This window comes from Alcanivorax sp., from assembly GCF_040118815.1.
GTDB lineage: Bacteria > Pseudomonadota > Gammaproteobacteria > Pseudomonadales > Alcanivoracaceae > Alcanivorax.
The window spans coordinates 57,013-172,355 of record NZ_JBEDTC010000009.1; the positions used below are offsets into that span (position 1 = coordinate 57,013).

The 115,343-nt window shown below is 57.7% G+C and carries 100 protein-coding genes (2 of these 100 only partly in view); 80 read left to right on the forward strand and 20 right to left on the reverse strand.

Translation table 11 applies throughout. From position 1 onward, the window contains the following. The 11 genes from ABNH18_RS06805 to ABNH18_RS06855 form a co-directional block, all read left to right on the forward strand. Positions 1 to 952 carry the 3' portion of a hypothetical protein gene (locus ABNH18_RS06805; RefSeq protein ID WP_349382089.1) on the forward strand. Its footprint begins 410 nt before the window's first position, so only the last 952 of its 1,362 coding nucleotides appear in the window; the start codon falls outside the window, past its left edge; the stop codon is at positions 950 to 952. 133 nt (positions 953 to 1,085) lie between these two features. After that, positions 1,086 to 2,159: a cyclic nucleotide-binding domain-containing protein gene (locus ABNH18_RS06810; RefSeq protein ID WP_349382090.1), complete on the forward strand. Its 1,074-nt coding sequence runs from the start codon at positions 1,086 to 1,088 to the stop codon at positions 2,157 to 2,159. A 78-nt stretch (positions 2,160 to 2,237) separates the two neighbouring features. Beyond that, a complete protein-coding gene (locus ABNH18_RS06815) occupies positions 2,238 to 3,128 on the forward strand; it encodes an NAD(+) kinase (protein ID WP_349382091.1) in 891 nt (296 codons plus the stop codon). A 248-nt stretch (positions 3,129 to 3,376) separates the two neighbouring features. Continuing rightward, positions 3,377 to 3,649 carry a YeaC family protein gene (locus tag ABNH18_RS06820; RefSeq protein WP_349382092.1) on the forward strand — a complete coding sequence of 91 codons (273 nt, stop codon included), beginning with the start codon at positions 3,377 to 3,379 and terminating at the stop codon, positions 3,647 to 3,649. Between the two features lie 278 nt (positions 3,650 to 3,927). Continuing rightward, positions 3,928 to 6,312, forward strand: coding sequence for a hypothetical protein (locus ABNH18_RS06825; protein ID WP_349382093.1), 2,385 nt, complete (start codon positions 3,928 to 3,930; stop codon positions 6,310 to 6,312). A 105-nt stretch (positions 6,313 to 6,417) separates the two neighbouring features. Then, on the forward strand, positions 6,418 to 9,036 hold the full coding sequence (gene pepN, locus ABNH18_RS06830; protein WP_349382094.1) for an aminopeptidase N: 2,619 nt from the start codon (positions 6,418 to 6,420) through the stop codon (positions 9,034 to 9,036). A gap of 232 nt (positions 9,037 to 9,268) precedes the next feature. Next, positions 9,269 to 11,272 (forward strand): DUF1302 domain-containing protein, encoded by a 2,004-nt coding sequence (locus tag ABNH18_RS06835; protein ID WP_349382095.1) that lies wholly within the window; start codon positions 9,269 to 9,271, stop codon positions 11,270 to 11,272. Positions 11,273 to 11,318: 46 nt separating this feature from the next. After that, positions 11,319 to 12,725 (forward strand): DUF1329 domain-containing protein, encoded by a 1,407-nt coding sequence (locus tag ABNH18_RS06840; RefSeq protein ID WP_349382096.1) that lies wholly within the window; start codon positions 11,319 to 11,321, stop codon positions 12,723 to 12,725. Positions 12,726 to 12,839: 114 nt separating this feature from the next. Further along, entirely contained in the window at positions 12,840 to 13,928 is a 1,089-nt protein-coding gene (locus ABNH18_RS06845) for a WD40/YVTN/BNR-like repeat-containing protein (protein WP_349382097.1), read from the forward strand. A gap of 11 nt (positions 13,929 to 13,939) precedes the next feature. Further along, complete coding sequence (locus ABNH18_RS06850; RefSeq protein WP_349382098.1) at positions 13,940 to 16,321, forward strand: efflux RND transporter permease subunit; 2,382 nt, start codon at positions 13,940 to 13,942, stop codon at positions 16,319 to 16,321. A gap of 245 nt (positions 16,322 to 16,566) precedes the next feature. Then, positions 16,567 to 17,577 (forward strand): quinone-dependent dihydroorotate dehydrogenase, encoded by a 1,011-nt coding sequence (locus ABNH18_RS06855; protein ID WP_349382099.1) that lies wholly within the window; start codon positions 16,567 to 16,569, stop codon positions 17,575 to 17,577. Between the two features lie 100 nt (positions 17,578 to 17,677). Here ABNH18_RS06855 and rmf read toward each other — a convergent pair whose 3' ends face one another. After that, positions 17,678 to 17,884: a ribosome modulation factor gene (gene rmf / locus ABNH18_RS06860; RefSeq protein WP_007149522.1), complete on the reverse strand. Its 207-nt coding sequence runs from the start codon at positions 17,882 to 17,884 to the stop codon at positions 17,678 to 17,680. A 254-nt stretch (positions 17,885 to 18,138) separates the two neighbouring features. Here rmf and rlmKL point away from each other — a divergent pair, with 254 nt between their 5' ends. Together rlmKL and ABNH18_RS06870 are read left to right on the forward strand one after the other, a co-directional pair. Next, complete coding sequence (gene rlmKL, locus ABNH18_RS06865) at positions 18,139 to 20,253, forward strand: bifunctional 23S rRNA (guanine(2069)-N(7))-methyltransferase RlmK/23S rRNA (guanine(2445)-N(2))-methyltransferase RlmL (protein WP_349382100.1); 2,115 nt, start codon at positions 18,139 to 18,141, stop codon at positions 20,251 to 20,253. Continuing rightward, positions 20,250 to 20,471, forward strand: coding sequence for a glutaredoxin family protein (locus ABNH18_RS06870; RefSeq protein ID WP_349382101.1), 222 nt, complete (start codon positions 20,250 to 20,252; stop codon positions 20,469 to 20,471). Before rlmKL ends, ABNH18_RS06870 begins: the two co-directional genes overlap by 4 nt. Before the next feature lie 184 nt (positions 20,472 to 20,655). Here ABNH18_RS06870 and ABNH18_RS06875 read toward each other — a convergent pair whose 3' ends face one another. From ABNH18_RS06875 to lexA, 3 genes are read right to left on the reverse strand one after another with little or no spacing between them, the layout of a single operon-like run. Continuing rightward, on the reverse strand, positions 20,656 to 21,489 hold the full coding sequence (locus ABNH18_RS06875; protein ID WP_349382102.1) for a TatD family hydrolase: 834 nt from the start codon (positions 21,487 to 21,489) through the stop codon (positions 20,656 to 20,658). Then, the gene (locus tag ABNH18_RS06880) at positions 21,437 to 21,853 is read right to left on the reverse strand and encodes a DUF1499 domain-containing protein (protein ID WP_349382103.1); all 417 of its coding nucleotides are present in this window, start codon (positions 21,851 to 21,853) and stop codon (positions 21,437 to 21,439) included. The genes ABNH18_RS06875 and ABNH18_RS06880 overlap by 53 nt, the downstream gene beginning before the upstream one ends. A 55-nt stretch (positions 21,854 to 21,908) precedes the next feature. Further along, positions 21,909 to 22,523, reverse strand: a complete 615-nt coding sequence (gene lexA / locus ABNH18_RS06885; protein ID WP_349382104.1) for a transcriptional repressor LexA — start codon at positions 22,521 to 22,523, stop codon at positions 21,909 to 21,911. Between the two features lie 328 nt (positions 22,524 to 22,851). Between lexA and ABNH18_RS06890 the strand changes: the two genes are divergently transcribed. Further along, positions 22,852 to 23,502 (forward strand): cyclic nucleotide-binding domain-containing protein, encoded by a 651-nt coding sequence (locus ABNH18_RS06890; protein WP_349382105.1) that lies wholly within the window; start codon positions 22,852 to 22,854, stop codon positions 23,500 to 23,502. Between the two features lie 52 nt (positions 23,503 to 23,554). Here ABNH18_RS06890 and ABNH18_RS06895 read toward each other — a convergent pair whose 3' ends face one another. Next, positions 23,555 to 23,992: a universal stress protein gene (locus ABNH18_RS06895; RefSeq protein WP_349382106.1), complete on the reverse strand. Its 438-nt coding sequence runs from the start codon at positions 23,990 to 23,992 to the stop codon at positions 23,555 to 23,557. Between the two features lie 214 nt (positions 23,993 to 24,206). Here ABNH18_RS06895 and topA point away from each other — a divergent pair, with 214 nt between their 5' ends. The 17 genes from topA (at position 24,207) to ABNH18_RS06980 (ending at position 44,717) form a co-directional block, all read left to right on the forward strand. Then, positions 24,207 to 26,948: a type I DNA topoisomerase gene (gene topA / locus ABNH18_RS06900; RefSeq protein ID WP_349382107.1), complete on the forward strand. Its 2,742-nt coding sequence runs from the start codon at positions 24,207 to 24,209 to the stop codon at positions 26,946 to 26,948. A gap of 81 nt (positions 26,949 to 27,029) precedes the next feature. Then, a complete protein-coding gene (locus tag ABNH18_RS06905) occupies positions 27,030 to 27,560 on the forward strand; it encodes a hypothetical protein (protein ID WP_349382108.1) in 531 nt (176 codons plus the stop codon). A 288-nt stretch (positions 27,561 to 27,848) separates the two neighbouring features. Continuing rightward, positions 27,849 to 28,640: an outer membrane lipoprotein-sorting protein gene (locus ABNH18_RS06910; RefSeq protein WP_349382109.1), complete on the forward strand. Its 792-nt coding sequence runs from the start codon at positions 27,849 to 27,851 to the stop codon at positions 28,638 to 28,640. Positions 28,641 to 28,657: 17 nt separating this feature from the next. After that, positions 28,658 to 29,941 carry a hypothetical protein gene (locus tag ABNH18_RS06915; RefSeq protein ID WP_349382110.1) on the forward strand — a complete coding sequence of 428 codons (1,284 nt, stop codon included), beginning with the start codon at positions 28,658 to 28,660 and terminating at the stop codon, positions 29,939 to 29,941. Between the two features lie 117 nt (positions 29,942 to 30,058). After that, a complete protein-coding gene (locus tag ABNH18_RS06920; protein ID WP_349382111.1) occupies positions 30,059 to 30,715 on the forward strand; it encodes a TetR/AcrR family transcriptional regulator in 657 nt (218 codons plus the stop codon). Between the two features lie 94 nt (positions 30,716 to 30,809). Then, positions 30,810 to 31,280, forward strand: a complete 471-nt coding sequence (locus ABNH18_RS06925) for a L,D-transpeptidase family protein (protein ID WP_349382112.1) — start codon at positions 30,810 to 30,812, stop codon at positions 31,278 to 31,280. Then, the gene (gene nagZ, locus ABNH18_RS06930; protein ID WP_349382113.1) at positions 31,280 to 32,326 is read left to right on the forward strand and encodes a beta-N-acetylhexosaminidase; all 1,047 of its coding nucleotides are present in this window, start codon (positions 31,280 to 31,282) and stop codon (positions 32,324 to 32,326) included. The genes ABNH18_RS06925 and nagZ overlap by 1 nt, the downstream gene beginning before the upstream one ends. 71 nt (positions 32,327 to 32,397) lie before the next feature. Continuing rightward, positions 32,398 to 33,555, forward strand: coding sequence for a mechanosensitive ion channel family protein (locus ABNH18_RS06935; RefSeq protein ID WP_349382114.1), 1,158 nt, complete (start codon positions 32,398 to 32,400; stop codon positions 33,553 to 33,555). After that, complete coding sequence (locus ABNH18_RS06940; RefSeq protein WP_349382115.1) at positions 33,542 to 34,114, forward strand: hypoxanthine-guanine phosphoribosyltransferase; 573 nt, start codon at positions 33,542 to 33,544, stop codon at positions 34,112 to 34,114. Before ABNH18_RS06935 ends, ABNH18_RS06940 begins: the two co-directional genes overlap by 14 nt. Then, positions 34,114 to 34,854, forward strand: a complete 741-nt coding sequence (locus tag ABNH18_RS06945) for an S-methyl-5'-thioinosine phosphorylase (protein WP_349382116.1) — start codon at positions 34,114 to 34,116, stop codon at positions 34,852 to 34,854. Before ABNH18_RS06940 ends, ABNH18_RS06945 begins: the two co-directional genes overlap by 1 nt. 72 nt (positions 34,855 to 34,926) lie before the next feature. Next, positions 34,927 to 35,952 carry a CNNM domain-containing protein gene (locus ABNH18_RS06950; RefSeq protein WP_349382117.1) on the forward strand — a complete coding sequence of 342 codons (1,026 nt, stop codon included), beginning with the start codon at positions 34,927 to 34,929 and terminating at the stop codon, positions 35,950 to 35,952. Positions 35,953 to 35,991: 39 nt separating this feature from the next. Beyond that, positions 35,992 to 36,960, forward strand: a complete 969-nt coding sequence (gene cysK / locus ABNH18_RS06955) for a cysteine synthase A (protein ID WP_349382118.1) — start codon at positions 35,992 to 35,994, stop codon at positions 36,958 to 36,960. 299 nt (positions 36,961 to 37,259) lie between these two features. After that, complete coding sequence (locus tag ABNH18_RS06960; RefSeq protein ID WP_349382119.1) at positions 37,260 to 37,526, forward strand: hypothetical protein; 267 nt, start codon at positions 37,260 to 37,262, stop codon at positions 37,524 to 37,526. Positions 37,527 to 38,000: 474 nt separating this feature from the next. Beyond that, complete coding sequence (locus ABNH18_RS06965) at positions 38,001 to 40,490, forward strand: galactose oxidase early set domain-containing protein (protein ID WP_349382120.1); 2,490 nt, start codon at positions 38,001 to 38,003, stop codon at positions 40,488 to 40,490. Positions 40,491 to 40,502: 12 nt separating this feature from the next. After that, positions 40,503 to 41,489, forward strand: a complete 987-nt coding sequence (locus tag ABNH18_RS06970) for a hypothetical protein (RefSeq protein ID WP_349382121.1) — start codon at positions 40,503 to 40,505, stop codon at positions 41,487 to 41,489. Between the two features lie 193 nt (positions 41,490 to 41,682). Next, positions 41,683 to 42,888 carry a BaiN/RdsA family NAD(P)/FAD-dependent oxidoreductase gene (locus tag ABNH18_RS06975; RefSeq protein WP_349382122.1) on the forward strand — a complete coding sequence of 402 codons (1,206 nt, stop codon included), beginning with the start codon at positions 41,683 to 41,685 and terminating at the stop codon, positions 42,886 to 42,888. Positions 42,889 to 43,004: 116 nt separating this feature from the next. Next, positions 43,005 to 44,717 (forward strand): bifunctional helix-turn-helix transcriptional regulator/alpha/beta hydrolase, encoded by a 1,713-nt coding sequence (locus ABNH18_RS06980; protein ID WP_349382123.1) that lies wholly within the window; start codon positions 43,005 to 43,007, stop codon positions 44,715 to 44,717. A 29-nt stretch (positions 44,718 to 44,746) separates the two neighbouring features. Here the strand turns inward: ABNH18_RS06980 and ABNH18_RS06985 are convergent, their stop codons facing one another. Further along, on the reverse strand, positions 44,747 to 45,163 hold the full coding sequence (locus ABNH18_RS06985; RefSeq protein ID WP_349382124.1) for a thioesterase family protein: 417 nt from the start codon (positions 45,161 to 45,163) through the stop codon (positions 44,747 to 44,749). 218 nt (positions 45,164 to 45,381) lie between these two features. On the opposite strand from ABNH18_RS06985, the gene ABNH18_RS06990 reads away from it, so the two are divergent. From ABNH18_RS06990 to ABNH18_RS07000, 3 genes are all read left to right on the forward strand, one after another. Next, entirely contained in the window at positions 45,382 to 46,290 is a 909-nt protein-coding gene (locus tag ABNH18_RS06990; protein ID WP_349382125.1) for an oxidoreductase, read from the forward strand. A gap of 85 nt (positions 46,291 to 46,375) precedes the next feature. Beyond that, entirely contained in the window at positions 46,376 to 47,797 is a 1,422-nt protein-coding gene (locus tag ABNH18_RS06995; RefSeq protein WP_349382126.1) for a PDZ domain-containing protein, read from the forward strand. Positions 47,798 to 47,910: 113 nt separating this feature from the next. Further along, positions 47,911 to 48,651, forward strand: coding sequence for an enhanced serine sensitivity protein SseB C-terminal domain-containing protein (locus ABNH18_RS07000; protein WP_349382127.1), 741 nt, complete (start codon positions 47,911 to 47,913; stop codon positions 48,649 to 48,651). A 295-nt stretch (positions 48,652 to 48,946) separates the two neighbouring features. On the opposite strand, the gene ABNH18_RS07005 is transcribed toward ABNH18_RS07000, so the two are convergent. Together ABNH18_RS07005 and mfd are read right to left on the reverse strand one after the other, a co-directional pair. Next, positions 48,947 to 49,543, reverse strand: a complete 597-nt coding sequence (locus tag ABNH18_RS07005; protein ID WP_349382128.1) for a peptidoglycan binding protein CsiV — start codon at positions 49,541 to 49,543, stop codon at positions 48,947 to 48,949. A gap of 254 nt (positions 49,544 to 49,797) precedes the next feature. Beyond that, positions 49,798 to 53,277 (reverse strand): transcription-repair coupling factor, encoded by a 3,480-nt coding sequence (mfd, locus tag ABNH18_RS07010; RefSeq protein ID WP_349382129.1) that lies wholly within the window; start codon positions 53,275 to 53,277, stop codon positions 49,798 to 49,800. Between the two features lie 160 nt (positions 53,278 to 53,437). Here mfd and ABNH18_RS07015 point away from each other — a divergent pair, with 160 nt between their 5' ends. The 11 genes from ABNH18_RS07015 (at position 53,438) to nqrM (ending at position 64,169) form a co-directional block, all read left to right on the forward strand. Then, the gene (locus ABNH18_RS07015; protein ID WP_349382130.1) at positions 53,438 to 54,316 is read left to right on the forward strand and encodes an acyl-CoA thioesterase; all 879 of its coding nucleotides are present in this window, start codon (positions 53,438 to 53,440) and stop codon (positions 54,314 to 54,316) included. Beyond that, positions 54,313 to 54,909, forward strand: a complete 597-nt coding sequence (locus tag ABNH18_RS07020) for a uracil-DNA glycosylase family protein (protein ID WP_349382131.1) — start codon at positions 54,313 to 54,315, stop codon at positions 54,907 to 54,909. The genes ABNH18_RS07015 and ABNH18_RS07020 overlap by 4 nt, the downstream gene beginning before the upstream one ends. A gap of 200 nt (positions 54,910 to 55,109) precedes the next feature. Beyond that, the gene (locus ABNH18_RS07025; protein WP_349382132.1) at positions 55,110 to 56,549 is read left to right on the forward strand and encodes a glyceraldehyde-3-phosphate dehydrogenase; all 1,440 of its coding nucleotides are present in this window, start codon (positions 55,110 to 55,112) and stop codon (positions 56,547 to 56,549) included. A gap of 266 nt (positions 56,550 to 56,815) precedes the next feature. Beyond that, positions 56,816 to 58,162 carry a Na(+)-translocating NADH-quinone reductase subunit A gene (locus ABNH18_RS07030; RefSeq protein WP_349382133.1) on the forward strand — a complete coding sequence of 449 codons (1,347 nt, stop codon included), beginning with the start codon at positions 56,816 to 56,818 and terminating at the stop codon, positions 58,160 to 58,162. Between the two features lie 2 nt (positions 58,163 to 58,164). Beyond that, entirely contained in the window at positions 58,165 to 59,424 is a 1,260-nt protein-coding gene (locus ABNH18_RS07035; RefSeq protein WP_349382134.1) for an NADH:ubiquinone reductase (Na(+)-transporting) subunit B, read from the forward strand. Further along, a complete protein-coding gene (locus tag ABNH18_RS07040; RefSeq protein WP_349382135.1) occupies positions 59,424 to 60,245 on the forward strand; it encodes a Na(+)-translocating NADH-quinone reductase subunit C in 822 nt (273 codons plus the stop codon). Before ABNH18_RS07035 ends, ABNH18_RS07040 begins: the two co-directional genes overlap by 1 nt. Next, positions 60,245 to 60,910, forward strand: coding sequence for an NADH:ubiquinone reductase (Na(+)-transporting) subunit D (locus ABNH18_RS07045; protein ID WP_349382136.1), 666 nt, complete (start codon positions 60,245 to 60,247; stop codon positions 60,908 to 60,910). Before ABNH18_RS07040 ends, ABNH18_RS07045 begins: the two co-directional genes overlap by 1 nt. 12 nt (positions 60,911 to 60,922) lie before the next feature. Further along, complete coding sequence (gene nqrE, locus ABNH18_RS07050; RefSeq protein ID WP_349382137.1) at positions 60,923 to 61,543, forward strand: NADH:ubiquinone reductase (Na(+)-transporting) subunit E; 621 nt, start codon at positions 60,923 to 60,925, stop codon at positions 61,541 to 61,543. Positions 61,544 to 61,558: 15 nt separating this feature from the next. After that, positions 61,559 to 62,788, forward strand: a complete 1,230-nt coding sequence (nqrF, locus tag ABNH18_RS07055) for an NADH:ubiquinone reductase (Na(+)-transporting) subunit F (RefSeq protein WP_349382138.1) — start codon at positions 61,559 to 61,561, stop codon at positions 62,786 to 62,788. A gap of 129 nt (positions 62,789 to 62,917) precedes the next feature. After that, entirely contained in the window at positions 62,918 to 63,931 is a 1,014-nt protein-coding gene (locus tag ABNH18_RS07060) for an FAD:protein FMN transferase (protein WP_349382139.1), read from the forward strand. A 1-nt stretch (position 63,932) separates the two neighbouring features. After that, the gene (gene nqrM, locus ABNH18_RS07065; protein WP_349382140.1) at positions 63,933 to 64,169 is read left to right on the forward strand and encodes a (Na+)-NQR maturation NqrM; all 237 of its coding nucleotides are present in this window, start codon (positions 63,933 to 63,935) and stop codon (positions 64,167 to 64,169) included. A 184-nt stretch (positions 64,170 to 64,353) separates the two neighbouring features. Here the strand turns inward: nqrM and ABNH18_RS07070 are convergent, their stop codons facing one another. Further along, positions 64,354 to 65,478 carry a peptidase C39 family protein gene (locus tag ABNH18_RS07070; protein WP_349382141.1) on the reverse strand — a complete coding sequence of 375 codons (1,125 nt, stop codon included), beginning with the start codon at positions 65,476 to 65,478 and terminating at the stop codon, positions 64,354 to 64,356. Between the two features lie 130 nt (positions 65,479 to 65,608). Between ABNH18_RS07070 and ABNH18_RS07075 the strand changes: the two genes are divergently transcribed. Continuing rightward, positions 65,609 to 66,778, forward strand: coding sequence for a patatin-like phospholipase family protein (locus ABNH18_RS07075; protein WP_349382142.1), 1,170 nt, complete (start codon positions 65,609 to 65,611; stop codon positions 66,776 to 66,778). Here ABNH18_RS07075 and ABNH18_RS07080 read toward each other — a convergent pair. Continuing rightward, positions 66,742 to 67,533 carry a glycerophosphodiester phosphodiesterase gene (locus tag ABNH18_RS07080; RefSeq protein ID WP_349382143.1) on the reverse strand — a complete coding sequence of 264 codons (792 nt, stop codon included), beginning with the start codon at positions 67,531 to 67,533 and terminating at the stop codon, positions 66,742 to 66,744. The two genes, ABNH18_RS07075 and ABNH18_RS07080, sit on opposite strands and share 37 nt — an antisense overlap. A gap of 132 nt (positions 67,534 to 67,665) precedes the next feature. Here ABNH18_RS07080 and ABNH18_RS07085 point away from each other — a divergent pair, with 132 nt between their 5' ends. From ABNH18_RS07085 to ABNH18_RS07095, 3 genes are all read left to right on the forward strand, one after another. Beyond that, a complete protein-coding gene (locus tag ABNH18_RS07085; RefSeq protein WP_349382144.1) occupies positions 67,666 to 68,835 on the forward strand; it encodes a sulfotransferase in 1,170 nt (389 codons plus the stop codon). Positions 68,836 to 69,138: 303 nt separating this feature from the next. Further along, on the forward strand, positions 69,139 to 70,317 hold the full coding sequence (locus ABNH18_RS07090) for a glycosyltransferase (RefSeq protein WP_349382145.1): 1,179 nt from the start codon (positions 69,139 to 69,141) through the stop codon (positions 70,315 to 70,317). 34 nt (positions 70,318 to 70,351) lie between these two features. Beyond that, positions 70,352 to 71,044, forward strand: a complete 693-nt coding sequence (locus ABNH18_RS07095; RefSeq protein ID WP_502876778.1) for a polysaccharide deacetylase family protein — start codon at positions 70,352 to 70,354, stop codon at positions 71,042 to 71,044. An 82-nt stretch (positions 71,045 to 71,126) separates the two neighbouring features. Here ABNH18_RS07095 and ABNH18_RS07100 read toward each other — a convergent pair whose 3' ends face one another. Genes ABNH18_RS07100 through ABNH18_RS07110 form a run of 3 tightly spaced genes read right to left on the reverse strand, consistent with a single transcriptional unit; the run spans position 71,127 to position 74,123 of the window. Beyond that, on the reverse strand, positions 71,127 to 72,020 hold the full coding sequence (locus ABNH18_RS07100; RefSeq protein WP_349382147.1) for a carbon-nitrogen hydrolase: 894 nt from the start codon (positions 72,018 to 72,020) through the stop codon (positions 71,127 to 71,129). A 37-nt stretch (positions 72,021 to 72,057) separates the two neighbouring features. Next, entirely contained in the window at positions 72,058 to 73,065 is a 1,008-nt protein-coding gene (locus ABNH18_RS07105) for an agmatine deiminase family protein (RefSeq protein WP_349382148.1), read from the reverse strand. A 41-nt stretch (positions 73,066 to 73,106) separates the two neighbouring features. Further along, positions 73,107 to 74,123 (reverse strand): hypothetical protein, encoded by a 1,017-nt coding sequence (locus ABNH18_RS07110; protein WP_349382149.1) that lies wholly within the window; start codon positions 74,121 to 74,123, stop codon positions 73,107 to 73,109. A 181-nt stretch (positions 74,124 to 74,304) separates the two neighbouring features. Between ABNH18_RS07110 and ABNH18_RS07115 the strand changes: the two genes are divergently transcribed. Together ABNH18_RS07115 and lolD are read left to right on the forward strand one after the other, a co-directional pair. Continuing rightward, complete coding sequence (locus ABNH18_RS07115) at positions 74,305 to 75,540, forward strand: lipoprotein-releasing ABC transporter permease subunit (protein WP_349382150.1); 1,236 nt, start codon at positions 74,305 to 74,307, stop codon at positions 75,538 to 75,540. After that, entirely contained in the window at positions 75,533 to 76,219 is a 687-nt protein-coding gene (gene lolD / locus ABNH18_RS07120; RefSeq protein ID WP_349382151.1) for a lipoprotein-releasing ABC transporter ATP-binding protein LolD, read from the forward strand. The genes ABNH18_RS07115 and lolD overlap by 8 nt, the downstream gene beginning before the upstream one ends. Here lolD and ABNH18_RS07125 read toward each other — a convergent pair. Continuing rightward, positions 76,202 to 76,792 carry a DUF2062 domain-containing protein gene (locus ABNH18_RS07125; protein WP_349382152.1) on the reverse strand — a complete coding sequence of 197 codons (591 nt, stop codon included), beginning with the start codon at positions 76,790 to 76,792 and terminating at the stop codon, positions 76,202 to 76,204. The genes lolD and ABNH18_RS07125 overlap by 18 nt on opposite strands. A 310-nt stretch (positions 76,793 to 77,102) precedes the next feature. Here ABNH18_RS07125 and ABNH18_RS07130 point away from each other — a divergent pair, with 310 nt between their 5' ends. From ABNH18_RS07130 to murB, 8 genes are all read left to right on the forward strand, one after another. Then, entirely contained in the window at positions 77,103 to 79,331 is a 2,229-nt protein-coding gene (locus ABNH18_RS07130) for a DNA internalization-related competence protein ComEC/Rec2 (protein ID WP_349382153.1), read from the forward strand. A 47-nt stretch (positions 79,332 to 79,378) separates the two neighbouring features. Next, positions 79,379 to 80,008: a MotA/TolQ/ExbB proton channel family protein gene (locus tag ABNH18_RS07135; RefSeq protein ID WP_039925832.1), complete on the forward strand. Its 630-nt coding sequence runs from the start codon at positions 79,379 to 79,381 to the stop codon at positions 80,006 to 80,008. Further along, a complete protein-coding gene (locus ABNH18_RS07140) occupies positions 80,005 to 80,430 on the forward strand; it encodes an ExbD/TolR family protein (RefSeq protein WP_063519846.1) in 426 nt (141 codons plus the stop codon). Before ABNH18_RS07135 ends, ABNH18_RS07140 begins: the two co-directional genes overlap by 4 nt. After that, positions 80,427 to 82,175, forward strand: coding sequence for a lipid A export permease/ATP-binding protein MsbA (gene msbA, locus ABNH18_RS07145; RefSeq protein ID WP_349382154.1), 1,749 nt, complete (start codon positions 80,427 to 80,429; stop codon positions 82,173 to 82,175). Before ABNH18_RS07140 ends, msbA begins: the two co-directional genes overlap by 4 nt. 9 nt (positions 82,176 to 82,184) lie before the next feature. Beyond that, positions 82,185 to 83,180 carry a tetraacyldisaccharide 4'-kinase gene (lpxK, locus tag ABNH18_RS07150; RefSeq protein ID WP_349382155.1) on the forward strand — a complete coding sequence of 332 codons (996 nt, stop codon included), beginning with the start codon at positions 82,185 to 82,187 and terminating at the stop codon, positions 83,178 to 83,180. A gap of 167 nt (positions 83,181 to 83,347) precedes the next feature. After that, the gene (kdsB, locus tag ABNH18_RS07155) at positions 83,348 to 84,106 is read left to right on the forward strand and encodes a 3-deoxy-manno-octulosonate cytidylyltransferase (protein WP_349382156.1); all 759 of its coding nucleotides are present in this window, start codon (positions 83,348 to 83,350) and stop codon (positions 84,104 to 84,106) included. Next, complete coding sequence (locus tag ABNH18_RS07160; protein WP_349382157.1) at positions 84,103 to 84,576, forward strand: low molecular weight protein-tyrosine-phosphatase; 474 nt, start codon at positions 84,103 to 84,105, stop codon at positions 84,574 to 84,576. The genes kdsB and ABNH18_RS07160 overlap by 4 nt, the downstream gene beginning before the upstream one ends. After that, complete coding sequence (gene murB / locus ABNH18_RS07165; RefSeq protein ID WP_349382158.1) at positions 84,573 to 85,616, forward strand: UDP-N-acetylmuramate dehydrogenase; 1,044 nt, start codon at positions 84,573 to 84,575, stop codon at positions 85,614 to 85,616. Before ABNH18_RS07160 ends, murB begins: the two co-directional genes overlap by 4 nt. Before the next feature lie 371 nt (positions 85,617 to 85,987). On the opposite strand, the gene rne is transcribed toward murB, so the two are convergent. After that, positions 85,988 to 89,260 (reverse strand): ribonuclease E, encoded by a 3,273-nt coding sequence (gene rne / locus ABNH18_RS07170; RefSeq protein ID WP_349382159.1) that lies wholly within the window; start codon positions 89,258 to 89,260, stop codon positions 85,988 to 85,990. Between the two features lie 617 nt (positions 89,261 to 89,877). On the opposite strand from rne, the gene ABNH18_RS07175 reads away from it, so the two are divergent. The 3 genes from ABNH18_RS07175 to sppA are packed head-to-tail and all read left to right on the forward strand — an operon-like array spanning position 89,878 to position 92,494. After that, positions 89,878 to 90,831, forward strand: a complete 954-nt coding sequence (locus tag ABNH18_RS07175; protein ID WP_349382160.1) for an RluA family pseudouridine synthase — start codon at positions 89,878 to 89,880, stop codon at positions 90,829 to 90,831. After that, positions 90,828 to 91,517, forward strand: coding sequence for an HAD-IA family hydrolase (locus ABNH18_RS07180; protein ID WP_349382161.1), 690 nt, complete (start codon positions 90,828 to 90,830; stop codon positions 91,515 to 91,517). The genes ABNH18_RS07175 and ABNH18_RS07180 overlap by 4 nt, the downstream gene beginning before the upstream one ends. A gap of 2 nt (positions 91,518 to 91,519) precedes the next feature. Next, on the forward strand, positions 91,520 to 92,494 hold the full coding sequence (gene sppA / locus ABNH18_RS07185; RefSeq protein ID WP_349382185.1) for a signal peptide peptidase SppA: 975 nt from the start codon (positions 91,520 to 91,522) through the stop codon (positions 92,492 to 92,494). 85 nt (positions 92,495 to 92,579) lie between these two features. Here sppA and ABNH18_RS07190 read toward each other — a convergent pair whose 3' ends face one another. Continuing rightward, complete coding sequence (locus ABNH18_RS07190) at positions 92,580 to 93,173, reverse strand: Maf family protein (protein WP_349382162.1); 594 nt, start codon at positions 93,171 to 93,173, stop codon at positions 92,580 to 92,582. 136 nt (positions 93,174 to 93,309) lie between these two features. Here ABNH18_RS07190 and ABNH18_RS07195 point away from each other — a divergent pair, with 136 nt between their 5' ends. From ABNH18_RS07195 to ABNH18_RS07265, 15 genes are all read left to right on the forward strand, one after another. Next, a complete protein-coding gene (locus ABNH18_RS07195) occupies positions 93,310 to 93,825 on the forward strand; it encodes a YceD family protein (protein ID WP_349382163.1) in 516 nt (171 codons plus the stop codon). Between the two features lie 33 nt (positions 93,826 to 93,858). Continuing rightward, entirely contained in the window at positions 93,859 to 94,047 is a 189-nt protein-coding gene (rpmF, locus tag ABNH18_RS07200; protein WP_007151009.1) for a 50S ribosomal protein L32, read from the forward strand. 211 nt (positions 94,048 to 94,258) lie between these two features. Then, positions 94,259 to 95,275 carry a phosphate acyltransferase PlsX gene (gene plsX / locus ABNH18_RS07205; RefSeq protein ID WP_349382164.1) on the forward strand — a complete coding sequence of 339 codons (1,017 nt, stop codon included), beginning with the start codon at positions 94,259 to 94,261 and terminating at the stop codon, positions 95,273 to 95,275. Positions 95,276 to 95,390: 115 nt separating this feature from the next. Continuing rightward, the gene (gene fabD / locus ABNH18_RS07210) at positions 95,391 to 96,320 is read left to right on the forward strand and encodes an ACP S-malonyltransferase (protein WP_349382165.1); all 930 of its coding nucleotides are present in this window, start codon (positions 95,391 to 95,393) and stop codon (positions 96,318 to 96,320) included. 2 nt (positions 96,321 to 96,322) lie between these two features. After that, positions 96,323 to 97,054, forward strand: coding sequence for a 3-oxoacyl-ACP reductase FabG (gene fabG, locus ABNH18_RS07215; RefSeq protein ID WP_349382166.1), 732 nt, complete (start codon positions 96,323 to 96,325; stop codon positions 97,052 to 97,054). Positions 97,055 to 97,240: 186 nt separating this feature from the next. Then, positions 97,241 to 97,474, forward strand: coding sequence for an acyl carrier protein (gene acpP, locus ABNH18_RS07220; RefSeq protein ID WP_007149764.1), 234 nt, complete (start codon positions 97,241 to 97,243; stop codon positions 97,472 to 97,474). 189 nt (positions 97,475 to 97,663) lie between these two features. Further along, complete coding sequence (gene fabF, locus ABNH18_RS07225) at positions 97,664 to 98,902, forward strand: beta-ketoacyl-ACP synthase II (RefSeq protein WP_349382167.1); 1,239 nt, start codon at positions 97,664 to 97,666, stop codon at positions 98,900 to 98,902. Beyond that, the gene (pabC, locus tag ABNH18_RS07230; protein ID WP_349382168.1) at positions 98,902 to 99,714 is read left to right on the forward strand and encodes an aminodeoxychorismate lyase; all 813 of its coding nucleotides are present in this window, start codon (positions 98,902 to 98,904) and stop codon (positions 99,712 to 99,714) included. Before fabF ends, pabC begins: the two co-directional genes overlap by 1 nt. Positions 99,715 to 99,724: 10 nt before the next feature. Further along, on the forward strand, positions 99,725 to 100,783 hold the full coding sequence (gene mltG, locus ABNH18_RS07235) for an endolytic transglycosylase MltG (RefSeq protein WP_349382169.1): 1,059 nt from the start codon (positions 99,725 to 99,727) through the stop codon (positions 100,781 to 100,783). Then, positions 100,780 to 101,406, forward strand: coding sequence for a dTMP kinase (tmk, locus tag ABNH18_RS07240; protein WP_349382170.1), 627 nt, complete (start codon positions 100,780 to 100,782; stop codon positions 101,404 to 101,406). Before mltG ends, tmk begins: the two co-directional genes overlap by 4 nt. Next, positions 101,397 to 102,404, forward strand: coding sequence for a DNA polymerase III subunit delta' (locus tag ABNH18_RS07245; RefSeq protein ID WP_349382171.1), 1,008 nt, complete (start codon positions 101,397 to 101,399; stop codon positions 102,402 to 102,404). The genes tmk and ABNH18_RS07245 overlap by 10 nt, the downstream gene beginning before the upstream one ends. 42 nt (positions 102,405 to 102,446) lie before the next feature. After that, positions 102,447 to 102,794 (forward strand): PilZ domain-containing protein, encoded by a 348-nt coding sequence (locus ABNH18_RS07250; protein ID WP_035247354.1) that lies wholly within the window; start codon positions 102,447 to 102,449, stop codon positions 102,792 to 102,794. Positions 102,795 to 102,997: 203 nt separating this feature from the next. Continuing rightward, a complete protein-coding gene (locus ABNH18_RS07255) occupies positions 102,998 to 103,789 on the forward strand; it encodes a TatD family hydrolase (protein WP_349382172.1) in 792 nt (263 codons plus the stop codon). Then, a complete protein-coding gene (locus tag ABNH18_RS07260; RefSeq protein WP_349382173.1) occupies positions 103,786 to 105,132 on the forward strand; it encodes a DNA recombination protein RmuC in 1,347 nt (448 codons plus the stop codon). Before ABNH18_RS07255 ends, ABNH18_RS07260 begins: the two co-directional genes overlap by 4 nt. 258 nt (positions 105,133 to 105,390) lie before the next feature. After that, entirely contained in the window at positions 105,391 to 107,046 is a 1,656-nt protein-coding gene (locus ABNH18_RS07265) for a S1 family peptidase (RefSeq protein ID WP_349382174.1), read from the forward strand. Here the strand turns inward: ABNH18_RS07265 and ABNH18_RS07270 are convergent. Further along, positions 107,011 to 107,853, reverse strand: a complete 843-nt coding sequence (locus tag ABNH18_RS07270; protein WP_349382175.1) for a hypothetical protein — start codon at positions 107,851 to 107,853, stop codon at positions 107,011 to 107,013. The two genes, ABNH18_RS07265 and ABNH18_RS07270, sit on opposite strands and share 36 nt — an antisense overlap. Positions 107,854 to 107,901: 48 nt before the next feature. Continuing rightward, positions 107,902 to 109,035, reverse strand: coding sequence for an aminotransferase class V-fold PLP-dependent enzyme (locus ABNH18_RS07275; RefSeq protein WP_349382176.1), 1,134 nt, complete (start codon positions 109,033 to 109,035; stop codon positions 107,902 to 107,904). Between the two features lie 215 nt (positions 109,036 to 109,250). Between ABNH18_RS07275 and ABNH18_RS07280 the strand changes: the two genes are divergently transcribed. Both ABNH18_RS07280 and ABNH18_RS07285 read left to right on the forward strand, forming a co-directional pair. Next, positions 109,251 to 109,886, forward strand: coding sequence for a TetR/AcrR family transcriptional regulator (locus ABNH18_RS07280; protein WP_349382177.1), 636 nt, complete (start codon positions 109,251 to 109,253; stop codon positions 109,884 to 109,886). Then, complete coding sequence (locus ABNH18_RS07285) at positions 109,883 to 110,437, forward strand: DUF1285 domain-containing protein (RefSeq protein WP_349382178.1); 555 nt, start codon at positions 109,883 to 109,885, stop codon at positions 110,435 to 110,437. The genes ABNH18_RS07280 and ABNH18_RS07285 overlap by 4 nt, the downstream gene beginning before the upstream one ends. 57 nt (positions 110,438 to 110,494) lie before the next feature. Here the strand turns inward: ABNH18_RS07285 and ABNH18_RS07290 are convergent, their stop codons facing one another. Continuing rightward, a complete protein-coding gene (locus tag ABNH18_RS07290; protein WP_349382179.1) occupies positions 110,495 to 112,201 on the reverse strand; it encodes a bifunctional protein-serine/threonine kinase/phosphatase in 1,707 nt (568 codons plus the stop codon). A gap of 210 nt (positions 112,202 to 112,411) precedes the next feature. Next, complete coding sequence (locus tag ABNH18_RS07295) at positions 112,412 to 113,881, reverse strand: NarK family nitrate/nitrite MFS transporter (protein ID WP_349382180.1); 1,470 nt, start codon at positions 113,879 to 113,881, stop codon at positions 112,412 to 112,414. A 322-nt stretch (positions 113,882 to 114,203) separates the two neighbouring features. Here ABNH18_RS07295 and nirB point away from each other — a divergent pair, with 322 nt between their 5' ends. Beyond that, positions 114,204 to 115,343, forward strand: partial view of a nitrite reductase large subunit NirB gene (nirB, locus tag ABNH18_RS07300; RefSeq protein ID WP_349382181.1) — the beginning only. The gene runs 1,392 nt beyond the window's last position; the window shows 1,140 of its 2,532 coding nt (coding positions 1-1,140); its start codon is at positions 114,204 to 114,206; its stop codon lies beyond the right edge, outside the window.

Consider the following 115,343-nt stretch of genomic DNA (forward strand, 5'->3'; position numbering starts at 1 on the left):
TCGTGAGCGGGGCCCGAAGATGGGCCTGGAAATGGATGATGAAATGGAGGTCGCGGCCCCTCCAGTGGTGGGCACATCGGCGCCCACGATTGCACCGGTAGCGGATGACTCACAAAAGAAAGCGGATCAGGAGCGTGTTCGCCTGGCGCGCATTATCAAAGAGCTGCGCTTGCGTGTGCAGACCTTGGAAAACACCCAGTCGGAAGACGCCGCCAAAGCCCGCTATGCCGCGCAGCAGAAAGAAGAAATCCTCAATGCCCAGCTAGAAAAGGTGATGGGGCAGTTCAAGGCGATCAAATCCCAGAATGGCGCCTTGCGGGAGCAGAATGAGTCCCTGAAAGGACAGCTGCTGTCTTTGAATCAAAGTCTGGAAGAGCAGAGTCGCCGTAGTGAGCACCAGGGCAGCGAAATGGAGGTGCTCACAGAGCAGTACAAGCTGGCGCTGGAGCAGCGACTGGAGGAAGAGCGGGCGAAGATGTCGGAGCAGTTGCACTTGCTGGAAATGGATGTACTGACCCGGGATGACCTGATTGGCCAGCTCCGTGGTGAAATCGCCGAGCAGAAACGCAACAAGTCGAAAGACGCGAATAGTGGCGCACAGAAGACCCTGGAAAAGCTGGAAGAGCTGGGGTTGAGCTTTATCGCCTTCCATCCCGGCGCTGGGCATATCTCCATTGCGGCGGATCAGGTGGCCAGTTATATGGAAAACCCCACCGCCTTTGCTGCCCGCAAGTGCCTGGTGACCGAAGATCATTACCGGGCCTGGCTGGCGCATTATGAAAGCCCCACCTGTCAGGTCCTTGTGGGAGGGGATGAGTCGCCTTGTGGCAAGCGGGTGATTCGTGTGGAGGTGCCCAACCAGTTCAAGCCCGGGGTGTCAGATTGCAACGCCAACCGCTGCCCGAACTGCCGCAATGATTCTGCCATCGACAACGTGCTTCGATTCCGTTGAGGGCTTAACTGTGAACTGGTTCCAATAGATGCTTGATTGGTAAGATTTTTGCAGTACTTTTTTCTGATAGGGGCTTCGGCCCGGCAGGATTGCAATATCCATTGCAACAACAAGAACATCGGGAGCCGCTGTTATGGCGCAGGAATCCATCGATAAAAGCCTGTTACAGACGTTTGTGCCGGTTAATGCCCTGTCTGGCGATCAACTGGACTGGCTGCTAGACCAGCAGGAAGTGTGCCGCTATGCGTCAGGTGATGTCCTTTTTTCGTTGGGAGATCAGGATAACGCCACGATTTATCTGCTTAGTGGCCGGGTGGAGCTCACCGATGAAGAAGGCACAAGCCATACGGTGAGCGCCGGTGATACCGCGTCCTGGCATCCGCTGGAGCATGTGCAGCCTCGACGCAGTACCGCGAAAGCCGTGGGCGAAGTGAGTGTTGTGCGCTTTGACAGCTTCCGGTTGGATACCATTTTGTCGTGGGATCAGTCAGCGGGTTACGTGATTCTGGATATTAATGCCAACTCTGCCTACCAGAACGATCGGGAATGGATGATCCGGTTGCTCAAGTCCAAGCTTTTTCATCGGGTACCGCCGACCAATATTCTGGAGATCTTCCGCAGCCTGAAGGCCAGCCGCCACAAGGAAGGCGAGGTGATTATCCGCCAGGGAGAGGCGGCTGATTGCTGCTTTATCCTTAAAGAAGGGGTTTGTGAGGTTTCGGTTGGCATGGGGGAAAGCGACCCCTCACCGGTGGCCATGCTGGAAGAGGGGCAATGGTTTGGTGAGGAAGCGCTGTTGTCCGGAAAGCCGCGTAATGCCACGGTGACCATGGCCACGGACGGGGTGCTGATGAAGCTGGATCGGCAGGACTTTGATGCCCTGCTGCGCGAACCCATCATCAATACCATGCCGGGCGATCAGGTATTGTCCTCCGCAGAGAAGGGGGCCTGGTGGCTGGACGTACGCACCAGTGATGAATTTGACCAGGAGCACCTGGTCGGAGCCACCAACATGCCACTCAATGTGTTGCGCCTGAAATCCCGTCTGCTGGACCCGGGCAAGACCTATATCGCCTACTGTGATACCGGTCGACGTAGCGCCACCGCCGCTTTTCTGTTAAAAAACGCCGGCCTGGATGTGATCGTGCTGGATGGCGGGCTGAATGCCAATGCTGGTACCCTGCACGAGTACCTGACTCAGGGGTAGTGCTTGCCGGATGGTGAGGCTGCCCGATTTTCGGGTTTCGCATCACCCAACGCAGCATTACCTGAATGAGATCCCCCTGTGGCGCAAGAGAAGTTTCGCAACATCGGCTTAATCGCACGGTCGGAAAGTGAGCAGGCGCTCTATTCGTTGCGCCAGCTGATCCACTTTCTGCACGGCCGGGATTGCACCGTCATCCTCGACAAGAACATTATCCGCAACCTCCCGGAAATGGGATTACAGGCCGCCAGCGCTTCACAAATGGGGGAAGCCTGCGATCTGGTGATTGTGGTGGGTGGTGATGGCAGCTTGCTGGGGGCTGCCCGCACGCTGTCACGCTATAACGTGCCGGTGTTGGGCGTTAACCGCGGTCATCTGGGTTTCCTTACGGATATACTCCCCTCTGAAATTGAGTCCCGGGTCGGGCAGGTGCTGGATGGCGAATACAGCACGGAAAAACGCTTCCTGCTTGATCTGGAAGTGCGCCGCGGCAAAACCGTGGTGGGTGAGGGTGCCGCTCTAAACGATGTGGTGCTGCTCTCCGGTGACAGTGTTCACATGATCGATTTTGAATTGATGATCGATGGCCATTTTGTCTATGGCCAACGCTCCGATGGCCTGATTATCTCCACGCCAACCGGCTCCACCGCTTATGCGTTATCCGGTGGTGGACCCATCATGCATCCCAAACTGGATGCCATGGTGCTGGTGCCTCTGAATCCGCATACGCTGACAAGCCGCCCGCTGGTGGTGGCCGGTGATAGCGAAATCAAGATCCACATCACCACGGAAAAAGTGCGGCCACTGGTCAGTTGCGATGGCACGGAAGGGATTCGCCTGCAGGTGGATGATGTGATTGCCATCCGTAAGAAACCCCACCGGTTACATCTGATTCACCCCCCGGGCCACGATTTTTATCAGGCATGTCGGTCCAAGCTGGGCTGGAGCAGCCGGCCGGGTGACAGCAACTGATAGCTACAAGCTACAAGCGGAAAGTGGAAACAACGGAAAAGGAGAGGGTGAAGCGACGGAGCAAGCCCCCGAACAGTGGCTGCTTTGTCACTTAAAGAAGAGCCCTTCGCACTAAGGCTCTATTTTTTGACCACAGCCCACACTCAAGCATTAAGCGCGGTCTTGTAGTTATGAGCTCGCCACTCCACATAACCGCGTTGCAGCTTGAGGCTTGTCGCTATTTTTGCCGCATTATTTGAGAGCACAGCATGAACTACCAAAATTTTGAAGACCTTATTGCCTCTATGTCCCCAGAGGCCTGTAACAACATGCGCCGTGCGGTGGAAACCGGGAAATGGGCGGATGGCCGTGTTTTGACCCGTGAGCAAAAAGAGCTGTGTTTGCAGGCGGTGATTGCCTGGGAGCAGCGGAACCTGCCGGAAGAGCAGCGTACCGGGTATATGGAGCAGGCTTGCAAAAGCAGTGAAGAAAAACCGGAAGAGCAGCCGGTGACTCTGCGTGGTCCGGACACATTGCAGTAAACATATTTTAATTATCTGAATACTTTTCGCCGGTGACCGGCGAGTCGTCCCTGAAAAAACGCCTGCCGGCGTTTCCCTCCATTATTTTTCTATACCGCGCGTTTGTGGAAAAACCGAATTAATGTATTCTTCCTAGAAATCCCGCTTCGGTAGTGGGGTTAGCGTAGGTAAAAATAATGCGTTCGGTTAAGAGCCTTCTGCTGCTGGCATCAAGCCCCCTGAGTGTAAGTGCGAGCAACGGCAGAAATTAGATAATAAAAAGTGGTTTGGGAGAGATCATGAATACTTATAAAAAGGTACTGCCGGTGGCAGTGGCTATGGCACTGGCTGCCTGTGGCGGCGAGAGTGACACGGTACCGGATCAGAGTGAAGGGGCAACCTTCCTCGGGACTTACCCGAAATTTAACCCTGTGACATCGGATCTGCCTCTTAATACGGATCTGATCTTTGCCGATGCGGCCACCAGTGATGGCACGGCGAATGTGGGCGTGCCAGGTAACGCGATCGAGGCAGCAGTCAATGGTCTGGATGGCTTTTCGGTTACAGCCTATTTTGATATCGGCTTCGCTGGCGGTTCTATCGATCCTGACAGCATTTGTACCCCGATTCAGGCCGCTATGGGGGCTATGTGCCAGCCAAATGTCTTCCTTATTCCTCTTGATACCTCGGGCGGTGACGGTGATGCCCTGAACCCCGGTAACGTTGTCGGCGTTGATATGGCGGCACTGGCAACGACCGCATACGCGGCCTCAACGGCATCTGTTGATGGTGGCACTGACAACGTGCTGCGTATCACTCCAGCAACCCCGCTGATGGCGAAAAGCAAGTATCTGGTGTTTGTGACTGATGGCTTGCTCAACTCTCAAGGCGACCCTGTTGGTGGCTCTGCTTCCTACCAGTTAATGGGAGCCGACGCGCCTCCAGTACCTGCCAGCCTGGCACCCGTGCGTGGCGCTGTTCAGGGATGGGAAACCATTGCCGGCGGTGTATTGTTTGCCAATGGTTTGGCGGCCGACCCGGTATCCGCGAAAGATTCCGTGGTGATTTCCTACACCTTTACCACCACGGATCCGCTCACCCCGCTGGTTGCAATGGCCGCGCCACGCGCGGCAGTAACCCAGGCTCAGGTTGATGCCGGGCTGGATCAGACCACGGCTGCAACTAATGCGGCTGATTTGGAATCAGGTGGGCTGCTGAGTACGCCGAAAGAGCGCAGTGTTGACGTTAGCGCTGCTACTGGGCTGGATTTCAACACTTTGACTCAGGGTGCGTTGGATGCCGATGTGGGCAAGCTGTACACCGGGGCCATCGAGCTTCCCTATTATCTTAAGGCGCCAGCAAATGCGGCTGATCTGAGCTTCCTGCAAACGTCCTGGATGGCAGATCAGGTTCTCGGCTCACAGCTGGGAGTGGGTGTGCCGCCCATGGATGTGGACGGTTCATTCAATGTGACTTATCGCTACCCGTTTGCAGCGCAAAAGGGGAATGAAACGGTGCCGCTGCAGGTAACCTTGCCGAACCCGGTAACGACGCCGGCGGAGCTTGGCGGTGCCTCCTGTGCGAATGTCCGCGATAGCTCGGGTTACCCGACGGTTATTTACGTGCATGGCATTACCAGTGACCGGACGTCAGTGATGGCGCTGGGCCACACACTGGCGTCCAAGTGTGTGGCGACAGTGGCCATTGATCTTCCGGTTCATGGTGTTCCGGCCAACAGTGCTTTTGCTGGCGCGCTTAATGTGGAAAACAGTGCCTTGATCCCGTTCTCCACGCTGTATGGTGATAGTCTGCATGAGCGGCACTTCAATATTGCTCAAGATGCTGCGGGTAATCCGGCACCGATGAATTTTGACAATCCCACTGCGCTGGACGGAGCGGGTGCGTGGTTTATCAACCTTGCCGATCTGAGCAATACCCGTGACAACATGCGCCAATCGGTTATGGACTTGCTGAACCTGAATGCGAGTATTGAGGCTATCAGTGATCTGGATATTGATGGCAACGGCGCACTCGACACGGATAACGTGACGGTTGTTGGCGCTTCACTGGGCACCATCGTTGGTTCGGTGTTCACCACCGTGAACCAGATTGCCATGAGTAACGATGCCAGCTTCGGCAGTAACCTGAATTCGATCCAGGGTTTTGTAGGGTCCGTTGGCGGTACGCAGCTGGCTCACCTGCTGAACAATTCCGATACCTTTGCACCGCGCATCCAGGCAGGCCTCGCCGCCAATGGCGTTCAGGTGGGCACGTCTGATTACGAGAAGTTCCTGTATGTGGCGCAAAGTACCGTGGCATCCGGTGATCCTGTGAACTTTGCCGCTACCCTTGGAACCCTTGGTGTGCCGGTTCTGCTCCAGCAGATCAATGGTGATGCGGTTGTGCCAAATGGTGATGCAGCGCTGCCGCTGATGGGCACCGATGGTTTGTCCTCTCTGGTGGGGGCTGTACAGCTGACGCCGGGTGCGCAAGATGTTTCCGGCACCCCGGGCATCGTCAAGATGACTGCTGGTGGCCATGGTTCGTTGCTGACACCTTCTGGTGGTGCGCCTCAGGTAACGGTGGAGCTTCAGACCCAGGCGGTGAGCTTCATTCTCTCGGGTGGTGCACAAACGGCCGTGGGTTCAGCTGCGCCGGGTGATGTGGAAACTCCCGCTCCCTGATTCACCGTTAAGTCCAATAAACGACAACACCCCGCCTCGGCGGGGTGTTGTCGTTCTGGGCTAACCATTAAGATGGCGGTTCCCGTGATTTGTCAGGAGCAGTAGATGGAAACCGCGCACAGTGCAGTGAAAACAACCCGTCTGGTGGATTACCAGCCGCCGGCCTATTTGGTCGATAGCGTGGCACTGGATGTAGATATTCGCGATGGTGTGAGCACGGTGACCAGTAGTCTGTCTCTGCGCCGCAATCCCGCCTCTCCTGACGCCACAGTAATGACCTTCAACGGTGAAGGTCTCCTCTTGCGCACCCTGGCCCTGGATGATGTGGTGCTCGACAGCGACCGCTACCATTATGAAAACGGCCTGTTAACCGTTGAAGGGTTGCCTGATGCCTGTACGCTGACCTCCGTGGTCGATATTGAGCCGGAGAAAAATACCGCGCTAGAAGGGCTGTATCAGTCCAACGGAATGTATTGCACCCAGTGTGAAGCGGAAGGCTTTCGTCACATTACTTTTTTCCCGGATCGCCCGGATGTGCTGGCCCGGTTTACTACCACCGTAAGGGCCGACAAAGCCCGCTATCCGTTGTTGCTCTCTAACGGTAATCCCGTGGCCTGGGGCGATGAAGAAGAAGGCGGGAACGGTCGCCACTGGGTGACCTGGGAAGACCCGTTCCCGAAGCCTTGTTATCTGTTCGCTCTGGTGGCCGGGGATCTGGCCTGCCTGGAAGATACCTTTGTGACGGCATCCGGTCGTAAGGTGGCGTTGCGTCTGTATGCCGAGCATCGTGATTTGGACAAGCTGGACCATGCCATGGCGTCCCTGAAAAACGCCATGCGTTGGGATGAGCAGTGCTACGGCCGGGAATACGATCTCGACATCTACATGATTGTGGCAGTCAGCCATTTCAATATGGGGGCCATGGAAAACAAGGGGCTCAATATTTTCAACACGTCCTGCGTGTTGGCTCACCCCTCGACCACCACAGACGCGGGGTTTCAGCGGGTGGAATCTGTGGTGGCCCATGAGTACTTCCATAACTGGTCCGGTAACCGGGTGACGTGTCGGGACTGGTTCCAGTTAAGTCTGAAGGAAGGGTTTACGGTCTTCCGCGACCAGCAATTTTCGGCGGATATGAATTCCGCTGCCGTTCAGCGGGTGGAAAACGTGGACTTCCTGGTGAACCATCAATTCCCGGAAGATCAAGGCCCGATGGCCCACGCGGTGCGTCCGGAGGAATACCAGAAGATCGATAATTTCTACACCTTGACCATTTATGAAAAAGGCGCGGAAATTGTTCGCATGCAATATCACCTGCTGGGAGCGGAGAATTTCCGCAAGGCCACGGACCATTATTTCGAGGCGAATGACGGTCAGGCCGTCACCTGTGACGATTTCGTCGCCAGCATGGAAGCCATTTCCGGGCAGGATCTTGGCCAGTTCAAGCGTTGGTATAGCCAGGCAGGCACGCCCGTGCTCACCGTCACCGATGCATACAGTGACGGGCAATATCACCTTACTTTCCGCCAACATACTCCAGCCACCCCGGGTCAAGCAGATAAGCAACCGTTGGTGATCCCGGTGCGCCTGGCATTGCTGGATGAGCAAGGGGCTCCCTGTGCGTTGGCGAACGGGCAGAGTGAGCAGGTGGTCATTCTGGATCAGGCAGAACAAAGCGTGTCGTTCAGCGTGCCAGAGGGGGTCACCCCCTCATTGCTGCGCGGCTTTTCTGCGCCGGTGGTGCTGGATTATGACTACACGCCAGAGCAGCTGGCACGGTTGCTGGCTTATGACAGTGATGGTTACTGTCGCTGGAACGCAGCACAGCGTCTTTATTTCGCAGCTCTGGATCGCTTAGTGGCTGAGCCTCGCAACGCGGATGCAGAAGCTGCAGCGTTGGTGCCAGTATTGGAGCAGGTGATTGCTCGTAGCGATGAAGATCCGGCGCAGGCGGCATTGCTACTCACCTTGCCCGGTGAGGTGGCGCTGGGTGATCGGCACAGCCCTTTGAATCCTGCTGTGATTCACCTGGCACACAGCGCCATGAAGCAGGCGTTGGGCGCAGCATTGCAGCAGCACTGGCTGTCGCTGGCTGAAAATCTGCTGGCCACCGAGCTGAGTATGGATGGCCTGGCCATGGGGCGCCGGCAGCTCCGTAATCTGGCGTTGGATTTTCTGGCCGCGGGTGGTCACCCGGAAGCTGGCCGTCTGGCTGTGGAACTGTTTGAGCTGCCACTTTGCATGAGTGAAGAGCTGGGAGCGCTAAGAGTGCTGGTGCACCATGGCTTGCCGGGGGCTGAACAGGCGCTGGCGCAGTTTGCTGAGCGCTGGCAGGAAGAGGCCTTGGTGATGGACCAATGGTTTGCGGTGCAGGCCACGGTGCCAGGCGAGCAGACCGTTGATCGGGTCAATGGCTTGCTCGAACACCCGGCCTTTGACTGGAAAACCCCGAATCGGGTGCGCGCTCTGGTGGGTGCATTCACCAATGGCAACCCGTCGGCTTTTCATGCGGAAAGTGGGGCGGGTTACCGGTTGTTTGCCTTGGCACTGTCCCGGCTGGATGCCATCAATCCGCAGGTGGCAGCCCGTCTTGCCAACGGCGCGGCGCGTTTGCCCAAGCTTGAGCCGCAGCGCAGGGCGCGGTTGACGGATGCGTTATCCGATGCGCAACAAACTGCATCAGATAACGTGGTGGAGGTGCTGGGGCGCATCTTGTCATCCTGATTTCAGGGCGGGCGCCTGATGGAGCTGTACGGGGCCAATAACGGGATGACCGGCTAGTCGTTAATAATAGAGTACACAGGGGATTTATTTTTTTTCCTGATGTGTAAGAATTATGCATTAGCTCGGGCGGTGGTTTGTGTCAGGAAGAATGATGGGACCTGCTGCAAATGGGAGCTACTATTGCCCGAGTAAAAAACAATAAAGCCATGCGCATGGCAATTCGGAGAGCTACATGAATAATAATCACCTGCGTAGAACCAGGCTGGCGATGGCCGTCGCCAGTATCACTGCCCTCACAGGGCTGTCCCTCCCCGCTTCAGCGGTTCAACTGGATTTCGATAACCCGGACTGGTCAGGTCGGTTGGATACGACTCTGTCAGTGGGTGCCTTGTTTCGGACCGAAGGTCAGGATTCGATGTTGGCGGCCACCGGTGATGTGGTGGACATGACCAAGGCCGGGTACGGTTCGCAGATCAACAAGAACGATGCCAACAATAATTACGATACAGGCCTGGCGTCTCTGGTGTACAAAATTACCCCGGAGCTGGACCTGAGCTGGCAGGGCAAGTACGGCATGTTCTTGCGTGGTACTGCATTCTACGATCAGGTGATCATGAATGGCGGCCATGACGGTGGCGCTCTGAATGCGTCTGCCCCGTATGTGCCTGGTAATGGTTTCAGTCGCTATGCGACCTATTCGGATTACGCCAACAATGGCACCGGTGATGACTTTACCAGCGATGCCGAGCGCTATGCGGGCCAGCGTGCGCGTATGCTGGATGCGTATGTGTGGGGCAACTTCGATATGTTCGAGCGGCCGCTGAACGTGCGTCTGGGCCAGCAGGTGATTAACTGGGGTGAGGCCCTGTTCATGCAGAACGGCGTCAACACCGCCAACTACTTTGACCTGAATGCCTTGCGTTTGCCGGGCTCTGAAATCAAAGAGGCCTTGCTTCCCCTCAATAGTTTGTATTTCTCTTACGGTTTGACCTTCAATTCCACGCTTGAGGCGTTCTACCAGCTGGACTGGAAGAACTCGGAAGATGCGCCAACCGGTACATACTTCTCCACCCATGATGCCTTCCCGGGTAAAGGGGCCGACCACGTGATCATCGATGGTCGGGTCGTTGCTTTGGGCGCTAATGCACCGGGTCTTGAAGGGGCGTTTGCAGGCTATACAGGCGCGACCTATTCCGATTATCAATATGAAGCGACTCAGGTCACCGTAGATCGCATCCGGGACAAGGAAGCATCAGATAGTGGCCAGTTTGGTCTGGCATATCGTTATTTTGCGGAAGGTCTTAATGGTACAGAGTTCGCGCTGTATTACACCCGCACTCACGCGAAGACGCCGGTTGTGGGGGCGCGTTTGAACAATGTCCAGGCCGCACAAGGTGGTGGCGCGGCAGCGATGCCATTGATCATCGATACCGCAGAATATCAGATGGCTTATGCTGAAGATCAGGACATGATTGGCGGTAGCTTCAACACCAGCATTGGCAACATGTCTTTGGCCGGTGAAATTGCCTATCGTCCCAAGCGGGCGATTATCAACGAAGCGGGCGATGACCTGATTTCTGCCCTGGCGGGGGCCGCCGGTAAATCAGCGGGTTTGCTGGGCCCTGATACTGTCGTGAGAATCGAAGACCTGACCGGTCACTGTGTGCGTGCAGAAATGGGTGGAAGCTGCCTGTCTGGCGATACCGTGGTTACTGATAGTCAGCTTTATTACTTCTATGATGAAGTCGAGAGCTACAACGGTTCCCTGGTCAGCATCTTTAACTTCGGTCCTACATTCGGTTCTGATGGCCTGATTGCTTTGCTGGAACTGGGTGTTGAACACATCGAAGGGTTGGAAAGCCCGGATGAGGAATACAACTCAACAGCGGCAATTCTGGAATCAGAAGCACAAATCCTGAGCCCCGATGATCCGAACAAGTACAACCTGGACCCCACCTCCTGGGGCTACCGTGCGGTGCTGAAGGCGGATTACAGTAACGTTTTCGCGGGTGTTTCCATGAGCCCGAGTGTACGTTTTGCCCATGATGTAAACGGTAACTCCCCGATTGGTGGTAACTTTATGGAAGATCGTAAAGCGGCGACCCTGGGGGTGAGTTTCCTGTACTTGAACAACCTGGAAGTGGCCATGTCTGGTACTACCTTCTGGGGCGCCAAATATTCCAACAAACTGGCCGACCGGAACAACGCTTCGGTTTCTGTTAAGTACTCTTTCTAATTTGTTCCAGGTCGGGGTGCCGGCCTGTTTTTAACGGAGAGCAATCATGTTGAAGAAACTGACCGCAATGGGTGGTGCCCTGGCACTGTCTCTGAGCGTGGCGGCCAATGTGCACGCTGGTGTATCCAGCCAGGAAGCGGCGAAGCTGGGTAAATCCCTGACGCCTTTCGGTGCACAGATTAAAGGCAACGGCAAAGCTACCTCTACAGGTCTGGGTATTCCGGATTACACCGGTGGTATCCAGCGTAAGGATATTCCCAAGGAGTACACTCGTCCGGGCCAGCATCATCCGGACCCGTACAAGTCTGACAAAATCGCCTTCACCATCAACGCCCAGAACGTGTCCAAGTATGCGGACAAGGTGCCGGACGGTGTGCAGGCCATGCTGAAAACCTACCCGGATACCTTCAAGCTGAATGTGTACCCGAGTCACCGCTCCACATCTGCGCCGCAATGGGTGTACGACAACACCAAAAGCAACGCTACCAAAGCGAAGCTGGGTGAAACCGGTGTGGACAACGCGTTTGGTGGTATTCCCTTCCCGATTCTGAGCGGTACCAACGAACAGAAAGCCAAGCAGGCAATCTGGAACCATATTCTGCGCTGGCGTGGTCTGTACGTGGTACGTCGTGCGTCAGAAGTTGCCGTGCAGCGTAGCGGTGCCTATTCGCTGATTACCTCGCAGCAGGAAGTGTATTTCCGCTACTACGATCCGAAGTACAACTTCGAGACTTTGGATAACATCATTTTCTACTACCTGTCCTTCACCAAAGCGCCGGCACGTCTGGCGGGTGGTGCGGTACTGGTACACGAAATGCTGGACCAACAGAAAATGCCGCGTCAGGCCTGGGGCTACAATGCCGGCCAGCGTCGTGTGCGCCGTGCACCGAACCTGGCTTACGACACGCCGATTGCTGCGGCCGATGGCCTGCGTACTGCTGATGACACCGACATGTATAACGGTGCGCCAGACAAGTACAACTGGAAGCTGGTTAGCGACAAGCCGGTGGAAATGTTCATTCCGTACAACAACTACAAACTGGATAGCCAGGATGTGAAGTACGAGACGTTGCTGCAGCAAGGTCACGTGAATCCGGACTACCAGCGTTGGGAGCTGCACCGTGTCTGGGTGGTGGAAGCCAACCTGAAAGAAGGTGAGCGCCACATCTATGAGAAGCGTCGCTTCTATATTGATGCGGACTCCTGGCAGATTGCCGCTATCGACCAGTACGACCGTCGTGGCGAGCTGTGGCGCGTTAGCCTGGCCTACATCAAGAACTACTACGAAGTGCCGACCCAGTGGACTGCGCTCGATACATTCCACGATCTGCGAGCTCAGCGTTACCACGTGCAGTTCCTGGATAACGAAGAGTCAACAATGCTTGATTACAGCCAGCCGGTACCAAGCGACCGTTATTTCCACCCGGCAGCGCTACGCCGCCGCGGTCGTTAATTATAAAAACGCCGGCTCAAGGAAGTCGGCAAGGCAAAACGACCGGGACGCCCATGGCCCCCGGTCGTTTTGTGCTCGGCCCTGGAACGGGGCCCTCGGGAAGAGTAAGGGACAATGAAAAAAACAGTGTTAATGGCCCTGTCGGCCATGCTGTCTGCGCCTCTGCAGGCAGATTTCGTTTCGAATGATGCACCTCTGGTTACTGCCAACAACTATTTGGATATCGCCTATGCGGATAGCCGGATCGTTGCGGTGGGTGATCGGGGTAAAATTCTCTATTCCGATGATCAAGGTGATCACTGGAAGCAGGCGGTAACGCCATCTGAAGTGCTGCTCACTTCGGTGTGTTTTGCTGATGCTCGCCATGGTTGGGCCGTTGGCCACGATGCGGTGGTGCTTGGCAGCGATGATGGTGGGGAAACCTGGACAGTACAGTACAGCGACCCCTTGGGGAGCAGTGAGGATGCTGCCCCGGTTGAGGAAGAGCTGGATGACTACGCCATGGATGACCTCTATGGCGACCCGTATGGCGATGATGCCTACGGCGATGAAGGCGACGACCTGTACGGTGATAGTGCTGCCATGGCACCAGTGGATACCTCCGGTGCGCCGTTGCTGGATGTGTTCTGCGATAGCCGCGACCGTGCGGTTGCTGTAGGTGGCTATGGTTACTTCCTGCAAACCACCGATGGTGGCGAAACCTGGAATAAAGCCCTGGATCGTCTGGATAACCGTGACGGTTGGCATTTGTATGACTATGCCGCAGCCAAAGGCGGGAACGACCGTTACGTGGTGGGCGAGAAAGGCGTGATGTACCACTCTGCTGACAAGGGCATGAGCTGGGAAAAGCTGCAAAGCCCCTATGGCGGCACCCTGTTCGGGGTGACCGCGATCTCTGATTATAATGCGCTGACTTACGGCCTGCAGGGTAATGTGTGGTTGACGGCCAACCGGGGTCGCAGCTGGGCGAAAATTCCCTCAAAGCTGACCCGCGGTGTTAACGATGGCACGGTACTGGCGGATGGCACTGTGGTGCTGGTCACCAATGCCGGAGGCATTCTTACCAGCCATGATGGCGGTCAATCTTTTTCCCTGCGGTTCTTGCCGGATCGCGATTCCATCTCCGCCGTTCTTCCCCGTAATGCAGGTGGCATTCTTGTCGCCGGGCAGGGTGGGCTGCGCGTGATTGAAGACGTTAAATAAGGGGCACAGCAATGTCAGGTCGCATTTCCAAAAGTATTGCCAGTGGGCTGTTTGCTGTTCGGCCCCTGATTCTGCTGGCCTTTATCGCAGCCACCGTGCTGTTGGGTTTCCAGGCAAGCAAGATCGAACTGAACACCGATATTCGCAAGATGGTCCCGCTGGATCATCCTTATATCCAGAATTTTCTGGAACACCAGAATGACTTGAGCCTGGGTAATGACGTCCGTGTGATTGTTGCGGAAACCCAGAGTGATGACATTTTCAATGCGGACTACGCCAATGCGTTGAAAGAAATCACTGACGAAGTCTTCGCGCTGGAAGGCGTTGATCCGAGCAAAATTCGCTCACTGTGGACCAGCAACGTACGCTGGAACGAAGTCACCGAGCAGGGCTTTCAGGGCGGGGAAGTGATTCCCGCAGGCTACGATGGTTCACAAGACTCCTTGGAACAGTTGCGTACCAATGTGCTGCGTTCCGGGCAGGTGGGCCGTTTGGTCGCCGATAACTTCCAGTCCAGTGTGGTGCATGCCTATTTGTTGGACGCGCTGGGTGATGACGGTGTTGATATTCCAGCCCTGTCTGCCCGCCTGGAAGAAATTCGCGGCAAGTATCAGGATAAATACCCGAACGTTCGGATCCACATTGTCGGCCTGGCGAAGAAAGCGGGCGATGTGATGGCCGCGGCGGAAGAAGTGGCGATGTTCTTCTTCTTCACCCTGGGTTTGATCGCGCTGCTGCTGTTGATCGACACGCGCTGTCTGCGCAGTGCACTGACCGTGACAGCCTGCTCTTTTGTGGCGGTGATCTGGCAGCTGGGTATTGTTAGCAGCCTGGGGTTCACCATTGACCCTTATTCCATGCTGGTGCCGTTCCTGGTCTTCGCCATCGCGGTATCTCACGGTGTTCAGATCGTTAACACCCTGGCCAACTATGCCGCGGAAGGGCGTAGCTCACTGGATTCTGCACGCTCTACTTTCCAGGCGCTGTGTGTGCCGGGCATGGTGGCGCTGGTGTCGGATGCGATCGGTTTCCTCACACTTTACATGATCGATGTGGGCGTGATTCGTGAGCTGGCCATGGCGGCCAGTATCGGCGTGGCGGTAATCATCATTTCCAACCTGGTGGTCGTGCCATTGGTGCTGTCTTACCTGGGCGTGAGTGGCGCTTCCATTCGCAAGATTCAGGCAGGGGAAAAGAAAGATCACCCGTTGGCAGGCTTGTTTGCCCGCTTTACTCGCACCCCATTGGCCGCTTTGTCCATTGCCGTGGCGGTTGCGGGTTACGGTGTAGGGATTTACATGAGCCAGGACCTGAAAATCGGTGATCTGGACAAGGGCGCTCCCGAACTCTGGCCGGACCCGTGTGAAGACATGGATTGCCCGCGTGGCTACGAGCCCAAGCCCCGCTACCGTTACAACCATGACGTGAACTTCCTGGTATCGAACTACTCGGTGAGTGCGGATGTGTTGGTAGTGATGGGCAAGACGCCGGTGGAATCCTGTAACACCTATGAAGCGATGCAGACCGTCGATGATCTGGCGTGGAACCTGCGCAACGTGGAAGGGGTGCAGGACGTGACGACCATCGCGTCTGCGACGAAACTGATCTCCACCAACATGAATGAAGGCTCCATGAAATGGGCGACCATTTCCCGGGACCAGTACGCCTTGAACAACGTGATGGGGTTCATGCCGGACAGCCTGTACAACCTGGACTGTTCCCTGACCCCGGTTTATGTGTTCCTGGATGATCACAAGGCCGAGACGCTGGAACGTGTTACCGGTGCCGTGGCCGACTTTGCCGAGACCCGTAACAACAAGGATGTGATGGAGCTGAAGCTGGCCTCGGGTAACGCGGGCGTGGAAGCCGCGACCAACCAGACCATCGCAGAGAACCAGTATCCCATGCTGGCGCTGGTTTACGCGGTGGTGTCGGTGCTGATTCTGATTGCTTTCCGTTCTTTCCGGGCTGTGATTTGTATCATTGTGCCGCTGGGGCTCACCTCGATTCTTTGTCAGGCGCTGATGGCGCACCTGGGTATCGGTGTCAAAGTCGCAACGCTACCAGTGATCGCTTTGGGTGTGGGTATCGGCGTGGATTACGGTATTTATATCTACAGCAAGCTGTCTGAATACCTGAAGCAGGGTATGGAGCTGGAAGAGGCCTACAAGCAGACACTGAAAACCACAGGTAAGGCGGTAGCGTTCACCGGTATTACCCTGGCTGTGGGTGTTGTCTTCTGGGGGTTCAGTTCCATCAAGTTCCAGGCGGATATGGGTATCCTGCTGACCTTTATGTTCCTGTGGAACATGATTGGAGCCCTATGGCTTTTGCCGGCTCTGGCTCGCTTCCTGCTCAAGCCGGACCCGGCCCGCGCCAAACTGCGCAGTTAACTGGCGCGCTGATTCGTTAGTTATTTTCAAGCCCGGCTCTGCCGGGCTTTTTTTGTGCCGCTCTGCGGCTGCTACACGCTTCATGCTGCATGCAACACGCACGGCGTCACGGGGTGTGAGAGGAGGCGGAGCGTGAGCCGGAGTTTCAATGGATTCGCCGTTCGCCTCACTGTCCGACACAAAACATCGAAGTCACCGGGGTGCTTGGCTATAATGCCGCCGATTACCACCGATCGGGCGCTTTCATGCTGTACTCCCTGGCACGACCTTTACTGTTCTCTCTCTCTGAAGAGCATTCCCACGAGCTGACGCTGGCATTGCTGCGCAAGCGTGCTGGCAAGTTGTGGCCCGGTGCGGTGCCGGCGGCGCCGAAAGAGGTAATGGGGATCGAGTTTGCCAACCCGGTGGGGCTGGCGGCGGGCCTGGACAAGAACGGTGATTGTATCGATGGGCTGGCCGATCTGGGCTTTGGGTTCGTTGAAGTGGGAACCGTCACGCCGCGCCCGCAACTGGGCAACCCTCAGCCGCGCCTGTTTCGTTTACCCCAGGCCCAGGCCCTGATTAACCGGATGGGCTTTAATAATTTAGGGGTGGAATACCTGGTGGGGGCGGTGAAGCGCAGCCGTTATCAGGGGGTGTTGGGTATCAATATCGGCAAAAACAAGGACACGCCGGTGGAAGATGCGGTGCAGGATTACCTGATTTGCCAACAGAAAGTGCATGCCTATGCCAGCTACCTGGTGGTGAATGTGTCATCCCCCAATACGCCGGGGTTGCGAACCCTGCAGCACGGCGCCGCCCTGGATGATTTGCTGGGTACGTTGCGCGAAGCTCAGACACGGCTGGATCAGGAGCATCGTCGCCGGGTGCCGCTAGTCATCAAGATTGCCCCGGACAACAGTGAAGAAGAGCTGCAGGGGATGGCGGAAGCGTTTGTGCAGCACGGTATCGACGGGGTTTGCGTGGGCAATACCACCCTGTCCCGCGATGGTGTGCAGGCCCTGAAACACGGTGAAGAGCAGGGCGGACTCAGTGGCGCGCCGTTAACCCCGATCGCCAACCGGGCGCTGGCTGCCATGCGCCATGCGCTCAATGGCCGTATTCCCATTATTGGCGTGGGCGGAATTAACAGCGCAGATGATGCACTGGAGAAGCAGCGCCAGGGGGCGGATCTGGTACAGATTTACAGTGGTTTGATCTACCAGGGGCCGGGTCTGATCGGTGATATTGCCCGTGCCTGGCCGAAGGGGATTTGAGCTATCCGCTGCTGGCTAGACGCTAGGCATTAAAAAGGGCCCGGGTGGGGCCCTGTGGGTCGGCGCGCTGAACGCGTCGGCGTTGTGAAACTGGAAGAAGTTAACCGATATTTTTCAGATTCTGGATGCTGGCGACACCAAGCATTCCGTGGGCAAAGTCAGTGCGACCTTCACGCCATCCCCCCATCCAGTTGGTGCGTGCCTGGAGAGTGCCAAACGGGCAATCTTCACGGGATTTTCCATCCAGGCCGGCGTTGTATCCCCGGTTGTAAGCGCGGTCGTCTTTACTACGTTTTTGTCGCTTCATAAACGCTTTCCCTTTCACAGATAGCGGTACCGAAAAATGGCCCCTCGGCTGAAAACGTAGCCAAGTAGCGGGGCCGACACATTCAGTATGGGAAAGCGGTAAGGTGGTGTCGAATACCATGTAGCAATATGGTCAGTGCTGGTTAAGCATATGACGTATAAAGGACAGGTTGATGACCGTTTGTGTAATGCCATGAAAAACAAGCAGTTAGTTTTTGAATGGGACATGAATCAGTCACTTAAGAGGATTTGGTAATGGAATTTGTGGCCACCTGCATGCCGGGCCTGGCAGATCTGCTCAGTGACGAACTGTCTTCACTGGGGATATCCGTAACAGAAACCGGGCGCGCCCACGTGAGCTTCACCGGGGGCTCTGCGGACGCCCTTAAGGTATGTCTGTGGTCGCGCCTGTCCGAGCGGGTTCTGTTGCATCTGGCCACGTTGGGGGTCACCCCTGATATCGCCCCGGAAAAACTGGCTGCCAGCCAGGATTGGCTGTCTTTGGTGGGCAACAATGCGCCGGTACACGTGCATATGGAGCATGGTGCAGAAGTGCGAGGCGATAACCGCATCAGCACCAAGCGCTTTATTCAGGCGCTGCCCACGCAATTTGCGATCTCTCGGGAGCCCAAAGGCAGTTGTTGTATTCGTGCGCGTCTGGATTTGAACGAAGCGCATTTGTGGCTGGACCTGGCTGGTGAGCCACTTCATCGTCGTGGCTACCGTCTCGCCGGGGGCCGCGCGCCGCTGCGTGAAACGCTGGCAGCGGCTATGTTATGGGCCATTGGTTGGGGTAAGCCGGATCGCCCTCCGGCCTTGCTGGATCCGTTCTGTGGCAGTGGCACCTTGGTGATCGAAGCGGCGCTAATGGCCGCAGGCCGGGCCGCAGGGGCCCAGCGTCAGCACTATGGTTTTCAGCACTGGCGCGGTTGCCGACGCCAGCTGTGGTTAGACGCTCAGCAAGAAGCCGGTGATAGCGCCAAGCGCCCGGTGCCGACCTTGTCGTTGAAGGGCTTTGATGCCGATAGCAAGACTCTGCCGTTGGCACTGCAGAACGCCGAGCGTGCCGGGGTGCGTAATGCGATTCATTTTGAGCGCCGGGAGCTGGGTGCGCTGCGGCCACGCGACTTTGTCGCCAACGGCATTGTGGTGGGCAACCCGCCCTGGGGTGAGCGTCTTGATGAGAAGCAACAGGCGGGCTGGTTACACTATTCTATCGGCCGGATTCTTGCGGTGCGTGCGCCGGGTTATCAAGCGTTGCTGTTAGGCGCCGATGTGGATGTGATGGATCGTTCCGGGATGAACCTGGAGCAGCAATGGCGCTTGAAGAACGGGCCTTTCAATAACTTTATTCGCCTGTATTCCCCACGCAAGCAAACACCGCCTGCGGTGGCGCAAGTCGCTGATGAAGGCGCTTTTAATGTGCCGGAAGGCGCGCAGCCTTTGCTCAACCGTTTGCGTAAAAACGGCAAGCATTTGCGTCGCTGGCTGGAGCGGGAAGATATCCAGTGTTACCGCCTCTATGATCGCGACCTGCCGGAATTCAATGTGGCGGTGGATATCTATGGCGACCAGGTGCTGGTGCAGGAATTCAAGGCGCCGAAAACCATTGACCCTGAAAAAGCCAAGGCCCGGCGTGACTGGGCGGTAACGGCGGTGCGGGCGGCTCTTGGCGTGCACCGTGAGCAGGTACACTTGCGCACGCGCGAGAAACAGAAGGGGAACCAGCAATACCAAAAGCTGGATACCCAGGGGCACTATCGGGTAGTGCGTGAAGGACAGGCGCAATTGCTGATTAACTTGCAGGATTACCTGGATACCGGTTTGTTTCTGGATCACCGTCCCACGCGACTGCGCATTGCGGAGCAGGCCAGCGGCAAGCGTTTCCTGAATCTGTTTGCCTACACCGGTTCGGCTACGGTGCATGCTGCCGTCGGTGGCGCCAAACGTACGGTTACCGTCGATTCTTCGAAACGCTATCTGGACTGGACGGCCTGTAACTTGGCGGCTAATGGGTTCTCCACCGACCAGCACGAGCTGGCCCGTATGGATGCCATGCGCTGGCTGGATGAATGCAAGGAGCAGTTCGACCTGGTGTTCTGCGATCCGCCCACTTTTTCCAACAACAAATCACGGAGTGACTTTGTGGTGGAAGAGCATCACGGCGATCTGATTCGCAAAATCATGCGTTGTCTGGAGCCGGGCGGGGTGTTGTATTTCTCCTGTAATTACCGCCGTTTCCAGATGGATGAAAGCATCAGTAAATGGTTCGACGTGGAAGATATTTCCCGCTGGAGTATCCCGGAAGACTTTCGGCGTAATGAGAAAATTCATTATTGCTACGCGATTCGTCATGTGGAGGATGCATGACGGTTTTGCTCTACACGACTCTTGGGTGTCACCTGTGCGATCAGGCCAGTGAGCTGGTTGCCATGGTGAATCCGGGGCTGGTGCTTACCCACGTGGATATTGCCGAGGAGGATGCACTGATCGAACAGTATGGTGAGCGCATCCCGGTGCTGGCATGCGAGGGCCGCGAGCTGGCCTGGCCCTTTGGTCTGCTGGATGTGCAGCAGTTTCTTTCCTAGATGTCGGGTGACGGCTTTCAGACTCTCTGTGTCCTTGGGTAAAGCCGACCTACACGACGACTCAGATCTACGCTGGCTGTGCGGCGGAGATCGGCGTTCGCCGATTTTCGCCCTGCATAACCAGTGAGCCGTAGGGCGAAAATGGACGAGAGCCCCTCTCCGCCGATCCTTTTAAACGCTTGTGTTAGCGAAACAAGTTCACCGTATTAGCATAGGTTATGGCGGCGACTTCCTCTGTCTGCTGCCCGCGTAATTGTGCGACACGCTGGCCAATCCAGGGAAGTAGCGATGGCTCATTGCGGCGTTTTTTCGGTGGCGGCTCCGGCAAATCACGAGGCAGCAGGTAGGGGGCGTCGGTCTCCAGCAGCAGGCGTTGATCGGGGATGTTGGGCACCAGTTCAGCCAGTGATTTGCCGCGCCGCTCGTCGCAAATCCAACCAGTAATGCCGATATGGCAATCCAGGTCCAGGTAGGCAAATAGCGCCTGACGAGAGCCAGTGAAGCAATGCACGACGGCACCAGGCAGGTCGTCGCGGAAGCTTTTCAGTATTGGCAGAAAGCGCTCGTGGGCGTCGCGTTCATGGAGGAAAACCGGCAGTTTCATCTCTGCCGCCAGTGCCAGTTGGGCTTCGAATGCGCGCTCTTGGTCGGGGCGAGGGGAGAAGTCGCGATTGAAATCCAGGCCCATTTCGCCTGCGGCTTTCGTCTGCTCATGGGCGAGCAATTCTCGCAGTTCCTTTTCCAGGGCAGAGGAGTAAAAACGGGCACTGTGCGGGTGCAGACCGGCGGTGGCAAAAAGGCTGGGGTGTTCGTCGGCCAAGGCGATGGCGGCGCGCGACTCGTCGATATTGGTGCCGGTAATCAACTGCCAGGCGACCCCGGCTGCGGCCGCCCGCTCAATCACTGTGTCGCGATCGTCATGGAATTGCCGATCGGTCAGGTTAACCCCGATATCAGCCCATTGATCAGGCGCGGTGCTCGGCGTTTTTGAAGGCGTGTTGCTGTGAGGTGCGGTCATCGGGGTCCTTTTCAGATAGCTGCTCGCGCAGAGATTCTACCCGACGACGGTTGGCACCTAAATCCCAGTAACCCGCCCGTGAGGCTGAGCGCACTTCCACTACACCGTTATCACGAACGTAGAAGGTTACATCGTCCACAAACCGCAGAATTCGGCTGGTGAAGCGCGCCTGAATGCGCGATTGGCCGACCACGTCGTATTCCACCCGAGGAAGATCACCCAGCAGGCCTTCCAGTTTTTTCAGGCTGCTTTCCCGGTCGCTGGCCACCTGCAAAGGGGCTGCGCGCTTGTCGCTCTGTGTGGCCAGGCTGGACACACAGTTAGGGGAGTCCGGGCAGGGCGCAAGAAGATGGGTATCAGCCATGGCAAACGCACTCCATACAATTAGGCAGGTAGTTATACCCGCGTGGATACAGGTCTTAATAAGAGTTCGGGTCACGAATCAGCCCCACAAAAATGCCTTCGATGATAAGTTGATCAGCGGGCACCTTGATGGGCTCATAGGCTTCGTTGGCCGGTAGCAGGGTGGCGCTGGATTTATTCAACTTTAAAGTCTTCACCGTGACTTCTTCGTCAATGCGAGCCACAACAATCTCACCGGATCGTGCCACATTGGATTTACGCACGGCAATCAGGTCGCCATCGAAGATCCCCGCATCCACCATACTGTCGCCCTGTACCTTCAACAGATAGGTAGGCCGTTGTTTGAACAGCCCCTGGGGGACCGGCACGGTGCGTTCCACGTTCTCGATGGCTTCAATGGGAACGCCGGCAGCGACTCTACCGACAATGGGCAGCTCTTCTTCACCCCAGTAGGCGTTATCCAGCAGCTGAATACCCCGCGAGCGGTCACTGTGCAGCTTGATGTAGCCCTTGCGTTCGAGTGCGCGGAGATGGTCCGAAGCCGCATTCTTGGACTGGAACCCCATGATGTCGGCAATCTCTGCACGGGTGGGGGCCATGCCGCTGTCCGAGAGGCATTCGCGGATGCAATCGAGAACCTGCTGCTGTCGGTCGGTAAGTTTGCTGCTCATAACCTTCTCCCTGTTTCGTGCAGAGTAGAGCGCTTGCCGGTGGCCATGATGGGCCAAGCCTTGCCGTCGTGCGCGTTAATCCCATGCCTGTCACCCGTTGCGTGTAGGCATTTGTATCGTTGCTTGCCTGGGCTTGTAAGTCGTGGCTGACAGGCAGTGCTACATTTTGGATGCTAGCACAGGCACTGATAATATGAACAGTGTTATTTGAACAGTTATTGGCCGAAATTTTATCCCGCTTTTACGTCCATGTCGTTGCCCTGCTAAGGCGCGGGTACTAGCATGTGTACAAAGGGTAACAGTGCCATCAAAACAGTGGGGATAGTGGATGGAGCAGGCCAATAATAATGATTTCGGCCAGCAACGGCGGCGCCAGCTGTTAGCGGGTGTGCCGTTTTTTAATGAAATCGCCCGTGATGATCAGGACGAATTTGTTCAGCTTGAAAAGACCACTCGTCTTTGGGTGGCAGCGTCCGGGGAAAGTGTCATTCGCGCCGGTGAGGTGGATTCCACCCTGTATTTCCTGCTTCGAGGTCAGTTGGAAGTATTGTCGGATAATGCCCAGGAGTCGCCGCTTTATTATGTTTCTCCCGGAGAAGTTTTCGGGACCCTGTCCATGTTGCTGGGGACCCCGCGCAGTGCCACGATTACCGTTGCAGATAACGCGCGCGAAGCGGTGCTGGCGAGCCTGGATTTTAACGAATTCAATGACGATGACGGCCCTTATTCGCTGGCGACCCGATTGGCGTTTTTCCATATGATCGTTCACCACATTCGCTGGACCCTGGAAGTGAAGCGAATGCAGGCGCCGACCCATGAACTGGTGCATTCCATGCGCAAACTGCCGGTTTTTCACGGAGAGAAGAACAGCCCGGAAGAGCTGGCTGCGCTGAAGGTGCAGGCTCAGGGGCTGGCTGAATTGCTGTGTCGCTGGAACGGAGAAGGGCAGGCGAGCACCGGCACACTACAACTGACCTGATTCACACTTGCGCGCAGTCTGCGCGTGGTAATGCCTTTTCGGCTCGCTGCGGCTACTGGTCGACCTTGACGGCCAGTACGTCGCAATGGGCGCCGGGCACCAGGCCGCGCGCAGTTGAGCCCAGCAGCAGGGCGAGACCGCTGCGAGTATGGCTGCCCACCACGATCAAATCCGCTCCTATCTTGTCCGCCTTGTCGAGAATGGTCTTTTCGATGGACCCCATGTCCACATAAACGTTGCCCTCAGGAATGCTGTACTGCCCGGCGTATTTGTCCGCCATTTCACGGGCCTGTTTCATCAGCCCGCTTTGCAAATCCGTCACATCCATGGGCACATCCGCGCCGTAGGCCAGGGCCAACGGTTCGATGACATGGATCAGATGCAGCTCACCATCATTGCCAGACAGTACGCCAGCGGCGCGGGACAGCACCTGGGGGGATTCGTCGCTGCCATCAATGGCAACCAAGATTTTGCGGTAGGGGCTGGGCACGGTTCTCTCCCTGAAAACGTGAGGTTTCCTGCAGTATAGCGCGCTTTGTCGGCGTTGCTAGCGGCTGTTTCACAGATGAGGGTTGCCCTGACAGGGCTGCCTGTACTACTACTAAAAAAGGAAAGGGGGGGCACTTCCTGCTTGACCCGCCTATACCGGCGCTGTCTAAATAGCGCCCATCACGAGCCTTAGACCGGATGTCGAGTACCTGAGAATGGGAAAATCGCTAGTAATTGTGGAGTCGCCTGCCAAGGCCAAGACCATCAACCGCTACCTGGGCGACGACTTCATTGTGAAGTCCAGTGTCGGCCACGTGCGGGATCTGCCGGTCAGTGGCGGCTCCAAAAAGAGCACCCCTCAGGAGCGGGCCAAGGAAGCGGCCTACACTCGCTCCCTGCCCAAGGAGGAGCGGGATGCCTATAAAAAGAAGAAGGCCAAGAAGCAGTTGGTTAACCGCATGGGGATCGACCCGGAAAAAGGCTGGGCTGCCCACTATGAGGTGCTTCCCGGCAAAGACAAGGTGGTCGATGAACTGAAACGCCTGGCTGCGAAAGCAGACCGCATCTATCTCGCAACGGATTTGGACCGCGAAGGGGAGGCGATTGCCTGGCACCTGCGGGAAGTCATTGGCGGAGAAGATGACCGGTTCGACCGGGTGGTGTTCAACGAAATTACCAAGAAAGCGATCCAGGCGGCGTTCGAAGAACCCGGCAAGCTGGACCTGCACCGGGTAGAAGCGCAGCAGGCCAGACGTTTTCTGGATCGGGTCGTGGGTTTCATGATCTCCCCATTGCTGTGGGAAAAGATCGCCCGTGGACTGTCCGCTGGTCGGGTACAGTCCGTCGCTGTGGAGCTGGTGGTAGAGCGTGAACGTGAAATCCGCGCCTTTATTCCGGAAGAATTCTGGGAGTTGTACAGTGACACCCACAGCGGCGATGGCGAAGCCCTGCGCCTGCAGGTAGCAAAACATAACGGCAAGGCATTCCGCCCTGACAATGGTGATGATGCCGGTGCCCACAAACAGGCACTGGAAAACGCCGGTACCCTGACCATCAGCCAGCGAGAGCAGCGGCCCACCCGCTCCAAGCCGTCGGCGCCTTTTATTACCTCTACCCTGCAGCAGGCCGCGAGTACACGGCTGGGCTTCGGGGTGAAAAAGACCATGATGATGGCGCAGCGGCTTTACGAAGCCGGCCACATTACTTATATGCGTACCGATTCCACCAACCTGAGTTCAGACGCTGTGGCGGCCTGCCGGGAGTGGATTGGCGAAAAACTGGGTGACAAGTACCTGCCTGATGCGCCGCTGTCCTACAGCAGCAAGGAAGGAGCCCAGGAAGCGCACGAAGCCATTCGTCCTTCGGATGTGCGGCGCACCTCTGACTCCCTGAAAGACATGGAACGCGACGCCCAGCGCCTTTACGAGCTGATTCGTCGACAGTTCATCGCCTGCCAGATGCCCCCGGCGGAATACCTGAGCTCCACCCTGACGGCGACCGGCAACGGTTACGAGCTGAAAGCCAAAGGGCGCATCATGAAGTTCGATGGTTGGACCCGCATTCAGCCGCCAGCTTCGCGCAAGGGCCAGGAAGACACCCTGTTGCCGGATGTGAAAGAAGGCGATGTGTTGGCCATCGACAACGTGGATGCCAACCAGCACTTCACCAAGCCGCCGGCCCGGTTCACCGAAGCGAGCCTGGTCAAGGAACTGGAAAAGCGCGGCATTGGCCGCCCGTCCACCTATGCTGCGATTATTTCCACGATTCAGGATCGCGGTTACGTGCGTCAGGATAGCCGCCGTTTTTACGCTGAAAAAATGGGTGACATCGTCACCGACCGTCTGGTGGAGAATTTCCCCAACCTGATGGATTACGGTTTCACTGCCAGCATGGAAGAAACCCTGGATGAAGTCGCCGAAGGGCAACGAAACTGGCAGGACGTGCTGAACGAATTCTACAAGGACTTCGTCAGCAAGCTGGATGCCGCCCAGGGTGAAGGCAGTGGCAAGCAGGCTGTGGGCGGTATGCGCGCCAACCTGCCCACTGATACCGACATAGAATGCCCCACCTGTGGTCGCCCGATGCAGATCCGCACCGGCTCCACCGGGGTATTTCTGGGCTGTTCCGGTTACGGTTTGCCGCCGAAAGAGCGTTGCACCGCCACCCTGAATCTGCTGCCCGGCGAAGAAGCCGAAACGGTGAAAGCGGATGATGAGGAAGCGGAAACCAACGAACTGCGCAGCAAAAAGCGGTGCGAAAAGTGTGGCACTGCCATGGAAAATTACCTGATCGATGAAAAACGCAAGTTGCACATCTGTGGTAATAACCCGGACTGTGATGGCTATGTGATCGAGAAGGGCGAATTCCGTATCAAGGGTTACGATGGCCCGGTACTGGAATGCGAGAAGTGCGAAAACGACATGCAATTGCGCACCGGTCGCTTCGGCAAGTTCTTCAAGTGCACCAATGAAGAGTGTGGTAACACCCGCAAGTTGCTCAAGAGTGGCGAACCAGCACCGCCGCGGGCAGATCCGATCCCCATGCCGCACCTGCAATGTCTAAAAGTGGATGACCACTACTTGCTGCGTGATGGTGCCTCTGGGCTGTTCCTGGCCGCCAGCAAGTTCCCGAAAAATCGGGAAACGCGCCCGCCGCTGATCGAAGAGATTCAGAGCGTGGCCAAGCAGCTGGACCCCAAACACGCCTACCTGGCCGAGGCGCCAGCCGCAGACCCGGATGGCAACAAAGGCGTACTGCGCTACAGCCGCAAGGCCAAAGAGCAGTACGTGATGAGCGAAATCGACGGTAAGGCCACCGGCTGGATGGCGTTCTATCGCGATGGCAAATGGGTCGAAGAACAGACCAAGAAAAAAGCCCCCGCGAAGAAGAAGGCCGCTGCCAAGAAAAAGGCAGCAAAAAAGAAAGCCCCGGCCAAGAAAGCCGCCGCCAAGAAGTAATCCAGCAAGCATCACGCATCATGCAACACGGCCCCATGGGGCGTGTTGCGTGGCGCGTGTTGCCTGATGCGGAGTGTTCCCATGTCCAGAATGGTTCGAGATAACACCGTCAGCGGTTTGCGCGAGCGCATTTATTTTGCCAAGTCCCTGTTGCGCCAGCTGACCCATGATCAGGCCGATGCCACACCGACTGTGCGTCTGGCGTTACGCGGGGCGGTGGTGTTTCATTTGTATTCGGTGCTGGTGGGGCTGGCGCGGCAATCCGGCAAGACCTTTCAAGTGACCGATGCGGACACCTTGTTCAGCCTGGATGCGCTGGAACAGGCCTTTCGGGATGCAGGCGTTGAAGCCCCGGAAATCGCTATTCTGGCCCGCGCCCGTGCTGATCGAGGAGATTTAATCGCCTGGCTGGACGGGGAAATGCAGACCGCCCTGGGCGCCGCGGGCCTGGCTCGCCGCCCGGCGCCACCCAGCGAAGAAAATGCCCTTAACCTGATGGCCGAAGACCGCTACGCGCCCTTGGCAGAGGGGGACCTGCAGCGCCTTGCCGACAGCGTGACTCGGGTGAGTGAGCTGGTGGAACATTGCATGGGCTACCTGGAAGAGTGGTGAAGCTCAAAGGTCAGGTGACAGTTGATAGTGGACAGTTGGCAGTGCGCGGCTGAGCACTTTCATTAGCTCCAACGTAAGAGGCCGTGCCCAGAGAAGGGGCGCGGCCTCTTACGTTGGAAACCAGAAGCATCGTAGGGGGCGCGTAGCTGTCAACTGTCTACTATCAACTGCCAATTATCTTTTGGCCCCTTCTGGCATCGCTGTTTCTGTTCAGATCGCTATCATGGTAAACATGCTGTTGCCCGTTTTGCCGGTGCAGCCCCAAACATGTGTACCGTGAGGAATGCGATGAACGCCCGCTTACTGCCCGCCGCTTTGTTAATGGCCCTGGCCGCACCTGCCGTATTGGCCCAGACCCCGGAAGAAAAAGGCTTGGAGATCGCCCGGGAGGCGGATAGCCGTGGTGAGGGGTTTGGGGATTTTCAGGCCGATATGAAGATGGTGCTGATCAGCAAAAGTGGCCAGACCTCGGACCGAGAGCTGCGCGTGAAAACGCTGGATGGCACTGGCGAGGAGGAGGGCGACAAGAGTCTGACCATCTTCGATACCCCTCGTGACGTGCGCGGTACCGCCATGCTCACGTTCAGCTACAAGACTCGTGACGACGACCAGTGGCTGTATCTACCTGCTCTGCGCCGGGTGAAGACCATTGCGTCGCGGAACAAGTCCGGCCCCTTCATGGGCAGTGAATTCAGTTTTGAAGATATGCGCGGGCAGGAAGTCGAAAAGTATACGTACAAGTACCTGCGCGACGAAGCTTGCGGTGAGCTGACCTGTTTCGTGGTCGAACGTTATCCGCAAGATGAAGACTCCGGCTATACCCGGCAGGTTTCCTGGATCGACCAGCAGGAATACCGCACCTGGAAAGTGGACTACTACGACCGCAAGAAAAGCCGGCTGAAGACGCTCACGGCCAGCGATTTTTCGCAGTACCAGGGCAAATACTGGCAGCCCGGCAAGATGTCCATGGTCAATCACCAGACAGGTAAATCCACGGACTTGTTCTGGAGCAATTACCGTTATGACACGGGTCTGAGCGAGTCAGATTTCAACAAGAATAGCCTGAAACGTGCCCGTTGATTGCGTCGGTTAATACCATGAAAAACGGGTTGCTAACGGCATCGCTGCTGGTGGTGCCTCTTGTTTCCCCTGCGTGGGAATTTCGCGGTGAAGTGGCGCTGGAAGGGCGCTATTTCACTCAGGACTCTCCCTATCCCAAGGCGGATTATTCCACCAATGGATCCGGCTATATCAAGCCGGAGATATTCCATGAGTGGAATAATCGCGATGACCTGTTCACGTTTATTCCCTATGCCCGCGTGGATGAGCACGATGGGGAGCGCACCCATTGGGACATCCGTGAGTTGTCCTGGATTCATGTGGGCAATGGCTGGGAATCCCGGGTCGGTATCCGCAAGGTATTCTGGGGCGTCACCGAAGGTCGTCATCTGGTGGATATCATTAACCAGACCGATCAGGTGGATCAGGTAGATGGCGAAGAAAAGCTTGGCCAGCCCATGATCAACCTTTCCACGGTACGGGATTGGGGCATTGTGGATGTGTTTGTGTTGCCGGGCTCTCGTGAGCGGACCTATGCCGGGGAAGAAGGCCGTCCACGCACGCCCTTGCCTGTGGCCGATAATGCGCAGTACGAATCTTCGAAAGAGAGCCAGCGGGTGGATTTTGCCATCCGTTACCAGCAGTACTTCGACAATGGGCTGGAGCTGGCGCTGTCACATTTCTCTGGCACCAGCCGCGACCCGTTGCTAATTCCAGATTCTCTGACGCTGGCCGAGCTGCAGGCGCTACTTGCCACCGGGCAATTACCGTCGGGTAGTGACCCGGAATTTACCCCGCTGTACAACGTTATCGACCAGACGGGCCTGGAGCTGCAATACCTGAACAGCGGTTGGCTATGGAAGCTGGAAGCCATTAGTCGGTCCGGGCAGGGCGAACGTTTTAATGCCGTGGATGGCGGTTTTGAATATACCCAGGTGGGATTGTTCGATACGGCTGCGGATCTGGGCTGGATTGTGGAGTATATCTGGGAAGACAGGGACGACAGCCTGGCGTCGCCCCTGGCCAGCGATGTGCTTCTGGCTACCCGTTTTACCTTCAACGACGTGGCCTCCACAGAAATCCTCGCCGGCATTATTTACGACACCGAAGACGAGGAAAAAGCCATCAGCCTGGAATCCAGTCGCCGTTTTGGTAACAGCCTGAAGGCTAGCCTGGAAGCCCGGTTCTATACTGATACCGGAAAACCCCAAAGCGCGTCCGCGCTGTACCGCGATGCCCTGCGCAACGTGAACAGCAACCCGGGCCTGGGACCAATCAGCCGATCTGACTTCGTCCAGGCGGAATTGGTGTATTACTTTTAGTGCTGTGCTTGACGCTGAACGTCGAAAGGCTGACGGGAACTGCCGCCTTTCTTTCTTGACCCTCCTGGCAGCCAAACGTATGTTTGAAACGTATGTTTTGAACACACAGGGCAGGCTATGGCACAGGCGGGCACAGTAGACCGGATTCTTGATACCGCAGAGGTATTGTTTGCCCAGAGGGGCTTCGCGGAAACCAGCCTGCGCGCCATTACCAGCAAGGCCGGGGTGAACCTGGCAGCGGTGAATTATCATTTCGGCTCCAAGGAAGCGCTGATTCAGGCGGTTTTTGAACGGTTTCTGACACCGTTTAGCTTGGCGCTGGATGCCAAGCTCGACGAAATGGAAGCCTCCGGTATCCCCGATACCCCCGAGAACGTGCTGGGCATCGTCTTTCGTTTGGCGTTGGGCACCCACCCGGATGATCCCCAGCGCGCTGCCATCTTCTTCCGCCTATCAGGCCAGGCTTACAGCCAGCCCCAGGGGCACCTGCGCGAGTATCTCCACACCCATTACGGCGCCGTGTTCGCCCGTTTGCAGCTCCACCTGCATCAGGCGGTGCCTGGTGTACCACCGATGGAACTGTTCTGGCGCGTACAGTTCAGTCTCGGGGCGGTCATCTTTACCCTGTCGGGCATGCAGTCGCTGCAAAGCATCAGCAAAGCCGATTTCAACATGGACGCCAGCACAGCGGATATCACCAAGCGCTTGCTGCCGTTTCTGGTCGGGGGTATTCAGGCGGAAGTGCCGGATCAGCCGTTGCATACGGACAAGTAAAGGCGGTAACGGGTGAGGCTGGCCGGTTGCCTGACGCGATGATGTGGTAAGGGTTCGCGTTGCAACTTTGCACTTTCAACTTGAAACTATCCCCATGGAATTAATTATCAACGTGTCTGAACAATGGCTGGAGCTGCGTGGCTCGCGGACTGAGCGCTTTGCGATTTCCTCCGCCGCTAACGGTGTTGGCGAAGCCATGGGCAGCGGCGCCACGCCGCGAGGTGCCCATGTGGTTCGGGCTCGTTTCGGCGCCGGGCTACCGCCAGGGGCGGTGCTGCTGGGGCGCAAGTTTTCCGGTGAAGTGTTCGACGCCGATCTGGGCGCCCGCTTTCCCGAGCGTGACTGGGTGCTGAGTCGCATTCTCTGGCTTGGCGGCCTGGAACCAGGACAGAATCTGGGCGCTGACGTGGATAGTTTTCGGCGCTTTATTTATATTCACGGCACACCGGACAGTGAGCCCATGGGGACACCTGCCTCCCACGGCTGCATCCGGATGCGAAATGATGCGGTGATCCGTTTGTTTGACCAGGTGCCGGTGGGTACCCGGGTGACGATCACCGATTAATGTCCTCTGCCCACAAGGTTGTCATGTCTGTATCCGCCTCCCCGTTATTAATGCTCGACCTGGAAGGGCTTGAAGTCAGCGCCACGGAAAAAGACATGCTGGCTCACCCCGGTGCCGGTGGCCTGATTCTGTTTACCCGTAATTATGCCAACCGCGAACAGCTGGCCGAACTGGTGCGCCAAGTGCGTGCCGTACGCCCGGATATGTTGATCGCTGTGGATCAGGAAGGCGGGCGAGTGCAGCGCTTCCGCGACGGCTTTGTGCGCCTGCCACCCATGGCGACGTTGGGGCAGCGTTATGACCAGTCTCCCACAGAGGCGGTACGCGAAGCGGCGCTGCTGGGGGAGCTGATGGCATCGGAGCTGACCGAGCTGGATATCGATATCAGTTTCGCGCCGGTGCTGGATCTGGACTACGGCAACAGCTCGGTGATTGGTGATCGCAGCTTCCATGGTGACGCCGATGCCATGACCGCCCTGGCCGGGGCCTTTATTGATGGAATGAGCGCCGCTGGCATGGCGGCCACGGGCAAGCATTTTCCCGGGCACGGCCATGTGGTTGCCGACTCGCACCTTGAATTACCGGTAGATCCGCGTCCGCTGGCGGCCCTGGAAGCGGCGGATATGCGCCCCTTCATGGCGCTGGCGCCTAAACTGGACGGCATCATGCCCGCCCATGTGATTTATAGCGCGGTGGAGCAGCAGACAGCGGGATTCTCGCGCTTCTGGTTGCAAACGCAGTTGCGTGAGCGGCTGGGCTTCCGGGGCGTCATTTTTTCCGATGACCTGTCCATGGCGGGTGCCCACGGTGTGGGTGGCTATGCGCAGCGAGCACAGGCCGCCCTGGAGGCCGGTTGTGACATGGTGCTGGCCTGTAATTGCCGCGAAGGGGCAGAGCAGGTGTTGGACTTCCTGGGCAAGCACCGGTTCCAGGGCCAGGTCCCGGCAGCCGGGCTGCGTGCCCGACCACGCTTGCCCATGGTGGCGGAGCGCCGTGCAGCCGCAACGGAACTGGCCGCGGCATTGCGCGAGCAGGTGGCTTTGTAAAGCCGGCCTGCGTCAAAACTAACGAAAGAAACAGACTCTCACTGAACCCGTAAACGCGAAGGAAAACAGTAATGAACTGGGATTGGAATCAGCTGCTGCAGTGGCCTACGGATCAGACGCCGATGGATATCTGGCTGACGCAGCTGTTTGTCATTGTGCTGTGCACGGTGTCCATCAACTTTATTCTGATGCGCAGCATCGATGTGGCCGAGCGGTTAATTGGAAAAACTGAAACCCTGTGGGATGACGCCTTGTTGGAAGCGGTGCGTATTCCCATACGTCTTGTGTTCTGGGTAATCGGCTTGTCGGTGTCCATGGAGCTGCTGCAGGCGGTGTCCGCAGAGGAAAACGCTATTTTTGAATTCGTCCCTCAGGCACGCCGTATCGCCTTTATCATTATTATTGCCATGTTCCTGAGTCGGTTTATTTCCTATACGGAAAAGAATCTGATTGATCCGGGCCGCATGCGCAAACCCATGGATCAATCTACTGCGGCGGCGATTGCCAAGTTGCTGCGGGTATCGGTGATTATTACGTCCCTGTTGATTATTCTTCAGACCATGGGTTACAGCATATCTGGCGTGCTGGCCTTTGGCGGTATTGGTGGCATGGCAGTGGCCTTTGCGGCCAAAGATCTGCTGGCAAACTTCTTCGGCGGCATGATGGTTTATTTGGATAAGCCATTCCGGGTCGGGGACTGGGTGCGCTCACCGGATCGTTCCATCGAAGGCAGTGTGGAAGATATCGGTTGGCGCCTGACGCGCATTCGTACTTTCGATCAGCGCCCGCTATATATTCCCAATGCCATGTTTACCTCCATCGTGCTGGAAAATCCGTCGCGCATGTTTAATCGGCGGATCAATGAAAAAATCGGCATTCGTTATGACGACTGGCAGAAGATGCCGGGTATCGTCGCCGATGTGCGCACCATGTTGGTTGACCATGAAGACCTGGAAACAGAGAACCGCACGCTGATCGTGAACTTCGACAGTTACGGAGCCTCTCACCTGGAATTCTTTATCTATACGTTCACCAAAACCACCCAGTGGGTGCAGTACCATGAAATCAAACAGGACGTACTCATGAAAATCATGAATATTGTCCATGAGCACGGTGCCGAGTTTGCGTTCCCAACACGTACGCTGCACCTGGTCAGCCAGAACGATGATGCTCCGGCAACGGGGCTGGAAGACAGCAATCCGGAGGACGCACAACATGTCCAGCGCTGATACATTGCAACAGGAACTGATGCAGGTTCGCCGCAACGCCATCGAACTGCATTCCTCTGATCAGGTGCAGGAAGCCATCGGCAAACTGGCTTTTGAAGTGACCGAAGCTTGCTCCGGTAAGGTGCCAGTGTTCGTGACCATCATGAACGGCGGCATGATCTTCGCAGCGGAGCTGGTCAAACGCCTGGATTTTCCGCTGGAGATGGATTACCTCCACGCCAGCCGGTATCTGGGTGCCACTACTGGCGGCGATGTGGAATGGATCGTGACGCCAAGCGCTACCCTGGAAGGACGCCATGTGGTCATTGTGGATGACATTCTGGATGTGGGGTCCACGTTGCTGTCGATCATCGAGGCTTGCAAAGCCCAGGGCGCGGCGTCGGTGAAAACCTGCGTGCTGGTGGACAAGCAACACGACCGCAAGGCCAAGCCGGGGCTGAAAGCCGACTTCACCGCGCTGGAAGCGGAGGATTATTACCTGTTCGGCATGGGTATGGATTACAAGGGCTTCTGGCGTAACGCGCCAGGCATCTACGCGGTAAAAGAGAGCGACATCTGATGTTGGCGTTCATTGGCGGTACGGGCCTCACGCGCATGGACAACCTGCGCATCATCAAGACTCACACGGTGGAAACCCGGTTTGGTTCTCCTTCCGCACCGGTGGTGGAAGGGGAGCTGGATGGCCAGAACGTCCTGTTTCTCGCTCGCCATGGTGATCCACACGTATTGCTGCCTCATCAGGTGAATTACCGTGCCAATTTGGCCGCGTTGAAAGAGGCCGGCGCCACAGCGATTGTGGCCGCCAATGCGGTGGGCGGTATTACCGCCCAGGCGCCCACCGGTGCGTTGGTGCTGCCGGATCAGATTATTGATTACACCTACGGCCGGGATATGACCCTGTTCGATGACCCGGATGAACCTCTGGTGCATGTGGATTTCAGCTGGCCGTTCGATGTGACGTTACGCAATGCGTTGAAAGCCCGGTTGGCGGCGGCTGAGCTGAACTGGAATGATGGCGGCTGCTATGGCGCAACACAGGGCCCCCGACTGGAAACGGCCGCTGAAATTGCCCGCCTGGAACGCGACGGTTGCGATATCGTTGGTATGACTGGCATGCCTGAAGCCGTACTGGCCCGGGAGCTGGCATTGCCTTATGCCATGCTGTCTCTGGTGGTCAATCCGGCGGCTGGCAAGTCCACCCATGAAATTACCATGGCGGAAATCGAAGCCGTCATCCACGATGGCATGGCCAATGTCCGCCAGCTGTTGGCGGGCTTCGCCCGGCACTATTCGCGTTAACCGCATGTGCCGTCATAATATTTATCCACGCAGTCGGGCCCGGTTGCGTGCTGGCATAAGGAGCATGCATCGGTGACGTTGCTGATTATTTTCGCCACCATTTCCATTGGTTTTTCTTTTGTGTGCTCCGTGCTCGAAGCGGCGCTACTGTCCATTACCCCCAGTTTTATTGCTGGCCTGCGCGACAGTAATCCGAAGCTGTACAAAAGTCTGCGCGCCTTCAAGGATGATATCGACAAGCCCCTGTCGGCCATTCTGACCCTTAACACCGTGGCGCACACGGTCGGTGCCACTGGCGTCGGTGCCCAGGTGGCGGTGGTGTTCGGTGAAGCCTGGCTGGGGGCTGCGTCGGGGATCATGACGCTGGCGATTCTGGTGTTCTCCGAGATTATTCCGAAAACTATTGGTGCTAAATACTGGCGGTCACTGGCTCCATCGTTACCGCCGACACTCAAGGTCATCATGGTGTCGCTGTTGCCGTTTGTGTGGTTGTCCAAGTTGATTACCAGCCGTATCGGTGGCAATGAGCATGATGTGGATGTGCGGGCGGAAATCCGCGCGCTGGCCGACATGGGCGAGGACCAGGGTGCGCTGGATGACGATGAACACCGGGTGATTCACAACATCCTGCGCCTGCACGACATTCGCGTGGGCACCATCATGACGCCGAGCACGGTTTGCCGGATGGTGGCACCGACCATGACCGTGAGCGAATTCCGGGAACAGGAGAAAGGCCAGCCGTTTTCCCGCTATCCGGTAATGAGCGCCAGCGGCGAAGCAAAGGGTTATATCCACAAATCTGATTTGCTGGAGAGCGGCCCGGAGCAAACCATGCAGGCGCTGGCCCGCGAGGTCTCCATGGTGCATACCACGCTGAGCATCGAGGACTTGTTTAGTGCCATGCTGACCCAACGTCAACATATGGCAGTGGTTTATGATGACCACGGCACTTGGGTAGGCCTAATCACCCTGGAAGATATTCTGGAAAGCATCCTGGGCCGTGAAATCATGGATGAAACCGATAACGTGGCCGACCTGCGCCTGTATGCGCGCCAACGCTGGAACCGGCGGCTTAAAAAGCAGGACAAACCACAGTAAGGCATTGCGCAACGCGCGCCGAGAATGGAGGAGAGCATTATGACCGGCATTTACCAAGACAATAGCGAAACCATCGGTAATACCCCCCTAGTGAAGATCAATCGCATCACTCAGGGCAATATTCTCGCCAAGATCGAATCCCGTAACCCGGCAGGCAGTGTAAAGTGCCGGATCGGCGCATCCATGATTTGGGATGCAGAGAAGAGCGGTACACTGAAGCCGGGCATGACCCTGGTGGAACCCACCAGCGGTAACACCGGGATTGCGTTGGCATACGTGGCGGCCGCCCGGGGCTACGATTTGGTCCTGACCATGCCGGACTCCATGAGCCTGGAGCGTCGCAAGATCCTCAAGGCGTTGGGTGCAAAGCTGGTACTGACGCCTGGCCCGAAAGGCATGCCCGGTGCCATCGCCAAGGCGGAAGAGTTGGTGCAAGAAAACCCGGATAGCCATCTGATGCTGCAACAGTTCAATAATCCCGCCAATCCGGGCATTCACGAGAAAACCACCGGCCCGGAAATCTGGGACGCCACCGGCGGTGATATCGATGTGCTGGTGAGCGGGGTGGGCACTGGCGGCACCATTACCGGTGTGGCCCGCTATATCAAGAACACCCAGGGCAAGGCGATTACCGCCGTGGCCGTGGAACCGGATTCCTCAACCATGATTTCGGCAGCCCTGAAAGGGGAAGAACCGACCCATGGCCCCCACAAGATCCAGGGCATTGGCGCCGGCTTTGTGCCCAAGAACCTGGATATGTCAGTGGTGGACCGGGCGGAGCAGGTCAGCAACGAAGAGGCCATGGAGTGGGCCCACAAGTTGATGCAGGAAGAAGGTATTCTGGCGGGTATTTCCTGTGGGGCGGCCATGTGTGTGGCGGATCGTCTCAGTCAGCAGCCGGAATTTGCCGGTAAGACCATCGTGGTGGTGCTGCCGGACTCCGGCGAACGTTACCTCAGCTCCCCCTTGTTTGCCGATACCTTTACCGAACAGGAGCTCGGCCAGTAGTCCGTCGAGGTCAGTTTGTAGGTCGGCTTAGGCGAAGCCGTAAGCCGACTGTCAATATTCGCCGCCCGGTTTATGTCGGCTTACGGCTTTCAGGCTAAGCCGACCTACGACATGTTTTGGACACCTTTACCGAGGCGGCCAGTAGAGATTCGAGAGTAGAATGTGGTGTGCAGTCCGGGTTGCCCCTTGCGGGCTGTCCGGGCTGAGCGCTGTACTGTCAGGGGCGGGCAGGGTATAACTGCATCATAAGCCCGCACACGGGCAGTTTCCGCCTTCAGGCGGGCTATTGGGGGAACACCATGAAATACCTCGCAGTGATGCTCTGCGGTGCCACATTGCTCAGTGGTTGTTATTTTGAAGAAGATGACATCAGCAGCAGTGATCGGCAGGAACAACTTCCTATTGTGCAGAATGATGCGCCGCAAGGCACCCGCGTAGTGCCGGGCGAGCAGGTCATGAGCAGTGGCAGCTATCGCAACGACATTCAGGTGGCCAATGGCGCTGCCGCGATCAAAGCGACCAGCGAACACTACGGCGCCACCGCCGAACTTTCCGTTATTCAGTAATTGATGGCTGGCGTTACTCAATAACGCAAGCCAGATTCCGGGAAGACAAGCCATGTGCCCGGCGGCGAATGTCGCCGTTCATTAAGCTAATGTCTTCCGCGGAATATTTTCTGCACGACTTTCCTTTTGTTCGCCTCATTGCGTTGCTAAAGCCCGTGGCATCGCCAGAAGGATCACGCCGTTATTAAGTGGCTTTGCAGTGTGTCTGCATTGTTAGCACGATAGTCTCTTTAAACGCCTCATTTTACGTTTCAATCCTTCATTTCTCCTTCATGTGTCAGTAGCGCGTGAAATTTTGGCCGTTTTTTTGTTAAGCCCGATCGTGCGGCGGTGAATAACTGTCGTCGTGTAGTAAGGCTGCCAACCTTGACCATGACGTTGCTGTTTTCCCGAGCGCAGACTCCCGCAATGCGGCGTATACAAAGCGTTTCTTTGTGTCGGGCGTGGATAACAATTAATTCGGGAGAGAGACCAATGAAGAACCTGGAGCGACTTGCTGGGTTGGGCTTGCTGACCGCGGCGCTGATAGCTTGTGGCGGCAGCGGCAGCGGCAGTTCCGCGGGCACCAACAATTCTGACCCCACCAATAACAGCCCTGAACCAAGCCCAACAGAAGGCGATGGTTCCCAGGGCAACGATCCTGATGATCCCATGGCACCTGCGCCGGCTCCGCAGGCGTCTTCTTTCGCTGGTCGTGAATACAGCTGTGAAGGGGATGAGTGTCTGTTAGGTAAATTCGATGGCCCGTTTGCCGAGCCAACCATTCGCTACAGCGATTCGACCACCGGTGAAGACTTGAAGGTGGTGACGACCGAAGACAAGTGTCTTGAAGATGCTGATGGGGCATTGCGTTGTAAGCCTGCTGCCGGCTCCATGGCGCTTTTGCCAGATAACCGTCTGGTGTATTTCAATGCCTTGGAAGGGACTGAAAACGTCGAGTTCTCAATTGTGGCTGAATTCGGGTTCGTCGCGGTTAACGATCAAACGCGAGTACTCAATTTCGGCCCCGCCGGTGCCAACGATGAAATCTCCTGGCAGCGGCCCTCGCCTGTACGTGGTGGCGCCAATGTGGACGGAAACGACAGTGATACGTTGTTGCCGGGCGGTGAATTGAGCGACGCGGAGCGCACGGAAGGCAATGATGGCGCGCTATTCTGTGCCGATGTTATCCAGCTGGCTGATGGCCGAATCATGGCTGTGGGTGGCACGGATTATTACACTGAACCGTCCCTTGGCTCGGTCTTTCCTCCGGCCCGTGATGTGCTGGGCTCCATCGATACCGAAATTCCTTTGCCCAGTAATTTCGGTGAAATCAGCGTGCCCGACGATATCGGCGTAGTGGAGCTGGAAGGCCTCAAAGACGCTCGTATTTTCAATCCTGAGGACAACAGCTGGACCCAGACCGGCCACATGAATCATGGCCGTTGGTACCCCAGCATGGTGACCTTGCCCGACGGCGATGTCTTCGTGGCAAGCGGGGTAACCAAGCTGCTCAAGCCGGTTTATACCGGTGCTTTGCTGGGTGGAGAAAGCGAAGGGCTGCGTGAACTGCTGCAGTCTGCCGATAATGTGCGCACCAGTGAAACCTATGATTTGGAAGAGGGGACCTGGTCCGAGAATGGAGACCGTCCGCTTGAGGGACTGGACAGCACCGCGGGTAAAGCGTTGCCGTTGTATCCCCGCCTGCACCTACTGCCTAACGGCAAAGTATTCTATAACGCTGGCGGGCAGGCTTTTAATCCCTTTGGCCAGTCATACAATCAGGCCCAGTGGAACTTCGTCTCGGTGTATGACCCGCAAGAGGAGCTCTGGACTGACCTTGGCTACGCGGGCCTGAATGTGCAGCTCGATGAGCTGGGTCTGGATCGTATTACTTCTGCTCTTACTCTTACCAGCCCGAACCTGGTAGAGGACTTGATCGGAACAGGAGAGGGGCTACTTACCAACTTGCTGGGTGACCCGCTTGGCAGTCTGGAGCAGGTCGAGAACCTGCTTGGCGATGTTGCGGACCCGCAGGTGGCCAACCGTTTAATCGGCGCAGGTTTCCGTGGTTCCAGCTTCTCTATCATGATGCCGCTGCGCCAGAGTGAAAGCGGCGCCTACAGCGAAGCACAATTCCTGACTGCTGGTGGCGTGCTCGGCGCCGTTGCCGCCTCCAGCCCGGGCAGTTACCTGGCGGTCCCCAATAGCCGTCTGGATACAGTGAATGTGAACGCAGATACCGAAACAGGAATGCGTTACTCCTCAGAGATTGTCGGCAACCTGAACGGCCCGCGCTGGTTTTCCACCGGGGTATTGCTGCCTGATGGTTCGGTGATGGCTTTTAACGGTGCCAACAGGGATGAAGTCGTGCTACCGGGTTCGGCTACGCCGGTACAAACCACCGAGCGGTATGACCCGCAAACCCGTGAGTGGACGGAAATGGCGACCTCATTGAATCCGCGCACCTACCACAACACCGCGTTACTGCTGCCTGATGGTCGTCTGTTGATCGGCGGGCACGCGCCGATCAACACGGCCTACCTGTTCAGTCTTAACCTGGAAGAGCTGGGGCTGTCACCGAATGATGGTCGTGATCCTTCGTTTGAAATATATAGTCCGCCGTATGTATTCAAGGATCGTCCTGAAATCCAGCAGGCTCCGAGTGAAGTGGATCATGGTGACTCCATCGACATCGCCGTGGATGATGCGGCCGCAATCAATGAAGTGATATTGGTGCGTCGTACCAGTCTGACCCATCTGGTTGATGGGGATCAGCGCAACGTGGTGCTTCCGCATACCGTTAGTGGCGGCAATGTGAGCGTACAAATTCCGGAAAATGCTGCGGTGCTTCCGGCGGGTCATTACATGTTGTTTGTTAACCGTATCGCCAGCGATGGCTCCAACATGGTGGTGCCGTCCGTCTCTGCGCCGGTACAGGTGATGTTGCCTGAAGAAAGCCCGGGCTTGATGGCTCAACGCTAAGGAGTGATGAGGATGCCTTTATTTTCGTTTAATCCTTCGCGTGCGTTGGCCCGCTCGTTAGGTGCTGTGCTGGTGACGGTTCCGGCTTTGCTTGTGGCTCACGGGCCGGAGGCGAAGGCGGTCAAAGCCCGTATGGATCCGCTGCCGGCTACGCTGAAAAGTATTGATGCTCAGGTACAGACCACAGTGGCGCCACAGATCGTGGTTGCCAACGACAGTGCCCGGACGCTGGACATTCTTGATGCACAAGGGCGAAGCTTTCTGCGAATCAACCAGCAGGGTGTGCAGGCGGATCTGACCAGTCCAGCCTGGTACCGTAGCCAGACTGCCGCCCGTGGCGTGCCGCTCCCGAAAGGGGTGGCGCAGGATGCAGAGCCACGCTGGGCGCTGGTGCACAAGAAACCCAACTGGGGCTGGTTTGATCCGAGGCTGCGTACGGAAGACATCGAGGTGCCCCACCAAGTAGAGCATGATGGCAAGCCTGCGCGCTTGTCGGAATGGTCGGTGCCGGTGCGGTTTGATGGCGAAGAGTCAGCCCTGGCCGGTGCTTTTCGTTATGAACCCTTACCGCCTGGTTCCTTTCATTCGCGCCTGACCTCCAATGCCACTCCGGTTGAAGGGGTTACCGTAGGGTTGTCTCCCGGTACCGTGCCGGCGGTGCACATTCACAACCAAAGCGGCAAGCCGGTGGTGGTGGCTGATGCCAAGGGAATGCCGCATTTACGTATCGGGCCTGGCGGCAGTTTCATGAACGCCAACCGGGAGGCTGGAGAGCCCCAGTGGGTGAAAGTGGCAGGTGGCTCACGTTACACCTGGACAGAACCCCGCGCGGCCTACGGGTCGCTGCGGGCACCGGGAGAAGTGATCGAAGCGGGAAATCGTGCTCGAGTGGCCACCTGGTCTTTGCCGGTCACGGTGGACGGCAAACCCGTGGCTGTAAAAGGCGTAGTGGACTGGTTGCCCGGGGAGCAAATCGCTGCCAGTGGCGGACATCACTGACTTTATCGATCCGGGGGTGGCCCGCTGTTTCGGCGGGGCTGGCCCCGGATCTCTAAAGAAGGGTAGATACAGTCCAATCACAGAAAACCGGGTAAACCCATTAGGCAGAGCTGCAGATACAGCTCTGCGGCACCGATGGCACTAGCGGTGCATCCCCGTTATCCTTGCCGGCCGTATTCAGGCTGGTGGTTTCATGTCAGATAAAGCAGGGGCAAGCACAACCCAAGTCGATGTGGTGGTTATCGGTGCCGGCGCAGCCGGGCTGATGTGTGCGGCCACGGCGGCGTATCAGGGGCATCGTGTGTTAGTGCTGGACCATGCTAACAAGGCCGGCAAGAAAATCCTCATGTCCGGCGGCGGGCGCTGCAACTTCACTAACCTGAATACCACCCCGGAGCATTTCGTCTCCGCCAACCCGCATTTCTGCAAGTCTGCCCTTAAACGTTACAGTCCTTGGCATTTCGTGGAACTGGTAGAACGCCACGGTATTGAGCATGTGGAAAAGGCCCCGGGGCAATTGTTCTGCGCGGATTCCTCCAAAGAAATTCTCGGCATCTTGCTGACAGAATGTGAGTGGGCCGGTGCTGAGATCCGCTTGAAGACTGATATTCGCCGCGTAAAGCAAACCGCGTCGGGCTTTGCCCTGAGCACCAGTGCAGGCACCGTTCAATGCGCAAAACTGGTGGTGGCCTGCGGAGGGCTGTCGATTCCCTCCATGGGCGCTTCCGGTTTTGGTTACCAATTGGCGGAGCAATTCGGGCTTAACGTATTACCCACCCGCGCCGGGCTGGTGCCGTTTACCCTGCAACCGGATGACAAGGCCTGGTTGGCCGCCTTATCCGGCATCAGCACTGATGTAGTGGCTCAAACCGCTGATGCGTCTTTTAGCGAGCCGATGCTGATTACTCACCGCGGTCTGTCCGGGCCTGCCATGTTGCAGGTATCCAGCTTCTGGACGCCGGGTCAGCCGGTGACGGTGGATTGGTTGCCCCAGGTGGCAGATCCATTCGCCGAGTTGGTGGAAGAACGTCGGGCGCATCCCAACCGTGGATTGGAGCGCTGGTTACGTCAGTATTTTTCCCAGCGACTGGCCGCTGCGCTGGCGGATCAATTCGGTTGGCAGGGCAATTTGCAGCAGTTCAATAATGAACGGCTGGCCAGCGTTGCCGCCACGCTGAAAGGCTGGGCGTTTAAGCCTTCGGGCACAGAAGGTTATCGCACCGCGGAAGTGACGCTGGGCGGGGTCGACACCGATGCTATCTCCTCGAAAACCTTTGAAGTGAAAACCGTACCCGGTCTGCATTTCATTGGTGAAGTGCTGGATGTGACCGGGCAACTGGGCGGTTTTAACTTCCAGTGGGCCTGGGCCAACGGCTGGTGCACAGGCATGTCGTTGTAATCACTGCATTGGCGGGCGATTGAGCAAAGCGAACGGTGGTCCGAAACGCTTGCCCCCCTGATACCCCCTTTCTATGATGAAGGTTAATGAGTGGTGGGCGGGGCAGGTGGGCGGTGGTGAGCGACACGGATAATGATGAGCTAATTGGGCAGATTTACGAGACCGCGCTTTCACCGGGGGATTGGGTCGATCTGGTCGATACCATTACCGGTTGGACAGACGTTCCCGCAGACGCGTTGTCCGAATCCGGCGGCACAGAGATTGATACCCAGAGAACCCCTGCCGACGTCGAGATACTGATCAACCACTTGGATCGCGCTGTGCGTAGCAGTGCTTACATGCATGCGCTGGAAGATCGCACCCGCATCCTCAATGACATGTATAACCAGATGCCCTGGCCCATGCTGATGCTGGATGAGCAAATGGGCGTGCTCGAGTGCAATCCTGTCGCCGAGCAAGTGCTCTCCAGCGGGCCGGTGGAGATCCTGCCCGATCGCTCTTTGCACTTCAGCGACCGGGAGCTGCGCCAGTCACTCAAACGGGTGATTTCTCTGGAAGCGGGGCGGGAAACCCAGCTGCTCAATTCCCGGCAAGACTCTGTGTCGTTGCTATGCCTGCCGGTGGAAAAATCCGATGCGCCGGGCACTATTTCCCAGGTGCGCACTATCGTTTGGGTGCTGGCCGGGCAGAGTATGGTGACCCCGTCGCCGGACATGCTCCGATCCGTCTTTCACATTACTCACGCGGAAGCCCGGCTGCTGCACCTGCTGTGCAAGGTCGGCAACCTGACTCAGAGTGCCGAGCTACTCAATATCAGTGTGCACACAGCACGTACTCAGCTGAAATCCACCATGAGTAAACTTAATGCCAGCAGTCAGGTGCAGTTGGTCAGCCAGGCCATGGGGCATGCGCTGGTACAGGCAGCTCGCTTGCCTCAAGTGCAGCAGGAGCGAGAATTCACCCTGAACCTGCCGGATGATCGGGTGCTCAGCTGGTATGAATACGGTGACCCGGGAGGGCGCCCGGTACTGACCTTGGATAACCTGGGCGGAGCCGTGCCAGATCATACGATGTTTGAGGCTTGGTACCGGGAAAAAGGCTTACGCATGATCATGATCGTGCGCCCCGGATATGGTATTTCCACCTATAAGGCCAATTTTGAATTCCGTGATTTCGGTGACGACATTCAGGCCCTGTGCAATCACCTGAAAATCCAGCGCCCGGCCATGGCAGCCTACTGTGGTGGTGGCCCCTATGCGCTGTGTGCGGCGGCTCAGCATCCAGCGTTGTTTGATCGCCTGGGTATTCTTGCCAGCACGGTGCCCATCGAACATTTCGAGCTCGACAAGTTGGATCGTCTACACAAAATGTTCCTTCGCCTTTTTCGTCGTGACCCACGCCTGTTTGTGTTGATGGGCAGGTTGGGATTGCGCGGCGTGCAACACGCCCCCGAGAAGTACTTTGCCAAATTGGCCAAGTCGCTCTGTGAGCACGATCAGGCGGTGCTGGGTAACCCTGACTTGCTGGGGCGTTTGATCAAAAGCATGCGGCGTAGCCACTTCCAGGGGGCTAAAATTCTTATCGATGAATATTTGCGCCTGCAGTTTCCCTGGAAAGTTCCGTTGGGAAATATCACCATCCCGGTCCTTCATTGGCACGGTGAAGACGACAGAATCATCTCCATCGGTAGCGCCCGTGGGCTGGCGTCTGATATTCCCGGAGTGCGTTTCCGCAGCGTTCCCGGTATGGGCCGTTTCATGATCTATGCGGTGTGGGAAGAGTTTCTGAGCGAATTACTTGAGCTTCCAGCGGAGACTCAGAGGCGCTGACGTGGCGCTAACCCTTCAAGGATGCGAGCTCAGACAATACCGGGAAACTTGGCCTTGAAGTCTTCTGGTACCGGCGTTACACCGTGGTTTTGGTGGTCAAAAAATACGAACCCCTGTTTGGCCAGTACCACCAGTTGCCCGCTGGGTTGCTTGGTAACCCGAAAGATAAGATCTGCCCCGTACTTGTTGAAATCCATTAGCCCCACTTCAAACTGCAAATCGTCACGGGCAAAGCTCTCGGAGCGGTAACTGGCCACCAGGTCGGTCACCACAATGCGCTCTTGGCTGTAATCGATATCGCAGAAAAAGCGGTAGCGAGCCTCGGAAAGCAAGGAGATCATCTGATCGTTGCCCACATGCTTGCCGGTATTCAAATCGGTCATGCGCACGTTAATGGTGTGGGTGTAGAGAAACTGTTCGGGCAATTCGAGTTTGACGCGCGCCATGGTGAAGCTCCGGTGGAGTAGGGAAGAGCGTGGCCGCTATTTTAGCAATGGTCAGGATAGTGTGTGAAATCGAACTTCGATAAATGAAGTGAGCTGCGACTGTCGAAAAAGCGAGCAGAAAGTGACTTTTTCTAGCCAGCAATTGGCGCAACTGGAGCGTGCTAGAGTGCCAGCGACGGCGAACAATGATGCTAACACCCATCAACCAAGGACGACCCATGGCAAAATCCCGCTGGCGCGCGGCGCAAATTCCCGACCTTTCCGGGAAAACCATTCTGGTCACCGGTGCCAACAGCGGTATCGGCCTGGAAGCGGTGAAACTGTTCACGGCCAATGGCGCGCAAGTGATCATGGCGTGCCGCAACCCGGACAAGGCCGAGACTGCCGCGCAGCAGGTCAGGGCCATAACCCCTGGCGCGAATCTTATTATCATGCCGCTGGACCTGGCCGATCTGGAATCGGTGAAAGCCTTTGCGGCGGCGGTAAAAAAACGAGTCAAAAAGCTGGATGTCTTGCTCAATAACGCGGGGCTAATGGCGCCGCCGTTGCAGCGCACCAAGGATGGTTTTGAAATGCAGTTCGGCACCAATCACCTCGGCCACTTCGCGCTGACCGGTCCCTTGCTGGATCTGCTGGAAGCCGCACCGGCTCCACGCATCGTGCAGATCTCCAGCCTGGCGCACCGTGGTGGGAAAATCATGTGGGGGAATCTTAATGCAGAAAAACGCTATTCCCGCTGGCCTTTCTATTGTCAGAGCAAGCTGGCCAATTTGATTTTCGCCAAGGATCTGCATCGCCGGCTGTCGAAACGCGGCTCTAACATTCAGGTCATGGCGGCACACCCCGGTTATTCCGCGACACACCTGCAGGATACCGTGCCCGGCGGTGGTTTGTTCAACAAACTGCTGGCTCAGCCGGCAGAAAGAGGGTGTTTGCCCGGCGTGATGGCGGCGACCAGTGATGATGTGGTTTCTGGTGGATATTACGGCCCGGATGGAAAGTTTTTGGAGCTGCAAGGCTACCCGGCCCCGGCCTTCGCCCGTAAAGTGGTCGACAACGTAAGTGTTGCTCAGCGACTGTGGGAAGAGTCCGAGCGCCTTACCGGTGTTCGTTATTTGAGTGCATAAGTGTGTTAAAGGGGTAAGGGCATCAAGCCGCGATGATGGGGAAGCGTGCCAACTGGCTGGCGGGCTAACGGCGCTGGGGGAAATCATGGGGATATATACAGGTTCGTTGTTTCGGGTGATGGTTCTGGCTTTGTGGGTGTTCGGGTGTACCCCGCAAGCTTGGGCTCTGGAATTCACTTTGCGTAATGGCAGTGTACTGAAAACGGACGATAGCAATTTTGTCCCGGAAGATAATACCGTCACTGGCCCGGCAACCATTACCAGCCCCGATGGCACGGTTGCAGAAGGGGAAATGGTAAAAGGCGGCTGGCAGGGCCCGGTGAAGTTCTTCGTCCCTGCCACGGGGCTACGATTTGTGGGCCTCTACGACAAGGGCGTGGAGCTATCGATGTATTCGGAGCTTGAAGCCGACATGGCCATTGGTCGGTTTGATAATGCGTTTGCGATTCGTGGCGAAAGGCCGTTCATGGGGATCGCTTTCCATGAGGTTCCCGGCCCCAACGGCGAAACACTCGTGGACATTAAAAGTGTGATCTACAACTCTCCTGCCTATCTGGCGGGTGTTGAGGCCGGTGACAGGGTTGTTGCGTATAACGGCAATCGGACTACCGGCATGCGTGCTCTGGTGACCGATATCCAGACTGTCCGTTTTGGCGACACCGTGACGTTTAAGTTGCAGCGCAATGGCCAGCCGCTGACGATTACCTTTTCGCCCCATATCATCCCAGCAGACCATGCGTTGGTGAAAGCCGGCAAGCTCACAGCCTCGCAAACCCTGCTTTGGCAGGCGATTCAGCGGGCACCATCACAAAGTGGGCTGGCGGATTACATTAACGAAGTGGCAGATCCGGCTTACTTGCCTCAAGCAAAAGCGCTGCGAGAAACACTGAATAAGCAGGAGCCGGCTGCGTATAGCCGAGCGATCAAAGCCAATACGCTGGCAGCTTACATCGCCTATTCTTCCACCTACGATTTATCCGTTAATCGCAAAGAGGTGGATAAACGCGTGTTGGGGATTCAAGAAAAGGCCGAAGACCCGGTTGCCGTATACCAGGCATATCGGCAAGCGTGCCGAACCTGTGGCGATATTTTTCCGGGTAACTATGCTGTGCTGGAAGTCGGCCCAGGAGCGGGCGCAACGGTGGGTGACTTGTTGCGTCAGGAAAAAGGAGGGGCAAACATTGATGAATTGCAGGCCATTATCGACAGCCACCCGAGTTTCCGTTATTCCGAACTGACACCGGCGAATCGTGATTTGTTATTGTTCCTTGGCATGAGCGATGCACTGGTGACTGCTATTGAACGAGACGCCAAACAAAGCTTTTCAGCGGTTCCTTCATCTGTGGCAACCACAGCGCCAACCCCTGCTCAGGCTGGCCTTACGGATACGGCGGTGGAGTGCACCAAGCTTGCCGTTGCTTTGGAAGGCTGTGATCGTTTGGGGTCCTTTGCGTCCATGGGCTGTCGAGCGGTGGTGAGGAAAAAATTCCAGTGCCCCGGTATGTAAGCTATTCGGTGGCTGAAAAAAACGCGGGCTATCCAATCTTCGGTATGGCAGCAGGCCGCCTTTAGTGCGGTATTTTTATCCGAGAAAGCAATGGCAACAAGGTGAGTAAAGGCATGGCAGATACTCCATTGGCTCAGGCACTGGAACGTGCGGCTCAGGAACCGGCCCAGCGGCCCGCTTTTTATCGGGCATTGATGAATGCGGATGTCTTCGTGATTGGCCATACGGACCAACCGGAACAGAATGAGCACGGTCACCACACGATCCCTGCCGGGGCTAACGTATCGTTGGTGAACTGGGAAAAGGCCGATGGTTCGCCGGTGGTTCCGTTTTTTACCCATCTGGAAGCGTTGCAACGAGCTATTGATGCCGAGACGTCTTACCTGTCGCTGCCTGCCCGCAGTCTGTTTGAACTGACGCGAGGGGCCACGCTGTTTCTCAACCCGAAATCGGATCACGGCAAGGAGTTCGTTCCCCACGAAATTGAAGCCTTGCTGGATACCGGCATGAATCAGAAAGTCGAACCCCGGGTGGTGGAGAAAGAAACCCGGGTGATGTTGGGTCAGCCTGCCCAGTATCCTTCCGCTATGGTCCAGGCATTACAGCAACTTTTGCCCAACCATCCCGGTGTGAAAGCAGCTTACTTGTGCATGATGCATGACCCGGAGGTTCAGGATGCCCCGGCGTTGATGGTGGGCTTTGAAGGGCTGGATCTGGACGGCGCCATGTCCGAGGCCGGTTCTGTGGTGGCGGATACGGCGCCAAACGGGCAAGCGGTGGATTTCGTGGTGGTTGATGGCAGTGGTATCGGCGGATACATGAAAGAGAATGGCGCGTTTTATGAAAAACACTGAGTGTATGGTTCAAGCAGGGTGAGAGAGGTGGGCATCAGTGGTTTCTAACAGACACGTCAAGGTGACACTTTGTCCGCTACTTGCATTTCCGCTGGAATGCCTCCTTTTATGCTGTTTTATAGAGAATTCAATCGAGAGAGGCTTGGAAGAACTAATGCCCGGCTCGGGGCTGGTCCCGCCAGCCCTTTCGTGATGCAAGCATCGCTTCCCCGTGTAGAAAAGAAATTTTGAGAGTCTCTTGAAGCGCCAACGTCACGTGGGTAAAAGGCACAAGGGAAAATGTGCCTGGGCGACCTCAGGCGCGGGTCACCCTCACCAGCATGCCGAACAGGGCGTGGTCAAAGTAGTAGACTCCATGGCCTGCTAGGCGGCGCTTTTCGTCGATATCCACATAGAGCCGTTCGCCATTACTTTCCGTGTTGAACCAGATCCGTGGCGTGACATGCAGGTAGCGGGACTTACTGAATTCCAGGGTGCCTTCAAGCTCCGGGACCTGGCCTTCTTCGGTGGGCAGTGTTTGCCCGCCGCGGACATAGACGGGCAAGGTTTCGGCTTTACTGCCGATGGGTTGCTCCCAGGCGGCATGATACAGCTCGCGGTAGTCACCGGTGCCTTCCATGCGTTCCAGCATATAGCGAAGTACTTCGTCGTCCTGGGACAGCGGCTGCCAGGCGCCTCGGGCAACGGCATCCGGGTCGGCCATTTCACTGGTTTCTGGTTGGCCAATGGTCACGGCCTGGGAGGCATAGTGAGGTTGTAGGCCGGTGGCCCAGATTTCTTCACTGTTGGCGTTGTTTTGGGCAAATACCAGCACTTCCACTTTGTACCAGCTTTGTGCGATGGCCGTGTTGCCCAGCAGGGTCAGAACAACCAACAGTAATGCGCGATGCATTGAAAACTCCTTGTTTTGCTTTATAACGCCGGATGCATAATACATGACGCCGGATGCCTAAACCCCAACCCCCGAAGATCAAAACCCTACCCTCCGGTTTTATTGCATCAGGCGCCATGCGTCCGGCGTTTAATCTTGGTGCCGACTATACCCCAAGCGACGCGCATTGCTCACGGGCGATGGGGCGATCGGCACGCTTTTTGTGACAAGAGTGCGGTTTAAGCCGCTCCCAGACGCGCAGGCTGAGTGTGTATTCAGTCTGCGGTGCCTGTCTTGATGCTTTGGGCCGCCAAACGTTTGAGCAGTTCCTGCACCACCTGAATGCGTTCTTCCGGTGTGTCGCTGTCTTCCACGAAACGCAGGGCGTTGGCGCCTTCCAGTTTGAAGCGGTTGGGGCCGGACTGAACCAGTTTGACGATGGTAAGTGGGTCCACCGGGGTGCGTTCGCCGAACTCCAGTTTGCCGCCAGTGGCGTGGGCGTCCAGGCGAATAATGCCCAGTCGATCTGCCTGTTGGCGTAGTTCGGTCACGGCAAACAGGTTTTTCACCGGCTCCGGCAGTAGCCCGAAACGGTCGATCATTTCCACTTGCAGCTCTTTCAGGCCGGCGCGGGTTTTGCAGCCGGCGATACGTTTGTAGAGCGTGAGCCGGCCGAATACATCGGGCAGGTAGTCTTCCGGGATGAGCGCAGGAATGCGCAGGTTCAGCTCCGGGCCACCGCTGAGCGGTTTTTCCACGTCTGGCTGTTCGCCGCGTTTCAGTGCTTCCACCGCTTGCTCCAGCATTTCCATATAGAGGCTGAAGCCAATGGTTTCGATGTTGCCGTGTTGCTCTTCGCCGAGCAGTTCGCCGGCGCCGCGAATTTCCATGTCCTGGCTGGCGAGCATAAAGCCGGCGCCCAGGTCGGTGGCTTGTTCAATGGCTTCCAGGCGCTTGATGGCATCCTTGGTCATGACCTTGGGGCTGGGGGTGATCAGATAGGCATACGCCTGGTGGTGGCTGCGGCCCACCCGGCCACGAAGCTGGTGAAGTTGTGCCAGGCCCAGTTTGTCAGCCCGGTCGATAATGATGGTGTTGGCACTGGGTACGTCGATCCCGGTTTCGATGATGGTGGTGCTCACCAGTACGTTGAAACGGCGGTGGTAAAAATCGCTCATCACCGCTTCCAGTTCCCGCTCGCGCATCTGGCCGTGGGCGATACCCACGCGAGCATCGGGCACCAGCTTGCGGATATCTGCGGCGGTTTTTTCCATGGTGTCGATGTCGTTGTGCAGGTAATACACCTGGCCACCACGCAGCAGTTCACGCAGCAGCGCTTCCTTGATGACGGTGTCGTTGTGTTGCTGCACGAAAGTTTTCACCGACAGGCGTTTTTGCGGCGGTGTGGCGATGATGGAAATATCGCGCATGCCGCTCATGGCCATGTTCAGGGTGCGCGGAATCGGCGTGGCGGTGAGAGTGAGGATGTCGCACTCGGCGCGCATTTGCTTGAGGCGCTCCTTGTGGCGCACCCCGAAGCGGTGCTCTTCATCGACTACGATCAGGCCTAAATTATCGAAGGCCACGGTTTCCTGCAGTAGCTGGTGAGTGCCCACCAGAATATCCACCTTGCCTTCTTTGAGCCGCTGCAGCACCTGGGTTTTTTCCTTGGCGCTGCGGAAACGTGATAACACCTCGATGTTCACGGGCCAGTCGGCGAAACGGTCAGTGAAGGATTCGTAATGCTGTTGGGCGAGCAGGGTGGTGGGTACCAGCACGGCGACCTGTGCCTGGTTTTCCACCGCCACAAAGGCGGCGCGCATGGCCACTTCAGTTTTGCCAAAGCCCACGTCACCACAGACCAAGCGGTCCATGGGTTGGCTGGATTGCATATCGGCAACCACCGAGGCGATGGCGGCCTGCTGGTCCGGGGTTTCCTCGAAGGGGAAGCCGGCACTGAAGCGGTCGTAATCGCTCAGGTCCACATCGAACTGACGGCCTTCACGGGCTTCGCGTCGGGCGTAAGTGTTGAGTAGCTCGGCGGCCACGTCATGGATTTTTTCCGCCGCTTTCTGGCGGGCCTTGGTCCATTGCTCAGTACCCAGACGGTTCAGCGGCGCCGTGTCGCCGCCACCGTAGCGACTGATCAGGTGCAGGGCGGACACCGGCACATAGAGTTTGTCGCCGCCGGCGTATTCGAGCAGCAGGAATTCGTGTTGCTGGCGGTGCACTTCCATGTGGATGAGGCCAAGATAGCGCCCCACACCATGCTCCAGATGCACCACCGGGGAGCCCACGGTCATTTCTCCCAAAGAGCGGAACGCCTGTTCGGCGGCGCCATCGTCGCTGCTGGACTTGCGACGCCGGCGTTGCAGCACCCGTTCGCCGTACAGGTCGTTTTCGGTGACCACTAGCAAGGCGTGTTCCGGGGCGTAGAAGCCGGCATCCAGTTCACCCCGAGTTAGGCTCCAGCGTGCCGGGTTAGCGATAAAGTCGGGCCAGCTGTCTTTCATGGCCGGCTGGATGTGGATCTTCTGCATCAGTTCTAGCAGTGCTTCGCGTCGCCCGGCGGTTTCTGCACAGATCAGGATGTGGGTGTCCGGGTGCGCGTCGGAAAACGTATGCAGCAGGGCCAGCGGGTTGTTGGCGCGCACATCGGCGGTGAGCGCGGGCATGGCGGCCACATCAAAATGAATAGCCTGGTCCGCGCTGGGCGAATCGTTATTCGCCTGGCGTGCCCGAGGGTGCTGTTTCAGGGCGGCATTCAGTTCATCCGGGCGCAGGAACAGCTGCCAGGGGGCGAGGATCGGGCGATGAATATCGTGGCGACGGGATTCGTGGCGCTGCTCCACATCCTGCCAGAAATGTTCGATGGCGCTTTGGGAGTCCGCCAGTTCTACCAGCCGTACATCGTCGGGCAGGTAGTCGAACAGGGTCGCCATCTGGTCGAAAAACAGTGGCAGGTAGTATTCCAGTCCAGGGGCGGCCAGGCCGTCGGTCACATCCTGATAGAGCGGAACGTGTCGGGTATCCACGTCGAAGGTGTCACGGAAGTTGCTGCGAAAACGGGCAATGCCTTCGGCGCTAAGGGGGAATTCGGCGGCGGGCAGCAGGGTGATGTCGTCCACTTTGCCGGTGGAGCGCTGGCTTTCCGCTTCGAACAGGCGCAGGGATTCGATTTCATCGTCGAACAGTTCGATGCGGAACGGTTGCTCGGCGCCCATGGGGAAAATGTCCATGATCGCCCCGCGCACGGCAAACTCGCCGTGTTCGTACACGTTGTCGCGTTGTCGGTAGCCGCTGGCGACGAGCCGGCTGCGTGTGGCTTCCATGTCGAAACGATCGCCCACCTTGAGCAGGAAGCTGTTGCCGGTGATGTGAATTGGCGGCGCCAGGCGCTGCATCAGCGTATTCACCGGCACCACCAGAATGCCCTTGTGGGTGCTGGGCAGCTGGTGCAGCACCTGAATGCGGTCGCTGATAATGTCCTGGTGCGGGCTGAACAGGTCGTAGGGCAGGGTTTCCCAGTCCGGGAACAGCATCACCGGCGTTTCACTGCCGGCCAGATAGAAGCTCAGAGAATCGGTGAGCTGCTGGGCGCGGCTGCTATTGGGCGCCAGGATCACGAACAAGTGGTCTTCGCTGCGGGCCAGCTCGGCCAGCACCGCGGCCATGCTGCCGGCGTTCAGTCCGGCCCAGTCTTTGTAGTGCTCGCGGCCACTGGGGAAGAGGTTGCTGTCTGGGAGTAGCTTCATCGAGACCCGTTCCTGCGCATTCGGTGAGATATCAGGCGGCGTATTGTAGCGATGCGGCCAACGGCAGGCCATGTCGGACTCAGGTTTCATGGTTGGTAGTGCTGAATATGACCCCTGTTAGCGGGTAAGATGGGACATTGTCGTACGCTGAGGGTTGGATATGAAAGCACCGGTTCAGGAACTGATGGGTCTGTTTGACCTGGAGCAGCTGGAGAACAATTTGTTTCGCGGGCAGAGCGAGGCCAATGGGCAGCGCAGCGTGTTTGGAGGCCTGGTGGCTGGGCAGGCGCTGCTGGCGGCATCGCGGACGGTGGATGACACCCGGCCGGTGCATTCGCTGCATGCGTATTTCCTGCGCCCGGGGGACTTCAATATACCGATTGTCTATGACGTGGACCGTATCCGTGATGGCAAGAGTTTTACCACGCGCCGGGTGAATGCCATCCAGCATGGTCGGCCCATTTTTTCCCTGGCGGTGTCTTATCAGGTGGCTGAGGAGGGTGTCTCTCATCAAGCGCCTATGCCCGAGGTGCCCGGCCCGGAGGGTCTGGAAAGCGACGAGGCAATCCGGCTGAAGCTGGTGGACCGTTTGCCGGAGCAATACCGGCAGGATTTCCTGACCGAACGCCCGGTGGAGTTTCGCCCGGTGACGCCGCAGGACTCCATTTCTTCAGAGCCGAAAGCGCCGATCCGGGAAGTTTGGTTCCGGGTGGTGGACCGGATAGACGCGAACCCCATGACCCAGCGGGCATTGCTGGCCTATTGTTCGGATTTCGGCCTGATGGGCACGGCCATGCTGCCCCACGGGATGAACTTCTGGCAGCCCAATGTGCAGTGCGCAAGTATTGACCACGCCATGTGGTTCCATGATGACTTCCGTATTGATGAATGGCTGCTGTACCGCAGCGACAGTCCCTTTGCGGGCGGTTCTCGCGGCCTGAACTTTGGTTCTATCTATCGGCAAGACGGCACGCTGGTGGCGTCGGTGGCCCAGGAAGGGCTGATGCGTCTGCACCCCTCTGACAGCCCGGCGGAATGACGCAGCTGATTGACCTGCTGGACGAGGTGCGTGCTTGCCGGTTGTGTGAGCCGCACCTGCCGCTGGGCCCGCGGCCGGTGGTGCAGGCCGGGGAGGGCGCTCGGCTGTTGATTGTGGGCCAGGCGCCGGGGACCCGCGTTCATGAAACCGGTATTCCCTGGAATGATCCCTCCGGTGAGCGATTGCGGGATTGGCTGCAGATCGGTCCTGAAACGTTCTATGACTCGAATAAGGTGGCCATTATCCCCATGGGGCTGTGTTATCCGGGCCGGGGTAAAGGGGGTGATCTACCGCCGCGGCCGGAATGCGCCCCGCAATGGCATGGGCCGTTGCTGGCGGCGCTGCCGAACGTTCGCTTGACGCTGCTGGTGGGGCAATACGCCCAGCGCTATTACCTGCCGGAGCCGGGCAAGACCCTCACCGATAATGTGCGGCATTTTGCCCGGGCGCTGGCCCAGGGCTTTTTCCCGTTGCCTCATCCCAGCCCCCGCAATCGCCTGTGGCTGCGCCAGCGGCCCTGGTTCGAGGACGAGGTGGTGCCGATGCTGCGCGACCAGGTGACCATTGCCTTGCAAGCATCGCCTGCCGGCTGATAAAGGTGATGTGCTGGCGGTTTGCTCCCGCCAGGGCCGAATCATGGCTGTAGCGCGTAATATCCCCGTAACCCGGGTGGATAATGCGGCTTTTTGGCGCTATTATGCGCGCCCCGAACTCCACCACCGCAGGTGTGCACGGAAGCAGGGCAATGACGCCGCTTTCCGCCGCCTGAACCCAAACTGAGAGGGCCATCTCCGTGAGCAAACTGGAAGACCATTTCGGACGCTGGAAAAATCGCGAAGAAATTGCAGAAGCCATGATCCCCATGATCGGCCGCCTGCATCGTGAAAAGAACGTGACTACGACCGTGTACAGCCGTTCCCTGGTCAACAAGTCTGTTATCCAGATTCTGAAGAGCCACCGTTTCGTCAAGCAGGTCGAAGATTCCGAGCTGTCTGTGGTCGATACCTTCCCGATTCTGCAGGAAGTGGCGAAATCGGATCTCGGTCCTTGCCGGATTGATGTTGGCAAGCTGGCGGTGGAGTACAAGAAAGACAATCGTGGCCTGTCTGTTGAAGACTACGTGCGCGAAGAGCTGGCCGAAGCGGTGAGCGGCAAGGTGGCCATGCCCGAGCGCACCGACGTGGTGTTGTACGGTTTCGGTCGTATCGGCCGTATTCTGGCCCGCCTGCTGATCGAAAAAGCCGGTTCCGGCGATGGCTTGCGCCTGAGGGCCATCGTGGTTCGCGAGTCGGGCAAGGGTGACTTGCAGAAGCGCGCCAGCCTGATGCGTCGTGATTCCGTACACGGCCCCTTCGCCGGCACCATCGCCGTGGACGAAGAAGAGAATGCCATTATTGCCAACGGCAACTTCATCAAGGTGATCTACTCCAGCGACCCGGCGGCCATCGATTACACCGATTACGGCATCAACAATGCCGTGGTGATCGATAACACGGGCAAATGGCGTGATGAAGAAGGCCTGTCCCAGCACCTGCAGTGCAACGGTGTATCCCGCGTGATGCTGACTGCGCCGGGCAAAGGCAACATGAAGAACATTGTTCACGGCGTGAACAATGATCTGATCGAAGACAGCGACAAGATTATTTCCGCTGCCAGCTGTACGACCAATGCCATTGTTCCGCCGCTGAAAGCGCTGGAAGACAAGTTCGGTATCGAGTTCGGGCATGTGGAAACCGTGCACTCTTACACCAACGATCAGAACTTGCTGGATAACTTCCACAGCGGTCCTCGTCGTGGGCGTTCCGCACCGCTGAACATGGTGCTGACCGAAACCGGTGCGGCCACGGCCGCCACCAAGGCATTGCCGACTCTGGCCGGCAAGCTGACCGGTAACTCCATCCGCGTTCCTACCCCGAACGTGTCCATGGCGATCCTGAACCTGACTCTGGGCAAGGAGACCTCCCTGGAAGAGCTCAACGATTACCTGCGTTGGGTCAGCCTGCATTCTCCATTGCAGCGCCAGGTGGATTTCGTGAGCAGCCCGGATGCGGTGTCTACGGATTTCGTCGGCTCCCGTCACGCCTCTGTGATCGACGCGGAAGCGACCATCGTGAATGGCCGCCACTGTGTGCTGTATGTGTGGTACGACAACGAGTTCGGCTATAGCTGTCAGGTTCTGCGTATTTTGCAGCAGATCTCCGGGGTGGAATTCCCGGTGTATCCAAAGGACTGAACCCCGGATGAAGAAGCCCGCCCTGCGGGCTTTTTTTCGGTGCATTTTTCGTTTTTTTGTCGCACCAACATGGCTCTATGCGACAAAAGGCGGGTCTGACGGTGCTGGCGAACAGGCAGGTACGACTTTATAATGTGCCCGCCGGGTTTTTGTCGGCATCCATTGCACATTCCGGAATTTGCGAACATCCCCGGTAAATCCCTGCTTTTCAGGGTGATTTGGGGGTGTGCCTCGACTTCAGCAACACGCAACGTGGGCGAGAAACTATGATTAAAATCAGGAAGGGCCTTGATCTGCCCATCGCTGGTGCACCGCGCCAGACGATTGAGGAAGGTCATCAGGTTCGTTCTGTTGCCGTGCTCGGCGGCGACTATGTGGGGATGAAGCCCACTATGGAAGTCCGCGAAGGAGACGTGGTCAAGAAAGGCCAGCTGATCTTCACGGACAAGAAAACCGAGGGTGTGAAATACACCGCTCCTGCTGCTGGTAAGGTGATTGCGATTAATCGCGGTCACAAGCGCGTGCTTCAATCCGTGGTGATTGAAGTGGCAGACCAGGAAGATGAAGTCACCTTTGCCTCTCACAGTGCCGATCAGCTGGCCTCTCTGGACCGCGAAGCGGTACAGCAGCAGTTGGTGGATTCCGGTGAGTGGACCTTGTTGCGCACCCGTCCGTTTGGCAAGGTGCCAGCACCGGGCAGTGCACCCAATTCCCTTTTCGTTTCCATTCTCGACACTAACCCCCTGGCATTGGACCCGGCGGTGGTGATCAAGGAAAACGAGCAGGCTTTCCGCAATGGTCTGGCGGTGCTTAGCCGCCTGACGGATGGCCCGGTATGGGTGTGTCGTGGTCCGAATACGGACCTGCCGAGCTTTGCCGGTGGTCAGGTTCGTGAAGAAGCCTTTGCGGGTAAGCACCCGGCAGGCAATGTGGGGACCCACATTCACCACCTGGATCCGGTGGGCCTGAGCAAAACAGTCTGGTCCGTGGGCTATCAGGACGTGATTGCCATCGGCAACCTGTTCACCGACGGTAAGATCAGCTCCGCCCGCGTGGTTGCGTTGACCGGCCCGCAGGCGAAAACACCGCGTGCCCTGCGCACCCGTGTAGGTGCCAGTGTGGACGATTTTGCCCAGGGCGAACTGAAAGATGGCGATAACCGCCTGATTTCCGGTTCTGTGCTGAATGGTCATAACGCCCGTGGCCCGGTGGCCTGGTTGAGCCGCACCACCAGCCAGCTGACGGCCCTGCGTGAAGGCCATGAACGTGAGCTGCTGGGTTATATTTCACCCGGCACCAAGCGTTTTTCGGTGATGAATATTTATCTTTCCAAGCTGATGCCCGGCAAGCGCTTCAATTTCACTACCACCACCAACGGCTCCGAGCGTGCCATGGTGCCGGTGGGGGCTTATGAAGAAGTGATGCCGTTGGACATTCTGCCGACACAGCTGCTGCGTGCACTGATCGTAGGCGATACCGATAGCGCCACGGCCCTCGGTGCCTTGGAGTTGCTGGAAGAAGACCTGTCCCTGTGTACCTTCGTGTGCCCGGGCAAGTATGAATACGGTCCGATTCTGCGCGACAACCTGACCACGATTGAGGCGGAGGGCTGAGCATGGGTATGAGAAGTTTTCTGGATGATAAAATCGCCCCCCATTTTCATGAGGGCGGCAAGTTCGAGAAGTATTACACCTTCTACGAAATGTTCGACACCATGCTCTACACCCCGGATTCGGTGACCCGTTCCGCGGCCCACGTGCGTGATGGTCTCGATCTGAAGCGGATCATGATGACGGTGTGGTTCTGCACCTTCCCGGCGATCCTGTTCGGTCTGTACAACACCGGTTATCAGGCCAACCTGCAAATCAGCGAATTTGGCTACAGTGCTATCACTGGCTGGCGCAGCGATATCGTCATGGCGTTGACCGGTTTCGACCCCGGTAGCCTGTGGGCGAACCTGCTGCACGGCGCGGTCTACTACATCCCGATTTTGCTTACCGTGTATATCGGTGGCTTTATCTGGGAAGGCCTGTTCGCGTGGAAGCGTGGCCATGAGGTGAACGAAGGTTTCTTCGTCACCGGCATCCTGTTTACGTTGATTTTGCCCCCGGCGATCCCGCTGTGGCAGGTGTTTCTGGGTATTTCCTTTGGTGTTGTCATCGGTAAGGAAGTGTTCGGCGGTACCGGCAAGAACTTCCTGAACCCGGCACTGGTTGGCCGTGCGTTCCTGTACTTTGCCTACCCGGCACAAATGTCCGGTGATGCAATCTGGACCGCGGTAGACAGCTTCTCAGGTGCGACGCCGTTGTCTTTGGCGGCGTCCGGTAACCTGGACTTTGGCGCCAGCCTGGCCAGCAATGCGCTGACGGAAGGCGCCAATGCAGCCACCGCCGGCCTGACCTGGATGAACACCTTCCTGGGCGGTATTCAGGGTTCCATTGGTGAAACCTCCACGCTGGCCATCCTGATTGGCGGCGCGGCGTTGCTGATGACCAAGATCGCCTCCTGGCGCATCGTACTGGGCGTGTTCCTGGGCATGGTGGGTATGTCTGCACTGTTCAATGGCATCGGTTCCGACACCAACACCATGTTCGCTATGCCCTGGTACTGGCACCTGACCGTGGGTGGTTTTGCTTTCGGTATGATCTTCATGGCCACCGACCCGGTATCTGCCTCTATGACCAATGTGGGCAAATACGTCTTTGGTGCCCTGATTGGTGTGATGACGGTGCTGATTCGCGTCATTAACCCGGCTTTCCCGGAAGGCATCATGCTGGCCATTTTGTTCGCTAACCTGTGTGCCCCATTGATTGATTACTTTGTGACCCAGGCGAATATACGTCGCCGCCTGCGTCGGACCGGGGGAGAAGTCTAATGGCTGGAAATAACGAAAGCGTCAGCAAAACACTGTTGGTCGCCTTTCTGGTGTGTGTGGTATGCGGTGTAGTGGTTGCCACTGCGGCCGTGAGCCTGCGCCCGGTTCAGGCGAAGAACCAGCTTCTCGACAAGCGCATGAACATTCTCCAGGCAGCAGGTTTGTACCAGGAAGGTACGGATGTGGAAGAAGTGTTCAAAACCATCGAGCGCAAGTTTGTCGACATCGACACCGGCAAATATGTAGAAATGCCGGAATCTTATGATCAGCGCAAAGCGTCCAACGATCCCAGCCAGTCCCGGTCGTTGAGTGGCGATATCGATATTGCGAGTATCAAGAGTCAGGCGAAAGTCGCCGAGGTGTACTTGGCCAAAGATGATAGCGGCGACTTAAGCCGCATTATTGTGCCGGTTCATGGCTATGGTTTGTGGTCCACCCTGTATGGTTTCCTGGCACTCGAGCCTGACGCGAATACGGTGGCCGGGCTGGGTTTCTATGAGCACGGTGAAACCCCGGGTCTGGGCGGTGAAGTGGATAACCCCAAGTGGAAAGCACTGTGGGAAGGCAAGAAGCTTTACGGTGAGCAAGGTGAAGTGGAAATCCAGGTAATCAAAGGCACCGTGGATAGCAACACCGCAAACGCGGAGTACAAGGTTGATGGTCTGGCCGGCGCCACCCTGACCAGCAAAGGCGTAAGCAACTTGCTGCGTTTCTGGGTAGGCGAGAACGGTTTGGGTCCCTATCTAAAGCGTATGCAAGACGGTGAAGCCGCGGTGGCCAGTGGTGCCGTGGCCCCTGAGCAGCCGGAAGGAGAGGCGTAATGGCGGAGAAAACCAAGGACATTCTGTTAGGTCCGATTTTCGACAATAACCCCATCGCTCTGCAGATCCTGGGTATCTGTTCCGCGCTGGCGGTGACCAGTAACCTGAGCACCACGGCGACAATGTGTATTGCATTGACTGTGGTAACCGCGTTTTCGAACTTTTTCGTGAGCTCGATTCGCAACTATATTCCTTCCAGCATCCGGATCATCGTGCAGATGACCATTATCGCATCGCTGGTAATCGTGGTAGACCAGTTCCTTAAAGCGTATGCCTACAGCATTTCCAAGCAGCTGTCGGTGTTCGTGGGGCTGATTATTACCAACTGTATCGTGATGGGGCGTGCGGAAGCCTTTGCCATGAAGAATCCGCCGATTCCTTCCTTCCTGGACGGTATCGGTAATGGCCTGGGCTATTCGGCAATCCTGCTGGGGCTGGGTTTCATCCGTGAACTGCTGGGTGCTGGTAGCCTGTTTGGGCACCAGGTTCTGCCGAAGGTGGCGGACGGTGGCTGGTACATGACCAATGGCATGATGCTGTTGCCGCCCAGCGCCTTCTTCCTGATTGGGCTGTTTATCTGGGCGATTCGAGCCTGGAAGCCGGAGCAAGTGGAAGAAGACGACTTCAAGATGAAGCCCAACACCCGTGTCAGCGACGCGTTTTAACGGAGACGAGTAATGTTTGAACATTATCTGAGCCTGTTCGTCCGCGCCGTCTTTGTTGAAAACATGGCGCTGGCTTTCTTTTTGGGCATGTGTACGTTTATTGCGATTTCCAAAAAAATCCAGACCTCCATTGGTTTGGGTATTGCGGTTATTGTGGTGCTTACGATTACGGTCCCAGTGAATCATCTGATTTTGCAGTTTTTGCTTAAAGAGGGCGCACTTGCTTGGACCGGCAGTGAGCAGTTGGCTAGCCTGGATTTACGTTTCCTTGGGCTGTTGAGTTACATCGGTGTGATTGCGGCGCTTGTACAGATTCTGGAAATGACCCTGGATAAGTATGTACCAAGCCTGTACAACGCGCTGGGTGTTTTCCTACCGTTGATTACCGTGAACTGTGCCATTCTGGGCGCGTCTCTCTTCATGGTGGAACGCGACTACGACTTCGGTGAGTCCGTGGTGTATGGCGTAGGTGCCGGCGTGGGCTGGGCTCTGGCCATTACACTGTTGGCCGGCATCCGTGAAAAGCTGAAGTACAGTGACGTACCCGATGGCCTGAAAGGCCTGGGCATCACCTTCATTACTGTGGGTTTGATGTCGCTGGGCTTTATGTCTTTCTCCGGCGTGCAGCTGTAAGCGAGGGGTTGAATCATGAGTTTTGAGATTATTCTCGGTGTTGTCATGTTCACCGCCATCGTTTTGGCGCTGGTGGCGATTATCCTGGGTGCCCGCTCTCGTTTGGTGGCAACTGGCAATGTGCAGATTGCTATCAACGACGATGCAGAAAAATCCATTGAAGCCCCGGCAGGCGGCAAGCTGCTCGGGACCCTGGCGGACCAGGGCATTTTCCTGTCCTCCGCCTGTGGTGGTGGTGGTACCTGTGCGCAGTGCCGCTGTCAGGTCCTCGACGGGGGTGGCGATATCCTGCCCACCGAAGAAGGCCACTTTACCAAAGGGCAAATTCGCGATGGCTGGCGCTTGAGCTGCCAGGTTAACGTGAAACAGGACATGAAAGTCCAGGTGCCGGAAGAGTTCTTCGGTGTGAAAAAATGGGAGTGTGAGGTTGTTGCCAACAACAACGTGGCCACTTTCATTAAAGAGCTGACACTGAAGCTGCCAGAAGGCGAGAACGTGGATTTCCGTGCGGGCGGTTATGTGCAGTTGGAAGCGCCACCGTTTGACGTGAAGTTCTCCGACTTTGATATTGATGATGAATATCGGGGTGACTGGGAGCGTTTCAAATTCTTCGACTTGAACACCAAGAACAACGAAGAAGTGATCCGCGCCTACTCCATGGCCAACTACCCGGAAGAAAAGGGCATTCTGAAGTTTAATATTCGGATTGCGACGCCTCCTCCGGGGTCCAAGGATATTCAGCCCGGGATCATGAGTTCCTACGTGTTCAACCTGAAGCCGGGTGACAAGATCACCGTTTTCGGGCCCTTCGGTGAATTCTTTGCCAAGAAAACCGAAGCGGAAATGATCTTCATCGGTGGTGGTGCGGGCATGGCTCCCATGCGTAGCCATATCTTTGATCAGCTTAAACGGTTGGATTCCAAGCGCAAAATCAGCTTCTGGTACGGTGCGCGGAGCGTACGTGAGTGTTTTTACAACGATGAATACGATTTGCTTGCGGACGAAAACGATAACTTCGAGTGGCATCTGGCCTTGTCGGATCCGCAGCCCGAAGACAACTGGGACGGCCTCACCGGCTTTATCCATAACGTGTTGTTCGAACAGTATCTGAAGGACCATCCGGCCCCTGAAGACTGTGAGTACTACATGTGTGGTCCGCCGATGATGAACGCCTCAGTCATCAAGATGCTCGAAGATCTTGGTGTCGAACCGGAAAATATCCTGCTGGATGATTTCGGCGGATGATCCTAAACGCCGGCCTTCGGGCCGGCGTTTTGTTATCAGTATTCTGATGATTGCAGGGAAACTCGTGACTCGAAACTTTTGCCTTTGCTCGCGCTGGTCCCTGCGGCATCAAAAATCTGGATTATGAGCATGTCTCGTCCTGTTGGTTTTCTCGTTACTCTTGCCGTCGTCGTGTTGTTGTCTGCCTGTGATGACAGCAAGAATCGCCTGTCTGCTCTCAGTGGCCCGACCATGGGGACCACCTGGAGTGTGAAGTACACGGGGGCACCGGATGAGGGCGTGGAAGCGTTGAAGGCGGATATTGAGGCGGCGCTGGAGCAGGTGAACGCTCAGATGAGTACTTACCGCCCCGATTCCAACCTCACTCGTTTCAATAATGCCGAACCGGGGACACTGATGAATCTGCCCGCGGATACGGTGAAGGTGCTGTTGGCCGCGTTTTCTTTGTCGGAGCAGACCGGAGGCGCCTACGACGTTACCGTCGGCCCGCTGGTTAACTTGTGGGGTTTTGGCCCTGATGCGGACCGGTTTGAGCCGCCAGAGTCCAGCGAGGTTGAAGAAGCTCGAGAGCGGGTAGGCTGGCAAAAATTGCTGCTTAGCGAGCAGCAGCTTCTGCAACCGGGCGGCGTGTATGTGGATCTGTCGTCCATTGCAAAGGGCTTTGCGGTGGACAAGATTGCCGGTTTGCTTGATAGCCAGGGGGTGAATAACTACCTGGTGGAAGTGGGCGGTGAATTGCGGGGTAAAGGTGCGAAACCCTATAAGCAGCCTTGGCGGGTTGCCGTAGAACGGCCCATTCCCGGTGTCCGCGAGGTTGAGCAGGTTGTGGACCTCAAGGATATGGCTGTCGCCACTAGTGGCGACTACCGGAACTTCTTTGAATCGCAGGGCCGGTTATACTCGCATACGATTGATCCGCGTACCGGTTACCCGGTGGAGCATCAGTTGGCTTCAGTGTCTGTTTTGCACAAAACGGCAATGATGGCGGATGGCTTGGCCACCGCCATGACGGTGCTGGGCCCGGAAGCAGGAATGGCTTTCGCCAAAGACCATGAACTGGCAGTCTTTTTTATTGTCAGAACCGAGAAGGGCGTAGAAGAGTTATCGACTCCCGCCTTTGATGCAATTGTGGAGGGTAAGTGACATGTTCATGACCATTGTGGCAGCAGTAATTTTCATTGGCCTGCTTTTTGCCGGCATGGCTGTGGGCGTGATTCTTTCCAATAAGCCGGTCAAAGGCTCCTGTGGTGGCCTGGCGGCGCTAGGCATGAAACAGGACTGTGAAATTTGCGGCGGCAACGACGATGAATGCGAAGAAAATGCCCGCAAGGTGAACAGCGAAAAAGCGGCGGCACTGGGTAAAGACGTGATGAAGATGTAGCCCTGGGCTCGGCCACAGGAAGCCCGCTCCGTGCGGGCTTTTTTGTGTCTGAACGATCTGTAGGAGCGATAACAGCAGTCGTGAGTTGCGAGGAGTGAGTTTCGAAAAGCTAAACCTCAAAGAGCGGAAACTTCAGGTTTCGCGATTCGAAACTGCTTTATTGTGACGCTCGGCAAGGCGTTATTCAGAGGCGGCTCAATATCACCGCAGTACGAAGCTTTGCCTGACCGTACTGCCGCATTTGTTCAAATTTCTGTCGGGTGATTGGCACGTGCTGGCAATCCATGGGGACCTGATCTTCGCCGGGGTCCGGGTCATGGATATAAAAGCATTCCTCATCGCTGCCGCTGATGGCGACCCAGTGTGGTGCTTTTCGCCCGTCCAGTCGCCAAGTGCTGATCAGCACCAGTACGACGCTGGCGGCAGCAATAGCCTCGTCCACGTCCGCGGCGCTGAAATCTTCGTAGTAGACAGGGATTTTTTGCCGTGCACATTCGCTGACAAAGTGATCATGAACAGTGGTTATGACCGCTTTTTTATCGCTGTCGCGCACAGAGTCCACAAACAGCGGGCCGGTCTGGTTACACCAGACGCTGGCGTTGAGCCCACGCTGCCGGGCGGCCAGCGCCAACCCCAGCGGGTGGCAACCGCCATGCCCTGCGGTCATGAAAATGGTAGTGGCTTCACGCCACAGCAATAGCTCTTCGGTGGTGCTCGGCGCCTGCTGTTTCAGGGCGGCCAGCGCCATTAGCAGGCACGCGGGCCCACAGGTGAACGGGGTCGTCTGCTGAACCCAGGGCAAGTGTCGAGAGCCGGGATTGTCGCGTTGATCTCCGGGCTGACTGCTGGGTTGATAGTGCAGCCGTTTCTGGTAACGCAGGGCGTCTTCGTGATCCTCGTAATAGTCTGCTGTCTGGGCGAACAGGCGATATCCCAGGCGTTCATACAAGGCAATGGCCGCGACGTTATCCTTGCGCACTTCCAGGCGCAGGAATAGGCGCCGCTGCTGGTGTGCATAGTTTTCGGCGGCGTCGAGTAAACGCTCCCCGAGCTTTTTGCCGCGCTGTTGTGGATCGACCGCGATGGAATAGAGCCGCGCCAGGCGTGTGCCGGGTTGAAGTAACACCAAGGCATAACCGGCCAATTGTTGCTGTTCGTCCAGGGCAACAATCAGGCCCGCGTGCTGGCGCTTGAGCCATTTACGGAAACTGCGGCGTGAAAGGCGGTCGGAGGAAAAGCAACGCTGTTCCAGCGCAGTGAGTGCATCCAAGTCGTCGGGGAGAGCGGGGCGAAGGGAAAAAGTGCACATAATCCTGTGTCCTTGAGAGTGTTCAGAATAAGGCAGTGCGAATTGTCCCGCCAGCATTATTCATGCGCTGGGCGGTGGTGGCGGGGCGGTCTGAGCGGCATACTGAGTACAACCAACAGGGAGGGCATCAATGCACAAGCAGGATCCGGTGAGAGGATTGATATTATCCGGCGGTGGGGCGCGTGGCGCTTACCAGGTCGGTGTCCTGGCAGCGATTGCGGAGATGGTACCTCGCGGTGCGCCCAACCCGTTTCCGATTATTTGCGGTACCTCGGCGGGGGCGATCAATGCGGCGGCGCTGGCAGCCAATGCCGGTAATTACCGTGCAGCGGTGCGAGGCTTGGAGCGGGTCTGGTCGAATATTACTGCCGAACAAGTGTATCGCACGGACTTGTATGCCTGCCTGCGTGGCGTCATGCGCTGGTTTTTTTCTGGCGTGGCTACTGGCAAGACGCCGGAGCGCAGTTCTCTGCTCGATAACACACCGTTGCAACGCCTGTTGTCGCTGGTGATTAACTTTCGCCGTATCCAGGAGAGCCTGGATCAGGGGCATTTGCGTGCGTTGGCGATTACTGCCTCAGCCTATGCCAGTGGCGAGTCGGTAAGCTTTTTTCAGGGCACAGACGAACTGCCTGAGTGGATACGCGCGCGCCGCAAGGGCAAGCGTTCGCACATTGGGGTGGAGCATCTGCTGGGATCGGCGGCGATTCCCATCCTGTTTCCTGCCAGTAATGTGGATGGTGCCTACTACGGTGACGGGGCGCTGCGTCAGCTGGCACCATTGAGCCCGGCGCTGCATCTTGGGGCCACGCGCTTATTGGTGATTGGCGTGTCCGGCAACGTCAGTGCCGGGCATCAGCGCCGGCTTAGTGGCTATCCATCCATGGCTCAGGTGTTGGGCCACGTTCTGAACAGTGTGTTCGTGGATACGCTGGAAGGGGACGTGGAGCGGCTTGAACGAATCAATCACACCCTGTCTGCTCTGGGCGAGCGCACCCGCAGAAAACACGGTATCAAGCTTCGCGAAGTGGATGTGCTGAAAATCTATCCCTCGCGGCCCATTGATGAAATCGCAGCGGAGCATATTCGTGAATTGCCCCGCACCTTGCGATTCTTCCTGCGCAGCTCTGGCGCGACCCGTTCCCCGGGGGCCAGTGCCATGAGTTATCTGCTGTTTGAACCCGGTTTCACCAACGCCCTGATCGAGATGGGACGCAAGGACGCCATGGCCCGTAAAGAGGAAATCATGGCGTTTCTTAACGATCAGCCGTTAATCGAGGCCGCTTCTGAAGAGCCATAACGGTGTTTGCGGCGGAAGTGGCTGACAAAGCTGGTGGGGAAGTCAGTGATGATGCTGTGTACTTTCAGCTTGGCTAGCCGTTCGGCTTCGGTCAGGTCGTTCACGGTCCACACGGACACTTTCAAACCCCGTCGTTTGGCCCGGCGCATCAGCGCAGGGCCAACCAGTGAGAAATGCGCGATGACCCAGCTACAACCCAATGCCTTGGCTCGTCGGGTGGGTTGTAGGTAACGATATTGACACACATAACCCCGCTCGATATCCGGTGCCATGGTGCCGACCATGCGTAAAAAGCCGGTGTGGCTGGACGTAATCACCACCCGCGATTGCAGCTGCTGATCATGGATCATGTGCGTCAGGTGGTGGGCCAGCTGATGCAGGACGGTACGGTCTGCGCCTTTCACCTCAAACTGGAAACGCATTTCCGGGCCGCACAGTTCAACCACTTCCTGCAGGGAAGGAATGCCCGTGGGGCTGTGCCAGCCGGGCGTATTGCGGCGGGCATCCATCACACCGAGCTGAGCGCGAGTGTACTGGCGCACATTGCCACGGACACCGGTGGTGCGGGTCACGTCGCTGTCGTGCAGTACGATCAGCTGGCCATCGGAAGACAGGCGAACGTCCAGTTCCATTTCCGTCACACCGGCTTCCACCGCCACTTGAAAGCTGGCCAGTGTATTCTCTGGCGCTTCGCCGCGGGCGCCACGGTGGCCTACCAGAGCAGGGTAGGCAGAAGGGTTGGTCAGGTCGGTCATTGGTACAGTCATAGCGCTATTGTTTGTGAGAAAGATGACAGCGCTGTGACCTGGACACAAGAGGCGGTGTTGTCATTTTTGTGACTTGAAACTGTTTTATTGTTTCAACGTTTCTTCCCTTCGAGCCTGACCATGCCAACGCTGCTGAAACGTTATACCGCACTGTTTACCGCCAGTTGGTTCCCTCGCTACCAGGGCCAATTGCGCGGAGTCTCGTTGCAGCGGCTACTGGTGATGCTGCTGTTCTGGCCGTTATTCCTGCTGGTGCAGGGAATCAATGGCATCGGCCTGGGGCTGGATTATCTTCTGTTCCCGGCATTTCGGCGGGTGGCGGTGCGTCAGCCGTTGTTTGTGACCGGGGTGCCCCGCAGCGGTACCACCTTCCTGCATCGCCTGCTGGCCATGGATGAACGCTTTACTACCACGGCCCTATGGGAGCTGTTGTTTGCGCCCTCGATTACCCAGCGCTATTTCTGGACCGGTGTCGCTCGTCTGGACAGCTTGATCGGCCGACCGGGCGCCCGGCTTCTGTTCTGGGCGGAAAGGCGTTTGTTGGGTGGGCTGGACGGCGTGCACAAGACCGGGCTGCTGGATCCGGAAGAGGATTATCTGGGATTGATCCCGGTGTGGGGCTGCTTTCTGCTGGTGCTCGCGGTGCCTGTTCCTGCTCTGTGGCAGCTGACATTTCTGGACCGTGATGGCCGCCCGGAAGAAAAGCAGCGATTGATGCGCGCTTACCGCCGTTTTATTCAGCGCCACCTTTACTTCCACGGCCCGGAAAAAATCCTGCTATCCAAGAACCCATCGTTTACCCCGTGGATGGAAACTCTGGCCGACGCCTTTCCGGATGCCCGGTTTATCGGCTGCCTGCGTAGTCCCACCGCGGCGGTGCCATCGCAAGTAAATTCCATCCTTATAGGAGCGCGCCTGTTCGATGGCCGCGACACCACCGCCTACTGGCGTGAAGGGTTTCTGGCGATGCTGGAATACTACTATCGTCACCTGCTGGAGGTGGTAGAGCAGATGCCGGAACAGCGCCAGGCGCTGTCGGTGATGGAAACTCTGGCATCTGCTCCTGGCGAGACCGTACTGGGTTTTTATCAGCGGTTTGGCTGGCAGCCCGACGCGCAATTTTGTGAGCGGCTGCAGGAGCAGGATCGCAAGGCCAAACAGTACCGCAGCGGCCATCAGTATTCTCTGGATGCCTTGGGTGTCAGTGGTGAGGAGTTGCTACAGACGTTTGGCTGGGTTTATGAGCGCTTCGGATACCCGCTCCCCAACACTGATGAAAAACTGCTGTAGGAGCGCCGCTTGAGGCGCGAACCAAAATAGTTTCGAGTTGCTAGAAGCGAGTTTCGAAAAGCAAAAATCCATTCGCGGGTTTCGATTTTCGTTACACGCTTCTCGTGACTCGCAGCTGATGAGCCAAGCAGATTCGCGCCTCAAGCGGCGCTCCTACAGCGTCGTTGTAGATGTCACGGAATCGCGCGGCCAGCGACGCTCTTACAGCGAGTTCGGGGTTCGTTACATCTTGTCGCAATTACACCTTCATGGTGCGAAGCTCCTGTCACATTATCGACATGAGCGGCCCGGATACTGCCGGCCATGGATACCAAAGAGCTACGCATACTGTTTGTGGTGGATGCGATCAAGGGGCGGAATGGCGTCGGCGCCTACTTCCAGGACCTGGCCTCTCATCTAAAAGATCAGGTGGCGCAAGTGGAACTGGTGCAGCCCTGCATGCAGGATCCACATTCCTGCCAAGGCGCGTCCATTCCGATTCCCGGCGATCCCACCCAGCGGCTGTTTTTTCCCAAAGTGCGTGAACTCAGTGCGCTGGTCTGGGAAATGAAACCGGATGTGATTGTGATTCCGGGGCCAGGTATTTTCTCCATGATCGGCTACTGGATTGCCAAGAAATGGGGGATTCCGGTGTGCGTCACTTTCCAGACGGATTACAACCGCCTGGTAGAGCTGTATTGGGGGAAGCGGCTGGCGCGGCTAGCTGGCGGCTTTCTCAACTGGGTGAACCGCACCCTGTTTCAGGGCAGCGAAACCGCTGCCACCATCTGCGAATCGATGATCGCCCAGGCCCGTGCAGCGGGGGCGCGCAATCCACAACTTGTAGGCACACCGTTGGCCCGCGAGTTCGTGCATACGCCAGTGGTTGAGCTGGACAATACCGTGCAGCGGGTCTGTTATGTGGGCCGGCTGGCGGCGGAAAAGAACATTGAATCCTTCCTTGCGCTGGCGTCCCGTCGCCCGGACCTGCAGTTTGAAATCGCTGGTGATGGCCCGCTGCGCGGCAAGGTGGAAAAGGCCTGTGGCGAGCAGGGTAACTTGCACTTCCACGGCTGGTGTAGCCGTGAGCAAGTGGTCAGCATGCTGGATCGCTGTCAGGTGCTGGTGCTGCCCTCATCGGTGGAAGCCTTTGGCACGGTAGCGCTGGAAGCCATGGCGCGGGAGCGGCTGGTGATTACCACGCCGGCCTGCGGCATCAATGAATGGCCTGCATTAGCCAGCGGGCTGTGGATCATGGAGCAAGGGGAGAGCCTGTTCGATACCCTTGAACGCCTGCAATCACTCAGCCCGGTGACGCGCTCGCTTAAGGCCGGCCAGGCCCGCCAGGCCGCATTATCCATGAACGACCATGCGGTGACGCAGTGGACGGCGGTGCTGGCCCACTGCGCCACGCTGGCACCCAACCCAAACCCGGCGCTGCCTTCTCCCACCCTGGCATTGCTGCGCCGCTTGAGCAGCAGTTATATCCGCAATGCGCTCTGAGCCATTAACTGCACTGGTTTCGATTCACGACGTGATGCCCGAAACCCGCACGCGCGTCACCGCTATGCTGGCGCGGCTGAGCCTGCCCGCCAAAGCGGTGACCTTGCTGGTGGTTCCCGGTAAAGACTGGCAGCCAGAGGACCTGGATTGGTTGCGGGGTCTGCAGGAGGCGGGGCATCCGTTGGCCGGCCATGGCTGGTCTCACCGTTGTCAGCCACCCGTGACGCTTTATCACCGCTTGCACAGCGCACTGTTGTCACGGGATGTGGCGGAGCATTTGTCGTTCTCAGGAGACGGCATTCAGCGGCTGGTGTGGGATTGTTATCGCTGGTTTATCGGTAATGGCCTGACGCCATCGCCGCTCTATGTGCCGCCGGCGTGGGCATTGGGCGCGCTGACCCGGTCACAGCTTGCCGGGTTGCCGTTTCGGTATGTGGAAACCTTGTCTGGTGTTCACGATACACAGACCAGCACCTTTACCCGATTACCGTTGGTGGGCTTTGAGGCGGATAACGCATTTCGTGCCTGGGTGTTGCGCTTTTTCAACGCAATCAATGTCCATCAGTCGCAGCATTCCGGTGTGCCGGTACGGGTCGGCTTGCACCCGTATGACTTTGAATTGAGGCTTGCCAATACGATTCAGCCTTTGGTGAGTTCGCTGTTTCAGGCGCAATCCTACCCAGAGGCGCTGGCCGCTTCGTCTCGAATAGAGGGCTCGTTGTTGTAGGCGCAGTGAAAACAACGGAGGAGCAAAGTGCCGGTTGATCGACGCGCTGTGCACTAGCTCCTCTCGCTTCCTGTGCAGGGATTTAGTCTCGGTAACGTTTGTTCAGGTCTGCGTAGGCGTCCACGCGCCGGTCGCGAAGATAAGGCCAGATCCGGCGTACGGATTCGCTGCGTTGCAGGTCCACGTCGGCTAGTAGCACCTGCTCATTGTTGCTGTCGGCCTGGGCCAGAAATTCCCCCTGCGGTCCACAGATAAAACTGTTTCCCCAGAATTGAATACCGCTGTCGTCGGCCGGGCTTTGTTCAAACCCGGTGCGGTTGGCGACCAGCACTGGCAGGCCGTTGGCAATCGCATGAGAGCGCTGGATGGTGATCCAGGCGTCCAGCTGGCGTTGCTGTTCGTCTTGCTGGTCCGTGCGGTCCCAGCCAATGGCGGTGGGGTATAGCAGCATGTCGGCACCTGCCAAGGCCATCAGGCGGGCGGCCTCCGGATACCATTGGTCCCAGCATACCAGCAGGCCCAGTTTGCCCACGCTGGTTTCGATGGGGCTGAAGCCGCTGCGGCCATCGTTGAAATCCGCATCGCCGGGGGTGAAATAGAATTTCTCGTAGAAGCCGGGGTCATCGGGAATGTGCATCTTGCGGTAGATGCCGGCCAGGCTGCCGTCTTTCTCCAGTACCACGGCGGTGTTGTGGTACAGGCCGGTGGCGCGCTTTTCAAACAGGCTGCCGACGATGACGATGCCCAGCTCTTTGGCCAGTGCTCCGAGTGTGTCGGTGCTGGGGCCGGGAATGGGTTCGGCCAGGTCAAAGACGCGGGTGTCTTCGGTCTGACAGAAATACAGGCTGCGGTGTAATTCCTGCAGTAGCACCAATTCGGCGCCCTGGGCGGCGGCGTCACGCACCTGCGCCAGGGAATGATCCAGGTTGGCTTGCAGGTCGGCGGTGTTTGTTTGCTGAATAACGGCAACACGCATGGGCATTTTCCTTGTGCTGGGGCGGCGCGCTCGGTTGTTAGAGTGCGCCTTGCGGCAATTGCATGGTGACACAGTGCAGGCTGCCGTGCTGTTCGATCAGTACCCGGCAGTTGACGGCCACTACGGTGCGCGAGCCGGCGACGGATTGCAGTGCATCCAGGGCTTGCTGGTCGGTGTCGCAGCCATAAATCGGCACCAGAATTTTCTCGTTGGTGATCAGGAAATTGGCATAGGTGGCCGGCAGGCGGTCGCCTTCGCGGCAATACTGGGCAGACGGCAGTGCCAGTGGAACCAGAACCAAATCATGCTGGTCTGCCAGGTCCAGCAGTTCCTGTTCCATGGCGGCGAGACCGGGGTAGTGGCTGTCACGGGGATCCTGACATTGCACATAAGCCAGGGTCTTTTCATCCACAAAGCGGGCGAGGGTGTCCACGTGGGCGTCGGTATCGTCGCCTTCCAGTTCGCCATGGTCCAGCCACCAGATGTCACTGACGCCCAGCTGTTGTTTCAGTTGTTCGGTCAGTTCCGCTTGCGAAAGGCCCGGGTTGCGATTGGGGTTGCGCAGGCAGTGGCGGGTGGTCAGCAGGTTGCCGTTGCCATCGGTATCGATGGCGCCGCCTTCCAGCACCAGGGCGTGGGTGTCCAGCGGCAATTGCCAGGGCAGCTGCGGGTTGAGGGCGTTGTCCTTGCCGGCGGCGAACTTGCCGCCCCAGCCGGTAAAGGTGTAATTGAGTAGTTTCGTCTGCTCGCCATGGCGGATTGCAATGGGGCCGAAATCCCGGGCCCAGGTGTCGTTGTAGTCGGCGATCACCACCTGCAGGCGCAGGGTGTCGATGCCCCGTGCAGCGACCTGAGCGTGAATATGTTCACGGGTGTGGGCGTTACGGCACACCAGCAGCACATGCTCGTGATCAAGCAGGGCAGCGAGGATATCCAGATAACAGATTTCGGCGTCGGCCAGGTGATCGGCCCAATCGGTATGGGCATCGGGCCAGGCGAGCAGGACCCCCCATTGGGGAGCCCATTCAGGAAGAAGTTGGCGCATGGCGAAGAAGGTCCGCAGGGTTGGCTATGCGCGCGAGTGTGCTACTGGCGGGCACCCCAGTCAATATAGAAACCGCCGCCATCGGCGTCTTCTTCAGCGCTTTTTTGGACGTCATTTGCTGCGTCCTGTGCGGCCTGCTGAGTTTGCTCTACCTCTTCAGCTTGTTCCGCGACGGTCTCTTCGGCTTGAGCCTGAGCGGCTTCTGCTTTCTCACTGACGTCGTTGACGGCTTTATTCGCTTCGGCCTGACTGTCTTCCACTGTTTTACTGGCAGACTCGCTGACTTGGTCGGCGGACTGCTGGGCCTCTTTCTTCATGCTGGCGGCCTGTTTTTGCGCGGCCTGCTCAGGGGTATCTTCACCGGCGATGATAATTCGGCCAGTGACCGGGTCGAAGCGGAATTCGCCTTCGCCTTCACTGGTGGCGTTAGTGGCAGGCGCTGTTGCCGGAGTGGTGGCGTTCGCTTTAGCCGCTGCGGTGCCGGTGGCGGCGGCAGCTGCCGGTGCTGCTTTCGCTGTGTCGGACGCGGGAGCTTTTTCGCTAGTGGCTGTGGCTTTCGTTTCAGGCGCTGCGGCTGTGGTCTGGTTTTGTGTGCTAGCGGCGGACTTGGATTCCGGGCTGCTGGCTGGGGTTGCGTCGTTGTCGTCTTCGCTGACAAAGCGGCCGGAAACCGGGTCGAATACTGGCCCGCCTTGGGTGTCGTCACTGTCGGGGGCGGGATCAGTCGATGCTGGTGCGTTGGAGGAGACAGTCGCTTTTTCTTCTATGGGAGGAAGAGTATCGACCTGTTGTCCGGACACCACATCCGGTGCTGCGCTTGCCGGACGATCAATCACGGTGTGCAAGGCGGTATTGTTTTCGAAGTAAACGGTGAAGCCGTTGTAGAACCAGCGGGTGATGGCTGGGCTGCCCACGGGGCCTTTGCTCTGGTTTGGAGCGCCGAATTCAGCGCGAACCTGGGATTGGGACATGCCGCGTTGGGGAACGTCGGCTGCCAGTGAGGCAGCGGGCATGGCCAGCGCTGCTGTGGCCAGCAACGTCATTATTTTTATCTTCATTTCTTCCCCCGGCGAGATTGTATTTTCTTTCGATATTAGAAAGTTAGGTAAACTTATTCAACCATTTTGCTAGCACGGGAACGCTGACGCCGATCACAAAGCGGCGCCCCGAGGCATTCGGGCCCGTTTCCGACGGTGATGGCCGTAGTATTTGCCCCGGGTTTCGGGTTAAATGCGCTGCATGTTTCGACCTCTATCCTTCTATGTGGGGCTGCGCTATACCGGCGCCCGCGCCCGCAACAGTTTTATTTCGGTGATTACACTGATTTCGGCACTGGGCCTGATGTTGGGCGTTGCGGTGCTGATCACGGTGCTATCTGTCATGAATGGCTTTGATCGTGAGTTGCAGACCCGCATTTTGGGCATGGTGACCCACCTGTCAGTGCACGGCCGTGAGCCGGTGCAGGACTGGCAGGCGCTGGCCAACCGGCTGGATCATCACGACCAGATCGAGGCGGCGGCGCCGTTTGTGCAGCTTGAGGGCATGTTGACCCATCGCGGCAACGTGGCAGGATCGCTGATCAACGGCATTGAGCCTGACGCTGAGCGCAAGGTGTCCATTGTTGGTGACTTCATGCACCAGGGGGAGCTGGACAGCCTCGAGCCGGGGGCATTTGATATGGTGCTGGGCTATGGGCTGGCGCGACGCCTGGGCGCAGAGCTAGGCGACAAGGTCACCCTGGTGCTTCCCGAAGCAACGATTTCGCCTGCCGGGGTGATGCCCCGTTTCAAGCGTTTTACCGTCACCGGGATTTTCCGGGTGCGGGCCGAAGTCGATTCCCTTTATGCCTATGTGAATGTGGCTGACGCCGCCAAACTGGCGCGCCAGGCGGGCACCGTGCAAGGGGTGAGGCTAAAGCTCAACGATTTGTTCAGTGCTTCCAACCTGGGCTGGAAGTTGCAGCAGGAGCTGGGGCCGGATTACTACACCAGTGACTGGACCCGCAGCCACGGCAACCTGTTCCAAGCCATCAAGATGGAAAAGACCATGATGACGCTGTTGCTCAGTTTCATTGTGGCGGTGGCTGCATTCAATATTATTTCCAGCCAGGTGATGCTGGTGACCGAGAAGCGCGGCAACATTGCGGTGTTGCGTACGCTGGGCGCCTCGCCGGGCACCATCATGCGGATTTTCATGGTGCAGGGTACGCTGATTGGCGTGGCGGGGACGTTACTGGGCACTGCGTTGGGGGTGCTGTTGGCCACCAATGTGAGCAATATTGCCGAGTGGGTAGAGAAGACTTTCAACACCCGTTTGTTTGATGCCTATTTTGTGAATTACCTGCCGTCTGAGCTGCAGTGGTCCGACGTGGGTACTATTGTCGGTATCGCGCTGTTTATCAGTTTCTCTGCCACCCTGTATCCCTCCTGGCGCGCGAGCCGGGTACAACCTGCGGAGGCGCTGCGTTATGAATGATTCGACGCCTGTCCTGCATGCGCAAACGTTGGTGAAAGCCTACGAAGAGGGCAATAACGAGCTGGAAGTGCTGCGCGGTGTGGACCTGACCGTGCACAAGGGCGACATCCTGGCGATTATCGGGGCGTCCGGTTCGGGTAAATCAACCTTGCTGAATTTGCTGGGTGGGCTGGACCACGCCACCCGGGGCTCGGTCTCTATTGCGGGGACGTCGGTGGCGTCGTTAAGTGATCGCGAAACCGGACGGTTACGCAATCGCTACCTGGGGTTCGTCTACCAGTTTCACCATCTGCTGCCGGAATTCACCGCGCTGGAAAATGTGGCCATGCCACTGTTGATTCGCGGCGAAAAGCCGGCGGATTGCCAGGCCCGGGCGGCGACGATTCTGGAGCGAGTGGGGCTGGGGCCTCGCCTCAAGCACAAGCCTTCTGCGTTAAGCGGTGGGGAGCGCCAGCGGGTGGCGATTGCCCGCGCGCTGGTGACAGAACCTGCGCTGGTAATGGCGGATGAGCCCACCGGGAATCTGGATGAGCGCACCGCCGCCCAGGTTCAGGCGCTGATGATCGAGTTGAATGAAAATCTGGGTACGGCGTTCATGATCGTGACCCATGATCGGGAATTTGCATCCCGCTGCCCGCAGCAATATGAGCTGCACGATGGGTTACTGCGGCGGCTTTGAGTCGTCGCGGGCCTCGTCGGCCTCACGTTTTGCCTCTTCCTTTGCCTCCTGTCTGGCTTCCCGGCGTTCCGCCCGGACGCGACGGTGGGCGCGCAGGTTCCAGCTACGAATCACCGCCAGCCGCCAGCTGACCTTGACTGCCAGGTAGGCCAGCCCACCGAACAGGAATGCGCACAGCAACGAGCCCACCCACAGGGGAATCAACTGCTCCACAAACCAGGCCACGGTAATGCCTTCGCCACTGTGGGGCGGCATGCCCAGTAACCAGGCGCCGATGCGGTAGGTGAAGTAGAAAATGGGGACATAGGTGACCGGGTTGGAAATCCAGACCAGCATCACCGACAGTGGCAGGTTGCAATGAAAGCGTACCGCCAGTAACGCGGCCAGTCCCATCTGCAGAGGAATGGGTAGCAAACCGGAGAAGATACCGATAAAGGCGGCGCCTGCCAGCGAACGGCGATTAATGTGCCAGAGATTGGGGTCCGACAGCACCTCCCCGAGAAAGCTCAACGACTTGGTCTGCCGAATGCGTTCGGGTGTTGGCAGGTATTTGCGGAATATCCGTTTTGGCATGAACTCGCATCTACTGGCTGGGTCGGGAGCGTTTGGCTGCCCCGGTACATTCTGGCTGGCGTTATCTGGCCATTCACGAACGCACTCTATCAGTTCGTTGCTAGGCCCGGTACGTTCGTGCCGGGATTGGCCGCGAAAAAAGTGGGGTAGAAGGGTGTTTGTGTTCCCTTCCGGTTTCCCCGCGGGCGCTATTATGCCCGCATCGATAAAAAAGGCATACTCCTTCGCTGGCGACTTCAGGATTTGTCGGGTTGAGGTTTTGCTATAACCGTTTTTACGTCGTCGTTTCAGAAAATACCGCGGAGCAAGGATGCGAATGTGGTGGACGGCAGCGGCCATGGTGGCAGGCTGCTGGTTGGGTGTGATATGGCCGTTGTTGGTGCTGTCTGCCGTGGCGGTGGTCGGGATTTGGCGTCACCGTTACCTGTGGCTCGTCTGGCTGGTGCTTGGCTACGGTTTTGGCGTCTGGCAATTGCACGAGGGGTTGGTGCAACGCTTGCCTGTGGAGCAAGATCGGTCGGTGCTCAGCCTCCAAGGGCGGGTGCTGGATATACCGGTGACCCGCCGTGAATTTCGCTTTGGTCGTTGGCAGGTGCGCCAACAAATTCGCTTGGTGGTGTGGGGCAGTGACGTCTGGCCCGGAACGCACCGGGTGATACTCAATAGCTATGCGCCTTCTGTGTTGTTGAGTGCGGGCGATCGCGTGCTTCTCGATGCCGAGCTGAAAGTGCCTCGTGGCGTGTATAACCGGTTTGGCCCGGATCGTGCCCGTGCGGATCTTGCTGCCGGGGTGGATGCCCGTGGCAAGCTCAAGGATGTGTCGATCATCGCCAATGACGGTGGTATTGATGTCTGGCGCGAAGCGTTGTCACGCCGGATCGCGGCATCGGTGTCCGGCTCCCCCTTTGGCCAAGCGGTACTGCCGGCGCTGGTTGTTGGCGACCGTTCCCGGCTGGAGTCATCGCTCTGGCGCACCTTTCAACTCACTGGCGGGGCTCACCTGCTGGCCATTTCCGGGTTGCATATCGCTATTGTGGCGGGCTGGTTCTGGTGGCTGGGCCGGGCGCTGCTTGCGCCACTGATGCAAGCGGTGATGCCAGGGCTGCGCCGATATTCCCTACAGCAACTTGCCTGGGCGCCGGGTTTGCTCGGTGCCGTGGGCTATGCGGCATTGGCGGGCTTCAGTCTGCCAACGGTACGCGCACTGGTGATGCTGATGGTGGTGGCATTGGCCCAGTGGTGGCGAGTGCCGATTTCGCTGTGGCGCGCGTTGGGGCTGGCCTTGTTGGTGGTACTGCTGATGACACCTCTGGCTGCGTTGTCTGCGAGCCTGTGGTTGTCCTTTGGTGCGGTTGCCTGTATCGCCATGCTGACCCGTAGCCATGCGCCCTGGCGGTTGCTGCTGTTACTGCCTGCGGTGATGGCTGTGGCAAGTGCGGTGCTGTTTCAGCAGTGGACACCCAGTGCGCCGCTGGCAAACCTGCTTCTGGTTCCGCTTTATACCTTGTTGGTCATTCCCGCGGCGTTGCTGGGGGCGTTGTTTCATCAGCCCTGGCTGCTGAGCGCTGCCGCGACCGGGGTGGAGTTGTCGGTGTGGGGCATGGCGTGGCTGGCGAATCTGGGGGCTCCGTCCTGGCTGAGCTTGCCGTCGATGATGGCAGGTATTGTCTTGCTGTTGGGTTTAATGCTTCTGCTTATGCCTTTTCTGCCGTTTCCTCGGCGTTTGTTGCCGCTTTGCCTGCTGCCTTGGCTGACGCAACAGCCGGAGCCACTGGCGCCGGGCGAGTGGTCGTTGACCGCGTTTGATGTGGGGCAGGGGCTGGCATTGGCAATACGCACCCGTGAGCACCTGCTGATTTATGATACCGGCCCGTCCTGGCCCGGTGGCAGCTTTGCTGCGCAAAGCATGGTTCCTTGGTTGTCAGTGACGGGGCAGGCGGTGGATCGCACGATTATCAGTCATGGCGACAACGACCATGCTGGCGGGCTGTCGGCCTTGCCGTCGCCAGGTCTATTGCTTAGCGGGGAGCCGCACAGAGTGCCTGGCAGTCGGTTGTGTCAGGCCGGTGATCAGTGGCGCTGGGACGATGTTACGTTCACCGTGCTGTGGCCCCGCGAGCCAGGGCAAGCAGGGAATGGAGCCAGTTGTGTGCTGCAGGTTGATGGACCGTTTGGTTCCGCCTTGTTGCCTGGCGATATCGGCACTCAGGAGGAGTACCGTTTGCTTGGGGCCTTATCATCTGTGGATCTGCTGGTGGTGGGCCATCATGGCAGCAAATCCAGCACCAGTGATGCACTGCTGCGGCAGCTACAGCCCGACTTCGCGCTTGTCAGTGCTGGTTACCGCAACCGGTTCCGGCATCCGCATCCACAGGTGCTGCAAAAGCTGGATAGCGCGGGCATCACAGTTCTGCGCACCGACCTGGATGGCATGATTGTGTTTCGACAGGGGGGCGTCGATAATGGCCGGCTTATAACAAAATGGCGGCAAACGGTTGCCCGGCCCTGGCATGGACCGGCTCGTTGGCGGCTTTGGTAACCCGATTTCGCCAAATGGCGAACCTGTGAGCAAGGGGAGAAGTTAAGGTGCAGGATCTTGTGCAGTCCGGAGGCTGGATGATGCTTCCGATCTTGATCTGTTCGGTGGTGGCGCTGGCCATTGTGGTAGAACGTTTCTGGACCCTGCGGCCCAGCAAACTGGCGCCGGCGGATACGGTGCCCCAGGTGCAGACGTTACTTAAACGCGGCCTGTTAAATGAAGGCAATCTGGTGAAGCTGCGCGACAGCTCGCCGCTTGGGCGTATTTTGGCCACTGGCCTGGCTAATGCCCGCCATGGTCGCGACATCATGAAAGAAAGTATTCAGGAAAGTGCCACCGGTGTGGTGCACGAACTGGAGAAATTTCTCAGTACCCTGGGCTCCATCGCAGCGATTACTCCGCTGTTGGGCTTGCTGGGCACCGTGGTCGGCATGATCGATGTGTTTGCGGCCATCATGATTCATGGCACCGGTGACGCGGCACAGTTGGCTGGCGGTATTTCCCAGGCACTGCTGACCACTGCAGCGGGCTTGGTGGTTGCGATTCCGGCGATCTTCTTTCATCGATTCTTCGTGCGCCGGGTAGAAGAAATTACCGTGGAACTGGAGCAAAGCGCCGTTCACGTGGTGGATCTGGTACACGGTGATCGTGAGGCAGAACCGGGAGAGAAGGCGTGAAATTTCCCCGGCCCAGCCAGGAGGAAATCAGCGTTAACCTGACACCCTTGATTGATGTGGTGTTTTTGCTGCTGATTTTCTTCATGGTATCGACCACTTTTGATGACAAGACACAGTTGTCGATCACCTTGCCGGAAGCCGATGGCGCTCCGCAGGCTCAGGTTGATGATCAGGTTGAAGTGACGATTACCTCCACGGGCGATTACCTGGTGAACGGCGAGAAGCTGGCGGCCAGTGACAGTAATGCGTTGCGCACTGCGCTGTTGCGCCTTGGTCAGGATAAAACGGATCAACCGTTGCAAATTTATGCGGACGCCAATGTGGCGTATCAGGCTGTCGTGCGTGTTTATGACGTGGCCGGGCAGCTGGGTTTTGTTAAGCTGTCGCTCACCACTCGCGAATCACCCAACGAGGCACAATGACTCAACCCCTTTCCTCTGAGGACGTGTGGCCTACCTATAAGCGGCTACTGAGCTACGTCCGTCCTTACTGGTTCATGCTGATTATTAGCGTTATTGGCTATGCCCTGTATGCCGGGACCCAGGCCGGGGCTGCACAGCTGGCCGGTTACCTGGGGGAAACCATCGTTAACCCGACTGATGCTCGCGTGCTGATCGTATCGATCGCGCCTCTGGTATTGGTGATATTCCAGGGCTTGGGTCAGTTCATGGGCAGTTATTCCATGAACTGGGTGGCTCAACAGATTGTGTATGTGCTGCGCAATGATGTGTTTGGCCATGTGCTGAAATTGCCCCAGTCCGAATACCACCGCAATGCATCCGGGCGCATCATGTCGAAGATCATCTTTGATGCGCAGCAGGTCACCAGCGCCGGGACGGATGCCATCATTGTGATCATCCGTGAAGGCCTCACGGTGATTGGCCTGTTCGGTTTTCTGTTATGGCAGAACTGGAAGTTGACGCTGATTCTGGTGGCGGTGGCGCCCTTGATTGCCTTGGTCATGAATGTGACCAGCAAACGTTTCCGTAAAATCAGCCGTCGCATTCAATCGTCTATGGCAAACATTACCCATTTTCTGGGTGAAGCCATCGAGGGTAGTGGCGAGGTGAAGATCTTTGGCGGCCAGAAACAGGAAGCGGACCGGTTCCACAATGTTAGCCGCAGTTTTGCCAAGCAGAATGTGAAGCTCAATGCCAGCAAGATTGCCAGTACTGTGATCGTGCAGTTGTTCGTGGCGATGGGCATTGGGGCCATTACCTATCTGTATATTCACTTGATGGGTGAAGACCTGACAGTGGGGGGGTTCCTCTCCTACATTGCCGCCGCTGGCATGATCCAGAAACCGCTCAAGCAACTCACGGATGTGAACGTGAAAGTGCAGCGGGGCGTAACCGGTGCGGCCAGTCTGTTTGAACTGCTGGACACCAAGCAGGAAGTGGATGCTGGCACCTATACTGTGGCCACCAAGGCTGACGGCAATATCGAGTTCCAGGGTGTAACCTTTGGTTATGACCCGGCGTCACCGGTAGTGCGGCATCTCAACTTTTCCATCAAGGCTGGTGAGACGGTTGCGCTGGTGGGGCGTTCCGGTGCAGGTAAAAGCACCATCAGCGCCATGCTGCCGCGCTTTTTTGATCCGGATCAGGGGCGCATTCTTCTCGACGGTATTCCCCTGGATGAGTATCAGCTTGGTGAGCTGCGCAACCAGATCGCCATGGTCAGCCAGCGGGTGGTGCTGTTTAACGACAGCGTGCGAAACAACATTGCCTACGGTGAACTGCGCAGTGCGGATGATGCCACTATCATGAAAGCGGCACAGGACGCCCACGCCTGGCGTTTCATCGAACAACTGGAGCACGGTCTGGATACCTTGCTGGGTCAGGACGGTGTGCAATTGTCCGGTGGCCAGCGGCAGCGAATCGCGATTGCTCGAGCGCTGCTCAAGGATGCGCCGATTTTGATTCTTGATGAAGCAACAAGTGCGCTGGATGGCGAATCTGAACACCACATCCAGCAGGCGCTGGAACAGGTGATGGAAGGGCGTACTACCCTGGTCATTGCCCATCGCTTGTCTACCATCGAAAAAGCGGACCGTATTATGGTGCTGGATCAGGGGCAGTTGATTGAGCAGGGCTCGCACCAGGAATTGCTGGAAAAGAACGGGCTCTATACGCAGATGTACCGGATGAATTTTTCCGAGGAGTAAGCGGGCGACATGGGGTCACTGAGCGAATGGATTCAACAGGGTTGGTATAAGGGCAGTCCCTGGCTGGTTCCGCTGCGGCCTCTGTCTGCGCTGGTGTCTTTTGAGGCGCGGCGCCGTCTGCAACAATTTAGAAAACAACGCCCAAGCCCTCCTGTCCCGGTGTTGGTGGTGGGCAATATCACCGTGGGCGGTACAGGCAAAACCCCATTGGTGATTGCGTTGGTGAAAGCGGCGCGCTCACGAGGCTTGAAAGTGGCGGTGGTATCCCGCGGCTTTGGCGGTAAAACCGAGCAGTATCCCCAGCATGTGTCTGCTAGCAGTGATGCGCTGGAAGTCGGGGATGAGCCTGTGCTGATTGCTCGCCGTACCGGGGCTCCTGTGGTGCTGGACCCGGACCGACGCAATGCGCTGGATGTGGCCATCCGCGAATACGCCCCGGATCTGGTGATCAGCGACGATGGTTTGCAGCATTATGCTCTGCCGCGCAGCGCCGAAGTGGTGGTGGTGGATGGTCAGCGCGGGCTGGGTAATGGTCGCTGTTTGCCGGAAGGCCCATTGCGTGAGCCAGCTACCCGGCTTAAGGAAGTGGATTTCGTGATCAGCACTGGCGGTGGCTGGACCGGGGCTTACCCGATGATCATGCGCCCGTCAGGCATGACCTGCCTGGCCGATGATCGCACCCTGAGCCCGGACGATTTTTTGCGCCAGCATCCCCAGGTGCATGCCGTGGCCGGTATCGGTAACCCCAAACGTTTTTTCAATTTGCTGAGCATTCTCGGTTTGAATGCGACGCCCCACGTTTTTCCGGATCATCATGCTTACCAGCCGGCGGATCTGGCATTTTCTGATGGTTTACCTGTGCTGATGACAGAAAAAGATGCGGTGAAATGTGCTCCCTTTTCCGAACCCCACTGGTGGTTTCTTCCTGTGACCGCGAGCTTGCCGGACGGGTTGCTGGATCAGATGATTGATCGGGCGCTGGGAGTGGACGGTAAAGAGGGTTGAAAGTGTAAAGTTCAAAGTTGAAAAGTGCCTTCAAGGCGGGAGTGACTCCAAGGCTGTGCTATCAGCGCGGAATGGAAAATTATCAAAACCCACGCTGAACATCTTCGCGTTTTAACTTTGAACTTTACACTTTCAACTCTACCCAGATTTTGTTGCCGAGGTAGTGAATGAGCTTTTATGTAGTGGTGCCGGCGCGGTATGCGTCTACCCGTTTACCGGGCAAGCCGTTGGCGGATATTGCCGGCAAAACCATGGTGGAGCGGGTAGCGGAACGCTGCCAGCAAAGTGCTGCTGATCAGGTCTATGTGGCCACTGACGATGCCCGTATTGCAGATGTGCTGGCTGACACCGTGCCCGTGGTTATGACCCGGGCGGATCACCCCTCCGGGACGGACCGCCTTCAGGAAGTGGCGGCAAAGCTGGAGCTGGCTGACGATGACATTATCGTCAATGTGCAGGGTGACGAGCCATTGATTCCGCCGGCGGTGATTAACCAGGTGGCGATGAATCTTGCTGATAATCCGGACTGCCAGATGGCTACCTTGTGTGAACCCATTGAGCACGCGAACGATCTGTTTAATCCGAATGTGGTGAAAGCCGTGTTCGATGACAAGGGCAGGGCGTTGTATTTTTCCCGGGCACCGGTGCCTTGGCATCGCGATGCGTTTGCGGATGGTAAACAGGACATGTCCGGTGGCCAGTGGTGGCGCCATATCGGCATCTATGCGTACCGTGTGTCTTTCTTGCACCAGTATGTGCAATGGCAACCCGCCACCCTGGAGCAGCTGGAGTCCCTGGAGCAGCTGCGGGCCATGGCCAATGGTGTGTCTATCCATGTTGAACCGGCCTCTGAGCCGGTTCCCGGTGGGGTCGATACCCAGGCGGATCTTGATCGTTTGCGAGCAGAGTTGGGAGGCGAGAAATGAGCGTGTCGGTATTGTTTGTCTGCCTTGGCAACATTTGCCGTTCGCCTACGGCGGAAGTGGTATTCCGCGAGCGCGTAAAGGCCGCCGGCCTGGAAGACCGTATCCGCATTGATAGCGCAGGCACTGGCGATTGGCATATCGGCCGAGCCCCGGACCCGCGAACCCAGGAAGCGGCATTGCGACGGGGCTACCCGATGGATGCGTTGCGTGCCCGGCAAGTCAGCCCGGCGGATTTTGCTGAATTCGATTGGGTGCTGGCCATGGATGACGCCAACCTGGTGAATCTGGAAGCCATGCGTCCGGCATCGTATCAAGGTACTGTGGCCCGTTTTTTGGACTACGCACAGCATACATCGGTGCGGGAAGTGCCTGATCCTTATTATGGTGGCGAGGACGGTTTCGACACGGTTCTGAACCTGATTGAAGATGGTGCTGACGGCTTGTTGGACCGTGTGCGGGAGCAGCTGTGAGCCAGTCGTTGCCGCCTGCCGATTCGTCTTCCCAGCTGTGTGATGCCGACCTGACAGCGCTCAACACCTTGCGCTTACCAGCACGGGCCCACCGCTTGGCGCGCCCGTCCACCGTGGATGAGTTGGCGCAGGTATTGGCCGAGCGCAATCCTGCGGAGCCGCTCTTTGTCATCGGTGAGGGCAGTAATCTGGTGATCGGTTCAGACCTGCCAGGCTTGACGCTGAGCCTGGCCATTGATGGCATGGTGCAGGTAAAGGAAGACGATGTGCATGTCTGGATTGCGGCGGGTGCCGGCGTGCATTGGGACGATCTGGTGGCTTGGACCGTTACACAGGGCTGGCAGGGGCTGGAAAACCTGTCTTTGATTCCAGGCACCGCTGGCGCAGCCCCTTTCCAGAATATCGGCGCCTATGGGGTCGAATTGTCCCAGGTGCTGGAGCAGGTGACGGTGCTGGATGTGGTCACGGCTCGCGTCGAACATTTTGCGGCGGATGAGTGTGAATTTGCCTACCGGGATAGTCGGTTTAAAAGTCGCGACCGGGGCCGTTATATCATTACCGGCATTGAGCTTCGTCTGCGCAAGCAGCCGCGTTGTGATGTGCGTTACGGGCCGCTCCAGGCAGCTTTCGGTCACCTGCCAGAACATGAGGTTTCGCCAGTGGCGGTGCGTGAGCGGGTGATCGCGGTACGGCAAAGTAAACTGCCAGACCCAGCAGTATTGGCCAATGCCGGCAGTTTCTTCAAAAACCCGGTGGTGAACGGGGCGGAGGCTGATGCCCTTAAGGTGCGTTTTCCTGACTTGGTGGCGTATCCGCAACCGCAGGGTGTGAAGCTTGCTGCCGGTTGGTTGATTGAGCAGGCCGGCTGGAAGGGCAAGTGCCTGGGCCCGGTTGGTATGCATAGCGAGCAAGCTCTTGTACTGGTCAATCACGGTGGGGCAACCAGTGCGGATGTGATGGCCTTGGCCGACGCGGTTCGTGCCGATGTGCTGGAGCAGTTCGGCGTGACATTGGAGCAGGAACCGGTGTTGTTGCCGTAGTAGTCCCCGTTACCGATTATCTAATCGGTAAATCACTAGACGGCTGACGTCGAACGCGTTCATTCAAAACCTGATGCCCTTTTACCTCTATTCGAAATGACTCTGCCGCTGCTTGAAGCGGTATTCGGCCACTATGCGCTGTAAGAAAGTCACGCCTGGTGTGCGTGAGCGGCGTGGTGGTTCGCAGAGCAAAAACGTACCGGGATAACGACAGCCTCTCAGGCTGTATGTTCTTTACGTCAGGCCCCGGCATCGAGCGTCCGGCAGCTCGCGAAGTTGGCCAAACTGCTAAAAACGTGATGCTCCTCTAACCCTCGACTAACCACAAAAAAGCCCGCACGAAGCGGGCTTTTTTGTGGGTGGGGCTTTCCTCAAGACTCTGAGGGAGGCTCCGCTTGGGCCTTGGCGGCTTCCTGAGCGGCTAGCTGCTCACGACGACGCTGGCGCGGGTCGTTGCTGGCACGGCCTTGCTCGGCGGCGGCGGGTTTGGCTTCTGCCTTGACCGCTTTCACTTCCGTGGCACGGCTGGGCAACTCATTGCTGGCCGGGGCCGGTTTGGGCTTTTCTTCCGCCTGGGGGGCCGGGGCCGCCGGGGTCGGTTTGTAGCCCGGAGAGCGCGGATCATTGCTGGCCCGGCTTGGGGTTGCCGGCTCGGCGGCGGGAGCGTCTGCTTCTGCTTTGGGAGCTTCGGCCTCTACCGCTTTTTCTGCCTGCTTTTCCTCTACCGGCTTGGCCGGAGCTGGTACCTCTGCCGGTTTGACTGCTTCCGGTTGAGCTGCTGCCGGTGCTGTCGCAGCGTCTTTGGCAGCTTCAGCTTGTGGAGCCGGCTGCGCTGCTTTCTCGGCATCGGCGGTTTTCGGCGCGTCAGCCTTAGGCTGCTGCGGCTGGCTTTCGGCAACCGGCTTTTCCTGCGCCGGAGTAGCGATAGCAGTGTCACTGTCACTGGTTGCCGGCTGAGCGCTGGCCGGTTTATCGTCCTCGGCTTTCGGCGCGGCGGTGTTTTGCGCGGCCGGGGCCTTGGTGGCCGGTTGTTGCTCAGCAGCAGGTTGCTGCGGCTGAGCCGGTGCAGCGGTTGGTTCCTGCTCCGGTTCAGCTGCGGCTTGCGGCTTGCTGGCAGCCGGTGGTTGCTCGTTTGTCTGAGCAGCCTTGGCCACTTCTTTTTTAGCCTGATCGTCGGTCTTCGTTTGCGCAGATGGCTCCTGTGCCGGTACCAGCTTGGCCGGTGGGTGACCTTCATCATCCACGGGCGCGGGCTGCTCGTTACGCACACGGGCTGGTTTGGGCGCATTGTTGCGCTGCGGCTTGTCCGCAGAAGCTTGAGCTACCGCATTCTTGCCGTCGCTATTGTTGTCCCCTTTGCCTGGACGCTGGCGTTCGCGCAGCGGACGATCGTCCTTGGCATCGGTGCGGCGTGGGGCTTTCGGGCCCTTGTCGCTGCCTTTGCTGTCGGCGCTGTCAGCAGCATTGTCCGGCTTGCGGTTGTTACGCGGTTTGCCGCCGTCATTTGCCTTGCTGTCGGGCTTGTTGTCGTTACGATTTTCGTTACGAGCGTCGCCACGATTGTCGTTGTTGCGATTGTTACGACGGTTGTCGTTACGGCCGCGACGTTCGTTGCGGTTGCTGTCGTCTTTGTTGTCGCCACGGTTGTCGTTGCGATTCTCGGACGAGCGATTGTCCGCCTGACGGTTATCGTTCTTGCGGCCTCCGTCTTTGTCGTTCTGGCGCTTGTTGCGGTTATTGCGATTGTCGTTATCGCCACCTTTGCCGCCATCACGCTTGTTGCGGTTGTCGCTCTTGCCGCGGTTATCGTTGTTACGGTTGTCGTTGCGGTTGCGGTTGTTGCCACCACGGCCACGGGTGTTTTGCTGCTGGCGCTGCTTGCTGTCGCCTTTGCGTTGGGGCTGTTCTTTCTTCGCTTTGGCAGGCTTGGGCTCAGAAGTGAAGACCTGGGCCAGCCAGGTGAACAGGCGCGCCAACAAGCCCAGGTTCTGTGCTTGCGGGGTCGGTGCTGCGGCGGCTGCCGGTTTGGGCGGCGGTGCGGCGGTGTCCGGTGCCATCAGTTTGACGGCCGGCTCCTGGGTTTTGATTTCCGTGTCCTGGGCGGAGGCGATGTCTGCATCCTTGTTGCCCTCCAGCAGATCCATTTCATGGCTCAGCTGAGTGGATGTCTGGTCATCACGGATGCGCTCCACTTCGAAGTGGGGCGTGTCCAGGTTCTGGTTGGGAATGATCACTACGCGGACGTTGTGGTTCTTCTCAATGGCGCGCAGGGGATCACGCTTCTCATTGAGCAGGTAGGTGGCAACGGCCACCGGCACCTGGGCTTGAATCTCGCCAGTGCGCTCTTTCATCACTTCTTCTTCGATAAGACGAAGGATGCTTAGCGCCAGGGATTTCACGTCACGGATGTGGCCTTGGCCGTCGCAACGGGGGCAGACGATGCTGGACGTTTCACCCAGGCTTGGACGCAGGCGCTGACGGGACAGTTCGAGCAGACCGAAACGGGAGATGCGGCCCAGCTGAATGCGTGCGCGGTCCTGTTCCAGCGCATCGCGCATGCGGTTTTCCACGTCACGCTGGTTGCGAGCGGGGCCCATGTCGATGAAATCGACCACGATCAGGCCGCCGATATCCCGCAGTCGCAGCTGCCGGGCAATTTCTTCGGCGGCTTCCAGGTTGGTGTTCAGGGCGGTTTCTTCGATATCCGCGCCCTTGGTGGCACGGGAGGAGTTGATGTCGATGGAGACCAGTGCTTCCGTCGGGTCGATGACAATGGAGCCACCGGAAGGCAGCTTCACTTCGCGCTCAAAGGCGGTCTCAATCTGCGACTCAATCTGGAAACGGGAGAACAGCGGGGTCTCGTCGTCGTACAGTTTGATCTTGTGCTGGAAGTCCTGCATCACCTGCTGAACAAAGCCTTGAGCTTCGTCGTAGACTTTCTTGGAGTCGATCAGCACTTCGCCGATATCTTTGCGCAGGTAGTCGCGGATGGCGCGGATGATGACGTTGGACTCCTGATAAATCAGGAAGGGCGCCTTGCGATCCTGGGAGGCATCGTCGATGGAGGTCCACAGCTTCAGCAGGTAGTTCAGGTCCCACTGCAGTTCTTCGGCACTGCGGCCAAGCCCGGCGGTACGCACAATGACGCCCATTTCATCGGGAATGGTCAGTGCGCCCAGCGCTTCTTTCAGTTGCGCGCGCTCTTCCCCTTCGATACGACGGGAAATGCCGCCGGCACGGGGGTTGTTGGGCATCAGTACCAGATAACGGCCAGCCAGGCTGATAAAGGTGGTGAGGGCGGCGCCTTTGTTGCCGCGCTCTTCCTTGGCCACCTGAACGATGACTTCCTGACCTTCCTTGATGACTTCCTTGATGTTAACGCGACCCTGGATGTCCTTGGGGTCTTTCTGGAAGTACTGGCGGGAGATTTCCTTGAGGGGCAGAAAGCCATGGCGCTCGGCGCCGAAGTCGACAAAGGCGGCTTCCAGGGACGGTTCGACCCGGGTGATCTTGCCTTTATAGATGTTGGCTTTTTTCTGTTCCCGTGTGCGGTGTTCGATATCCAGGTCGTACAGACGTTGTCCGTCGACCAGTGCCACCCGAACCTCTTCAGGGTGAGTGGCGTTAATAAGCATACGTTTCATGGTGCTACCACAAGTTTGTGGTGGCATGGGGCAGGGCCGGGTGTAACCGGTAGCAGACCAGGGGGAGTGCTGTGGCAGGCATGTCACGGATTGGGCGCACGCTGTGCGTGTGAATCGCTTTCCTTGGTGATCGTTTTGCCTGAGTTAGCGGCTCTCCGAGTTGTGTGCAATGTTTAGTGCGTAATCATGCTGGCAGTTGGCCAGTCTGTAATGCTTCACGCGATTGCCGTGGTTATTATCACACAGCAATGTGTAAACTCTTGTCTGTCTGTTTTCCAGGTCATTTGACCGGCGCTGCAGGCCACCATCGTTAATGTTCAGGGCCCGTTTTCGGGCGCTGTAAATGGGTCTTCTGCAGCGTGAGCCCAGTTCCGTGTGGGTATTTCCCGTGTGGAAGGTGGGCCTAACGCTTTTTCTGTGACCTGGGGGCGGGCTCTGTCTTCATCGGCTGTAGCCGGAGAGGGCCGAACGGCGAATGTTCGCTGCGCGTCGCCGTTGCCTATTCAGGTCGACGCTTGACTATAGCAACAAAAGGCCAGCCGGATCAATCAGATAGATTGCTGAGCTTCGCCACGGTAGATGCAGACTTTTATCCCGATCACGCATAGAATCGCGCCATGTCAGAAGATACCCCCGCAGCAAACCGCGTGACGTTTGTCACCATAGATGAAGGCCGGCACGGCCAGCGCCTGGATAATTTCCTGTTTACCCACCTTAAAGGGGTACCCAAATCCCGTGTTTACCGGATTATCCGTTCCGGTGAGGTGCGTATTAACAAGGGGCGCGTCAAGCAGACCACCCGGCTGGCCAGTGGTGATGTGGTGCGTATTCCGCCTATCCGAACCAGTGAATCCGCCGCGCCGCCGGCGGTGAGCGAAGGGTTGGCTGAGCGCTTGCGACGGGCCTGTGTCTATGAAGATGACCAGTTGTTTATTTTCAACAAGCCTGCAGGGCTGGCGGTGCATGGTGGCAGTGGCGTCAGCCTGGGCCTGATTGAGGCCTTGCGGGTGATGTACCCCGGTGAAAAGGAAATGGAGCTGGTGCACCGCCTGGATCGCGATACCAGTGGCTTGATCATGGTGGCGCGGCGTCGCTCGTTTTTGCGCAAGTTACAGCGCCTGATGCAGGGCGGCCAGGTGGAAAAGCGTTATTGGCTCCTGTGTCAGGGCTTTAAAGGCAAGGAGCGCACCCTTGATGCGCCCCTGCTGAAAATGATGAATGGCAACGAGCGCATTGTGCGAGTCTCCCGTGAGGGCAAACCCTCGGTGACCCATTTTCGTCTGCTCGAGCGCTTTGCTCAGGCCCAGTTGGTGGAGGGCACGCTGGAAACCGGGCGTACTCACCAGATCCGGGTGCACAGCCAGTTTGGCGGCTTTCCGCTGCTGGGGGATGACAAATACGGGATTGCCAAAGGGGAGGCGCTGTTGGCTGAAATCGGTCGTCGTCGCCTTTGCCTGCATGCCCGTACCCTGGTATTCGTGCATCCAAATACGGGCAAGCGACTGACTGTGACCGCACCGCTGGATGATGATTGCGAGGCCATTCTGGCGGCCCTGCGGAGTCAGCAATGAATAGTGCTCGCCCTTATGACCTGGTGATTTTTGATTGGGATGGCACGGTCATGGATTCCACCGGCCGTATTGTCAGCTGCATGCAGTTGGCGGCGCTGGATTTGGAGTTGCCTTCCCTGGCGGATCCAGTGGTGTGCAGCATTATCGGGCTGGGACTGCCGGAAGCTATCGCTACGCTTTATCCGCAGCTGGACGGTGACGGGGTGGAAGCCATGCGTGATCGCTATGCTTTTCACTTTATTGCCGCCGAGCAGACACCCAGCGCCCTTTATCCGGCGGCGGAACAGGTGCTGATTCACTTGCGTGAAAGTGGCTTTAAGCTGGCGGTGGCCACTGGCAAGAGCCGCAAGGGGTTGCAGAGAGTGTGGGGAAATACCGGTCTGGACCGTTATTTTCATGCCTCCCGCTGTGCCGATGAAAGCCAGTCCAAGCCGCATCCGGCCATGGTGCTGGAGCTGCTGGAGGCCATGGCTGTGCCGCCAGAGCGGGCTGTGGTGGTGGGTGATACTACATTCGATCTGGAAATGGCCCGTGCTGCCGGTGTTGACCGCATTGGTGTGAGCTACGGTGCCCACCCGGTTGAGCAATTGCTCCCGTGCGAGCCGTTGGCTGTGATCGACAGATTGGACCACTTGTTGCCGCTGGTGGGATTGGCGGCGTCTGAGTTTGTAATGGAGAGTGTGTGACTATGGAAAATCAGCCATCTTCCCAGCCCCCGCAGAATGAGCGGGAATGGAAGCTGATCGAGAAGTTGCTGGGTCAGGCCCAGGATGAGCAGCGTAAGTCTCGCCGTTGGGGCATTTTTTTCAAGGCGCTGACCTTTGTGTATCTGTTTACGATATTGGTGATGGTGATTCCGGGCAAAACCGGTTCTGCGGTGACCATGGCGGAAGATCATGTGGGGATTGTTGACGTCAACGGTGTGATCGCGCCGGATCAGGATGCCAGTGCGGATTTGATCGTCACCGGCCTGACGCGGGCGTTTGAAGCGGAAAATACCACGGCGGTGTTGTTGAAGATCAACAGCCCGGGCGGCTCTCCGGTGCAGTCCAACCAGGTGTATAACGCCATTAAGCGTTTGCGTGCGCAGTACCCGGAAAAGAAGGTGTACGCGGCAATTACGGATGTGGGCGCCTCTGGGGCGTACTTTATCGCGTCCGCTGCGGATGAAATCTATGCCGACCCGGCCAGTATTGTCGGCTCCATCGGTGTGATCATGGCCGGTTTTGGCCTGGAGCAAGCTGCTGACAAGCTGGGCGTGGAGCGTCGTGTGCTCACCGCCGGTGAGAACAAGGATTTGATGGACCCGTTCTCGCCGATTAAGCCGTCCCATCGCAAGCATGTGCAGACCATGCTGGATGACATCCACCAGCAGTTTATTACTGCCGTGAAGGAAGGGCGTGGCGATCGCCTGAAAGTGGATGGCCACCCGGAATTGTTCTCGGGTTTGTTCTGGACCGGCGAGCGGGCTTTGGGGCTGGGGCTGATAGATGGCTTAAAGAGCCCGGGTGAAGTGGTTCGTGAGGTTGCGGGGCAGGAGGAAATGCTCAACTACAGCTCTAGCCGTTCCCCCATGGAAGAGTTTATCCGCCGTTTTGGTGTGTCGATTGGTGAAGGCATGGCGGCCCAGTTGGGGCTGAGTGCGTCACCGGTGATTCGTTGAAATACAGCTGCTAGCTACGAGAAGCTAGAAGCTAGAAAAGGCGAGTTCCGAAAAGCGAAACAGCGTTCGGAGCTCGCCTTTTGCCTTATATAGGTAGCTGAAGCCCTTCGGCGGCCAGGAATTCTGTTAGCACAATTAAAGGCAGGCCGACCAAGGTGTTCGGGTCGCGACCTTCCAGTGCCTTGAACAAGACAATGCCCAACCCTTCGGATTTGAAGCTGCCGGCACAGTTTAATGGCTGTTCGATATCCACGTAGCGTTCAATCTGTGCCGGTTTTAGGGTGCGGAACTGCACATGGAAGGGGTCGCAGACGACCTGGCTGCGGCCGGTGGTTGTGTTGAGCAGGCACAGGCCGGTAAGAAACGATACCCGCTGCCCGCTGGCGGCGCTGAGTTGGCGAATCGCGGTGTCCCGGTCGCCGGGCTTGCCCAGCACTTGGTCGCCGATGACGGCGACCTGATCAGAGCCGATGATCAGCGTGTCCGGGTGCTGGTTCGCCAGTGCCAGGGCTTTTTCCCGGGCCAGACGCATCACCAGAGCGGTGGGGGACTCATTCTTGTGCCGGGTCTCGTCGATATCCGGGCTCTGGTGGATAAAATCCAGCTTCAGCTTGTCCAATAATTGCCGCCGAAAGGGCGATGAAGAGGCGAGTAACAGGGTGGGTGTCTGGTCAGTCATGGGGGTCTCCGCGCGTTGCGGGGGCAAGTGTAAGGATTATTTTTTCATGACGCACGAAAAACCCTGTTGACTCAGGTGCTTAGTGCCTCACATTAACTTTGACAGCGGGGCCTCACGGCCCTAGAATTGCGCGCTTATGTTTTCAGGGCAACTGCCACAGTTCCTCGATCCTCGCAAATATGCGGATCAAGGTCGCGTCGTTGAGGGCCAGCTTACCGTTGGAGACCTGCCTCGCCTGCAGGAATACCGCGAAAGTCTGGACCAGCCAGTAGCTATATCACTGGCGTTCGATCGTGATGAAGAGGGGCATCGGCGTATCAAGGGCGAGGTTAGCACCGTATTGGTGCTGCCATGTCAGCGCTGCCTGGAGCCAGTGAATTATTCCGTTACCGCCCGTATTGATGTGGCGCTGGTGTGGAATGAAGATCAGGCCAAGGCATTGCCGGAGCGACTGGACCCCTGGTTGGTTGGCGAAGAACGCATGGTTCTCACCGATCTGATCGAAGAGGAGCTGTTGCTGGCCATGCCGTTGGTGGCACTGCATGACCCTTGCCCGACAGCTTTGCCGCATGATCGCGGTGAACCTGAGAAACACGAAAACGCGGATAATCCTTTTGCCGTGCTGGCCAAATTAAAAGGTCAAGGCAAGTAAATTCAGGCTGAATAAACGCCCGAGGAGCTCGAAATGGCTGTTCAAAAGAACCGTAAAACCCGTTCCAAGCGCGGCATGCGCCGCTCTCACGATGCGCTGCCCGCCGCTGCGCTGACTGAAGACACCAACACTGGTGAAGTGCATCGTCGTCACCACATTTCTCCGGACGGCATGTACCGCGGCCGCCAGGTGATCAGTCAGGGTGAATCTGACGACGAATAAGTTGTATAAAAACGGGAGCTGCGGCTCCCGTTTTTTTGTGCCTGATGGGTTCTGCGCTGCCCTGTGCAGTAAGGTTCCGTCCTGCGGGCACCCCAAAATCCTCCTTCGGGAGGATTTTTTGTAAGTGGATTTGTGATTGGATGCGGGGAGATGTCGCCGGCGGGCGAATTTTGTCAGAATGCCTCCAAATTTGAATACAAGGAAGCAGCCCATGCCGGTTGTGACGCTAGCTGTGGATGCCATGGGAGGCGATCACGGCTTGTCCGTGACGGTGCCCGCCGTGGCAGCCATGCTGTCTCGCCACGCGCACATGCACATCATTTTGGTCGGCCAGCCAGAACCCTTGGCCGATGCCTTGTCCCAGGCGGGTATCGCCGACCATTCTCGAATTACTGTCCAGCCCGCCTCTGAAGTGGTGGCCATGGATGATCCGGTTGCCATTGCTCTGCGGCAGAAAAAAGACTCGTCCATGCGGGTGACCATCAATATGGTCAAGGAAGGGCGTGCCCAGGCGGCGGTCAGTGCCGGCAATACCGGTGCCTTGATGGCGGTGAGCCGCTTTGTGCTGAAAACCCTTCCCGGCGTAGACCGTCCCGCCATTTGTACAGCGATTCCCACAGCCAATGGCCACTGTCATATGCTGGACTTGGGCGCCAATGTGGATTCCGAACCCGCGCACCTGTTGCAGTTTGCCCTGATGGGCCAGGCGGTAGTGCGTGCTGTTGATGGCGTAGAGCATCCTCGGGTGGCGCTGCTCAACATCGGTGAGGAAGACATCAAGGGCAATGAACAGATTAAGGAAGCGGCCGGCCTGTTGCGCGGAGCCGACGACCTGAACTATGTCGGTTTCGTGGAAGGCAACGGCATTTTTGCCGGCGAAGCGGATGTGGTGGTCTGTGATGGCTTTGTCGGGAACGTTTCGCTGAAAACCATGGAAGGCGTGGCGAAAATGATCGGCAATATGCTGCGTGAAGAAATCAAACAATCCTGGCTGCGCAAGCTGTGCGGCCTGTTTGCCTTGCCGGTTCTTGTCGGCTTGAAAAAGCGCATGGACCCGGACCATTACAATGGCGCCAGCCTGGTGGGCCTGCGTGGGGTGGTGGTGAAAAGCCACGGTGGCACCAGCAAGGAAGGGTTCGCCTGCGCGCTGGAAGTGGCGCAACTGGAGGCGCGGCGTAATGTGCCCTCGTTAATCAGCGATGCACTGGGTCAAGCCAGCGCTGACTGAAATTCTGTGTCGGGGCCGGCTGGCTCCGTCTATTCATACTTTGTTTCAGGCCCGACCGGACAGCGAAAGCGAAAGCCGGCATACTGCGGCCTGCCTATTTTTAAGGGGATGTTGAATGTCGAAGACAGCCTTTATTTTTCCCGGTCAGGGTTCCCAGAGTCTGGGGATGCTGAGTGAATTTGCCGAACGTCCGGCAGTGAAACAGACCTTTCAGGAAGCCTCCGGTGCACTGGATCAGGACCTCTGGGCATTGGCCCAGGAAGGACCGAAAGAAGCACTGAATCAAACCGAAATTACCCAGCCCTTGCTGCTGACCGCAGGCGTTGCCCTGTGGCGGCTGTGGGAGCAAAGCGGTGGCCCACGGCCGAATGTGCTGGCCGGGCATAGCTTGGGTGAATACACCGCGCTGACCTGCGCCGGTGTGATCAATCTGGGTGATGCCGTGCGGCTGGTTCGCACCCGTGGCCAGCTAATGCAGCAGGCAGTGGCGCAGGATGAGGGCAGTATGGCCGCGATCCTGGGCCTGGATGATGAGCAGGTTCGCTCTGCTTGTGCGCAAGCGGCGCAGGGTGGAGTGGTTGAGGCAGTCAACTTCAATGCGCCCGGTCAGGTGGTGATCGCCGGTTCCGCTGACGCGGTCGAGCGCGCCATTGCGGCGTGTAAAGAGTCAGGTGCCAAGCGTGCCATGGCACTGCCGGTAAGCGTGCCTTCTCATTGCGCATTGATGAAGCCTGCCGCTGAGCAACTGGCTGATACCTTGAGCGGTACCCGTTTTCACGCGGCTGAGATGCCGGTGATTAACAATGTGGACGTGGCCATGGAAACGGATCCAGAGCAGATTCGTGATGCGCTGATTCGTCAGCTTTATTCCCCTGTGCGGTGGGTGGAAACCATCCAGGCGCTGAAAGAGCAGGGCGTGGGGCACCTCTACGAGTGTGGTCCGGGCAAGGTTCTGTGTGGGCTGGTGAAGCGCATTGACCGCGATATGGCGGCGCGTCCGCTGGAAACAGAGGCTGCTTTCACGGCAGCTCTGCAAGGAGAATAAGAATGTCTGAGAGAAAAGTGGCGCTGGTCACTGGCGCGAGCCGGGGCATAGGCCGGGCGATTGCCGAGCAGCTGATTGCTGATGGCTTCTTTGTCGTTGGCACAGCCACCACGGAAAAAGGTGCGGCTGCCATTGGCGATGCGCTGGGTGAAAACGGTGCCGGCAAGATGCTCAACGTGGCCGACAAGGCGTCGGTGGACGAGACCGTCAAAAGCATCAACGACGAATTCGGTGCTCCTCTGGTGCTGGTGAATAACGCCGGTATTACCCGCGACAACATCATGCTTCGAATGAAGGAAGATGAGTGGGAAGATGTCATCAATACCAACCTGAATTCCCTTTATCGCGTTAGCAAGGCATGCTTGAAAGGCATGACCAAGGCGCGCTGGGGTCGGATCATCAATATCAGCTCGGTGGTCGGCACCATGGGTAACGCCGGGCAAGCCAACTATGCAGCGGCAAAAGGTGGTGTAGAAGGTTTTTCTCGGGCGTTGGCTCGCGAGCTTGGCTCACGTAACATCACAGTGAATTCTGTTGCACCGGGCTTTATTCAGACGGACATGACAGAAGCTTTGCCGCAAGCCCAGAAAGAGGCGCTTTTGCAGGGTATTCCCCTGGGGCGCTTGGGGCAGCCGGCGGAGATTGCCAGTGCTGTTGGCTGGCTGGCCAGTGATGGCGGTGGTTACGTAACTGGAACCACTTTGCACGTCAATGGGGGCATGTTTACCGGGTAGCTCAAAATGTGGGCATCCGAACGTTTCTGGGAAAGCTGTCTAATCGACTGTTTTCGCAGAAGAAAATATTTGGAAAAACTTCAAGGAGCCGCATCGGTCCAGTCGGCTTGCAAGCGCAAACAGCGTTCACCTAGAATAGCCGCTGACAGGTGCTAGCACACCATTAATCAGGAGAGTAATACGATCATGAGCAGCATCGAAGAACGCGTAAACAAAATCATCGTTGAGCAACTGGGTGTTAAGCCGGAAGACGTAAAATCTGAAGCGTCCTTCGTTGAAGATCTGGGTGCAGACTCCCTGGACACCGTTGAGCTGGTGATGGCCCTGGAAGAAGAATTTGAAACCGAAATTCCGGACGAAGAAGCTGAGAAAATCAGCACCGTCCAGTCCGCTGTGGATTACATCAAAGCGCACAGCTGAGTTCGGTTGATCGAATAACAGAAAAGCCGCAGGTTCCATGAGCTTGCGGCTTTTTTGTGGCCAGAATATTGGTGGTGGCAAGTGACGTTTTCTTACATTACGGCAAGCAGTTATCGGGCTGTATGTAGTATCTTGTCGCATTCAGGCTCCTTTTGAAGGGCGCCAAAATAATGGATTGGGAGGTATCGGGTGACGTCACGTCGAGTCGTTATTACAGGGTTGGGAATGCTCACGCCGCTGGGAGTCGATGTGACTTCTACCTGGGAAGGGATCAAAGCGGGCAAGAGTGGCATTCGTAACATCGAACACTTTGATACGGAGCCTTTTGCTACCCGCTTTGCCGGCCTGGTGCCTGACTTCGATATTTCCGAGTACCTGACCCCCAAAGATGCTCGCAAGATGGATGTCTTCGTGCAATACGGGCTGGTGGCGGCCATTCAGGCGGTGCGTGATGCGGGCCTGGATATGGAAAAGGAAGACGCCGAGCGCGTGGGGGCTGCCATTGGCTCCGGTATCGGCGGCCTCACGAATATCGAAGACAACCACCGCAAGCTGCTAGATTCCGGTCCCCGCAAGCTGTCTCCTTTCTTTGTGCCCGGCACCATCATCAACATGATCGCGGGTAATCTGGCGATCATGTACGGCATGAAAGGGCCCAACTTTGCCACGGTAACGGCGTGTACCACCGGTACCCATAACATTGGGTTTGCCGCCCAGCAGATTGTACTGGGCCAGGCGGACGTGATGGTTGCCGGCGGTGCCGAGAAGGGCTCTTCGCCGTTGGGCCTGGGCGGTTTTGCCGCAGCCCGCGCGTTGTCCACCCGCAACGATGATCCGCAGGCCGCGAGCCGCCCCTGGGACAAGGACCGGGACGGTTTCGTGCTGGCTGATGGCGCCGGGGCGGTGGTGCTGGAAGAGTATGAGCACGCCAAGGCCCGTGGCGCCACGATTTATGCCGAGCTGGCCGGTTTTGGTATGAGCGATGATGCCTATCACATCACCTCGCCGGCTGAGGGCGGCGACGGCGCCATGCGGGCCATGCGTAATGCGCTTCGCAATGCCGGTGTCGAGCCGAATCAGGTGGATTACATCAATGCCCACGGCACTTCCACGCAGATGGGTGACGTGGCGGAAGCTATGGCGGTGAAAACCCTGTTTGGTGACCACGCCTATGAAGTAGCGGTGAGCTCTACCAAATCCATGATTGGCCATTTGTTGGGCGCAGCGGGTGCAGTGGAAGCGATTTTCTCGATTCTGGCCATGCGTGATTCGGTGGCGCCGCCCACCATCAACCTGGATAACCCGGATGAAGGCTGTGACCTGAACTTCGTGGCGAACCAGGCACAGGAACGGGATATCAATTACGCGATGTCCAACTCGTTCGGTTTCGGTGGTACCAACGGCACCTTGCTGTTCAAGAAGGTGTAATGCCACTGGATCCCCGTGACCGCGGCCTCGCCTACGGCGACGGTGTTTTTGAAACCGTGCGCGTGGCCGCTTCCGGCGAGCCGCCCTTGTGGCCGCGGCACCGTGCCCGCCTGGCCGCAGGTCTGCAGGCGCTCGGTATTCCGCTGCCCGATCCATCCCGACTGGACGCAGCCCTGAATGAAGGTATTACGGCGCTTTGCGGCGAGGCCGGGGTGGTTAAGCTGACGGTCACCCGCGGCGTCGGTGGCCGTGGCTATTTGCCGCCTTCATCGGCAAAACCTACGGTCCTGTGGCAAAGCGGGGCGCTGCCCGTCTGGTCCGAGCGGCATCGCCGCGAAGGGTTGGTATTGGGACTCTGCCAGACGCCGCTGTATCCTGACCCGTTGGCAGGATTCAAGCATTTGAACCGTATCCCACAGGTAATGGCACGCCGTGAAGTAGCGCGACAGGGTTGGGACGAGGGGTTGCTGCTCAATACCCGCAGACAGCCGCTGGAAGCGACCGCAATGAATCTCTTTGTCCGGTTTGCCGATCACTGGTGGATGCCGGATCTGGCTGCCGCCGGAACTGGTGTGGCCGGCGTGATGCGAGCGCACCTGTACGACACGCTGCGCCAGCGCGGCGAAAAGGTGGTCTGCGATCTGCGGCCACTGTCACAGCTGCGTACTGCCGAGGGGCTGTTTCTGTGTAACAGTGTTGTCGGCGTGCTCGCGGTGCGTAAACTGGCGCAATGGCATTGGCCGGTGCTGACATCGGTCCAGAAACTGCAACAGTCGACAGAAACCTTTTTGGCCGGCTCACTGAAGGGCTAATAACCGCACTATGCGTAAAAAAATCCGTATTTTTGGACTGCTGGTTGTCTTACTGGTAGTCGCTGTACCCGTGGCGGGGGCCTGGGTCAGCAGTTATCTACACCGCCCATTACCGGTTTCTGAAGCATTAACGGTGGAGGTGCCCCGGGGCGCTGGTTTGAGCCGTGTGCTGTACAACCTCAAAGAGCAGGGCCTGCTCGGCCAGGGCCTGGAGGCCCGTTTTCGCCGTGTCGGCGCGCGCCTTTATTCTATCTTCACGGGCATGGATGGCCGCATGCATGTGGGCGAGTATCAACTCAAACCCGGCGACTCGCTGTTGTCCCTGCTGGAGAAAATGGACCGGGGTGATGTCTTGCAACGTAGCCTGACCTTGGTCGAAGGCTGGAACTTCCGTGAGCTGCGCGCCCGGTTAGCCTCCCAGGACACCCTGAGCCATCGTCTGGACGGCTTGACCGACGAGCAAGTGATGGCCGAGCTGGGGCGCCCGGACCGACATCCGGAAGGCTGGTTCGCGCCGGAAACCTATTTTTATACTCGTGGCACTGCCGACCTGACCATCCTCGCCCGGGCGCTGGAGCGTCAGGAAAATATTCTCGACGACGCCTGGCAGCAGCGGGCCAAGGATCTCCCCTACGACACGCCATACGAGGCGCTGATTATGGCTTCTATCGTGGAAAGGGAAACCGGTGTGCCGAAAGAGCGCCCGGAAATTGCCGGGGTATTTACCAACCGGTTGAACAAGGGCATGCGCTTGCAAACCGACCCGACGGTGATCTACGGCATGGGGGAATCCTATACGGGGAATATTCGCCGCTCCGACCTGCGCCGCGCGACCCCATACAACACCTATGTGATTAGCGGCTTGCCGCCCACGCCAATCGCCATGCCCGGCCGGGAAGCGATCCTGGCGGCGGTGAACCCGGGGGAAACCGAGTCTCTGTATTTCGTGGCCCGTGGCGATGGCAGCCATTCTTTTTCCAAAACCCTGGCTCAGCATCGCAAAGCCGTGCGTGAGTATCAGCTGCGACGTCGGGAAGGCTACCGTTCTTCACCCGGAGGCGGGCAATGAGCGGTCGTTTCATCACTCTGGAAGGGGGCGAGGGGGCCGGCAAGAGCAGCAACCTGGAATGGTTGGCTGAAACGCTCAGAGCGGCCGGTAAGACGGTGACGGTGAGTCGTGAGCCCGGTGGCACCGCACTGGCTGAATCGATCCGTGGCGTGTTGTTGGCACCCGGTGACGAAACCATGGCGGATGATACAGAGCTGCTGCTGGTCTTCGCCGCCCGCGCACAACATTTGGAACAGAAGATCCGCCCGGCACTGGCCCGCGGTGAATGGGTGTTGTGTGATCGGTTTGTGGACGCCACCTGGGCCTACCAGGGGGCAGGGCGAGGGCTGGACAGCGCGGCCATTGCTGACTTGGAGGCACTGATTATTCGCGACACTCGCCCGGACATGACGGTGTTGTTCGATGTGCCGGTCGAGGTGGGCATGGCGCGTGCCGGCAAGCGTGCCGCTCTGGATCGTATCGAGCAGGAAGATCAGGCCTTCTTTGAGCGCATCCGTCAGTGTTACCTGGCCCGCGCAGCCCAGGAGCCCAACCGGTTCCGTACTGTGGATGCCGGGCAGCCGCTGATGTCTGTCCAGCAACAACTGGCCGGGATCGTCGAGGAGATGCTGTCATGGCGGTAACCGGCGCAAAAGTGCAGGTCCCGTGCCCCTGGCATGGCGATGCCATGGCGAAACTGCTTGACCAACACGCGCAAGGGCGGCTGCCCCATGCCCTCTTGCTCACCGGTGCCAAAGGCATTGGCAAGTTGCGGTTGGCCGAATCCCTGGCGCAGACCCTGCTGTGCGATAAGCCCTCTGCTGGGCTACCGTGCGGTCAGTGTCAGGGTTGCCAGCTCAGTACTGCGGGTACCCACCCGGATTTGCACCGCCTCAGCCCGGAAGAGAAAAGCAAAACCATCAAGATCGACCAAGTGCGCAAGCTGGTGGGGTTTGCTACCCGTACGGCCCAGTACAGTGGTTATCGGGTCGCGATTATTTATCCGGCGGAAGCGCTCAACCGCAATGCGCAGAATGCGTTGTTGAAAACGCTGGAGGAGCCGGGCGCGCAGACCTTGTTATTGCTGGTCAGTGACCAGCCGACGCTGCTGTTGCCAACCATTCGCAGCCGTTGTCAGCAGCGAACCTTGCCGTTACCGGGGCAGGAAGAGGCGCTGCAGTGGTTGCAGAGCCAGGTGGGCGAGAGTGCCGCCTCGTTACTGGATGCCGCCCAGGGCGCGCCGCTACAGGCGCTGGCACTGGAGCAGGCGGACTGGTTTGCCGACCGGGCCCGTTTGCTCGATACCCTGGTCAGTGTGGCGGAAGGGCGTCAGTCCGTGGCGCAAGCGTCGCCGGTGTTGGCGAAACATGATCCCACGGAAATGGCCGGGGTGATTTATGGTTGGTTGTCGCGCTGTCTGAATCAGCGGTTTTCCGGCCAGCAGAGCGCTGATGCGTCCTTGGCACCGCTGTTGGATCGACTCAACAAGGCTGTGCCACCGGCGCGTTTGCTGCGAGCCGCCCAGCGAGTGCTGGAAGGGCGTCGGGCACTGCTGTCCGGGGCCAACCCCAACAAAGAATTGTTGTACGAGCAGTGGTTGTTGGTGCTGGTGGGCGTTGACGCTGCCGCAGCCGCGCACTAACCTTTATCCAAGATTAATAATAATTTCGTAAGAGGTTAGTTCATGAAAATGCCCGGCGGTCGTAGTGGCATTCTGTCGCTTTCCATCAAAGACAAGGCGGTGCTGTATTCGGCCTATATGCCGTTCATTACCAATGGCGGCTTGTTTATTCCCACCGACAAGCAATACAAGCTGGGTGAAGAGATCTTTCTGCTGCTGAACATCATGGATGAATCTGACAAGATTCCCGTGGCTGGCAAGGTGGTATGGATTACGCCCAAAGGCGCTCAGGGTAACCGCAGTGCTGGCATCGGTGTGCAATTCTCTGATCAGGACGATACTGCCCGCGTGACGATTGAAAATCATCTGGCAGGCTCACTGGAATCGGATCGCCCGACGCATACGATGTGAAACTGAGACGCTGACACGCATCACGCTGCATGCAACAACGCGATAGGTTTTTTCGTATTGAAACCTTTGGGGCCGCGCTCTTAACCTGAGCGCGGCCCCATGCGTTTAGAGACACACAAACCTGGCCCGTGTTGTTGCGTGCTGCGTGTCGCGTGTTGCCTATCTATTCTACAATGCCTGCGTTTTTAACCTCGGAGTGTCCCATGCCTGCTACCCCTTTTGTGGATTCCCATTGCCATCTGGATCGCTTGAATCTTGACGCCCACGGCGGCGATTTTGACGCCATGATGGCGGCCACGGCGCAGGCGGGGGTGAGCCATATGCTCTGTATCGGTGTGGACCTGGAAAGCTTTCCGCAGGTGCAGGCACTGGCTGAGCAATACGAGCATGTCTTTGCCAGCGTGGGCGTGCATCCTCTCTATAAGGAATCCCGCGAGCCGCAATCGTCAGAATTGGTAGAGCGAGCGGCGCACCCGAAGGTGGTGGCCATCGGCGAGACCGGGCTGGATTATTTTTACGCCAAAGAGGAGCGGGAGTGGCAACAGCGCTACTTCATTGCGCATATACAGGCTGCCCGGGAAACCGGTTTGCCGTTAGTGGTGCATACCCGTGGGGCCAAGGACGACACACTGGCGTTATTGCGCGAGCACGGTGGTGGCGAGGTGCGAGGGGTGCTGCATTGCTTCACTGAAGATCTGGACATGGCCTTGCAGGCCATTGAATTGGGCTTCTACATTTCCATTTCCGGGATTGTTACCTTCCGCAATGCTGAGGGCCTGCGCGACACCGTGAAGCAGTTGCCGCTGGAGCGGCTGTTGATTGAAACCGATTCCCCCTGGCTGGCCCCGGTGCCGTTCCGTGGCAAACCCAATGAGCCCCGTTATGTCGCGCATGTGGCGGAATGCGTTGCCGAGCTTCAAGGCGTTAGTGTGGCGGAGCTGGCCAAGGCCACCGCGGATAATTTCTTTTCCCTGTTTAACAAGGCGCAAGCATGAATCTGTATGCAATGGTGGCGCTGGCGGCGCTATGTGGTGGTGCCGTGGCGGCACTGGTGGCGGTGTTGGTGGAGCGACGCCGGGCGATGGCCCGCGAAGCAATGTTGGTGGCCGAGAAGCAGGCATTGAGTGAGCCGCTAGCCCAAGTGCCGTTGCTGAAGCAGCAGCTGGAAGGGCAGCAACAACGTCAGCGTGACACCGATGCCCAATTACAGCAGCTGGGGGCGGAAAAGGCGCGGCTGGAAGAGCGCCTGGCCGGACAGCAGGAGAAGCTGGCGTTCTCCGAGCAAAGCCGTGATCAACTGAAGCAAGAGTTTGAGAATTTGTCGGGCAAGGTGCTCGACCAGCGCGGTAAGCAACTGCAAGAGCAGCACCAGCAGGGGTTGGATGGCATGCTCAAACCGTTTCGTGAGCAGCTGGCGGATTTCCGTCGTCGCATAGATCAAATCCACAGTGACGAGACCCGCGCTCAGGCGTCTTTAATCGAACAGTTGGGCCACCTGAGAAGCCTGAACCAGCAGATGCACGAAGATGCCCGCAATCTGACCGATGCCCTGAAAGGGCAGGCCAAGACGCAAGGTAACTGGGGCGAAATGATTCTGGAGCGGGTGCTGGAGTCCTCTGGGCTGACGCGCGGGCGCGAGTATGAAACCCAGGTCACGCTGAAAGACGAGAGCGGCCAGAGGCGCCTGCCGGACGCCATTGTTCACCTGCCGGAAAACAAGGATGTGGTGATCGATGCCAAGGTGTCGCTGGTGGCCTACGAGCGGCTTTCTTCAGCGGCTACGTCAGAGGAGCGAGAGCAGGCGCTGCGTGATCACTTGGCGTCCCTGCGCAGTCATATCAAGGGTCTGGATGCCAAGGATTACAGCGGCCTGGAAGGGATTCGCAGCCTGGATTTTGTATTGCTTTTCATCCCCATCGAAGGCGCGTTTATGGTGGCAATGGAGCAGGACTCCAGCCTTTATACGGACGCCTTTGCCCGCAACATCGTATTGGTTAGCCCGACCACGCTATTGGTGACCCTGCGTACTATCCAGAACATCTGGCGCTATGAATACCAGAACCGCAATGCCTTGGATATTGCTGATCGTGCAGGAAAAATCTGCGATCAGGTGTCGTTGATAGGGGAATCCATGGATGACCTGGGGGACAAAATTGGCAAGGCCCAGGTGGCCTGGGATACCACTTTCAAGCGTCTCAGCAGTGGCCGCGGCAACCTGTACCGTCAGGCCCAGCAATTGAAGGATCTAGGTGCAAAAGCGCGCAGGGCGTTGCCGGAACCGGGCGATGAAAATGATGACCGTGCAGCTGTGACGGATGAGTCAGGCGGAGAGAAGTAATAATTAGATGTAAAATGTTTACCCTATAAGCAGTAAATTTTAGAGGTTTTTTCTGCACTGTAATTGCGCGCAAGCTGATGGGATTTGTCGCTAAAAGTGGCAAAAGTTGGCGAAAAATGACGGGACTTGGTGGTCATTTTTCAGCATCTTCAGGTACGCATGTGCCACCATTGTAATATCAGAACTGGGTCACAGGATTACGCTTAAAACCTTAGTTAGTATGCGCTGCGTAACGCAATGCTAACGAAAGGTAATTTTATGTATCGTTTGATGTTCGCCTTGGTGCTGGGGATGGGTTTGGCACAAACGGTATCGGCGCTTGACGCTCAACCTCGCATTATCGGGGGACAGGACGTAGCAACAATCCGGCCGTGGATGGCCGAAGTGGAAATCAGTCGATCCGGAAATCCTGCCTATGGCGCCACGCTCTGTGGTGGAACCTTGATCGCACCCGGCTGGGTGTTGACCGCGGCACATTGCGTGGTGACGTCCAGTGGCGCCACCTTGCAGGCTGGGCAACTGTTTGTGGCTCTGGGTAGCCTGGATCGGACAACCGCTAACCCGGCGGAGCGCCTGGGGGTATCCTCGGTGCGGGTGCACCCGGGCTACCGTGCCGCCACCTTCCACAATGATTTGGCCCTGTTGCAGCTGGCTTCAGACAGCGTCGCCACGCCGCTGGATCTGGCTAAACCGCAGACTGTGTCTGCGCTGGCCACGGGCGGCAGCGATGAAGCACTGCAGATCATGGGGTGGGGGTCTACGTCAGCCAACGGCAACGGCCTTTCTGACTCGCTGCGTGAAGCCAGCGTGGACTATGTGTCCAGTGGCTATTGCGCCAGCCAGTGGAGTAACTTGAGCGGTAATCAGATCTGTGCGGGCGAAATGAATCCACAGGGGGTGGCGCAGGATTCCTGTCGTGGTGATAGTGGCGGCCCTCTGGTCTACGGCGAGCCGGGGCAGCAATGGCTGGTCGGTATTACCAGCTACGGCCATGAACAATGCGCCACCGCTGGCGTGCCTGCAGTCTACACCCGTGTGGACCGCTATCTCACCTGGCTGGAACAAACCACCTCAGGCAGCCTGGTGGACCTTGCGCTCACCGGCAGCACCACCGACACCTATAGTAATCTGGGGGCGTCAACGACGCTGCGTACGCGTATTGCCAACACCAGCCAGCAGACCCGGGCCAATAACGTGGGTTTGCGCATCGCCCACAAGAACGGGCTTACGGTGCGCGTTCCCGGGCTGACCTGTGTGAAACAGAGTGGCTATACGGACTGCCGTGGCAGCAGCGACCTGGCGCTGGGGCAGGAAACCGCGATTTACAGTGTCACCCTCAGTGCCAGTGATCGCTGGGCGGATGAGGTTCGCGTTGAGCCGATCAGCAGCGTGTCCCACGATTACTTCGCCAGCCTGGGGGAAAGCTTCAAGCTGGTATTCAGCAATGAGCCGGATGTGGTGCTCAGCCTGACCACTCAGCGGGGCAATAATGGCCAGGTGCGAGTCAATGCCCAGGTGGTTAATGCGGCGACCCACCAGACGGCGGCACGGGTACGGGTGGGCTTTACCTTGCCCTCCGGCTGGAACGCGGTGTCGTTGCCGGCTAACTGTTTCGGGCGTACCTCGGTGCAATGCGGATTGGGCGACCTGTCGCCGGGAAAAGTGGCGTCCCAGCAATTGATTCTGGACGGTCAGGGCGATGATAGCCTGGCCGTGCAGGTGTGGACTGATAACGGGGATTATCCGGCGAACGATAGTTCGGCCAATACCCATCCGGCCCAGGCGCGTAGCGCATCTACCGGCGGCAATGTCAGTGGTGGGGGCGATGGTGGGAGTAGTAGTGGCGGGGGCAGTCTGTCCTGGCTGCTGCTGGCGCTGTTAACCGTGGTTTCCGTTCGGCGGCTCCACCAGTGACAGGTGGCGCTGGCGTTCCGGGGCCAGCGCACCCTGGTTGCCCTTCCAGGGCAGGGCATCAATTCCCTTGGGGATGGCATCCAGTTGGAAGGGTGCCTTGATGATTTCGAAATAGGGCGAGTGGTCGAAGTCCGCAGCGGTAATCGCTCTGGGTTGCAGACGGAGTAAGCGGGCGGCCGGTTCGCTTTCTTTCACCAGCGGCATCACCGGGAACTGCACAAAGCTGAAGGCATCGGCTACCACTGTGCCGCTAAGCGCCTTGATCAGTTCACCGGCCCAGCGTCGGAACAGGCCGGTGCGCCAGCGCAGCGGGAGCCAACGCCAGGGGAGCAGAGTCATCATGGCCAGCGCACCCCAGGATTGAGCGCCACCGGCGCCAATGCGGCTGATGGCGTAGCGAAGCACATCCTGAGCTTCATTGTCACTCAGCCCCTGAGCCCGGCAGACGCGAATCTGACGACCTTCCAGTGCCGATAGCGGTTCCACGATCAGCCCCCGTTCCAGGCGGGCATCGATCACTAGTTGGGTATCCGGTTCGCAGGGGGTGTAGTCCGCGAGTAAGGCGCGCAGTGCCGGGTCTGCCACGTCGTGTAAGCGACCGATGTAGAGCACCGCGCGTGCGTAGCGGCTATCGCCAATCACCTTGAAGGTCCGGTCTACGCTGCTGTGACCGGCGACCAACAGCACGTCACAGGATTTCAGCACCGTTCGCAGGCTTTCCAAGTCTGCGCTGGGCTGGCCGCTGAACTGCTCATCACGCTGCAAACGGCGGCAAATCCATTGATAAAAGGCCAGCTGTCGGTTCATCTGTGAGGCTCCGGTATCCATAACGAGGCGCGTATGAGGTTCAGGAGCTTACAGCAGGGCCAGAGCCTGGTCGATGACCGAATCGGCAGTGTAGAAGTGTGGCGAAAAGCGCACACCACCGCCGCGTTCTGCGCACACCACACCGCCTTTTTTTAGGCGCTGAAAGGTGTCGCCGGGGGCTTCTTCGGGCAGACGGAAGGTGACGATTCCGGCCCGTCGTTGCAGGGCTGAGGCGCTTAGCAATGTGGCGCCTTTGTCGTTCAGTCCGTCGATCAGCCGTTGCACACGCTGTTGCAGGGCATCGGCTACGACGTCCATGCCAGTGTCCTCTAGCAGAGACAGTGACGCGTTCAGGGCATGGGCGCCGAGCATGTTTGGGCTGCCGCATTCAAAGCGTTTGGCGGTGCTGGCGGGTTGCCAGTCCTGGCGGGTGTAATTGCCTGGATCGGCCACCATATGCCAGCCGTGCTGACGCAGAATGAGCTGGTCTTGCACCGCGCGGCGGCAGTAAAACAGGGCGAGCCCTTCCGGCCCCAGCATCCACTTGTGGCCGTCGGCCACCACAAAGTCGGCCTGCACTTGCTCGGCTGAGAACGGCAGCGCGCCGAGAATCTGAATGGCATCCACACAGAAAAGCGTGCCCTGAGCCCGGCAGGCGGCGCCGATGGGCGCCATGTCCATCAGCAGCCCCGTGCCGTACTGGACGGCCGAGAGTGACACCAGCCGGGTGCGTGGCCCCATGGCGTCAATGACATTTTGTTCCGGGTTGTCTCCCTCCAGGCTGACTTCAATGACCTCGACCCCCTGATTGGCCAGGGCTTGCCAGGGAATACGGTTGGAGGGGAATTCCTGATCGCTGATGATAATCTGATCACCCGCATCCCATTCCAGGCCCTGGGCAATGACCGACAGGCCTTCTGACGTGTTCTTGAGCAAGGCGATCTCCTCGCTGCTAACCCCCCCCACCAACCAGGCCAGTCGCTCACGCAGCCGTTGTTCCACCTTCAACCAGTGCGGATAATCCCGCGCGCCGATGCTCACATTCTGGCGGGCAAATTCGGTTACCGCGTCCTGGGTCCGCTGTGGCCAAGGGGCGACGGCTGCGTGATTGAGGTAAAGCAGGCCGTCCTGCTGGGGGAATTCTGTTGCGATATTCGGGGGGCTACCGTCAGAGCTGGCCATGTTGTGTTGCCTCCGTGCGTCGGGTTGAGCGAAATGCGTGGTGCAAAACCATGACGCTATGCTAACCGGCGGTGGGTTTCCATGAACAGGTTGTTGGCAGGCAGTATCGGAAATGCGAAAGGTAGCTATCCGATATGCGTATAAAAAGGGAATGCGTTAGAATTGCGACTGTTCAGTCGGCTTTAGCCCGCATACCCGGGCGCAAGGAGAAATAGATGGGTGATCTGGAAAAAGCCACACGCAAGGCTCAGGAGTTTCGTCAGCGCGAGCGTGAGATTCTCGATGCGGCCCTGGCCCTTTTTCTGGAAGAAGGCGAAGACCGGGTAACCGTGGAAATGATCGCGGACCGGGTGGGCATTGGCAAAGGCACTATCTACAAGCATTTCGAAACCAAGAACGAAATTTATCTGTTGTTGATGCTGCGCTATGAGGAAGATCTGGCTGGTGTGTTCCAGCAGATTTCCGATGATGACAACAAGGAACGCCTGGCGCGGGAATACTTTCGTTTTCGGATTTCCGACCCCAAGCGTTATCAGCTGTTTGATCGACTGGAAAACAAGGTCATCAAGGATCATGCCCTGCCTGAACTGGTAGCAAAACTGCACAGCATCCGCGAAACGAACTTTGCCCGGCTTACTGATATCGTCAAAGCTCGGATGGCGGAAGGCTCGCTGGAAGACGTGCCGCCGATGTACCACATCTGTTCTGCCTGGGCGTTTGCCCATGGTGCGGTGGCGCTGATGGAATCGCCGTTCTACCAGAAGCAAATTGACGACAAGGACGACTTCCTCGATTTTCTGATCGAAATTGGTATCCGGATGGGTAACAAAGGTCAGCGGGGATCACGATGAAACAGGCCGAAGAGCTACTGGCGCTGCTGGAAAAAGCCGCCGGGGATGAAACCGGCTTGCCGCCGGTGCATCAGTGGAACCCGGAACGCCATGCCGATATTGATATGCGTATTGCCCGCGATGGCACCTGGTTTTATCAGGAATCGCCGATTGAGCGCGAAAGAATGGTGGCGCTGTTTTCTACCATCTTGCTGCGCGAAGAGGATGATTATTTTCTGATAACGCCGGTGGAGAAATTGCGCATTCAGGTGGATGATGCGCCCTTTGTCGCTACAGAAGTGCAGCAAGTTGAAGAAGACGGCACCACAAAACTGGTGTTCACGACCAATGTGGGCAGCCATGTGGTTGCCGGTGCCGGCCACCCCATCTGGGTTAACACGGATAGCGAAACCGGCGAGCCTTCTCCGTACCTGTGCGTGCGAGAGAATCTCAATGCTTTGATAGGTCGCGCTGCGTTTTACCAATTGGTTGATTGGGCTGAGCAACAGGGCGATACCCTGCAAGTGCACAGTAACGGCCAAACCTTCACCCTAGGCACTTTTACAGAATAAGCCTCGACATAGAGGGCGGAGATAGGCGTACGGCCGTCTATGCCCTCTACGGTCGCGTCAGCGTAGTGTCACGCTGATCAGCAACAAGACGGCCAGCACGACCACGGCGCCTTTCCACATTCGCAATTGCCGAATATTACTGTCGACCATCGGTTTGCTGCTGCGTACCGGTCGGCGCAGTGCGTCACGGAATTCAGCCGCATCAGTAAAGCGCATTTTCGGTTGCCGTTGCAGCGCCAGTTGCAACACGCTGTTAATCCACAGAGGAATAAACGCATTGTGACTCTGCAGGGGTGGAAGCGGGCGGTGCACAGCTTTTTCATAGCGTCCCTGCCAGGGCAGGGCGCCGGTGAGCATTTCATGGATGATCACCGCCGTGGAGAACAGGTCACTCTGCTCACTGGGCGCTTCGCCTTCTACCAGCTCCGGCGCGCTGTAGTGCCGGGTCCCTAACGGAATACTGGCGATGTGCTGTTCCATGCCGCGGCAATGGCAGCTGCCAAAATCCACAATGCGCACCAGCCCGGTGGTATCCACCATGATGTTGTCCGGCTTCAGGTCACCGTGAATCACATCGGCGCGGTGCAGGGCGCGCACGCCGTTGAGTAATTGATCAGCCAGATACAGTTTTTCTTCCACTGGTGCATCCGGGTGCTCCTTGAGCCACTGCTTCAAGGTGACCCCGTCGATGAATTCCAGATGTTGATACAGGCACGACGGATTTTCAGGTAATGGCAGGGCATGCAGCAAATGCGGGTTGCGTAACCGGTTACCTACCCAGCCTTCCATGACGAAACGTTCCAGGGCATCGCGATCATCTTCCAGGTTCACAGAGGGAGTTTTCAGTACCGATTGCTTTCCGTCCTTGTCTTCCACCAGATACAAATGGCTGCGCACACTGGCATAGAGCTCCCGTTTAACAGTAAAGCCATCAAGACGAATGCCGGCAGACAGTGGCGGGGGCAGGGGCAGGTTGCCACGTTGTTTCAGGGTTTCATCGGCGCTGGCATCGGGTAACCCTTCCACTTGCAGTACTTGGCAGCTGAGGTTGTCATCACTGCCGTTGGCCAGTGCCGCTTCCACCAGGGTTTGTGCGGCCAGTTCCGGTTGGCTGGTGCCGCGCAAAATGCCTTGCATGCGTGAGCGGGAAAGAAAACCGTGCACGCCATCGCTGGTTAACAAATAGACATCCCCCACCTGCAAATCACTGCTGCTGTAGTCCACATCCAGGCGTGTGTCGCCGCCCATGACGCGGGTCAGTACCTGGCGATTTTCGCCAATCATCCGGCTGTGGTCCCGGGTCAGGCATTCCAGCTTGTTGTTGCGCATGCGCCAGACACGGGAATCGCCCACCTGAAAAATGTGCGCGGTGCGTGAACGCAAAATCAACAGGGACAGCGTGCACAGGTGGCTTTCCCCGGCTAGCGTTTGCCGGCAGAGCCAGCGGTTCAGGGCTTCGAGGACCCGTTGTGCGGAACGTGGCACGCTCCATAGCGCCGGGGTGGCGTAGTAATCACTGATAAAACCGAGCACACAGGACTCTGCCGCTTCGCGGGCAGCGCCCGCACTAGACAGGCCATCGGCCAGTGCCGCCACAATTCCCTTGGTGCGCATCAGCGAGCCTTCCGGAACCTGCATGGCCAAGGCGTCCTGGTTATGCAGCTTGGGGCCGCTGTCACTGAATTGGCCGATACGCACCCGTGGGTGTAGATCCGGTTCCCGTGGAGGGGGCAGGCTGCTTTCAGCAGCGGTGGATACATCCATCGTCAACTCTCCTTGGGTTGGCATGGGTTCCTCACCCAATCCCGTGCAGCTACAAGCTTCAAGCGATAAGCCGCAACGCGAGCCTGGTTTGTTTGTATTTTCATGTCACTCGGCCGCGCTCCGGGTTCCGGGCGCGGCTAGTGACGTTCGGGATTTATGAAATCGTCAAATGCGTTGTCGCTTGAGGCTTGGAGCTCGCAACTTGTCTCATTACCCAACCTCAATCAACTGAACATTGCCGTCGTCATCGATTTCCGCAATGTGCCCCTTGGGCTCATCCAGAAACTGAACAGCGACGAGAGATATCGCCGCACTGGCGGCAATCACCAGGAAGAACGTGGACGGTTCGACGAAGGTGAGTACGGTGAGGAAAATCACTGCACCGGCGTTGCCGTAGGCGCCGACCATGCCAGCAATCTGCCCGGTGAGACGGCGCTTGATTAGCGGTACGGTGGCGAATACGGCGCCTTCACCCGCCTGCACGAAGAACGAACAACACATGGTCGCGATAACGGCCAGCGCGATGGGCCAGCTGCCGGCAATCTGGCTCATCATGGTGTAGCCCACCATCAGGCCACACAGCATGATCGCCAGGGATTTCTTGCGGCCAAACTTGTCCGACACCCAGCCACCCCCCGGTCGCGCTACCAGATTCATAAAGGCATAACCGGAGGCGAGCAGGCCGGCGGTAACCGCAGACAGGCTGAACGTGTCGGTGAAGAACAGCGGCAGCATGGAAACCACGGCCAATTCCGAGCCGAAAGTCACCATGTAGGCCAGATCAAGAATAGCCACTTGCTTGAAGCTGTAACGATCATGCTCAGCTACACCTTCTTTCAGATGCTCGCGGTTAACGCGCCATGCCTGGCCCAACTGTACAACCGCCAAACTGATGATCAGCGCGGCCAGAATGATTTGTGTGGTGCTGCCAAACAGATCCAGGTTGGTGGGGCCCAGGCGCCATACGATCACCAGTAGCGCGATATACAGCGGCAAGCTCATCAGCAGGTAGAAAAACAGATCCTTGCGGGTGCTGACTTCCAGTGCGCTGGCTTTTTTCGGTTTGAAATAAGAGGCACCAGCCGGTGTGTTGCGGGCCCGCCACAGGAAGAACACACCGTAAGCCATGGCCAATGCACCGGTGCTGGCAATTGCCCAGCGCCAGCCATTGTCACCGCCGAACAGCAACGCCACTGTAGGCAGCGTGATGGCCGCGGCGGCGGAACCAAAGTTACCCCAGCCGCCATAAACACCTTCAGCAAGCCCCACTTCGCGAGCCGGGAACCATTCACTGATCAGGCGGATACCGACCACAAACCCGGCTCCGACGAAGCCCATCAACAGACGGGTAACCGCCAATTGTTCAAAGGTGGTCGACAGGGCGAAGGCCCAGCAAGGAAAGGCGGCGAGTATCAGCAACAGGCCGAACACACGCCGTGGGCCAAACCGATCCACCAATGAGCCGATCACCACCCGGGCAGGAATGGTCAGCGCCACGTTAAGAATCAACAGCGCCTTGATTTGCTCAGCGCTCAGATCAAAGGCTTCGCGCAGATGCCCCATTAATGGGGCGTGGGAAAACCACACCACAAAAGTAATAAAGAAGGCGACCCAGCTTAGATGCAGTAACCGTATGCGAGGCTGGGACAGGTTCAACAAATTCAGGTTTTGAGCGCTCATGAAGTCTCCGTGCATGGGCGGTTAGCGACAATCGAAGCTGAGCAACTCCTGTGCCATGTTCCTAACTTTTTGTTTTATATGCGTTATTTGTGGAGGGCAAAGAGGGGGCGTGGAAAATGTGCGCAAATGGGGAGCGTTTCTGGATCATTACGGTGCACGCAAGAGTGCATTCATGTCGTGCACTGACGCATTAAAAGAAAGCAGGTTTTTTGTGGTTATTCGATAAAAAATAGAATAAAACTATTTAATACAACGAGTTATGGAGTTGGCATAGGGATTGCTGTAGTGCTGGTGTCAGTTACGCACCGCGAGGGTGAGCCTTATGGCAAAGCAACAACTTCTTCTGATCGGCCACGGGATGGTCGGACAACGTTATCTGGAGTCTCTGGTGGCCCAGGGCGGCCGAGAGCACTTTGATATTACGGTACTGTGTGCCGAGCCGCTGCCGGCCTATGACCGCGTAGGGCTGACCAGCTACTTTTCCGGCAAGACCGCCGACGACCTGTCGCTGGTGCCGGAAGGTTTTTTCGAAGAGCACGACATTACGCTGAAACTGAATACTAAAGTTGACGCGATTGATCGGGCCAACAAAACAGTCACTACCAATACCGGTGAGACCCTGCCTTATGACAAGGCCGTGTTGGCCACCGGCTCCTACCCGTTCGTGCCGCCGATTCCCGGCAACGATCGCGATAACTGCTTTGTGTACCGCACCATCGACGACCTAGATGCCATGATTGCCGCCAGCAAGACCGGTAAGGTGGGCACGGTTGTCGGCGGCGGCCTGTTGGGCCTGGAAGCGGCCAAGGCGCTTCACGATCTGGGCCTCGAGACTCATGTAGTGGAGTTCGCCCCGCGCCTGATGGCGGTGCAGGTGGATGACTTCGGCGGTGGCCTGCTGAAAGACAAGATTCAGGAACTGGGCGTTACCGTGCACACCAGCACCGGCACCCAAGATATCGTCGACGGTGAACATTGCACGCACCGCATGAACTTCGGTGAAGACAAGCACCTGGAAACCGATGTGATCGTTTTCTCCGCCGGCATTCGCCCCCAGGACACCCTGGCCCGCGCCTGCGAACTGGAAATTGGTGAGCGGGGCGGCGTGGTGGTGAGCAACCACTGTGTCACCTCCGACGAACATATTTATGCCATTGGCGAAGTGGCGCTATGGGACGGTCGTATCTTTGGCCTGGTGGCGCCGGGTTACCAAATGGCCGAAGTGGCTGCCGAGCATCTGATGGGCAAAGCCGAACAGCAGTTTGCCGGTGCGGACATGAGCACCAAGCTGAAACTGATGGGTGTGGATGTGGCGTCCATCGGTGATGCACACGGCAACACGCCGGGTTGTCGTAGCACCGTGTTCATGGACCAGACCGCCGGTGTCTACAAGAAGGCGGTGATCAGTGCTTGCGGCAAGAAACTGTTGGGCGCGGTGCTGGTGGGCGATGCCGCGGATTAC

Coding starts and splice junctions, on each gene's coding strand:
- ABNH18_RS06810 (WP_349382090.1), top strand. CDS start 1,086: ATGGCGCAGGAATCCATCGATAAAAGCCTGTTACAGACGTTTGTGCCG.
- ABNH18_RS06820 (WP_349382092.1), top strand. CDS start 3,377: ATGAACTACCAAAATTTTGAAGACCTTATTGCCTCTATGTCCCCAGAG.
- ABNH18_RS06825 (WP_349382093.1), top strand. CDS start 3,928: ATGAATACTTATAAAAAGGTACTGCCGGTGGCAGTGGCTATGGCACTG.
- pepN (WP_349382094.1), top strand. CDS start 6,418: ATGGAAACCGCGCACAGTGCAGTGAAAACAACCCGTCTGGTGGATTAC.
- ABNH18_RS06835 (WP_349382095.1), top strand. CDS start 9,269: ATGAATAATAATCACCTGCGTAGAACCAGGCTGGCGATGGCCGTCGCC.
- ABNH18_RS06840 (WP_349382096.1), top strand. CDS start 11,319: ATGTTGAAGAAACTGACCGCAATGGGTGGTGCCCTGGCACTGTCTCTG.
- ABNH18_RS06845 (WP_349382097.1), top strand. CDS start 12,840: ATGAAAAAAACAGTGTTAATGGCCCTGTCGGCCATGCTGTCTGCGCCT.
- ABNH18_RS06850 (WP_349382098.1), top strand. CDS start 13,940: ATGTCAGGTCGCATTTCCAAAAGTATTGCCAGTGGGCTGTTTGCTGTT.
- ABNH18_RS06855 (WP_349382099.1), top strand. CDS start 16,567: ATGCTGTACTCCCTGGCACGACCTTTACTGTTCTCTCTCTCTGAAGAG.
- rmf (WP_007149522.1), bottom strand. CDS start 17,884: ATGAAGCGACAAAAACGTAGTAAAGACGACCGCGCTTACAACCGGGGA.
- rlmKL (WP_349382100.1), top strand. CDS start 18,139: ATGGAATTTGTGGCCACCTGCATGCCGGGCCTGGCAGATCTGCTCAGT.
- ABNH18_RS06870 (WP_349382101.1), top strand. CDS start 20,250: ATGACGGTTTTGCTCTACACGACTCTTGGGTGTCACCTGTGCGATCAG.
- ABNH18_RS06875 (WP_349382102.1), bottom strand. CDS start 21,489: ATGACCGCACCTCACAGCAACACGCCTTCAAAAACGCCGAGCACCGCG.
- ABNH18_RS06880 (WP_349382103.1), bottom strand. CDS start 21,853: ATGGCTGATACCCATCTTCTTGCGCCCTGCCCGGACTCCCCTAACTGT.
- lexA (WP_349382104.1), bottom strand. CDS start 22,523: ATGAGCAGCAAACTTACCGACCGACAGCAGCAGGTTCTCGATTGCATC.
- ABNH18_RS06890 (WP_349382105.1), top strand. CDS start 22,852: ATGGAGCAGGCCAATAATAATGATTTCGGCCAGCAACGGCGGCGCCAG.
- topA (WP_349382107.1), top strand. CDS start 24,207: ATGGGAAAATCGCTAGTAATTGTGGAGTCGCCTGCCAAGGCCAAGACC.
- ABNH18_RS06905 (WP_349382108.1), top strand. CDS start 27,030: ATGTCCAGAATGGTTCGAGATAACACCGTCAGCGGTTTGCGCGAGCGC.
- ABNH18_RS06910 (WP_349382109.1), top strand. CDS start 27,849: ATGAACGCCCGCTTACTGCCCGCCGCTTTGTTAATGGCCCTGGCCGCA.
- ABNH18_RS06915 (WP_349382110.1), top strand. CDS start 28,658: ATGAAAAACGGGTTGCTAACGGCATCGCTGCTGGTGGTGCCTCTTGTT.
- ABNH18_RS06920 (WP_349382111.1), top strand. CDS start 30,059: ATGGCACAGGCGGGCACAGTAGACCGGATTCTTGATACCGCAGAGGTA.
- ABNH18_RS06925 (WP_349382112.1), top strand. CDS start 30,810: ATGGAATTAATTATCAACGTGTCTGAACAATGGCTGGAGCTGCGTGGC.
- nagZ (WP_349382113.1), top strand. CDS start 31,280: ATGTCCTCTGCCCACAAGGTTGTCATGTCTGTATCCGCCTCCCCGTTA.
- ABNH18_RS06935 (WP_349382114.1), top strand. CDS start 32,398: ATGAACTGGGATTGGAATCAGCTGCTGCAGTGGCCTACGGATCAGACG.
- ABNH18_RS06940 (WP_349382115.1), top strand. CDS start 33,542: ATGTCCAGCGCTGATACATTGCAACAGGAACTGATGCAGGTTCGCCGC.
- ABNH18_RS06945 (WP_349382116.1), top strand. CDS start 34,114: ATGTTGGCGTTCATTGGCGGTACGGGCCTCACGCGCATGGACAACCTG.
- cysK (WP_349382118.1), top strand. CDS start 35,992: ATGACCGGCATTTACCAAGACAATAGCGAAACCATCGGTAATACCCCC.
- ABNH18_RS06960 (WP_349382119.1), top strand. CDS start 37,260: ATGAAATACCTCGCAGTGATGCTCTGCGGTGCCACATTGCTCAGTGGT.
- ABNH18_RS06965 (WP_349382120.1), top strand. CDS start 38,001: ATGAAGAACCTGGAGCGACTTGCTGGGTTGGGCTTGCTGACCGCGGCG.
- ABNH18_RS06970 (WP_349382121.1), top strand. CDS start 40,503: ATGCCTTTATTTTCGTTTAATCCTTCGCGTGCGTTGGCCCGCTCGTTA.
- ABNH18_RS06975 (WP_349382122.1), top strand. CDS start 41,683: ATGTCAGATAAAGCAGGGGCAAGCACAACCCAAGTCGATGTGGTGGTT.
- ABNH18_RS06985 (WP_349382124.1), bottom strand. CDS start 45,163: ATGGCGCGCGTCAAACTCGAATTGCCCGAACAGTTTCTCTACACCCAC.
- ABNH18_RS06990 (WP_349382125.1), top strand. CDS start 45,382: ATGGCAAAATCCCGCTGGCGCGCGGCGCAAATTCCCGACCTTTCCGGG.
- ABNH18_RS06995 (WP_349382126.1), top strand. CDS start 46,376: ATGGGGATATATACAGGTTCGTTGTTTCGGGTGATGGTTCTGGCTTTG.
- ABNH18_RS07000 (WP_349382127.1), top strand. CDS start 47,911: ATGGCAGATACTCCATTGGCTCAGGCACTGGAACGTGCGGCTCAGGAA.
- ABNH18_RS07005 (WP_349382128.1), bottom strand. CDS start 49,543: ATGCATCGCGCATTACTGTTGGTTGTTCTGACCCTGCTGGGCAACACG.
- mfd (WP_349382129.1), bottom strand. CDS start 53,277: ATGAAGCTACTCCCAGACAGCAACCTCTTCCCCAGTGGCCGCGAGCAC.
- ABNH18_RS07015 (WP_349382130.1), top strand. CDS start 53,438: ATGAAAGCACCGGTTCAGGAACTGATGGGTCTGTTTGACCTGGAGCAG.
- ABNH18_RS07020 (WP_349382131.1), top strand. CDS start 54,313: ATGACGCAGCTGATTGACCTGCTGGACGAGGTGCGTGCTTGCCGGTTG.
- ABNH18_RS07030 (WP_349382133.1), top strand. CDS start 56,816: ATGATTAAAATCAGGAAGGGCCTTGATCTGCCCATCGCTGGTGCACCG.
- ABNH18_RS07035 (WP_349382134.1), top strand. CDS start 58,165: ATGGGTATGAGAAGTTTTCTGGATGATAAAATCGCCCCCCATTTTCAT.
- ABNH18_RS07040 (WP_349382135.1), top strand. CDS start 59,424: ATGGCTGGAAATAACGAAAGCGTCAGCAAAACACTGTTGGTCGCCTTT.
- ABNH18_RS07045 (WP_349382136.1), top strand. CDS start 60,245: ATGGCGGAGAAAACCAAGGACATTCTGTTAGGTCCGATTTTCGACAAT.
- nqrE (WP_349382137.1), top strand. CDS start 60,923: ATGTTTGAACATTATCTGAGCCTGTTCGTCCGCGCCGTCTTTGTTGAA.
- nqrF (WP_349382138.1), top strand. CDS start 61,559: ATGAGTTTTGAGATTATTCTCGGTGTTGTCATGTTCACCGCCATCGTT.
- ABNH18_RS07060 (WP_349382139.1), top strand. CDS start 62,918: ATGTCTCGTCCTGTTGGTTTTCTCGTTACTCTTGCCGTCGTCGTGTTG.
- nqrM (WP_349382140.1), top strand. CDS start 63,933: ATGTTCATGACCATTGTGGCAGCAGTAATTTTCATTGGCCTGCTTTTT.
- ABNH18_RS07070 (WP_349382141.1), bottom strand. CDS start 65,478: ATGTGCACTTTTTCCCTTCGCCCCGCTCTCCCCGACGACTTGGATGCA.
- ABNH18_RS07075 (WP_349382142.1), top strand. CDS start 65,609: ATGCACAAGCAGGATCCGGTGAGAGGATTGATATTATCCGGCGGTGGG.
- ABNH18_RS07080 (WP_349382143.1), bottom strand. CDS start 67,533: ATGACCGACCTGACCAACCCTTCTGCCTACCCTGCTCTGGTAGGCCAC.
- ABNH18_RS07085 (WP_349382144.1), top strand. CDS start 67,666: ATGCCAACGCTGCTGAAACGTTATACCGCACTGTTTACCGCCAGTTGG.
- ABNH18_RS07090 (WP_349382145.1), top strand. CDS start 69,139: ATGGATACCAAAGAGCTACGCATACTGTTTGTGGTGGATGCGATCAAG.
- ABNH18_RS07095 (WP_502876778.1), top strand. CDS start 70,352: ATGCCCGAAACCCGCACGCGCGTCACCGCTATGCTGGCGCGGCTGAGC.
- ABNH18_RS07100 (WP_349382147.1), bottom strand. CDS start 72,020: ATGCGTGTTGCCGTTATTCAGCAAACAAACACCGCCGACCTGCAAGCC.
- ABNH18_RS07105 (WP_349382148.1), bottom strand. CDS start 73,065: ATGCGCCAACTTCTTCCTGAATGGGCTCCCCAATGGGGGGTCCTGCTC.
- ABNH18_RS07110 (WP_349382149.1), bottom strand. CDS start 74,123: ATGAAGATAAAAATAATGACGTTGCTGGCCACAGCAGCGCTGGCCATG.
- ABNH18_RS07115 (WP_349382150.1), top strand. CDS start 74,305: ATGTTTCGACCTCTATCCTTCTATGTGGGGCTGCGCTATACCGGCGCC.
- lolD (WP_349382151.1), top strand. CDS start 75,533: ATGAATGATTCGACGCCTGTCCTGCATGCGCAAACGTTGGTGAAAGCC.
- ABNH18_RS07125 (WP_349382152.1), bottom strand. CDS start 76,792: ATGCCAAAACGGATATTCCGCAAATACCTGCCAACACCCGAACGCATT.
- ABNH18_RS07130 (WP_349382153.1), top strand. CDS start 77,103: ATGCGAATGTGGTGGACGGCAGCGGCCATGGTGGCAGGCTGCTGGTTG.
- msbA (WP_349382154.1), top strand. CDS start 80,427: ATGACTCAACCCCTTTCCTCTGAGGACGTGTGGCCTACCTATAAGCGG.
- lpxK (WP_349382155.1), top strand. CDS start 82,185: ATGGGGTCACTGAGCGAATGGATTCAACAGGGTTGGTATAAGGGCAGT.
- kdsB (WP_349382156.1), top strand. CDS start 83,348: ATGAGCTTTTATGTAGTGGTGCCGGCGCGGTATGCGTCTACCCGTTTA.
- ABNH18_RS07160 (WP_349382157.1), top strand. CDS start 84,103: ATGAGCGTGTCGGTATTGTTTGTCTGCCTTGGCAACATTTGCCGTTCG.
- rne (WP_349382159.1), bottom strand. CDS start 89,260: ATGAAACGTATGCTTATTAACGCCACTCACCCTGAAGAGGTTCGGGTG.
- ABNH18_RS07175 (WP_349382160.1), top strand. CDS start 89,878: ATGTCAGAAGATACCCCCGCAGCAAACCGCGTGACGTTTGTCACCATA.
- ABNH18_RS07180 (WP_349382161.1), top strand. CDS start 90,828: ATGAATAGTGCTCGCCCTTATGACCTGGTGATTTTTGATTGGGATGGC.
- sppA (WP_349382185.1), top strand. CDS start 91,520: ATGGAAAATCAGCCATCTTCCCAGCCCCCGCAGAATGAGCGGGAATGG.
- ABNH18_RS07190 (WP_349382162.1), bottom strand. CDS start 93,173: ATGACTGACCAGACACCCACCCTGTTACTCGCCTCTTCATCGCCCTTT.
- ABNH18_RS07195 (WP_349382163.1), top strand. CDS start 93,310: ATGTTTTCAGGGCAACTGCCACAGTTCCTCGATCCTCGCAAATATGCG.
- rpmF (WP_007151009.1), top strand. CDS start 93,859: ATGGCTGTTCAAAAGAACCGTAAAACCCGTTCCAAGCGCGGCATGCGC.
- plsX (WP_349382164.1), top strand. CDS start 94,259: ATGCCGGTTGTGACGCTAGCTGTGGATGCCATGGGAGGCGATCACGGC.
- fabD (WP_349382165.1), top strand. CDS start 95,391: ATGTCGAAGACAGCCTTTATTTTTCCCGGTCAGGGTTCCCAGAGTCTG.
- fabG (WP_349382166.1), top strand. CDS start 96,323: ATGTCTGAGAGAAAAGTGGCGCTGGTCACTGGCGCGAGCCGGGGCATA.
- acpP (WP_007149764.1), top strand. CDS start 97,241: ATGAGCAGCATCGAAGAACGCGTAAACAAAATCATCGTTGAGCAACTG.
- pabC (WP_349382168.1), top strand. CDS start 98,902: ATGCCACTGGATCCCCGTGACCGCGGCCTCGCCTACGGCGACGGTGTT.
- mltG (WP_349382169.1), top strand. CDS start 99,725: ATGCGTAAAAAAATCCGTATTTTTGGACTGCTGGTTGTCTTACTGGTA.
- tmk (WP_349382170.1), top strand. CDS start 100,780: ATGAGCGGTCGTTTCATCACTCTGGAAGGGGGCGAGGGGGCCGGCAAG.
- ABNH18_RS07245 (WP_349382171.1), top strand. CDS start 101,397: ATGGCGGTAACCGGCGCAAAAGTGCAGGTCCCGTGCCCCTGGCATGGC.
- ABNH18_RS07250 (WP_035247354.1), top strand. CDS start 102,447: ATGAAAATGCCCGGCGGTCGTAGTGGCATTCTGTCGCTTTCCATCAAA.
- ABNH18_RS07255 (WP_349382172.1), top strand. CDS start 102,998: ATGCCTGCTACCCCTTTTGTGGATTCCCATTGCCATCTGGATCGCTTG.
- ABNH18_RS07260 (WP_349382173.1), top strand. CDS start 103,786: ATGAATCTGTATGCAATGGTGGCGCTGGCGGCGCTATGTGGTGGTGCC.
- ABNH18_RS07265 (WP_349382174.1), top strand. CDS start 105,391: ATGTATCGTTTGATGTTCGCCTTGGTGCTGGGGATGGGTTTGGCACAA.
- ABNH18_RS07270 (WP_349382175.1), bottom strand. CDS start 107,853: ATGAACCGACAGCTGGCCTTTTATCAATGGATTTGCCGCCGTTTGCAG.
- ABNH18_RS07275 (WP_349382176.1), bottom strand. CDS start 109,035: ATGGCCAGCTCTGACGGTAGCCCCCCGAATATCGCAACAGAATTCCCC.
- ABNH18_RS07280 (WP_349382177.1), top strand. CDS start 109,251: ATGGGTGATCTGGAAAAAGCCACACGCAAGGCTCAGGAGTTTCGTCAG.
- ABNH18_RS07285 (WP_349382178.1), top strand. CDS start 109,883: ATGAAACAGGCCGAAGAGCTACTGGCGCTGCTGGAAAAAGCCGCCGGG.
- ABNH18_RS07290 (WP_349382179.1), bottom strand. CDS start 112,201: ATGGATGTATCCACCGCTGCTGAAAGCAGCCTGCCCCCTCCACGGGAA.
- ABNH18_RS07295 (WP_349382180.1), bottom strand. CDS start 113,881: ATGAGCGCTCAAAACCTGAATTTGTTGAACCTGTCCCAGCCTCGCATA.